The sequence below is a fragment of the Priestia sp. FSL H7-0729 genome, assembly GCF_038005685.1.
In the GTDB taxonomy this organism is placed as follows: Bacteria; Bacillota; Bacilli; order Paenibacillales; family Paenibacillaceae; genus Paenibacillus.
In genome coordinates, this window is sequence record NZ_JBBOTQ010000018.1 from 1 (window position 1) to 87,374 (window position 87,374).

The 87,374-nt window shown below is 48.2% G+C and carries 80 protein-coding genes; 68 read left to right on the forward strand and 12 right to left on the reverse strand.

Going from position 1 to position 87,374, the window contains the following annotated elements:
- From MHH93_RS25440 to MHH93_RS25450, 3 genes are all read left to right on the forward strand, one after another.
- On the forward strand, positions 1-506 hold a 506-nt coding region (locus tag MHH93_RS25440; protein ID WP_500056284.1), incomplete at its 5' end, for an HNH endonuclease.
- A gap of 267 nt (positions 507-773) precedes the next feature.
- Entirely contained in the window at positions 774-1,442 is a 669-nt protein-coding gene (locus MHH93_RS25445) for a TVP38/TMEM64 family protein (RefSeq protein ID WP_500056285.1), read from the forward strand.
- A gap of 69 nt (positions 1,443-1,511) precedes the next feature.
- Entirely contained in the window at positions 1,512-2,591 is a 1,080-nt protein-coding gene (locus MHH93_RS25450; RefSeq protein ID WP_500056286.1) for a DUF1835 domain-containing protein, read from the forward strand.
- A 279-nt stretch (positions 2,592-2,870) separates the two neighbouring features.
- Here the strand turns inward: MHH93_RS25450 and MHH93_RS25455 are convergent, their stop codons facing one another.
- On the reverse strand, positions 2,871-3,389 hold the full coding sequence (locus MHH93_RS25455; protein WP_500056287.1) for a cupin domain-containing protein: 519 nt from the start codon (positions 3,387-3,389) through the stop codon (positions 2,871-2,873).
- Between the two features lie 152 nt (positions 3,390-3,541).
- Here MHH93_RS25455 and MHH93_RS25460 point away from each other — a divergent pair, with 152 nt between their 5' ends.
- Positions 3,542-4,543, forward strand: a complete 1,002-nt coding sequence (locus MHH93_RS25460; RefSeq protein ID WP_500056288.1) for an NAD-dependent epimerase/dehydratase family protein — start codon at positions 3,542-3,544, stop codon at positions 4,541-4,543.
- A gap of 162 nt (positions 4,544-4,705) precedes the next feature.
- Here MHH93_RS25460 and MHH93_RS25465 read toward each other — a convergent pair whose 3' ends face one another.
- Positions 4,706-4,882 carry a CsbD family protein gene (locus MHH93_RS25465; protein WP_074092719.1) on the reverse strand — a complete coding sequence of 59 codons (177 nt, stop codon included), beginning with the start codon at positions 4,880-4,882 and terminating at the stop codon, positions 4,706-4,708.
- A 686-nt stretch (positions 4,883-5,568) separates the two neighbouring features.
- On the opposite strand from MHH93_RS25465, the gene MHH93_RS25470 reads away from it, so the two are divergent.
- The 10 genes from MHH93_RS25470 to MHH93_RS25515 all read left to right on the forward strand — a co-directional run bounded on the left by MHH93_RS25470 (position 5,569) and on the right by MHH93_RS25515 (position 16,719).
- Complete coding sequence (locus tag MHH93_RS25470) at positions 5,569-6,015, forward strand: DUF1641 domain-containing protein (RefSeq protein ID WP_105406625.1); 447 nt, start codon at positions 5,569-5,571, stop codon at positions 6,013-6,015.
- A gap of 24 nt (positions 6,016-6,039) precedes the next feature.
- Complete coding sequence (locus MHH93_RS25475) at positions 6,040-7,221, forward strand: NAD(P)/FAD-dependent oxidoreductase (protein ID WP_500056289.1); 1,182 nt, start codon at positions 6,040-6,042, stop codon at positions 7,219-7,221.
- Positions 7,222-7,561: 340 nt separating this feature from the next.
- Positions 7,562-8,206: an SDR family oxidoreductase gene (locus MHH93_RS25480; protein ID WP_500056290.1), complete on the forward strand. Its 645-nt coding sequence runs from the start codon at positions 7,562-7,564 to the stop codon at positions 8,204-8,206.
- A 55-nt stretch (positions 8,207-8,261) separates the two neighbouring features.
- Positions 8,262-9,017: a response regulator transcription factor gene (locus MHH93_RS25485; RefSeq protein ID WP_500056291.1), complete on the forward strand. Its 756-nt coding sequence runs from the start codon at positions 8,262-8,264 to the stop codon at positions 9,015-9,017.
- A complete protein-coding gene (locus tag MHH93_RS25490; protein ID WP_500056292.1) occupies positions 9,014-10,390 on the forward strand; it encodes a sensor histidine kinase in 1,377 nt (458 codons plus the stop codon). The genes MHH93_RS25485 and MHH93_RS25490 overlap by 4 nt, the downstream gene beginning before the upstream one ends.
- 77 nt (positions 10,391-10,467) lie before the next feature.
- Positions 10,468-11,268, forward strand: coding sequence for a PepSY domain-containing protein (locus MHH93_RS25495; RefSeq protein WP_500056293.1), 801 nt, complete (start codon positions 10,468-10,470; stop codon positions 11,266-11,268).
- 240 nt (positions 11,269-11,508) lie between these two features.
- Entirely contained in the window at positions 11,509-12,138 is a 630-nt protein-coding gene (locus tag MHH93_RS25500) for a PepSY domain-containing protein (protein WP_500056294.1), read from the forward strand.
- A gap of 364 nt (positions 12,139-12,502) precedes the next feature.
- The gene (locus MHH93_RS25505) at positions 12,503-14,011 is read left to right on the forward strand and encodes an RICIN domain-containing protein (RefSeq protein WP_500056295.1); all 1,509 of its coding nucleotides are present in this window, start codon (positions 12,503-12,505) and stop codon (positions 14,009-14,011) included.
- A gap of 247 nt (positions 14,012-14,258) precedes the next feature.
- Positions 14,259-15,050, forward strand: a complete 792-nt coding sequence (locus tag MHH93_RS25510) for an ABC transporter ATP-binding protein (RefSeq protein ID WP_500056296.1) — start codon at positions 14,259-14,261, stop codon at positions 15,048-15,050.
- A gap of 1 nt (position 15,051) precedes the next feature.
- Positions 15,052-16,719, forward strand: a complete 1,668-nt coding sequence (locus MHH93_RS25515; protein ID WP_500056297.1) for a hypothetical protein — start codon at positions 15,052-15,054, stop codon at positions 16,717-16,719.
- Between the two features lie 490 nt (positions 16,720-17,209).
- Here MHH93_RS25515 and MHH93_RS25520 read toward each other — a convergent pair whose 3' ends face one another.
- Positions 17,210-18,424 carry a Leu/Phe/Val dehydrogenase gene (locus MHH93_RS25520; RefSeq protein WP_500056299.1) on the reverse strand — a complete coding sequence of 405 codons (1,215 nt, stop codon included), beginning with the start codon at positions 18,422-18,424 and terminating at the stop codon, positions 17,210-17,212.
- 344 nt (positions 18,425-18,768) lie between these two features.
- On the opposite strand from MHH93_RS25520, the gene MHH93_RS25525 reads away from it, so the two are divergent.
- The 3 genes from MHH93_RS25525 to MHH93_RS25535 all read left to right on the forward strand — a co-directional run bounded on the left by MHH93_RS25525 (position 18,769) and on the right by MHH93_RS25535 (position 22,049).
- Positions 18,769-19,284, forward strand: a complete 516-nt coding sequence (locus tag MHH93_RS25525; protein ID WP_062836740.1) for a DUF2179 domain-containing protein — start codon at positions 18,769-18,771, stop codon at positions 19,282-19,284.
- 289 nt (positions 19,285-19,573) lie between these two features.
- On the forward strand, positions 19,574-21,001 hold the full coding sequence (locus MHH93_RS25530; protein ID WP_500056301.1) for a pectate lyase family protein: 1,428 nt from the start codon (positions 19,574-19,576) through the stop codon (positions 20,999-21,001).
- Between the two features lie 559 nt (positions 21,002-21,560).
- Entirely contained in the window at positions 21,561-22,049 is a 489-nt protein-coding gene (locus MHH93_RS25535) for a hypothetical protein (RefSeq protein WP_500056303.1), read from the forward strand.
- A 76-nt stretch (positions 22,050-22,125) separates the two neighbouring features.
- On the opposite strand, the gene MHH93_RS25540 is transcribed toward MHH93_RS25535, so the two are convergent.
- The 3 genes from MHH93_RS25540 to MHH93_RS25550 all read right to left on the reverse strand — a co-directional run bounded on the left by MHH93_RS25540 (position 22,126) and on the right by MHH93_RS25550 (position 25,714).
- A complete protein-coding gene (locus MHH93_RS25540) occupies positions 22,126-23,202 on the reverse strand; it encodes a substrate-binding domain-containing protein (protein ID WP_500056304.1) in 1,077 nt (358 codons plus the stop codon).
- A 140-nt stretch (positions 23,203-23,342) separates the two neighbouring features.
- Positions 23,343-24,527, reverse strand: a complete 1,185-nt coding sequence (locus MHH93_RS25545) for a glycoside hydrolase family 130 protein (RefSeq protein ID WP_500056307.1) — start codon at positions 24,525-24,527, stop codon at positions 23,343-23,345.
- Entirely contained in the window at positions 24,524-25,714 is a 1,191-nt protein-coding gene (locus tag MHH93_RS25550) for an AGE family epimerase/isomerase (RefSeq protein WP_500056308.1), read from the reverse strand. Before MHH93_RS25550 ends, MHH93_RS25545 begins: the two co-directional genes overlap by 4 nt.
- Positions 25,715-26,124: 410 nt before the next feature.
- On the opposite strand from MHH93_RS25550, the gene MHH93_RS25555 reads away from it, so the two are divergent.
- The 11 genes from MHH93_RS25555 (at position 26,125) to nikE (ending at position 38,297) form a co-directional block, all read left to right on the forward strand.
- Positions 26,125-27,438: an ABC transporter substrate-binding protein gene (locus MHH93_RS25555; RefSeq protein ID WP_440391099.1), complete on the forward strand. Its 1,314-nt coding sequence runs from the start codon at positions 26,125-26,127 to the stop codon at positions 27,436-27,438.
- A 189-nt stretch (positions 27,439-27,627) separates the two neighbouring features.
- Positions 27,628-28,515 carry a carbohydrate ABC transporter permease gene (locus MHH93_RS25560; protein WP_062836746.1) on the forward strand — a complete coding sequence of 296 codons (888 nt, stop codon included), beginning with the start codon at positions 27,628-27,630 and terminating at the stop codon, positions 28,513-28,515.
- A 2-nt stretch (positions 28,516-28,517) separates the two neighbouring features.
- Entirely contained in the window at positions 28,518-29,351 is an 834-nt protein-coding gene (locus MHH93_RS25565) for a carbohydrate ABC transporter permease (protein ID WP_500056310.1), read from the forward strand.
- 21 nt (positions 29,352-29,372) lie between these two features.
- Positions 29,373-30,410 carry a glycoside hydrolase family 130 protein gene (locus MHH93_RS25570; protein ID WP_500056312.1) on the forward strand — a complete coding sequence of 346 codons (1,038 nt, stop codon included), beginning with the start codon at positions 29,373-29,375 and terminating at the stop codon, positions 30,408-30,410.
- A 232-nt stretch (positions 30,411-30,642) separates the two neighbouring features.
- On the forward strand, positions 30,643-31,584 hold the full coding sequence (locus tag MHH93_RS25575) for a glycoside hydrolase family 113 (protein ID WP_500056313.1): 942 nt from the start codon (positions 30,643-30,645) through the stop codon (positions 31,582-31,584).
- A 140-nt stretch (positions 31,585-31,724) separates the two neighbouring features.
- Positions 31,725-32,687, forward strand: a complete 963-nt coding sequence (locus MHH93_RS25580) for an acetylxylan esterase (RefSeq protein WP_500056314.1) — start codon at positions 31,725-31,727, stop codon at positions 32,685-32,687.
- Positions 32,688-32,999: 312 nt separating this feature from the next.
- Complete coding sequence (gene nikA, locus MHH93_RS25585; protein WP_500056315.1) at positions 33,000-34,634, forward strand: nickel ABC transporter substrate-binding protein; 1,635 nt, start codon at positions 33,000-33,002, stop codon at positions 34,632-34,634.
- Positions 34,635-34,709: 75 nt separating this feature from the next.
- Positions 34,710-35,654, forward strand: a complete 945-nt coding sequence (gene nikB, locus MHH93_RS25590) for a nickel ABC transporter permease subunit NikB (RefSeq protein WP_500056316.1) — start codon at positions 34,710-34,712, stop codon at positions 35,652-35,654.
- Positions 35,651-36,481: a nickel ABC transporter permease subunit NikC gene (gene nikC, locus MHH93_RS25595; protein WP_500056317.1), complete on the forward strand. Its 831-nt coding sequence runs from the start codon at positions 35,651-35,653 to the stop codon at positions 36,479-36,481. Before nikB ends, nikC begins: the two co-directional genes overlap by 4 nt.
- Before the next feature lie 39 nt (positions 36,482-36,520).
- The gene (locus tag MHH93_RS25600) at positions 36,521-37,327 is read left to right on the forward strand and encodes an ABC transporter ATP-binding protein (protein ID WP_500056318.1); all 807 of its coding nucleotides are present in this window, start codon (positions 36,521-36,523) and stop codon (positions 37,325-37,327) included.
- A gap of 169 nt (positions 37,328-37,496) precedes the next feature.
- Positions 37,497-38,297: a nickel import ATP-binding protein NikE gene (gene nikE, locus MHH93_RS25605; protein WP_500056320.1), complete on the forward strand. Its 801-nt coding sequence runs from the start codon at positions 37,497-37,499 to the stop codon at positions 38,295-38,297.
- Between the two features lie 532 nt (positions 38,298-38,829).
- On the opposite strand, the gene MHH93_RS25610 is transcribed toward nikE, so the two are convergent.
- Together MHH93_RS25610 and MHH93_RS25615 are read right to left on the reverse strand one after the other, a co-directional pair.
- Complete coding sequence (locus MHH93_RS25610) at positions 38,830-39,411, reverse strand: NAD(P)H-dependent oxidoreductase (protein WP_500056368.1); 582 nt, start codon at positions 39,409-39,411, stop codon at positions 38,830-38,832.
- 307 nt (positions 39,412-39,718) lie between these two features.
- Positions 39,719-40,309 carry a TetR/AcrR family transcriptional regulator gene (locus MHH93_RS25615; RefSeq protein WP_500056322.1) on the reverse strand — a complete coding sequence of 197 codons (591 nt, stop codon included), beginning with the start codon at positions 40,307-40,309 and terminating at the stop codon, positions 39,719-39,721.
- A 172-nt stretch (positions 40,310-40,481) separates the two neighbouring features.
- Here MHH93_RS25615 and MHH93_RS25620 point away from each other — a divergent pair, with 172 nt between their 5' ends.
- From MHH93_RS25620 to MHH93_RS25675, 12 genes are all read left to right on the forward strand, one after another.
- The gene (locus MHH93_RS25620; protein ID WP_500056323.1) at positions 40,482-41,453 is read left to right on the forward strand and encodes a phosphotransferase family protein; all 972 of its coding nucleotides are present in this window, start codon (positions 40,482-40,484) and stop codon (positions 41,451-41,453) included.
- An 18-nt stretch (positions 41,454-41,471) separates the two neighbouring features.
- Positions 41,472-42,470, forward strand: coding sequence for a glycosyltransferase (locus tag MHH93_RS25625; protein WP_500056325.1), 999 nt, complete (start codon positions 41,472-41,474; stop codon positions 42,468-42,470).
- A 108-nt stretch (positions 42,471-42,578) separates the two neighbouring features.
- Complete coding sequence (locus tag MHH93_RS25630; protein WP_440391115.1) at positions 42,579-42,863, forward strand: YesK family protein; 285 nt, start codon at positions 42,579-42,581, stop codon at positions 42,861-42,863.
- 114 nt (positions 42,864-42,977) lie between these two features.
- On the forward strand, positions 42,978-43,139 hold the full coding sequence (locus tag MHH93_RS25635) for a hypothetical protein (protein WP_181150888.1): 162 nt from the start codon (positions 42,978-42,980) through the stop codon (positions 43,137-43,139).
- Between the two features lie 98 nt (positions 43,140-43,237).
- Positions 43,238-45,232, forward strand: a complete 1,995-nt coding sequence (gene abc-f / locus MHH93_RS25640) for a ribosomal protection-like ABC-F family protein (RefSeq protein WP_500056327.1) — start codon at positions 43,238-43,240, stop codon at positions 45,230-45,232.
- A gap of 320 nt (positions 45,233-45,552) precedes the next feature.
- The gene (locus tag MHH93_RS25645) at positions 45,553-45,975 is read left to right on the forward strand and encodes a hypothetical protein (protein WP_500056329.1); all 423 of its coding nucleotides are present in this window, start codon (positions 45,553-45,555) and stop codon (positions 45,973-45,975) included.
- A complete protein-coding gene (locus tag MHH93_RS25650) occupies positions 45,975-46,259 on the forward strand; it encodes a hypothetical protein (RefSeq protein ID WP_036671603.1) in 285 nt (94 codons plus the stop codon). The genes MHH93_RS25645 and MHH93_RS25650 overlap by 1 nt, the downstream gene beginning before the upstream one ends.
- Positions 46,260-46,263: 4 nt before the next feature.
- The gene (locus tag MHH93_RS25655; RefSeq protein ID WP_500056330.1) at positions 46,264-47,667 is read left to right on the forward strand and encodes a glutathionylspermidine synthase family protein; all 1,404 of its coding nucleotides are present in this window, start codon (positions 46,264-46,266) and stop codon (positions 47,665-47,667) included.
- Complete coding sequence (locus MHH93_RS25660) at positions 47,649-48,053, forward strand: DUF350 domain-containing protein (RefSeq protein WP_500056331.1); 405 nt, start codon at positions 47,649-47,651, stop codon at positions 48,051-48,053. The genes MHH93_RS25655 and MHH93_RS25660 overlap by 19 nt, the downstream gene beginning before the upstream one ends.
- Before the next feature lie 57 nt (positions 48,054-48,110).
- Entirely contained in the window at positions 48,111-49,058 is a 948-nt protein-coding gene (locus MHH93_RS25665; protein WP_500056333.1) for a nucleoside hydrolase, read from the forward strand.
- A 172-nt stretch (positions 49,059-49,230) separates the two neighbouring features.
- On the forward strand, positions 49,231-49,560 hold the full coding sequence (locus MHH93_RS25670) for a PadR family transcriptional regulator (RefSeq protein WP_105600351.1): 330 nt from the start codon (positions 49,231-49,233) through the stop codon (positions 49,558-49,560).
- Positions 49,561-49,566: 6 nt separating this feature from the next.
- Positions 49,567-50,544 (forward strand): permease prefix domain 1-containing protein, encoded by a 978-nt coding sequence (locus MHH93_RS25675; RefSeq protein ID WP_500056334.1) that lies wholly within the window; start codon positions 49,567-49,569, stop codon positions 50,542-50,544.
- A 77-nt stretch (positions 50,545-50,621) separates the two neighbouring features.
- Here the strand turns inward: MHH93_RS25675 and MHH93_RS25680 are convergent, their stop codons facing one another.
- On the reverse strand, positions 50,622-51,101 hold the full coding sequence (locus MHH93_RS25680) for a heme-degrading domain-containing protein (RefSeq protein WP_500056335.1): 480 nt from the start codon (positions 51,099-51,101) through the stop codon (positions 50,622-50,624).
- 226 nt (positions 51,102-51,327) lie between these two features.
- On the opposite strand from MHH93_RS25680, the gene lspA reads away from it, so the two are divergent.
- On the forward strand, positions 51,328-51,810 hold the full coding sequence (gene lspA, locus MHH93_RS25685; RefSeq protein WP_500056337.1) for a signal peptidase II: 483 nt from the start codon (positions 51,328-51,330) through the stop codon (positions 51,808-51,810).
- A 281-nt stretch (positions 51,811-52,091) separates the two neighbouring features.
- Here lspA and MHH93_RS25690 read toward each other — a convergent pair whose 3' ends face one another.
- Positions 52,092-52,760 carry a hypothetical protein gene (locus MHH93_RS25690; protein ID WP_500056338.1) on the reverse strand — a complete coding sequence of 223 codons (669 nt, stop codon included), beginning with the start codon at positions 52,758-52,760 and terminating at the stop codon, positions 52,092-52,094.
- 1,068 nt (positions 52,761-53,828) lie between these two features.
- Between MHH93_RS25690 and MHH93_RS25695 the strand changes: the two genes are divergently transcribed.
- The 22 genes from MHH93_RS25695 to MHH93_RS25800 all read left to right on the forward strand — a co-directional run bounded on the left by MHH93_RS25695 (position 53,829) and on the right by MHH93_RS25800 (position 78,176).
- Complete coding sequence (locus MHH93_RS25695; RefSeq protein WP_500056369.1) at positions 53,829-55,019, forward strand: ABC transporter substrate-binding protein; 1,191 nt, start codon at positions 53,829-53,831, stop codon at positions 55,017-55,019.
- Between the two features lie 24 nt (positions 55,020-55,043).
- Positions 55,044-55,910, forward strand: a complete 867-nt coding sequence (locus tag MHH93_RS25700) for a carbohydrate ABC transporter permease (RefSeq protein WP_036606633.1) — start codon at positions 55,044-55,046, stop codon at positions 55,908-55,910.
- Entirely contained in the window at positions 55,910-56,737 is an 828-nt protein-coding gene (locus tag MHH93_RS25705; RefSeq protein ID WP_036606635.1) for a carbohydrate ABC transporter permease, read from the forward strand. Before MHH93_RS25700 ends, MHH93_RS25705 begins: the two co-directional genes overlap by 1 nt.
- 571 nt (positions 56,738-57,308) lie before the next feature.
- A complete protein-coding gene (locus MHH93_RS25710) occupies positions 57,309-59,066 on the forward strand; it encodes a cache domain-containing sensor histidine kinase (RefSeq protein WP_500056340.1) in 1,758 nt (585 codons plus the stop codon).
- Positions 59,063-59,845, forward strand: coding sequence for a response regulator transcription factor (locus MHH93_RS25715; RefSeq protein ID WP_500056341.1), 783 nt, complete (start codon positions 59,063-59,065; stop codon positions 59,843-59,845). Before MHH93_RS25710 ends, MHH93_RS25715 begins: the two co-directional genes overlap by 4 nt.
- Before the next feature lie 127 nt (positions 59,846-59,972).
- Positions 59,973-61,292 carry an extracellular solute-binding protein gene (locus MHH93_RS25720; RefSeq protein ID WP_500056343.1) on the forward strand — a complete coding sequence of 440 codons (1,320 nt, stop codon included), beginning with the start codon at positions 59,973-59,975 and terminating at the stop codon, positions 61,290-61,292.
- A gap of 38 nt (positions 61,293-61,330) precedes the next feature.
- Positions 61,331-62,212: a carbohydrate ABC transporter permease gene (locus MHH93_RS25725; RefSeq protein WP_500056345.1), complete on the forward strand. Its 882-nt coding sequence runs from the start codon at positions 61,331-61,333 to the stop codon at positions 62,210-62,212.
- Positions 62,213-62,266: 54 nt separating this feature from the next.
- The gene (locus MHH93_RS25730; RefSeq protein ID WP_500056370.1) at positions 62,267-63,130 is read left to right on the forward strand and encodes a carbohydrate ABC transporter permease; all 864 of its coding nucleotides are present in this window, start codon (positions 62,267-62,269) and stop codon (positions 63,128-63,130) included.
- A 236-nt stretch (positions 63,131-63,366) separates the two neighbouring features.
- Positions 63,367-64,776 (forward strand): MATE family efflux transporter, encoded by a 1,410-nt coding sequence (locus MHH93_RS25735; RefSeq protein WP_500056346.1) that lies wholly within the window; start codon positions 63,367-63,369, stop codon positions 64,774-64,776.
- A 224-nt stretch (positions 64,777-65,000) separates the two neighbouring features.
- Positions 65,001-65,897 (forward strand): helix-turn-helix transcriptional regulator, encoded by an 897-nt coding sequence (locus tag MHH93_RS25740; protein ID WP_500056347.1) that lies wholly within the window; start codon positions 65,001-65,003, stop codon positions 65,895-65,897.
- A gap of 129 nt (positions 65,898-66,026) precedes the next feature.
- Positions 66,027-66,203, forward strand: a complete 177-nt coding sequence (locus MHH93_RS25745) for a hypothetical protein (RefSeq protein ID WP_500056348.1) — start codon at positions 66,027-66,029, stop codon at positions 66,201-66,203.
- A 258-nt stretch (positions 66,204-66,461) separates the two neighbouring features.
- The gene (locus tag MHH93_RS25750; RefSeq protein ID WP_076216802.1) at positions 66,462-67,172 is read left to right on the forward strand and encodes a response regulator transcription factor; all 711 of its coding nucleotides are present in this window, start codon (positions 66,462-66,464) and stop codon (positions 67,170-67,172) included.
- Complete coding sequence (locus tag MHH93_RS25755) at positions 67,169-68,683, forward strand: sensor histidine kinase (RefSeq protein WP_500056349.1); 1,515 nt, start codon at positions 67,169-67,171, stop codon at positions 68,681-68,683. Before MHH93_RS25750 ends, MHH93_RS25755 begins: the two co-directional genes overlap by 4 nt.
- Positions 68,684-68,744: 61 nt before the next feature.
- Complete coding sequence (locus MHH93_RS25760; protein WP_500056351.1) at positions 68,745-69,851, forward strand: hypothetical protein; 1,107 nt, start codon at positions 68,745-68,747, stop codon at positions 69,849-69,851.
- A gap of 239 nt (positions 69,852-70,090) precedes the next feature.
- Entirely contained in the window at positions 70,091-70,978 is an 888-nt protein-coding gene (trhO, locus tag MHH93_RS25765; protein ID WP_105600318.1) for an oxygen-dependent tRNA uridine(34) hydroxylase TrhO, read from the forward strand.
- Between the two features lie 21 nt (positions 70,979-70,999).
- Positions 71,000-71,644 (forward strand): helix-turn-helix transcriptional regulator, encoded by a 645-nt coding sequence (locus MHH93_RS25770; protein ID WP_500056352.1) that lies wholly within the window; start codon positions 71,000-71,002, stop codon positions 71,642-71,644.
- Positions 71,645-71,836: 192 nt separating this feature from the next.
- Complete coding sequence (locus tag MHH93_RS25775) at positions 71,837-72,208, forward strand: Rpn/YhgA-type helix-turn-helix domain-containing protein (RefSeq protein WP_500056354.1); 372 nt, start codon at positions 71,837-71,839, stop codon at positions 72,206-72,208.
- Positions 72,209-72,537: 329 nt separating this feature from the next.
- On the forward strand, positions 72,538-73,587 hold the full coding sequence (locus MHH93_RS25780) for an ABC transporter substrate-binding protein (RefSeq protein WP_500056355.1): 1,050 nt from the start codon (positions 72,538-72,540) through the stop codon (positions 73,585-73,587).
- Between the two features lie 184 nt (positions 73,588-73,771).
- Positions 73,772-74,632, forward strand: a complete 861-nt coding sequence (locus tag MHH93_RS25785) for an ABC transporter permease (RefSeq protein WP_500056371.1) — start codon at positions 73,772-73,774, stop codon at positions 74,630-74,632.
- Positions 74,633-74,634: 2 nt separating this feature from the next.
- Complete coding sequence (locus tag MHH93_RS25790) at positions 74,635-75,429, forward strand: ABC transporter ATP-binding protein (RefSeq protein ID WP_500056356.1); 795 nt, start codon at positions 74,635-74,637, stop codon at positions 75,427-75,429.
- A gap of 152 nt (positions 75,430-75,581) precedes the next feature.
- Entirely contained in the window at positions 75,582-76,760 is a 1,179-nt protein-coding gene (locus MHH93_RS25795; RefSeq protein ID WP_500056358.1) for a winged helix-turn-helix domain-containing protein, read from the forward strand.
- Between the two features lie 69 nt (positions 76,761-76,829).
- Positions 76,830-78,176, forward strand: coding sequence for an MFS transporter (locus tag MHH93_RS25800; RefSeq protein WP_500056360.1), 1,347 nt, complete (start codon positions 76,830-76,832; stop codon positions 78,174-78,176).
- 122 nt (positions 78,177-78,298) lie between these two features.
- On the opposite strand, the gene MHH93_RS25805 is transcribed toward MHH93_RS25800, so the two are convergent.
- Entirely contained in the window at positions 78,299-78,880 is a 582-nt protein-coding gene (locus MHH93_RS25805) for a hypothetical protein (protein ID WP_500056361.1), read from the reverse strand.
- A gap of 30 nt (positions 78,881-78,910) precedes the next feature.
- A complete protein-coding gene (locus tag MHH93_RS25810; protein ID WP_500056362.1) occupies positions 78,911-79,453 on the reverse strand; it encodes a hypothetical protein in 543 nt (180 codons plus the stop codon).
- 190 nt (positions 79,454-79,643) lie between these two features.
- Here MHH93_RS25810 and MHH93_RS25815 point away from each other — a divergent pair, with 190 nt between their 5' ends.
- The 5 genes from MHH93_RS25815 to MHH93_RS25835 form a co-directional block, all read left to right on the forward strand.
- Positions 79,644-80,141 carry a DUF6385 domain-containing protein gene (locus MHH93_RS25815; protein ID WP_500056363.1) on the forward strand — a complete coding sequence of 166 codons (498 nt, stop codon included), beginning with the start codon at positions 79,644-79,646 and terminating at the stop codon, positions 80,139-80,141.
- A 45-nt stretch (positions 80,142-80,186) separates the two neighbouring features.
- A complete protein-coding gene (locus MHH93_RS25820; RefSeq protein ID WP_500056364.1) occupies positions 80,187-81,797 on the forward strand; it encodes a DUF6385 domain-containing protein in 1,611 nt (536 codons plus the stop codon).
- A gap of 78 nt (positions 81,798-81,875) precedes the next feature.
- Positions 81,876-84,158 (forward strand): glycosyltransferase, encoded by a 2,283-nt coding sequence (locus tag MHH93_RS25825; protein WP_500056365.1) that lies wholly within the window; start codon positions 81,876-81,878, stop codon positions 84,156-84,158.
- Positions 84,115-86,100, forward strand: coding sequence for a glycosyltransferase (locus tag MHH93_RS25830; protein WP_500056366.1), 1,986 nt, complete (start codon positions 84,115-84,117; stop codon positions 86,098-86,100). The genes MHH93_RS25825 and MHH93_RS25830 overlap by 44 nt, the downstream gene beginning before the upstream one ends.
- 81 nt (positions 86,101-86,181) lie before the next feature.
- Positions 86,182-87,374, forward strand: a 1,193-nt coding sequence (locus MHH93_RS25835; protein ID WP_500056367.1) for a tetratricopeptide repeat-containing glycosyltransferase family 2 protein, incomplete at its 3' end; no start/stop codon positions are given.

The following is an 87,374-nucleotide window of genomic DNA, read 5'->3' on the forward strand; positions in this document are numbered from 1 at the left end:
CTGGCATGGACGGCCGTCCCCGCCGTCAGACGCCGGCGACCCCGGTAGCCATCGATCCGGAAGATCCGGCTTCGCTCCGGACCAACCGGCAAGGCATGGTGCGGATGCGTGGCAAGACGGACAAGGGGCGCCGTTGGCATCAGGAAGTGGATATGGAGCTTGCGGTTACGTTGGTCAAGGAAAAAGCTGCTGTGGTGGTCAATCGGTACACGATTCGCCGATTGTTCAGCAACAAGGATTTCAAGCGGTATATTCTGACCCGGGATCACTACACCTGTTACTTCTGTGGATCGTATGGAGATACGATTGACCATCTGCTCCCGCGTGCCAAAGGTGGACATACCACCCCGCTTAACTGTGTCTGTGCCTGTAATCTGTGCAACCAGTCCAAAGCGGCGATGGATGCCGAAGAGTTCATGAACTCAGGTATTCCTGAGTGGAATGCTGCTCATCAGGCAGAACTGATTGAACTGGCCATGCAGGAAGCGCAGCTGGAAGAAGGATAAATTCCCCCAAAGAAGGATCGGGGTTTCGATATGAAGAGCACACCAAGACCACAAGAGGTCGAGGTGTGCTTTTTGGATTTCTTTTAGATTTTGATGGGAAGTCAGTTCACTGTGCAATAATTTCTTCAAATTGACAACGGTGTTCATCGATGATGTACGTTATACTGGGAGGGAGTTGCGTAAGAAGCTTCATCATTCAGTTGAATGATGAAATGTATAGTGAACATCAAACTAAGAATTTAGATTGTATAGATTGGATGGATGCAGATGACCCCGGCAGCATTGGACATTATGTCCTATATTACGGAAGAAAATATTCGTTTCTGGCTGGAGAAGTTTCGCTCCCTGGGCCCGTTACCGGGAATTTTGCTTACGTTTATGAAATCATTTGTGCCACCACTTCCAACATTGTTGATTGTGGGTGTGAACGGTGTGGTATACGGTCTGTGGGCAGGGTTTTTATATTCATGGATCGGCATGGTCCTCGGTTGCACCGTTACATTTCTGATCGTACGGGAGATCGGGAAATCCGCTTTTGTAGAGCGATGGGCACGCAAACCTCGTGTGCAACGCAGCATGGTATGGATTCGAAGGAATGCATTCAGTTATGTTTTTCTGCTGAGTATCTTCCCGGTAGGTCCGTTTGTCATTATTAATGTGGCAGCAGGTATCGCACGAATGCGGTTATTATCCTTCCTGCTTGCGGTGGGCTGTGGTAAAGCGATCATGATCTTCTCTGTGACGTATATCGGTTCCAATGTGGAACAATTTCTGGAGCATCCTGTACGTTGGATAGGCGTGCTGCTCTTCATAGCGGTATCCCTGTGGGCAAGCCGCAAACTGGAGCGGCATTTTACCCGGTCATCGTCAGATGGCGAAGAGCTGAATGATCTGAATGATCTGAATCAATCATCTGGAAAATCAATCTCCTCATAAACAAAGGAATAACAGTGTTCAGATATATTTTCTGTCAATATTGACGATAGCTTGAAGGAGGGGATCAGCATGATTGATGATATCTTTGCTTTCAGTCGATTGTTGAATCGTATGAATGAGAATGAACTTCGTTCAGCACTGCGTGTGCTTTATATGAAATCAGCTCACGTGGTCAAGCGGCAGGAGGAGCAAGGCGAAAAGGTGGATTTTGCGGATGCGGTACAGTCTCTGTTTCGGAATATGGAACCCCCTTTTGATCTGGAATTGCTGGAACAACAAGCTCTGGCAGAGATTGACAAACCAAATGAAATTCATATTACGTTCGGAGAATCACCTCTGAGTAGTCTGAAAATGGGAATGAGCACATTACCTAATCAGGCAAAGCGGAGCTTTTTCTCTATGGATGATGATTATGCTGTGGGTCCGTTAGGTGATCTGACCCATCGTGCAGATTTGCAGCGCAGGCATCTCTGGCTGACCGAAAGAATGTGTCTCAGTGACCGCGAGGCTTATGCCATGCATGAACTTGAATCATTAATTGAGCTTAACTCCACAATGCAGTCTCTTGATTCCAAGACGTCAATTATCATCTGGTATGCGAATAATGCACGTGAGAAGACGGGACTACTCTATGCGATGCATCTATTGCGCAGCAGTAAGAGTCCTATATATCTGATCGAAACGAGTGGCTTATATCAGCAATTATTCAATAGACCTGATGTTCAATATGATGTGCTCCACACAGGCGAGATTCTTCCGGAAAAGCTTCTGGCGATGTGGCAAGTCTGCTCTGAGCAAGAGCCGCTGTCCAAGCAAGAACGCCTGCAGCTGGAACAGGATTGGCTGGAACTTTCGGTACAGCCTGGGCTATTACGTATCATGCAGAATGGCGTGATTGAGAGTCTGCCCGAAGATGCGTTGGACGAGTACATTATGCAGAAGGTAAGGGAACTGACACCGAACTGGGAGCCAGGCAAGTATATCCGAGCAGCTCGTATTGTGGGTGAAGTGATTGGTACGAGCAGCCAGCATATAAGTGATGTCTTCGTGGAGTACCGTCTAAGACAACTGGTGCTGCAACGCCAACTTGAGATGGATGGAAAGCCACTTGCAATGAGGTATTACAGTGTTCGGCTTGCCGAACGCTAAAATGGACTGAGGATGGAACGTACAGATAGAAAACAAGATACGTGATCGAAAAGTTTGAAATAAGACGGAAGATCTGAGCGTTTCCTTCCGCAATCAGGAAGGTATCACGAAGTGTCTCCGATACCAGATTTTCATAATTCCTACTTAAATAGACTGTTCCACCCGGTGGATAACTCCTACATGTCCGGGGAACAGTCTATTTGTTACTCGTTAAAAACTGAACCAACTTCAACTGTGCATTGTTTAATAGTATTCTTTTCTTCATTTTCATCATATCGGTTATGACTTCTTCCCACTCCAAATTTCCATTAGAGGACCATCCTGCCCGTAGACCGGATCGGTATCCGGAATCGGAACCTCTTGGATTTCCTGAAGAGCTTTGGCACGATCGCCTTCTTCACCTGTGCGTGTGTTGTAACTCATACCGCCCGGATAGGCACCTGCAATACGAAAGTCCGGGCTGGATTCCAGCCGTTTATGCCCTGTTCCAGCGGGAAGCACGACAACGTCGCCTGTCTGAAGGTAAACTTTCTGTCCATTTTCTCCGCCTAGAATCAGTTTCACGAATCCGCTCACCACAGCAAGAGCCTCATGAGCATTACTATGATAATGATGATAATTGAACACACCGTTCAACCAGCTATTTCCCCATCCATGACGGTTCAGCAATGATTCTGCGTGAAGGGCCTCTTCAGCCCATACGTTCTTATACAAAAGCACAGGCAGGGTCGGATGATTGGGAATTACACCGTTATCCTGAAAAAATAACGTCTCTATGTCCTTTTTTCGTTCATTCATCTCATATCACCTCATTATAAATTACCCGATAAGTTCAAGGACGAACAAAAAACAATTGTAAAATGATACAAAATGTATCATTTTAAGGTTATACTCAGTACATAAACTCTCTTCAATGCACTCGTTGTATAAATCGCAAGGGGGAATCGTGTGTGAACATTGTTATTACAGGAGCTTCTGGATTTGTGGGATTTAATCTGTCACAGTATTTGGCGCAAAAGGGGCATCTAATCACTCTTCTGGATCGGGATGATTATTGTCAGAGGCTTGTTCACGCCTCTCCTCTGCATGAGATGCCGTTCATCTGTTGTGACCTTGCCTCAGACCCAATTCATCTGCCTTCTGGAACAGATTACATTATTCATCTGGCAGCCATGCCTCACGTGGATTATTCGTATCATCAACCAGGGGAAGTCTTCCGCAATAATACTCTCAGCACTCAGGCTATTCTCCAATATGCTACCGAACATCACATCCCTGTCTTGTTGGCATCATCTGTTGAAGTGTATGGCGGCGATTGGGGCAGGGTCTATCATGAATCAGATCCGTATGCGCCCGTCTCTCCTTATTCTGCATCCAAAGTCGCCTGTGAAATGCTTGCTCACTCCTACGCTCAATGTTACGAGCTGTCAGTCAAACTCTTTCGTTTGACTAACCTCTATGGTCCGTGGCAACTGCCAGACCGTATCATTCCTCGAAACTTCGGTCGGATGCTGGACGGACTGCCTCTGGATATTCAGGGATCGGCAGTGCGTGATTTCTTGTATGTAGATGATGCGCTTCGGGCCATTGAGCAGATCATGCTGAAAGGCAAAGACGGACAGGTTTACAACATATCGACAGGGCTTGGAACAACGATGCAGGAGATCGGGGAGTTATTGCAACCAATGGATCGGTCCTTAGCGGCTATAGAGATTCGGGAGCAAGAACCCACTCAGTCCAGAGGGTCCAGTCTAGTCGTACATTCAGGTAGAATAAGGGCGGAATTGGGATGGTTACCTCAGATGACATTGGAAAAAGGATTGGAACGAACTTTCCGCTGGTACCAGGAACATCCCGAATGGGTAAGGCAGTTCAGCCGTGAATATCATAGAACAAGGGAAACACGCAGTTTTATTATCGATATGGCAAGATACGCAGTTCCAGCTGTGTAAAATACACAAAAAAAGCCAGGGAAGGGTGTATTGAGTAACACCTTCCTTGGCTTTTTTGCGCCTCCGTCTCATCTTTTGGTTTTTTCCGGATAGGACGCAGGCTCTTTCAAAACGATCTATTGCACGAAATGATCGTGCTGATGGACCTCACATTAAAAGGATCTAGTGATGATCTTTTTTAATGTCGGCAATTTTATCCTGTACAGCACCTTTGGCTTTGTCTTTTTTACCCTCAGCCTGAAGGGATCTGTTATTGGTTGCATTACCGATCTGATCCTTCACTTCGCCTTTGGCCTTGTTTACGCCTGCTTTGATTTTATCGCCAGTTGAATTACTCATATCGAACATCTCCTTCGTTGTCTGGTGTATTCCTTATTAACCGGGATACTCGTAATCTAAACGCAAGCAGTTTAATCCAATTTTTGCAATCGCGGTGCAAGAGGTTCATACTTGAAATAGAAAAGATGTCTCAATGATGGAATAAGGCGGAGCCCAACGCTGCATAATAACGACAGTGACCAATTTCGTTGCGCAAGATTCTTGGATTTGGAAAACAATTCCTTTGATTTTTGATGAATAAACCCTTTCTCGTGTACATATCGTACATCTGGTCATATGTGATCTTGTCTTCATACCACATATGGTAGGTATACGGATTTTGGACAGAGGAATTGGCGGACTTATCCTGCTTGCACGGGTTGACAAAAAAATCGATTTTGTTACAATGTTCACAATATCTTCACAAGTGTAAAAAATTTCTTTTTCATGTTCATGTGTAAGAGGTGTAATATAAGGGTATAGAGTTCGGTTTCGGCCTGCTTGTCGTTTTGTGCGTCAACACATGTTGTCCGCAATAGATCCAAGATACAATGCATGATGTGAGAGTGGCCCTGAGCTACGCTTATCCTATTGTGTGAAATTTGGTACATTTAGTTGTATTCAATGTATTTTGTGGTTCGGCTCTGCTTGACAGGCATCATGAAAGTCGCGGACTTCTATCCCAAAGTAAAGGAGGACTTTCTCTTATGTCACAATCGCCTACTCAACAAGAGGTGCCGGTTACAGAAGGTGCCGACGTTTCCCAACGCCAGTCCTTGGATGTACTGGATCAACTGATGAAGCCTGAGGTACAGGAGTCTTTAACCGTTCTGGTGGAGAACCTGCCTAAACTGGCTGAAATGGTTACTGCTATGACGAAAGCTTATGACTTTGCACAAAGTGTAGCAACAGACAAAGTTCTGATCAGCGACACAATGAGCGCAATGGGCGAGTTCGCTAAGCCTGTTGTAGACAAAGCTAAAGGTGTAGCTTCTGCTGCCATCGAAGCCAATGACCGTGCGCAAACAGAGCAAACTTCAGTTGGCTTGTTCGCTATGCTGAAAATGCTCAAAGATCCAAACGTACAACAGTCGCTTCGTTTTGCTCAATCTTTCTTGAGCATCCTGAACGAGCGTCAACAACCGAAACGTTAAGACTTAGAAGAACGGAGGATGGATATGTCGAAGCAAATTTTGATCTTGGGTGGAGGATACGGCGGTCTGTTGACTGCATTGACTGCACGTCAATACTTGTCTCCGGAAGAAGCGACAATTACTGTCGTGAACCGTTACCCTACACACCAAATTATCACGGAACTGCACCGTCTTGCAGCAGGAAGCATTGCTGAACAAGCAGTTGCTCTTCCGCTCGAAAAATTGCTGCGTGGCAAAAACGTGAACCTGAAAATCGATACGGTGGATACAATCAAGCCGGACGAGAAGAAAGTTCTGATGACCAGCGGCTCCACATACTCTTACGATGCACTCGTTGTTGCCCTGGGTAGCGAAACAGCTTACTTCGGAATTCCGGGACTGCAAGAGTACAGCTTCACGCTGAAATCGGTTAGTGATGCAAACCGCATTCGTGCACACGTTGATGCACGTCTGGATGCATACAAAAAATCCGGCAACAAAGCAGACGCAACGTTTGTTATTGGTGGCGGCGGCTTGACAGGTATTGAACTTGTCGGCGAATTCGTTGATCTTCTTCCAGCTGTATGTCAAGAGAAAGGTATCGATTTCAACGATATCTCCCTGTACACGGTTGAAGCAGGTCCTTCCATCCTGGCTGGTTTCCCGCCAGAGCTGGTTGATCGTGCGAAATCCAGTCTGGAGAAACGTGGCGTTAACTTCATCGTTGGCGTAGCGATTACCGAGATGAAAGAAAACGAAGTTATGCTGAAAGACGGCAGCTCCATCCCTACGAATACCCTCGTATGGACTGGTGGCGTTCAAGGTAACGCAGTTGTTGCTAACAGCGGAATTGAAGTGGATCGCGGCCGTGCGAAAGTTACGGAAGTTCTGCAATCCACATCCCACAAAGATGTGTTTGTTGCTGGTGACAGCGCAGTGGTCTTCCCTAGCGAAGGTGCTCGCCCTTATCCTCCAACAGCACAATTGGCTTGGCAAATGGGTGAAACCATTGGTCACAACCTGGGCGTAATGTTCAAAGGTGGCGCAATGGAATCCTTCACACCAGTATTCTCCGGTACGCTGGGAAGTCTGGGTCGTAAAGATGCTGTCGGCATGATCGGTGGCAACCAGACTCGTCTGAAAGGTCTGCCTGCAACCATGATGAAAGAAGCAAGTAACATCCGTTACCTGGCTCACATTCACGGTTTGTTCGCACTGGCTTACTAATCTTCATGCCATTCAAGGGCGCCCTTCTGGGCGTCCTTTTTTCTGTTGTAATGGACAACAAAGATCATTAATATTCAGATGTGAAGAGGATGCGGCGGAAGTGATTGATCTGAGGATGCGTATAAATCATATAGGGTATAAGGTATATTATTAGACAACGGAATGTTACATTTCCCATAGATGTTCAACTGATGTACCGGATATGTATTTAACGGACATGGACCAGGAGCCGGCGCTTAGAAGCGCCGGCTTTCGTTTAAATGATAGGATGAGCATCTCTAAATATAATAAAACGGGGAGCGGCACAAGCGATCCGTTTAACCGAGAGGAGAAATGACGTATGAACGTTTTAGTTATAGGAGCGAATGGACAGATCGGTAAGTTTGTGGTGGAGCAGCTGGTACAGGAAGGCCAGCATAAGGTAACGGCCATGATCCGCAAACCGGAGCAGGCAGACGTACTGAAGGAACTCGGTGCCGCTGTGGTGATTGGTGATCTGGAGGGTAGTGTGGAGGACTTGGCTGAGGCCATGAAGGATCATAATGCCATTGTGTTTACAGCAGGTTCTGGCGGATCTACGGGTCAGGACAAAACACTGCTTATTGATCTCGACGGAGCGGTGAAAACGATGGAAGCCGCAGAGCAGCAAGGCATCTCCAGATATATTCTGGTCAGTGCGTATGGCGCAGATCAACGGGAGAAATGGTCAGAGTCCATTAAGCCATATTACGTTGCCAAGCATTATGCGGATCGTGCATTGTTTGCAAGTGATCTGAATTACACGATTATCCGCCCGGGTGGTCTGAAGAATGAGCCGGGCACAGGCAAGATTGCAGTTGGAACCGATCTGAAACCAGGTAGCATCCCGCGTGAAGATGTGGCCCGCGTCATCGTGGCTTCTTTGCAGGAAGAGAAGACGTACCGAATGGCCTTTGATCTGATTGCCGGGGATCAGCCTGTTGAAGATGCCTTGGGCAAACTGTAGATGTTATTGTAAGATAACGGGAGAATGAAATGATGGGGATGAGGGGGAGCGCTGCATGAACGAAGCCGTGCTGGTCATAGAGGATGAGCCCAAAATAGCACGTCTGCTTGAACTGGAATTACAGTATGAGGGATATCAGGTAGGCAAGGCGGGGAGTGGAACAGAAGGACTGGAGAAGTATGGGGAAGGTCAGTGGGATCTGATTCTGCTTGATGTGATGCTGCCTGGTCTGAGTGGAATTGAAGTGTTGCGCCGAGTTCGGGCCAAAGATGCTACAGTTCCGATTATTATGCTCACCGCCAAAGATTCCGTGGAAGATAAAGTATCCGGCCTGGATCTCGGAGCCAATGACTATATCACCAAGCCGTTCCAGATTGAAGAGCTGCTTGCCAGAGTTCGGGCCGCATTGCGGCTTAGTGCAGTGGCATCGGTTGTTTCTTCCGCTTCTTCGTCTACACCTGCTGATACAGGCAATGACTTGTCTGGGCATAAGGATGAAGCTGATGCAGGCTGGTTGACGGCTGCCGGGCTGAAACTGAATGAAGGAACGCGAGAGGTATTCCGAGATGGTGTGTCTATCGAACTCACACCACGTGAGTTCGATCTGCTGGTGTATCTGCTGCAGAATCAACGTCAGGTGCTCAGTCGTGACCAGATTGTGCAGGCCGTGTGGGGATACGATTATTATGGAGATACCAATGTGGTGGATGTGTACATCCGTTATGTGCGCAAAAAGGTGGATAACGGATTCGCACCACCCTTAATACATACCGTACGGGGCGTTGGATACGTCCTGAAGGAACAGTTATGAGCCTGCGCAGTAAAATCTACGGATATTCGTCTGTATTATTTGCTGTGCTGTTAATCGCGGTGAACCTGTCGGTCTACATCGTGTTTGAACGGATGTCGATTGATAACGAGGTTAATCGGGTGGAAGCGGAAGCGGAGTCTATTGTCAAAGGAGTGCGTCAGTCTGCCGGCTCCATTCCGCCGGACGACTTGCTGCGGGCCTACGCGCCTGTGAACGGCATGCTTCGGATCGTCAATGAGGACGGCACCAGTTCCCCAGTGACAACAACAGCAGCTTCCGAGCAGTTGAGCAAGCTGCCCTATAAGTACGAAAGTGAGAAGAAATCGGAGTATACCCAAGTTGAGCAGATTGGTTATGTGTGGGTATCAGTCCCGGTAATCTGGCCTGATGGTGAGGTGGTGAACGTTCAGGTCACCGAGAGCATTGCAGAGACGGAGAATCGTCTGTCCGTACTTCGTACCGTGCTTGTGGCAGTAACGATTATTGCCCTCATTCCAGCCATCATCTCTAGCCGGATTCTGGCGAACCGAATGACCAGACCGATTCAGCAGATGACACGCACGATGAGTGACATTCAGTCCAGCGGCCAATTCAAGCGTCTTCCGCTGGAGGAAGGGTCGAAGGATGAACTGAAAACGATGGGACAGACGTTCAACCGGATGATGGACCTGCTCGAATCCAACTTTGAACGACAGGAACGTTTCGTATCCGATGCATCTCATGAACTCAAAACACCGCTGACCATTATTGAAAGTTATGCCAGTTTGCTACAGCGGCGAGGGAAAGAACGTCCCGAGGTATTTGATGAAGCGGTGGAAGCGATTCTGTCCGAATCGGTTCGCATGCGGGAGATGACCGAGCAGCTGCTACTGCTTGCGAAGCAGCCAGAGCAATGGAATGTGCAGTTGGAGCGTGTGGATATCACGAGAGTTGCAACAGACTCCACACGTGCGTTTCGCGAAGCCTATCACCGTGAAGTCCGGTGTGAAGATCGAGGTCCAATCTGGGCAATCAGCGATGAGAGCAAGCTGAAGCAGCTGTTGTTTATTTTGCTGGATAACGCACGTAAGTATAGTGAAGATGCCATTGAAGTGAAGCTGGAAGCCAAGGGACAAGAGTGCCGTATTCAGATTGTAGATTCCGGGATTGGCATGCGGGAGGATGAGCTGGAGAAGGTATTTGACCGATTCTACCGGGTTGATCCAGCCAGAACACGCAGCTTGGGTGCAAGTGGTTCAGGTCTGGGATTGTCGCTTGCCAAAGAACTTGCAGGTGCAGTAGGAGCGCGGGTTGAACTGACCAGTACCGAGGGTGAAGGCACCGAGGCTTCAATTATTTTGCCATTATCGGTTCAGAACGGACCGCTCTCATGAAATTCTCATTCTTCTCTTATATACTGATATACAGCAGATGAACTTGGGCTATGGGGGAGTTATAAGGGGGAAATGGGATGACAGAGCATGAGCAGCGACCACCGGAAATGAAACGTCATGAGCAGGGTAATAGTGGTTGGGTCAAATCGAGAAGATCACTTTGGTGGGGTTCGGGACTTCTCATTGTGCTGATTGTGGCAGCCGTTGCTTGGTGGAAGCCTTGGCAATCAACTGGTGCGGTACTTACGGCAGATGCGGCAGCCCAATCCGTACTGGATCAATATCCGGGCGAGATTGTGAATTCCACGTTGAAGGACGGGACGTATATCATGCAGCTCCGTTCGGAAACCGGCCTATATGACGTACAGGTGGATGCCGTTACGGCTACCGTGAATTCCATCAAACGGCTGGAGTCCAACCCGCAAGCGGAAGAGAAGACGTTATGGAGCCGCGAGCAGATCAAAACGGCGTTGTTAAAACAACAAACGGATGACCAACTGGTCTCACTAGAACTTGTGGAGCAACAAGGCAGTCCGGTATACACTGCGGTTGTGAAGGCGAAGGATAACAGCCGTGAAGAACTCACGATTGATCCATATACGGGAGAGACGATATCTTCCAAAACAATAACAGCCCCGACAACTGAACCAACAAAGGATGATCCCAAACCTCAGTTTCTGAGCGAGAAACAAGCCAAGCAGAAGGCACTTGCAGAGGTTCCGGGGGAAGTGGACGACATCGAACTGCGTGGAACCAACAGCGGGAATCCGTATTATCTGGTCGAGATTGATCTGGAGGATGGCCGGGAGGCTATTGTGCAAGTGAACGCGATCTCGGGAGCCATTCGTTCCGTAACTTGGGATGAGGACGATGATTAACCTTTTGTAAGGGCAAAGGGCCGATAGAAGATAGCATTAACTCATTGGACAGATGATTCCTAATGTGGAGTCATCTTTTTCATTTGTTTTTGAATACATACATCATGAACACCAGTTGAATGAGCATTCTCCTCATTTTCTCATCAAATTCTAATCTAACTCTCGCTGATCTCTCATTCCTGCAGGTTATTCTATAGATGTAGACGAGAACGAGAACAACAAACGAGGAGATGAATGATGATGATGAACAAACATAAACTATGGATTGGTAGCTTGTCAGCAGCGGTATTACTTGGTGGATCGGCCGTAGCGGCTAGCGGAAATTTAAACGGGCAATCGGTGCAAACGACACCAGCGTCAACAACACAATCCGTATCACAGAACCAGAACAGCACAGGCAAAATGCTGAATGCATCCCAAGCAAAAGCGCTGGCGTTAAAGGCAGCCGATGGTAAGGTGGATGACGTGGATCTGGAGCGCAGAAACGGCCAAACGTTCTATGAAATCGAGATTGATAGAAAAGGCAAAAATGATGTTGTCGTTCGTCTGGATGCGTACACAGGCAAAATCTTGGCAGTCGTGGATGATGAAGACTACGATGATGACGATGATTATGAAGGTACTGTAACAGGCAATACATCTAACAACTCTGCTGCCAAGCAGGTCAAATTGACGGCATCCCAAGCTTCAAACATTGCGTTGAAACAAGTTACGGGTGGTAAAGTAACCAAAGTCGAACTGGATCATGATGACGGTCGCTATGTGTATGAGATCGAGCTGAGAACCGCTCAAGGTGAAGCAGATGTAGATATCGATGCCAACACAGGTAAAGTGTTATCGTTCGACCAGGATTTTGACGACCAAGATTAAGCAATAATGGCGGGTATACGCCGATAAAACATCATATAAAAACCTGCCTATGAACAGCCGCACACAGCTAGGGATCGTTACATCATGGAGGAGCAGGGCAGGTATAGCAGAGGACGCTTCGGGGGAAGCGTCTTTTTGCTGTTGATCGAGAGAGCGGAGTATAAAATTGTACATCTTCCGCCGGATTGTTCACTATTCGAGCAGGAACGTGGCGGATACAATCGGAATCAAGGAGGTGAAGCTAGGCCAATCAATCTTGCCAGGAATTCTAATGTTAAAATGCATCATCGATCGGAGGCAGATGAGACATATCGATTTTATTTATGTAAACGCTTCACAAAAAAACATGGAGGTGCATTACGATATGGCTATGAACGATGGATGGTTGAAAAAAAATATACCTTCACGTCGCTTTACCCGCCGCATGAGTTATTTGCTTGTATTGGTATTGGCGCTGCAATCATTAGGCATGTTGTTCGCGCCCGGACCAAATGCTTCAGCTGCTCCGCTCAGTGTAACGAACGGGATACAGTTCAAAGACACGAATGGTAATGTCGTTCATGCTCATGGGGGTGGGATGATCAAGGCAAATGGGTATTATTATTGGTTTGGGGAGAACCGCAATCCGAATGGAACGTTCAAGGCTGTGTCCGTGTATCGTTCATCGGATCTGAAGAACTGGGAGTACCGCAATGATGTGCTCACCAGCAGCTCGGCAGCCGAGTTAAATATCTCCAACATTGAACGCCCGAAGGTCATCTACAACAGTGCTACCGGCAAATACGTACTCTGGATGCACAAGGAGAATGGTCTGGATTATGGCGAAGCCAGAGTGGCCGTAGCTACTTCGAATACGGTTGATGGCACTTACACGTATGTGGGCAGCTATCGTCCACTTGGGTATGATTCGAGAGATATGACGGTGTACAACGATAATGGAACGGCTTATCTGATCTCCGCGACCCGAGTGAATGCCGATCTGAATATATATAAGCTGACCCCCGATTTCCTGGGTGTGGAATCCCTAGTCACAACGCTGTGGCCCGGACAATATCGTGAAGCACCTGCTGTATTCAAAAAAGACGGCGTCTACTTCCTGATCACCTCGGGTGCGACCGGCTGGAATCCGAATCAGGCCAAATATGCCACAGCCACCAGCATTACAGGCACATGGAGCGGCCTCAGCAACTTTGGAGACAGCACAACATATGGTTCTCAATCCACCTATGTTTTTCCAGTAGAAGGTTCACAGACCACATCCTATCTCTACATGGGTGATCGCTGGGCTGGTGCATGGAGCGGACCGGTGCAGGATTCCAAGTATGTCTGGCTGCCACTCTCGTTCCCAAGCGCAACCAGTCTGGCGATGAACTGGGCCAGCAGTATTACGATTGATACAGCAACTGGTACCGTAACTGGAGCAAGTACATCAGAGGTATGGGACCCGAATGCTTCATATCAGCTGATTAGCCGCAAGAGTAACAAATTGCTGAATGTTATTGGGGGTTCCTCCGCCAACGGTGCGGATTTGGAGCAGCGAGCAGATGGGGGAACAACGAGTCAGCAGTGGCAGATTACCGATGCGGGTGGCGGCTATGTCAAAATTATCAACCGTTCCAGCGGTAAGCTGATCGGTGTAGAGAACGGTGTCACGACCGATGGGGCGGTCATTGAACAGTGGAATGACGGGGGTTGGGCCAGCCAGCAATGGCAGCTCGTCCATGTAGGTGGTGGTTATTATAAACTGAAGAACCGCAGTACAGGCAAGGTCTTGGACATCTCGGGTCAATCTTTGGCTGATGGGGCTGCGGCCATCCAGTGGACGGATAATGGGGGTACGAATCAGCATTTTCAGATTGTTAAAGTGCAGTAAGACTTTAAGACTTTGTAGATATTACCTAATAAGGTTCCGAATAAAGTGAAGTAGAAGCCCTTGTCTCTTGCCTTTAAGGTGGGACAGGGGCTTTGTGATGTGTTCACACTTGTTACGTGATGCTCTTACTCGAAAGGGAAAAGAGATGATGGCTCACTTCGTGATTGATTTCCGATCGTTAGCATACCAAACTGTGGTAAACTAGTAGAATTGTAGAAAAAGATAGAGACAGGAGCTGGATAACGAAGTGAGTGAACAACAAGTGCTGTCCATTGAAAGCTTGCGTATGAGATACAACGGACGTTATGTGCTGAATGGCATCGATCTGGAAGTGAATCGCGGTGAGATGATTGGATATATTGGTCCAAACGGGGCTGGCAAAAGTACGACGGTTAAGATTTTACTCGGGCTGGTTGAAGGTTATGTAGGTACGGTACGAATCTTCGGTAAAGATATTGCGGATGGGGATGTAGAATACAAGCGCAGAATCGGTTATGTTCCTGAGGTGGCGGAATTGTATGAACAATTAACGCCTGCGGAGTATCTGACTTTTACGGGAGAGTTATACGGGATGTCCTATGAGGATGCAGATTATAAAGCGAAGCTGCTAATGGATTGTTTTGGACTTGAAAAATCATATCATGCCCGTATTGCCTCCTTCTCCAAAGGCATGCGTCAGAAAGTGTTGCTGATCTCTGCGCTGCTTCATGACCCGGATCTGCTGTTCCTGGATGAACCACTCAGCGGTTTGGATGCCAATAGTGTGATGGTGGTCAAAGAGATTTTGTCACAGTTGTCAGCCAAAGGCACAACCATCTTCTACTCCTCCCACATCATGGATGTGGTGGAGAAGATCAGCAGTCGAATTGTACTCATCGCTGAAGGACGCGTAGTGGCAGATGGAACGTTTAAGCAACTCCAACAGCAATCCACGGAAGGTTCATTGACATTGGAGGAAGTATTCAATCAATTGACGGGCTTTAATGAGCATAAAGCCATTGCTGAGCGCTTTGTATCCATTGTGCAGGAGGTGTACTGATATGGAGGAAACCTCCGACTTTCGCACACTCAAGATCCTGGATCGCTTTCGTCCACTTATCGCCAAAACAGGGGCAGATTATGATGTGCTGCGCCTGATCTTACGAGTGAAGTTCCAGATGGACCAACGCAGAGTTCCTACTATTTTGTCCAACAATTCAGGAAAAAAAGAGCGCAAGGAAGGTAATCAGTTTCATCGATCCCTGTGGTTGTATGGATTAATGGGACTGATGATGGTTCCCTTTATTGTGTGGGATACAGGGCATTTCATGCTTCAGATGGGTCTGGTGTTCGGTATCTTAATGTTTATGATCATGACGTCCATGATCTCGGATTTCTCCTCCGTACTGCTGGATATCCGGGACCGCAATATTATCATGACGAAGCCCGTTAATGGACGAACAGTGGGGATGGCCCGGGCCATCCATGCGGGCGTATATCTGTTATTGCTGACGGGTTCTTTAACTGGCATACCGTTAATTGCTGCATTGGTGACACATGGGTTCTTATTCTTTCTGATCTTCCTTGTGGAACTGATTCTGATTAATATGTTGATTCTGGTGACAACGTCCCTGATCTATCTGTTTATGATGAAGTTTCTGGATGGTGAGAAGCTGAAGGATATGATCAATATGGTGCAAATTCTGCTTTCGGTGGGGATTGCAATTGGTTATCAGCTGGTCATCCGCTCGTTCAACATTATTGATTTTGGTATGGTATTCACGCCTGCTTGGTGGCAGTTGCTGTTACCTCCGTTATGGTATGCGGCCGCCTATGAATGGTTGTTTGCAGGAGGCGGGGATCTATGGATGTATACCTTCACAGCGCTGGCAGTCTTGGTTCCAGTGGTAAGTCTGATCGTATATGTGAAGCTTATGCCTTCCTTTGAGTTGTATTTGGAGAAAATGGCACATTCGGGACAGTCCTCTGGGCGCAGACGCGGAAGATGGGATCGCTGGATCTCCAAGCTGGTTAGTCGTTCCAGAGAGGAACAAGCTTGCTTCCGTCTGTCAGCCAGCATGATGCGCAACGAACGGGAGTTCAAGCTGAAGGTGTATCCATCACTTGGTTTATCCTTTGTTTTACCTTATGTATTTTGGTTTACTCAATTGCAATCTTCCAGCTGGGCGGAATTTAGGCAAAGTTCGTTCGTATACACCTTTTATATCGTGCTAATGCTGGTTGTTACGGTTGTGGTTATGCTGAAATTTTCAGGGCAATACAAGGCGTTCTGGACCTTTCGCGCTGCACCGATGGGGAATGATAGCGCGTTATACAAAGGTGCGCTGAAGGCGTTCTTGTGTAACATGTTCCTGCCTATATTTCTGGCGAACGCCATTCTGTTCACTTTGACATTTGGATTACGGATACTGCCGGATATTGCGATCATCTTGTTGACGGCGACCGCACTTGTCCCGCTGGCAGGCAAGTTGTTGCTGCGCAAGCCACCTTTCTCTCAATCGTTCAGTATGGCGCAACAAAGTGATGGCTGGTATGTATTCGTCGCCCTCCCTGTGCTCGCCATGTTATGGGGAGTCCATGTCTTTTTCCGATCAATATCGGGGGGCATCTGGATCTATGGAGTACTATTGATCGTGGCGAATGTCTTGCTGTGGACGCTGCTATTTCGAGAGAAGAAGACATCAGCTAAGAGGTCGGTTGCAGTTTAAGAATAGAGTGGAACAGAGAAAGAGAGTAAGAGGGCTAAACAATAAGAGAGGGTAAAAGAGCTAACCTGGACACGGTGTCGGGGTTAGCTCTTTTTGATAGGTGATACTACCCCAAAGAAATCTTCGGCCGCAGCGCTAACGAACCTGAGACAACCTATTCGAGGCAAAAATATGAAATATAAATTCTAACGAACCTCAGGAACGCTATCCTTCGGAAAAGTAGCTATTTAGCTTGAAAAAGGACCAAACTTGGCACAATAACGTGTCTGAGATTCGTTAGATTTTAGATCCATGCAAAAAGGGGCAAATAGCGTGTATCAGGTTCGTTAGAATGGGGCAAGCGGTGGAGGCTATTTTCCGGTACGTCGAAGTGTCGAAATCTAGTGAAGTCCACAACGAATGAGTTACATACATGCCATATCTCTGAATTAATAGGGTGGCGGAGAATGTGTGGGCGGTGTGAATGGACTTGGTAGCAGAGTGGGGCGTCCTATCTCTTACGGCCTGCTCGAAGGATGGATTCCGCCAGCCGATCGGCTGCATCGGCTGTGGAGATTGCAGATTGCGCAGCTTCTGCGTATACCTTGCTTAGCGTGCCTGCAATCCCCGCCACCTTTTGGCGGATCAGGTCAGGCTCGGCGCCTTCCAGCTCGTAGGCGGTGGAGATGATTCCGCCTGCGTTGAGCACGTAATCAGGCGCGTACAGGATGCCGCGCGCCTGCATGCGGCCTGCAACCAGCTGTCGTTCACTCAGCTGGTTGTTGGCCGCCCCGGCAACAATGGAGCAGCGCAGCTCCTCCACCGTTGCCGGGGTCAGTACGCCCCCCAGGGCACAGGGGGCGAAGACCGTGCAGTCAGCGGCGTGGATATGGGCCGGATCGGCCGAAATGGCGCCGCTGAACTGCACAAGGGCACGTTGTACACGCTCCGGTACAACGTCTGCCACAATGAGCCGTGCCCCGGCTGCATGCAGGTAACGGCACAGGGCATGCCCGACCTTGCCCAGTCCCTGGACGGCAACGGGAATGCCCTGCAAAGATGCAATGCCTTGCTGGCGCAGCGAGGTCACAATGCCGATGTGGACACCATAGGCGGTCATCTCGGCTGTGAAGTCATCCTGCGCCCCAAGCGAACCGGTGGTGTCCGTCACATGTGCGGTCTCCATTCCGATCTGGTCCATGTCTGTCGCCGTGGTACCCAGATCAAGACCGGTCACGTACCGCCCGTTCAGCCGCTCCAGACAACGTCCCAGTGCGCGAAAGCGCTGCGCCCGCTTGGATACGTCTGTATCCGGGCTCCCATCTATAAGATGTGTTACATCATCGTCGACAACTTCCCGTTCCCCGCTAGTGGCCTTTCGTTGCTCTACCTTTAGATCTCCAGCGACCGGATCACCACTAACGGTCCCGTAACTACCCTTATCCAGTGCTGCATTCCTTGCAAAAGGTACATCCCATATGACCACTTTCCCGCCGCCGTAGGGCAGTCCGGAGATTGCATTTTTGTACGTCATGCCTTTGGCAAGCTTCACAGCGTCCCGAACAGCTTCTTCCTCGGACGCATACGTCCAGTAGCGGCATCCGCCCAGTGCAGGTCCAAGGACCGTGTTATGAATGGCAATGACCGCCCTCAATCCACTATCTGCATCATGGCAAAAAATGAGTTCCTCCATGCCTTCCCGCTCCATCTCCTGCCATAATTGCATGACGATACCCCCTTTTGTTGTGACCCATCCATCTTGGTTCTGACCCGTTATTCTGGCGATCGTGCTCGGCGTTATGATGATACAGCATATTCACAGTCACCCGTTTTCGAACCTGGGACCTCCGCCGGGTTGATAATCGGTACAAACGGTTCTATAATGGCAGTTCCGGCATGCCAGAGAGCAGAAAATGCCTACGGATTTACATCCAACCGTTTAGAATGAGGGTATAACGTCCAATGATGGAGATAGAGCGAATGTACAGGAAGCATAAATGATACAAAATCGTCGAGTAGATGCAGCAAAGGGCCAATTCTGTTGCGAAGGCCAGGAAAGAGGGATTGTAATTGTTTAAAATATTGGTATTTATCTTTTTGATCCAGATTGTATATGTATCGGCTTATACATTACGGATGATTCTGACACTCAAAGGACAGAAATATATCGCCGCACTGATCAGCATGGGTGAGATTGTGATCTATGTGCTCGGTCTGAATCTGGTGCTTAAATATCTGACCCAGCCTTCGGCCTTAATCGTCTATGCGGTGGGTTACGGACTGGGTGTGTTGCTCGGCGCCTGGATTGAAGAGAAGATTGCACTCGGTTACGTTACCGTTAAAGTCATCTGTAACCAGATGGGTGGAAATGTTGCGAATGCCCTGCGGGACAAAGGATATGGTGTTACTGCGTGGGTGGGTAGTGGACGTGACGGAGATCGGCTTGTGATGGAGATTCTGGCGAAACGAAAAAACCAGAAACTGCTCTATCAGACGATTCTCGATCTGGACCCCAAAGCATTTGTCATTACCGTGGAGCCGAAACAGTTCCATGGCGGCTTCTGGACACGTTCCATCAAAAAGTAAAATCGAGCAGGTCTGCAGCAGATGCAGTCCTGCTTTTTTGGTTTCATTTTATCTGACACCTCCTTGCTGTCTCAAGGAATCACGTAAATCTTACTATTAAAGTTAACTATGTACGATTGAAGGTTGCTTCCGGTACAATCTTTAGCCACATCAGCATTTCCGCCAGAATGTGAGATAGGGATTATTGTTGTAATCGCTTACAACATCTACATTGAGGACATGTCCTTCGTGACAGGGTGTGGCAGCGTTGGACGAATGTAATCATTATATTTCGGGAGGAATGGAATCGATGAAAATCAAATTTCGAAGCTTATGCAGCACAGCCTTGGCTATAACGTTGGGGCTAACATTATTGTCCGGACCGGCAAGTGTGCAGGCAGCGGGCAACGCAGACTACAATCTAACAGGCTTCTCCCAAGGTAACACAGGCGGCGGTATCGTCAGCGAATCAAACACAGCCACGTATAAGAAAGTGTATAATGCGACCGATCTGGCACTGGCTCTCAAAAAGAACTCGGGTGTCAAAGTCGTTGAGATCATGAACGATCTGAATCTGGGATGGAACGAGATTCCGAGTGCAGCGCAGACTTCTCCTTTTGCCAAGCATAATGATGCGTTGACGCATCCCGTACTGAAACAGACAGGTGTCAGCAAGCTCACGATTGACGGTTTCAATGGACTCACGATTTTCTCCGCCAATGGCTCCAAAATTAAACATGCTGCGATCAGCGTGAAACGAAGCTCCAACGTGATCATCCGAAACCTGGAATTCGATGAGTTATGGGAATGGGATGAATCGACTAAGGGTGACTACGACAAGAATGATTGGGATTACATTACCCTGGAGGAGAACAGCAACGTATGGATTGATCACTGCACATTCAATAAAGCCTATGACGGACTCATCGATTCGAAAAAAGGAACCAGCGGCGTGACCATCTCTTGGTCCCTCTTCAAAGGGGATGACGGCAGCGCAAGCAGCTGGGTTACCCAGCAGATTAACGAGTTGGAAGCGAATAAGGCTTCCTATCCGATGTACAACTACCTGCGCAGCAGTGCTGTAGGTCTCAGCAAAGCCGATATTATTGCCATCTCTGGACCGCAAAAGAAAGGACATCTGGTTGGTTCCACCAGCCTGGAGTCGGCTAATGACAATCTGTCTATGACGCTGCACCATAATTTGTACAAGGATATTCAGGACCGGATGCCACGCTTGCGTGGAGGCAACGCACATGCGTATAACATCGTGATGGATGCAACAGGGGCACGTGCCGCTAAAGCCAAAATTACAACGGCCATGGCAACAGCGATTGCGTCCAAAGGTTATAAGTTCGATATCATTGGCAATGGGGCAATCTCTACGGAAAGTGGGGCAGTATTGGTTGAGAAGTCAGTCATTAAGGACGTGCTGTATCCTGTTCGTAACAATCAGACCGATCCGGCAGATCCAACGTATACCGGCAAAATCAGAGTAACCGATACCATGTATTCATTGGATGGAAGCTCCTTCCGTGGCAGCAGTGATACGTCTGGTAGTCCGCTGACGCCAATCCCTGCCGTGGTAAAATCATTCTCCTGGAACGGCTTCTCGTCACTTCCATACAGCTATACCACGGATGATCCCTCCACGTTGAATGCACGCCTCACAGCATCCAATGGGGCGGGTTCGGGTAAACTGACTTGGACCAAGGAAAATTGGTTGAAAACAAGTTATTAAGCGATGATGTGAGTTTGGTCGGAGAACCAAGCAAGGGGACATCAGAGTAACCGGTTGCTTTTTCATTCTCTAAACTAAAAAAAGAGTGCTCCTGCAGCTACGATAGCCGGGAGTGCTCTTTTTTATATAAATTAGGACCATAAACAGTTTGGCGGTCGTCTGAAGCATGATTCCTTGTAAGGATGAATCATCTACAGTAGGGTTTGTGCTTCCAGATGAACGTTGTAAGTCAATATGTATTTTCATACTCCTGTGAGTAATTAATGACTAAATTTATGCCAAATTAACTATTTATACAAATCCGTCTTGTAATTTTACTTACCGGTAAATATAATTTATTAGAATTGACCAATAAGGATGGTGAAGCAGCTTGGATGTATGGATATACTTCGCACTTACTCTTGTTTATTTAATACTGGTTATTCGGATGGTTGTCGTTTTAACCCAGAGGAAGCAATGGCTCACATATTCCAGTTTTCAGCTATTTGTAGCGTTCAGCTTGGCATATGATAATGGAATTATTGCTGCAGGTAATATGATAGGGGAAGGGAGACTGCTAATGGTTCTCAGTAGCCTTCGATTTTGGCTACACTCCTTTGCTACCCCTACTCTTATTCTTGTTGGCTACCATATCTTGCGCAGCTCAGGTACCAAGTTTGCACATAGAAGGATATCGGAAGTGGCAGCTTGGCTGATTACGCTGGGTCTGGTTATCTACCAGATCGTAGGCTTTACTCTATCCGAAGTTAATAATCTCAAGGTTATAGAAGAGTATGGGGTACTGAGATATATGGCAGAAGGCCATGGAGGTCCGCCGATGATGGTTATCATTGTTGGGATTGTACTTTTGTTTGTTAGTTTGATTGTTCTTTTCAAACATAAATGGGTATGGCTGTTTGTGGGGACTGCACTGCTGTTTCTAGGGCAGTTAATCTCCTTGCCAGTGGAAACCGGGACTTTAACCAATGTGTATGAGCTGATTCTCATCCTCTCGATCTGGAGAACGACTACATTTTTGAGGGATTCAACAGATCGTCACCGTCTTTAAACACCGATGCATCAGAAAAAGACTGGCCAGTAAGGTAGAGGCCAGTCATCTGTGTTCGTTTATCTCATTCTTTAATTCAGATATCGGTGGTATCGGATGAGGCAGACGCAGCACTCACCGAGTCACGGTAGATGATATTACCTTTCACATGAACACGGCCGAAACTGCGGTTCGGGTTGTCGACCTTTTTGAGCATCGACTGGACCGCCGTGCGCGCCATCTGCTCCACATCCACTTCGACGGTTGTCAGCTTGGGATCGGAGAGCATGGCATAGATATCATTATCAAAACCAACAACAGAGCATTGGCCAGGTACCTGAATATTCATCGAATTCAGTTTTTGAACGAGCAGATGAGCGACCTGATCACAGTTGCATACAAAAGCCGTTGGCAGTTGCTCGGGCAGATCAATCTCAATAAACGTACCGCGTTCATCCCGATCATTCAGAATTAAATTTGGATTCATCGGCAACCGATGTTCCAGCAAGGATTTGTAATACCCGAGGAATCGGTCCTGGATGCTGCTCGTGGAATATAGGTTCCCCACATAGGCAATGTTACGGTGGCCCTGCTGAACCAGATAGTTCGTCAGCTCATAAGCAGCATAGAAGTTATCGGTAACGACGGAATCAATGTCCGAATGTTCATCATAGAAGTCGAGAAACATTTTGGGAACTTCCATTGATCGCACCAGTTCAATATACTCTTTGCTGATCTGTCCGAGCACGATGAAACCATCGACCTTGTTGTCGCTGTACAGCTTGGGCAATGTTAATTCTTCCTCATCCTCCACATTCAGAATGTGCAGAATACCGTAGTAACCCTGTTCCTCCAGATGTTTGGTGATGCGCTGGAACACGCGTACATAGAACGACTGTGTAGGCCCGGTAAAACGCTCCGGGATAATTACGCCAATATTATGGGTTAAGCCTTCCTTCATGGAACGGGCAGCGGCATTATACCGATAGCCCATTTCAATAGCAAGCACTTTAATTTTTTCTTTTAATTCGCCACTCACGCCATCTTTATCATTCAACGCTTTCGAGACGGTCACACTGCTGACCCCGAGCCTGTCGGCGATATCCCGCATGGTGATATTGTTCTTCAGTATGGTCGCCTCCTTCAAGCCGGTATAGGCACAATGTGCTGTCACTATGATGAGTGCTTTCCTCCAACATAATAACAATCCATATCAGTATACATCGTTACCCACTTGGAATAAAGCCATTCTGGCTGTTGCTTCGCTAATTTTCAGCACATTGCAGGTTTCCCAGAGAGGACGCTCTACCGATGTTACGTTAATTGTTTCTGTAAAAGCTTCTCATTCTGCTCAATCAACTGACCCCGCTGGCTGGCACAGGCCAGGGAACGATATGGATCGGCCGGTGTATTGAACGTATAATCGACCAGTTTCTCCAGGGTGGTAGTTACCACATGACAGCGGGTATCACTGGATGCGTAATAGATAAAGACTTCTTCCTTCTCATTCACCACGGCACCGTTGCAGAAAATAACATTGGATACATCGCCTACACGCTCGTCGTCATAAGGAGAAATGAAGTGACCGCCTGGCTTGGCAATTACCCGTGTCGGATCATTCAGATCCGTTGCAAAGGTGTATAACACATAACGCAAGCCAGCTGCAGTGTTCCGAACCCCGTGAGCAATGTGAATCCAGCCACGATCCGTCTTGAGCGGAGCAGGGCCTTGGCCGTTTTTGACTTCGTAGACCGTATGATATTGCCGTTCATCAATAACCGTCTCTTCATGAATGACCGGGTTCAGGATATCCTCACATAGACCAAAGGCGATACCGCCGCCGCTGCCAGTCGAGATGAATCCGTCCTGTGGACGGGTGTAGAAGGCATATTTTCCATCCACGAATTCCGGGTGCAATACGACATTGCGTTGTTGAGGGGAATTGGTTGTGATGTTGGGCAACCGTTCCCAGCTTGTAAGATCGCGTGTACGGACCAGTCCAGCTTGTGCAACTGCACTGGATGTATCAAATGCAGGAGCCTCTGGGTCTTTGCGTTCCGAGCAATAGATGCCATAGATCCAGCCGTCTTCATGTTGAACGAGGCGCATGTCATACTGATTGGTTTCCTCCGCATCGATATCATCCCAGACCAATGGTTTACCGGTGAAACGGAATCCGTCAATCCCATTGTCACTCTCCGCAAGCGCAAAGATCGATTTACGGTCCAATCCTTCCGTACGAATAACCATGATGTATTTGCCATTGAAATAGATGGCTCCCGGATTCAATGTCGCGTTAATGCCCAGGCGTTCCATAAAATGCGGGTTCGTCGTCTCATCCAGATCGAATCTCCAATGCAGCGGTACGTGATGGCGAGTGATTACTGGATATTGGTACCGATCGTATATGCCGTTGTAGAAGGAAGAATTGATCTCATTAGGACGAGTAAGCAGCTGCTCCTGTTTCTCCAGTAACTCCTTGTATTTCGGGTGTATCATTCTGATCCCATCCTCTCGATTAGTTCAATACAGAATCTGCTATTGTGATACGGGCACTTCCACGGTCCGGCAATTTCGCTCTGATCCGGTGTACCGTTCCCGTCCACCGACCAGTACCATTCTCCGCCAGCGCGCTGATCAATGATATTCTCCTTCGTATAGGTCCACAGGCGTTCCACTCTCTCCAGAAATAGTGGATCACCTGTGCGCTGATACGCGTTATAGAAACCGACCATCGCCTCCGCCTGCACCCACCAGATTCGCTTCTCATCGATATGTTCACCTTCTTGTTCATTGAGCAGGGAACCATCGGCATTCACGGCCACATTGGAGATGTTATAGGCAATATCCGTTACCATCGCCGCATACTCCGGATGTTGTTCCATCCCCAGAACTTTCAGTGCTTCGTCGATCAGCCAGCTGGCTTCAATGTCATGTCCGAACGAGCGCAGGTCAATGATGGACTCCCACTGTTTGTTGAAAAATACCCCAAGAAACGTGGTGTCTTGGTCATACACCTGTTCATATAGAATGCCGAGCAGGCGTTCCAGTGCCGCCTTCACCTGTTGATCCGGCCACACGCGATAGAGCGTGGTGTAGGCCTCTAATACATGGATATGCGTATTCATGGTGTAATCCGCAATTACCCCGTTTTCGCTCAGCATTTCATTGGGTTGTTCCTTCCATGTGCGATCAAATTGTTCCTTGTATGCAGGCAGTTCGGCATCCAGACCTTTATCCTCAATGAGAGCAAAAAGCGTTTTCGCAAGTTCCAATGCAGAAGCATCCCCGGTTGCACGATAGTACTCACTGAGTGAATACACGCCGAAGGATTGCGTATACACATGTTTGCTCGTGTCCAGCGCTTCCCCTGTGTAATCTACCATCCAGTACATACCGCCATATTCGTAATCCATCACATGATCTGTGAGAAAACGATAGGCATGTTCAGCGTGATCGCGCCATCTTTCGTTTCCGGTAACCCGATACGCCGCTGCAAAAGACCAGAGTTGCCGTGCCGTGGCGATCCCGCCTTTGGGTGCCTGCGGATTCACCTGAAGATCATTGCCCACCCAGCCGTAGAATCCACCGTGGGTTGTATCTTTAAGGTTGGACCAGAAAGGTAAAATCTGCTTCTCCCAATGCGCCTTGATCTCAGATTGGAGTTGGGATGTTGTTGTATTCATAAGTGAGCGCTCCTTCAACGTGTTACATAAATCTTAAATTATAAACGGACTAAAGAATATTTACATTGGCCACTCCGATGACAGAATAACCTTCCGATCGCTGTTATCCCCAGATTTTTTAATTCCTTGTCATAAGGAGAAAATCCGGGGATAAAGGCGAACGCTCCGCTTCTTCAGGTTCTTTCTGTCCTCTCCGTTTCGTGTAAATGTTTAATCATTTTATATATTTAAGTTAACGGTAACTTTATAAAATAATATTAGTGCTCTGAAAAACAGATGTCAACGAAATGTGTCGCAATTTTTCTTGTTAGGTTATAAATAAATGAATTGACAGGTAAGCGTTACCATAATAGAATTCATTTTGTAACCTTAACGATAACTTAACAAACCTAAGAGAGGGGTCGAAACAATTGAGAAAAAACAAAGGTTGGATGATGTTGCTGACGATGCTGCTCATCACTTCGCTACTTGCTGCATGTTCATCCGGAGGTGGATCTTCGCAGGCGGGGGAGGAGATCAGTACGGATCCGGCAGATATCAAAGGTGAAATCACTGTTCTGACGCAACGGACAGATATTGTGGATACCGTGTTCAAAGACTACGCGGCGGAGTTCAATAAGGAATACCCGGATGTGAAAGTAAACTTCCAGGCGCTGGCTGATTATGAAGGGCAAGTAAAGATCCGTATGAGCACCAAAGATTATGGTGATGTACTGATGATCCCGACCAGTGTTCCGATCGCGGATATCCCGGACTTTTTCGAGCCGCTCGGCACGTACGATGAACTGAAAGACAAATATACCGCGATTGAAGAACGCATGGTGGATGGTCAGGTGTATGGGATCCCTACGGTCATCACGTTCTCGGGGATTATCTATAACAAACAGGTCTTCAAAGACGCAGGCATTCTGGAAGTTCCAAAAACACCGGAGCAATTCCAGGCTGCGCTTCAGTTAATCAAAGACAATACTGATGCTGTTCCGCTCTATACCAACTACGCATCCGGCTGGGCATTAACGCAATGGGAATCGGATCTGCCAACAGTTGCCGGCAGCGTAGATTACGTGAATGTGGACCAACCGAACACAGATGAGAACTTTGTGCCTGGTCAGCCGCATTATGAACTGTACAAAGTGCTCTATGACGCAGCCAAGAACGGTCTGATTGAGAAAGACCCAACAACCACCGACTGGGAAAGCTCCAAAGCGGATCTGGCCAAAGGCAAAATTGCTACAATGGCACTTGGTTCTTGGGCGATTACACAGATCCAGGGGATGACGGATACACCAGACGATATTGGATTCCTTCCATTCCCAACCAATGCAAGCGAGGTTGTGGTACCACTTTCTGCTGACTACAACATCGGCATGAACGTGAACAGTGAGAACAAACCTGCTGCCAAAGCCTGGATTGACTGGTTCCTGGCGAAATCGAACTACGCAGTTGAACAGGGCGGCGGTATGGATGCAGACAAAAACGCAGAATTGCCACCGATTTTGGATCAATACAAAGACGTTAAATTCTCTACACTTACACCTGCCAAAGAAGGCCAGGAAGGTCTGGTTGACAAGATCGACAACGAAGGTGAAATTGGCCTCTGGCAGCCTGACTTCAAAAAACGCATTATCGAGGCAGGGATCGGTAACCGCAAGGAATCGTATGACGATATCATGAAAGATCTGAACGATAAGTGGGTAAAAGCACGAGCAGAACTCACGAAATAATGGGATTAACGTAAGTGGTCAGGTGGTGAACAGACTACGGGAGCATGGATGGAAATCCATGTTGTATGGGGGCAAATGGTGTCTGAAGTTATGGTGCCGGATGCCTCCCCCGGCAGTTGTTCAGCCAAATTTCCTGGACGGGAGTCTTTCGATATATAGGCGGGTTAACCGCTTGGAGGTGTGGAGAGCATGAAGTACTTAAAGGTTTCGAATTGGGGTTACTCAGCGCAACGCATATTTATCATCTGTGCCTTCTCAATTATTCCGCTGGCGTTGCTGTTCACGTTTGCATACTTACCGGTCATCAACATGTTCAAATACAGTTTCACCGATTGGAATGGATACAGCAAAAGGTTCGATTATGTTGGGTTTGAGAACTATACGCGCATCTTCAGTGATCCGGAATACTTCAAAGTATTCATTGTCAGCTTGTACTACTTTGTGGCTACGTTCGTACAGATGGGCTTGGCGCTTTACTTTGCCACGATTCTGAGTTTCAAAGTCCGAGGTAAAAACTTCTTTAAAGGCATATTGTTCTTCCCTTATTTGCTGAATGGGGTAGCCATCGGTTTTATCTTCCTCTTTTTCTTCAAACCGGACGGTACACTCGATATGCTCATGCATGCTGTAGGGCTGGGACAATACACGCAGCTTTGGCTCGGTAATCCGAATATTATCAATGTGTCCCTTGCAGGCGCATCGGTATGGAGATACATGGGCTTCAACTTTATCATTTTCCTGGGAGCGATCTCCTCCATTCCGAAGGATGTGTATGAAGCATCGGATATTGACGGGGCCAACCGCTGGCAGCAATTCCGCCATATTATTCTGCCGAGTATAACGCGTATCCTGCAGCTTAACCTGATCTTGGCCATTAGCGGCGCAATTAGTGCGTTCGATATTCCATATATCATGACCGATGGTTCCAACGGCAGTATGACATTTGTCATCCAAACGGTTCATTTGGCATTTAAATATGGCAAGCTGGGACTGGCATCCGCCATGGCTGTAGTGCTGCTTATGATCGTTATTCTCGTTACGCTCGTGCAGCGCGTCACCATGAAAGGGGAGGAATAAACGTGACAAAATTCAAATACACCCTTGCGAGCGTGGTTAAATATGCTTCCCTTATTCTTGCAGCGTTTATCGCACTGTTACCGATCGTGGTCATCCTGTTTGCATCCCTTAAAACCAATGCGGAATACGCCACCAGCAGCCCGCTTGCTCCACCAGCCAATTGGCTGAACTTTGCCAACTATGCAAAGGCCTTTGTGGATGGTAACATGCTGGTCGGTTTCAAAAATACAATTATTATCCTGATTATCTCCATCATTGGTGCAACCTTAACAGGTTCCATGATTGCGTATGTGCTGGATCGGTTCAAATTCAAAGGCAAGAAGATCATGGTCGCCGCATTCCTGCTCGCTACCCTGATCCCCAGTGTTACAACGCAGGTTGCCACATTCCAGATCATCAACGCGCTCGACCTGTTCAACACGCGCTGGGCAGCCATCGTGATGTACCTGGGTACAGATATCATCGCGGTGTATATCTTCCTGCAATTCCTGGGCTCCATCTCAAGTGCACTGGATGAATCCGCCATGCTGGACGGTGCTTCGTACTTCACGATTTACTGGCGAATCATTCTGCCACTGCTAAAACCGGCCATTGTAACGGTCATTATCGTGAAGGGCGTTAACATCTATAACGATTTCTATACACCGTTCCTGTATATGCCAAAGGACAGTCTGCAGGTCATATCCACTGCCTTGTTCAAATTCAAGGGACCGTTTGGATCACAGTGGGAGGTCATCAGCGCCGGCATCATGATCGCCATTATTCCAACGATGATCATCTTCCTGCTGCTACAGAAGTACATCTACAATGGCTTCGCGCAAGGCTCCGTTAAATAAAATTCGAAGGGAGAAATGAAAATGTCAGTTGCTGAAATGAAAAACGTACACATTGTGGGGGATGCTTTGCCGAATATGCCGTGGGAAGCCAAACCCGAGGGAACAGAAGGGCCGGTGTGGAGACATTCGGCGAATCCGGTGGTTCCGCGTAACCCGGTTAAGGGCGTTGCCCGTATTTTCAACAGCGCCGTTGTTCCGTATGAAGGGAAATTCATCGGGGTATTCCGTGCTGAAACGGTTAATGGACGTCCGCACCTGCACATGGGAGCAAGTGAGGATGGTCTGGAGTGGACGATTGAAGAGGAACGCATTGCCTTTGTTGATGAAAATGGCGATCCGTTTATGCCGAACTATGCGTACGATCCGCGTCTGGTCAAAGTGGAGGATACATATTACATCATCTGGTGTACTGATTTTTACGGCGCTGCATTGGGACTGGCCAAAACGGATGATTTCAAAACATTTGTCCGTCTCGAAAATCCAATGCTGCCGTTCAACCGTAATGGTGTGTTGTTCCCGCGCAAAATCAACGATAACTATGTCATGCTGTCCAGACCAAGCGATAGTGGACATACCCCGTTTGGGGACATCTTCCTGAGTGAAAGCCCGGATCTCGTGTACTGGGGCAAACATCGCCATGTCATGAGCAAAGGCGGTCAAGGCTGGTGGCAATCAGTCAAAATTGGCGGCGGGCCTGCTCCGATTGAGACGTCCGAAGGCTGGCTGATGTTCTACCACGGCGTAACTGGAACTTGTAACGGATTTGTCTACAGCATGGGGGCGGTCATTCTGGATCTGGATGAGCCCTCCAAAGTGAAATATCGTTCCTCCAACTTCGTCCTGACACCCGAAAAATGGTATGAAGAGCAAGGCTTCGTGGATAATGTCATCTTCCCGTGTGCAACACTGCATGATGCCGAGACCGGGCGTATCGCTATCTATTACGGCGCCGCCGATACGTATGTGGGCGTGGCTTACACGACCATCGAAGAGATCGTGAACTATGTGATCGAGACGGATGAAGTTATTGCCGGAGACCACGAGGAAGGCAAGTTGTAATTGAAGTGAGACAATTTTTTAAAGCTGAAATTTACACAATAACGGAGAGTGCAGAACCAATCTGAAGAAGCGAAGTGGTCGCATTTATCCCCGGATTTCTCCCTTATATAAAAGGGATTTGATAGAAATCTGGGGATAACGGCGATCGGAAGATGGTACTGCAAGCGTAGTGGAAGTGTATATATTCGACTGTTTTTAAATGAAGTGAATGGAACAACGGGGAGTAATGCTCATGGAGTACATCAAGGGATTTACATTTGGCTGGATGAGTGGCAGGGGAGATTTCCGCAAGCCGGAGGCGAAGGAGTCTTTGCGCCTGCTGGCTGAACGTACAGGCAGTTCGCATGTTATTTTTGCACTGGCGGCACATCAGGATCATCCGCAGGCGGTAGAGGTGAAATATCGGGGTGACCATCTGGTAGATGATGATGAACTGGTTGATATGATGCGATATGCCCGTGAACTCGGGTTGCGTGTCATTCTGAAACCAACCGTCAACTGCACGGATGGCACATGGCGTGCACACATTAACTTTTTTGATATCGATGTGCCGTGTGAGCCGAAGTGGAAGGATTGGTTCCGCAGCTATACGGCATTTCAGAAACATTATGCAGCGATTGCAGAGCAGGAAAAGTGTGAGATGTTTATCGTAGGCTGTGAGATGGTGCAGTCCGAGCGTCGGGATCAGGAGTGGCGCGAGGTGATCGCTGGTGTGCGTGAAGTGTACACTGGACTGGTGTCATACAACACGGACAAATATCAGGAAGATCATGTGAAATGGTGGGATGCTGTGGATGTAATCTCATCCAGCGGTTATTACCCCATTGGAGATTGGGAGGCACAGCTCGATCGTATTGAGCAGGCAGTTGCTCCCTATGGCAAACCCTTTTTCTTTGCGGAAGCCGGTTGCCCCAGCCGCAGCGGATCAGCCCAGGTGCCGAATGATTGGGGACTGGAAGGCGAAGTGAGCGCGGAGGAACAGGAACGTTTCTATGAAGCCATGTTCCGGCATGTTGGCCAGCGTGACTGGGTGCGCGGATTCGGCCTATGGGACTGGAGCGCACAGTTGTACGCAGAGAAGGATGCGTTGATCGATGACGGATACGGGGTGTATGGTAAGCCCGCGGAGAAGGTCATTCGTCGGTTCTATGAGGGCATCACGGTAGAAGTCTAACCAGAAACAAGAAGACGTATGTGAAGATGAATCTTTAGTGATATCCTCATATGCGTCTCTTCTTGTATCAATTTAAATACGAGCTGAACATGACTCACGAAGAGGCGTGTTTCGTGCACATGCAGACAGGAGTGAATCCCATGGGCGACATGCCATTGGAGCAGTTGAAAAAATACAGCGGAAGCAGTCCGAAACCGGACGATTTCGATGCTTATTGGAGCCGGTCCCTCGCGGAGCTTGATGCGCAATCGCTTGAATATGAATTGATTCCAGCAGCTTTCACATCGCCGCTTGCAGAATGCTTCCATCTTTATTTCACGGGTGTGGGAGGCGCACGTATACATGGTAAGCTGGTTCGGCCTATAGCAGCATCTATTGATGACAAGGGCCAAGCAATGGCCATGTTTCATGGATATTCCGGTGATAGCGGCGACTGGTTCGACAAGATTGCATATGCAGCTCATGGCATCACCGTGCTGGCTTTGGATTGCCGAGGACAAGGTGGGCTCTCCGAGGATAACCTTCATGTCCAAGGAACAACCATTCGAGGACATATCATTCGGGGCATCGATGACCCTGAACCCAATAAGTTATATTTCCGTAACGTTTTCCTCGATACGGTGCAGACCGTGCGCATTCTGATGTCAATGCCACACGTTGATGCGGAGCGGGTGGGTGTATACGGCTGTTCACAGGGTGGAGCGTTAGCCACGGCGTGTGCTTCACTTGAACCACGCGTTAAGCTGGCAGTGTCGGTATATCCTTTTTTATCAGATTACAGACAAGCCTGGGAACTGGGTGCCTCAACCTCTGCCTATGAGGAACTGGTGTATTACTTCCGGTTATTTGATCCGAATCATGAGCGGGAGGACGCTATTTTCAACAAGCTGGCATACATCGATATCTCCAATCTGGCTGAACGGATTCAGGCCAAGGTTTTGTTTGTTACCGGACTTGCAGACACCATCTGCCCGCCATCCACCCAGTTTGCAACATACAACCGGATTCGTTCGGAAAAAGAGTTGGTGGTCTATCACGAGTACGGACACGAGTACATTCCGGGTTTGTCTGATCGAACGTTACAGGCATTTTTGGAGCTTTAGATGTAGATCATCATTCAGGAGTTCTCCATCTATACTATGCGGTGGATTCAACCCAACCTGTTTCGGGCACGTTATCTTCGATGATATTCGTGCTGTGAGCAAGGAATAACTCGTAAAGGCAAGCTTATACATATATATGTGGGCATATTCAGGTCAAGTGGCTCTTCCTCCCACAGGAAGGGCTTTTTTGGCATATTTAATAGGGATACATACAATGTCGAATTTTGTTGACAAAAGAAGGACTCCTGCCTATTCTTAATGGATGAATATGATAATCATTATCATAAAATAGAGAAAAGGGGTTCAACATCCATGTCTGTACAACATCGCAAATCTTCGGCCCTCACATTGGCAACGATGCTCTTGTTGTTATTTGTTATTGTGGGTTGCAGCAATACAGGAAGTGGAGATGAGTCCTCATCTGCTGCCTCGGATCAAACATCAACGAAGTCGATTACGATGTCGTGGCCGCGTGATATCGGTACAATGAATCCGCATACGTACAATCCTTCGCAATTATTTGCCCAATCCATGCTCTATGAGCCGCTAATCAGTTACCAGAAGGACGGAAAACTGGAACCTGCGCTGGCAGAATCATGGACCATCTCCGATGATGGCAAAGTATATACATTCAAGCTTCGCCAAGGTGTGAAATTCTCAGATGGTACTCCGTTTAATGCTGAGATTGTGAAAAAGAACTTTGATGCTGTAATGAAAAATAAAGATACACATAGCTGGCTGGGCATTGTAGGCGTGCTCGACAAGACGGAGGTTGTGGACGACCAGACTTTCCGACTGACACTTACAGAGCCGTATTATCCTGTTCTTCAGGATTTGTCGGTGGTTCGTCCTTTCCGCTTCCTGGGTGAAGCTGGATTCCCGGATAACGGAGATACTTCCCAAGGCATCAAAGAGCCGGTGGGTACTGGCCCGTGGATGCTGGCTGATTACAAGCAGGACGAATATGCTGTGTTCAAACGCAACCCGAACTATTGGGGAACAGCACCGAAGGTCGATCAGATTACAGTCAAAATCATTCCTGATGGTGAAACCCGTGTCCTTGCTTTTGAAAAAGGCGATCTTGACCTGATCTACGGTGAAGGTGTGATCAGTCTGGATGCGTTCCAACAACTGCGTGACAATGATGAATATGTGACCCAATTGTCTGATCCGGTAGGCACTCGCAGCTTGCTGCTGAACTCTTCCAATCCGAAGCTGTCCGATGTCAGAGTACGGATGGCGCTTCAGCAAGGGTTTAATAAACAGGCGATGGTGGAAGGTGTTACTTCCGGTTTGGAAGAACCAGCTGATACCGTGTTGTCCAAAAACTATCCGTACACGAATGTAGACTTGGAACCGATCACGTATGACGTGGAGAAATCCAAAGCTTTACTGGATGAAGCGGGCTGGAAGTTATCGGCTGGTGGTACGGTTCGTGAGAAAGAGGGTCAGCAGCTTGATTTTGAGATGATTTTTGATAAAACGGACCCGATTCAGAAAGCGATGGCTGAGACCATTCAGGCGGAATGGAGCGAGCTTGGGGTTAAAGTAAACCTCACTGGGCTGGAACTGACGGTTCAGATCAAACGTTTGAAAGCCAATGATTTCGACCTGTATTTCTGGTACAACTATGGCGCGCCGTATGATCCGCATTCCTTCATTAACGTTGTGGCGAGCCCTGGATTCGGGATTTCCGAGACCCTGAGTGCATTGCCGATGAAAAAGGAACTGGACGATCAGGTGCATGCAGCACTGTCTTCCACAGACGAGACGAAACGCCAGGAGCTGTATGGCTCCATCCTGAAAACACTTCAGGAGCAATCGGCGATTGTACCGATCTCTTATATCAAGAAAACGGCTGTATATCAGAAGAAAATCTCCAATTTTATTTTCCCGGCGAACCGTGACGAAAATCCGTTTGTTGGTATTGAATTGGGCAATCAATAAGTCATAATTACTTTGATTTCGGAAGTGGTAAGGCCTTGGCAAGGTCATGTAGCTTTATAAAAGGAGGAACGTTTGGTGATCAGTTATATCGGTAAACGAATGATCGCGATCATTCCTATCGTTTTTATCGCTACACTTGTGACCTTTGCGCTTATTCATATTTCACCAGTTGATCCGGCAGAGGCTTATCTGACAGCAGCTCATATCTATCCAACACCGGAGCTGCTTGCGCAAAAGCGACATGAATTCGGTCTGGATCAGCCCTTGTTAACCCAATATGCGCATACGATTCAGAAGATTGCCAAGCTCGACTTCGGCACCTCGTACCTCACCAACAAACCCGTATGGGATGAAGTGAAATTAAGGCTTCCGGCTACAGCTGAACTAGCCTTCTGGAGTTTGTTGTTATCGGCTTTGGTAAGTATTCCTTTGGGAATACTGGCGGCGGTGTATAAGAATAGCTGGATTGACATGGTCAGCCGGGCGATTTCCTATTTTGGCGCGTCGATCCCGCAATTCTGGCTCGGTTACCTGCTGATCTTCTTTTTCTCGGTGAAGCTGGACTGGCTGCCTGTGGAGGGGCGTGGATCGTGGGAGAATCTGGTTCTGCCTACGATTACACTCTCCTTGATTCTTATTGCGGTCTACACCCGATTGTTGCGTTCCAGTGTGCTGGAGCAATTGCAGGAGACGTATGTACAGTACGCGAGAACACGCGGGATTCGCGAGCGAGTCATTATGCTCAAGCACGTCCTGAAGATCGCCATATCGCCCCTCATTACCGGGATGGGGATGAGTATGGGCAAGCTGCTCACAGGCACCATTATTGTGGAGCAAGTGTTTTCCTGGCCGGGGTTCGGAAGATATTTTGTCGATGCGATATTTAACCGGGATATTCCCGTGATTCAATGTTATGTCTTCCTCGCGGCATGCCTGTTCATCGTATGCAATCTGCTCGTTGATCTGGTGCAGCTCTATATGGACCCACGGATTTCGGCGAAAGGACGGGCAGAACATTGATAAACAAATGGCGTGCGGTATTTAAAGGACAGAGAGCCATCCAGATCTGCTCGGTGATTATATTGCTTTTCTTCGTAATTGCGATACTTGCTCCGTGGATTGCTCCTCATGACCCGGTGAAGGTGAATCTGTTGCAGAAGCTGTCGAGTCCATCGCTGGAGCATTGGCTGGGAACGGATCATCTGGGACGCGACAATCTCACCAGACTGATATATGGAGCGCGGGTGTCGCTCGGTTTTGCTACCCTGATCTTTCTGTCTTCATTGCTCATTGGCGTCATTGTGGGTTCGATCTCCGGTTATCTTGGTGGCTGGGTGGACAGTCTGCTAATGCGCTTGTGTGAAGGCATTATGGCGTTTCCGAATCTGGTGTTGGTGCTCGGTATTGTGGGGATTTTTGGTCCAGGTCTGATGCAGGTGCTCCTAGCACTCATGATGGTACAGTGGGTGCATTATGCACGCATCTGCCGGAATATGGTCGTGAGTCTGAAGGAACGGAATTTCATCGCGGCGGCGCGGATTAGCGGCTCTTCTTCGTGGACGATTATTCGCAAACATATCATCCCCAACGTGCAGCGTCCCATTGTTGTCATGGGTACGTTGGAGATGGGCTGGGCGATTATGGATATATCCGCACTGTCCTTCCTGGGGCTTGGCATCCAACCACCCAATGCAGAGTGGGGCGCCATGATTCATGAAGGAACGGGTTATATTCGCAGTCATCCGGAGTTAATGATCTACCCGGGTGCATTGATTCTACTGGTGGTCATTACGTTCAACATCTTGGGCGAAGCATTATCCGAGCGTTATGGCATTGCAAAAAGGTAGTGGTTCAGAACTGAAGGTATATGGGGGGTGAACGTAACGGTGGATGATGCAGCGAAGGTACTCGAAGTTCGTGGTCTGCAAGTGAATCTTAGAACAGCGGAGGGTTCTGTCCCGTTACTTGCGCCCATTGATTTCAAATTAAAAAAAGGTCGTGTCTTCGGTCTGGTCGGCGAGAGCGGCAGCGGCAAGACGGTTACATGTAACGCACTGCTCCACCTGCTTGATCCGCGCAGGATGGAGGTATCGGGCAGCATCCGTCTGAATGGACAGGAGCTGGGCTCGTTTTCAGGTGAGGAGATGCGGCGCATCCGTGGCAAGGACATCGGATTTATTATGCAGAATCCGATGAATGCTTTTACACCCGTATATACGATTGGATCTCAATTCATTGAAACTTTGCGTACGCATACGGGAATGTCCAAAGCAACGGCCCGGGAGCGGGCCATTGCTGCCTTGGCAGATATGAACTTACCCGAACCAGCTAAACTGATGAAGCGATATCCCTTCCAACTGAGTGGTGGGATGTTGCAGCGGGTGATGATCGCCATATCGATGTGCCTGCGACCGGCTTTGGTTATTGCTGATGAACCAACGACGGCACTGGATGTTGTGAATCAGTTGAAGGTGCTTCAGGAATTGGATCGGCTACGTACCGAATACGGAACATCCATCTTGCTCATCTCTCACGATCTGGGTGTGATCTCGCAAATGGCGGATGAGGTCGCAGTCATGCAGAAGGGTCGAATTGTAGAGCAGGCAGATGTGTATCAGCTGTTCGATCAGCCGCAGCATGAATATACCCGGATGTTGTTAAATGCCAGACCTAGTATGTCTTTGGGACGATAGTGATTACAGGTGAGTTGAATCGTTCAGCGAGTGTATGTGTGGAGCGAGCGGGTATGAACTGTATTTTGAGTGGGTAGCGTAGGAGTGGAATGGACATGGTGATGATGTGTAATTTCGTCTTCTTCGGAGATGATTGCTTCTGTCAAGTACAAGAGAGGAGGATGACCTGATGCTTCAGGTACGTGAAGTAAGCCATAGCTATGGCAAACGCAATTGGCTGGATCGTTCGGGAGCGCGTCCTCCGGTGCTGGCAGACATCTCACTTACGATTGAAAAGGGTGTTTGTCTGGGACTGTTGGGTACGAGTGGAGCAGGTAAAAGCACCTTGGGCAAAATCATTCTTGGTCTGGAGAAGCCCAGCCAGGGTCAGGTTTTATTTCAAGGTCAGGATATCTATCGATCCAGTAAACCCGTGCTTAAGGAATTACGACGAGATCTGCAAGTCGTGTTCCAGGACTGTTATTCGGCTGTGAATCCGCTTATGACTGCCGCGCAGATCATCGGTGAGCCGCTGGATAATTACGAGCGATTGTCGGCAAAAGAACAACTGCGTGTGGTTGGACAACTGCTTGAGCAGGTCGGACTTACACCAGAGGATGGGAGCAAGCTTCCGCACCAGTTCAGCGGTGGCCAATTACAGCGGGTCAACATCGCACGAGCCATCGCGCTCAAGCCAAAGTTAATCGTACTGGACGAATCGATCAGTAGCCTGGATATGGTGCACCAGACGCAAATCCTATCCTTACTGGCAGAGCTCAGAGCATCTTATGGGTTATCGTACCTCTTTATCACGCATGACATCCGGGCCGCTATGACGATCTGTGACCGCATTGCGGTAATGGATCAGGGTACGATTGTCTATAGCGGTGATGCCGGGGATTCGGTCATGCAGTCTGAGCATCCGGCTGTGCGGCAGCTGGTATCGTCCATTTTACCTGAGCATCCATCGGGTCGTATTTCGTTTAGGTAATACGTTGTTTGTATTTGTAGATGGCTGTTCATTGGTTGCTTACATGGTTGTTTCCATTTCATTACTGATACGAAGTCTCTAACGAACCGAGTGAGTGTTAAATGGCGATTTAGCGTGGAATGCAAAATGTAACGAACCTCAGTGAAGTTATTCCGGTGCAAACCTTCCAAAACCTGCGAAAGCACATACAGATTGGGAGTATAACGCTTTTACGATTCGTCAAACTGCAGACTTGTCGGAAATGGCACTAATAACGTGTTTACGGTTCGTTAGACCATAATTAAAATGAATGCTAAAAGGGGTTGTCCCCTACGCCTTGAACAAGACGTAGGGGACAACCCCTTTTTTTTGTGCCTGGGAATAGGCATATTCCCTGCTTTCTGATATAAGTTAAACTAAAATTACACTTACGCCATTCGGATTAAAGGACTACCTTTGAATTACGCTTAACCTTAGATTTTTGATTTAACTTATAAGGTGAACATCTGGAGCGAAGCATATACTTCGGATGAGGAATTCTTGCAGAAATTGTTTACCCCATCTTCCGCCCAAGCAGCTCAATCTTATCCAGCCAATTCTTTCTCTGTTCATCTGACTTCTTACCAACTTGGTCCACCGTTGTTATACGCACAGGTTTGATGCCAGTGATTGCAAAGGTGGAGATTTTCATCATTTTATGTGCGGGCTCACCCTGGAACCATTTGAAGTACCAGCTTGGGCCATCCATCGTAGTGATCATGCGAGCGGTGCGACCTTTGAGCAGTTGATCCGGGAAAGGTTTTCCTTTTTGATACTTGAAGGCGTAACCTGGCATGAAGATTCGGTCAACGAATCCTTTCAGCAGGGCAGGCGGTCCTCCCCACCAAATCGGGAATACCCATACGAGATGCTCTGCCCATTTAATCGCCTCTTGTGCTTCTAGCAAGTCCGGTTCAAGCGGCAGTTTATTACGATAGCCTCCCTCTAAATTCATGTTGAATTCCAATTCGTTCAATGTGATCATGCGAACCTCGGCACCTGCCTGCACAGCGCCTTTACGATAAGCTTCGGCGATTGCGCCATTGTAACTGGGTGAGACGGGATTGCCTTGGATGATTAATATTTTATTCATGATGACGACACGTCCTGACTTTTTTAGTTAATGAACACTAACCTCATGTGCAAAAAGAAAAGGTCACGTATGACCCGGTAATCCATCTGTATATCCTGATGGTATGTTGACGATTCTCTTTTAGAAGTTGTTCAACAAGTCCGCTTTTAATTACAAATCATACCTAGCGGCATCATCAGCATCGAATATGGGATTCAGCCGAAATAAGCGGAAACTTAAGAAGATTGTTTCTTTCGGAAACAATGTAGCTGCTCACGTTGTTTTCCCTACGCTCCGCTAATCCATTTCTAGCTTCATCCCATCTCCACCGTTACTCCTGAGGTAGGTGTCCCAACATCGATGCAAGTCGGTGAACCGTCTCCCCAGTGTAGGGTACCAACAACTCTGGCAATTCACCTTGCATACTGGAGACGGCCATACGTGTAATGGCACCGATCACCAGAACGGCCGTGAGCCGTGAATCCTGCTGAGGCAGTTCGCCCCGCATCATTCCCTGATCGATCAGATCCATTAACGCATCCAATGGCTGACGGTAGTCCTCACTGCTGCCGGCTTCAATGAATATTTCATGATTCTGTGAGATCAACAGCAGTCCGTAGGGATCTTCATCGTGCAGGTGAAGAACCTCGGTAATCAGTTGTTTGAAGCGTTCCAACACGGGACCTTCCTGTCGAACATATCCGTCAATCAGTGAAGTATAGTCCGCGCAGTATTGGGTGAAGGCTTCCAGGGCAACGGCATCTTTGTTTTTAAAATGTTTGTAGATCGCCGCATCGGTTACTCCGGCGGCGTCACCGATCTCTTTGACGGATATGCCGTCAACGCCTTTGGTTGCAAACAAGCGCATCGCCGCTTGTAAAATATCTTTCTTTTTACTATCCACATGAGGTTTGTTCTTCATAATCGTATAGTAAGTGATTACTAACTAAAATGCAACAAGCAATTTTGAAACTCTAATTGGAGACACGGAATAAGCGCTTACGATCAAAGCTTGCAGGCTTGAGAGAGGCAACGTATGATGAATAGAAATCAACATCGGAGCAGCAGGAAGAACGAAACGGATGGTGGATTGCGTGAAAGATGAAATGGATGCATATAGCTGGGTGACACCTGAAGGAATGCTGAATGATCACCATATAACAAGCCGCGAACAGTTGTATCAAGGAATGAACGGACGATATGTGGAGCGATTCACTGTTCCTACCGGTGAAAGTTACATTTTTAAACCGCTGACGAATCCCGCACAGCACGGACGAGAACGATGGATGTACGAGCGTGTGATGTCTGGTCTACCCCCCATCTATCCGCAGCTTGTTGCAACGTCGGACCCTACCATTGCACCGGCACAGAGCTGGATGATCTATGAGGATCTGGGGCAACTGGTGCATGATTCGCAAGAAGTGACAATGCTGAACACAGCGGTGCATATGGCAATGTGGCATGCGTTGCCTGTTACGGAATGGAGCGAGTTGCCTCGCGTGGGCCAGAAACCGTCTATTCGCACCATGTTGGATGAGTTGCAGATGCACAGACAATCTGTGGATGACCTGTTGTCTACGCTGGATATGCGGTTGTCTTCATCCGATTGGGACAAGATCTCAAGGTTGGTCCTCGCGGCAGAAGAAGAGCTTCCTACTGTTCTGTGTCACGGAGACCTGCATCCCGGAAATATGGCGGAGGTGGACGGCAGACTGGTCATATTGGACTGGGAGCATGCCCATCTGAATACGCCGTTGTGGGATGTATACCATCTGCTGGATCTCTCGCATCCGCTGTTTCCCAGAACGGTTACGCCTGCTTTGCGAGAGCGGGTCATAGACATTTATTTGGACAAACTAGAGAGCCTGGGCGTGCAGATTGAAAGATCTTCTTTTGCAGGATGGTACGACGCTTATGCTATTGTATTCTCACTTTGGATGCTGCGTTTGATTGATGGTGACCTGAGGAGTGAGGAATGTGTGTGGCCGAGAGAACAGCTGCGGAACCAATGGCATGAGGCGGCAGCGACGCTGAAGCAGTGCATGAAGCATATGGGTGAGGAATAGAAATGAGGGGTGAGAAGCTTGCGAAAAGTCGGACTTGTTATGCGTAAAATTCAATTCACGGAAGCACAGGGGCCACGCGTATTTGCGGATCGGCTGAAGCAGATTGGTCTGGAGCTGGGCGTGGATATTGTGTTCATCTCGCCGGAGCGTCATGTCAGCGGATACGACTGGTTGCCAGGTTATGAGCATGAGAAAGGTGACCTGGTGAACTACGATATCGTGCTGGACCAGATTCATAGCCAAAATATAGAGCATGTCATCTACACGGTATCCGGTTTTACGTTTTTGAAGATGTTCTTACCGAAAAGCGTATTGTTCCCGCACAGTTTCCCTGATCCCGCGCTGACGGGATATGAGATGATGAAGCCATTTTATACGATGGTGGATAAAGCCATTGTGCAGACGGAGTTTTTGAAAACAGAGCTGGGTCGCAATTTCGGTGTACATGACGTGAACGTCATTCCGATTGGCTTTAGCGAAGAGCTGGCGAACCGGCACTATGATCCGAGTCAGGTTGTGCATAATCGGGTGCTCTGGATCGGTAGGGATGAGGCGAACCGTCGCCCGGATCTGGTGCTGGAATATGCGCGGCAGAACCCGGACAAGGAAGTATATATGGTGTTTGGCGGTGTACGCTATAAGGAAACCATGAAGAAGTACGACATTCCTGCCAACGTGAAGCTGAAGTTTGCACTCACGCAGGATGAGATATTTACGTTGATGAACTCCGCCAAGGTGTATTGGAGCTGTTCCGCCTTTGATACGTTTGCGATGCCGCTGACGGAAGCGATGGCGATGGGCAAAATGGTCGTGAAACCGGAGCATGCTTGCTACGGTCATATTCGATCCACACATGCCTTTGCAGGCAACGAGGACAATTGGTTCGAACTGGTGAACATGGCTGCGGCCGCACCGCGCAGTGTGTCGGAAGACAACCGCGAGTATGCGTTTGGTGCCTTTTCGCGTACGAAAATGAAGGAAGGGTACCTGCAGTTTTTCTCCGATTGGTTAAAGTAAAGGATAATCGTGCGGGGTATGAAGTTGGACGCATCACTAATGATGAGGTTGAAATAAGGCAGAGCCATTGGATGGAGGTTCACTTTCCAGCACTTAGGAGGAGACTTTATGGAAGTACTGATCTTGTGGACATTGGGAATGTGGGCGGTGCAGCTGCTGATTGAATGGCTGATCTATCGGTTACAAGGACGCCGAATGACGTGGGTACAATATATATTGCCATGTGTGGCCTTGCTCGGCGGTGCCGTTGTAATCATGATCAGTATCGATATGGGCGGGTGGAACGGCATCGGTTACGCCCTGCTCGGCGCATCACTGGGTACCTCGGGAATGTTAACACTTATTACGGTGGCGATCAGGGATGTGATGCTTCGACGACGGGGCAGGAACTAGATCGAGCAGTAAAGCTATTGTCGAGTAAGGATGAATTGGGCCAAAGGGATGGTTGCAGGAATGCATTCGTCTGTGATATATTGACATTAATTATGACAAGGGAGGTGAAGACAGGTGAATCACGAGATGCTTAACAACCGTATTAGCCAGCTGCCGATTGCTATGGCTGGCATTGTTCATACTTTTCTGACCAACGGGAGAAGTCTGTCCAATTTTGAATATACGGAAGTTAATATGTGCGAGAAGATGCCTGCCTTGACCTCATTCGGACGATAAGCGATATTGCTTGAATTCTGAAGGGCCGCGGAGCTAACCTCCTGCGGCTCTTTTTGTGTTGCGGTCAGGATCTTCCAACCTATAGGAGGAACCTTATTATGATTATTATTAGCGCGCAACAACTGACTCAATACCACGGAGCACATCTGGTGCTGGACGGCATTACGTTTGAAATTATGGAAGGTGACAAGGTCGCCCTGATCGGCCGCAACGGGAGCGGCAAGACCACACTTATGCGCCTGCTGGCAAGGTTGAACAACCCGGATGAAGGCCAATTGATGATTAAAAAAGATACACGAGTGGGATATGTGGCACAGGTTCCGGAAGGATTGGATGACCATACCGTACTGGATGTATTGAGCCTTGGATTCAAGGAGCTCATGGTATGTGCCAAGCAAATGAAGGAAATGGAGCAGCAGATGTCCGATCCGGCATGTGCAGCAGACTCAGATCAATTGGAGCGTCTGCTCAAACGCTACGCGGCGCTGCAAGATCAGTTCGAGCGTGAGGGTGGATACGAAATGGATGCCCGCATCGATCAGGTGGCGGACGGTCTGGATATCGCCAAGGCCCATTATAATTGGCGCTTTGGTTCGCTGTCCGGTGGGGAGCAGACTCGGGTAGTGCTGGCTTCACAGCTAATCGTCAGACCCGACCTGTTATTGCTGGATGAGCCAACGAACCATCTTGATCTGGAGCGGGTCGAGTGGTTGGAAGGATTTTTACGAGAATACCCCGGCACCATTGTCCTGATCTCGCATGATCGCTATTTTTTGGATCGGGTGGTGAATCGAACGCTGGAGCTGGAGGATGGAGAAGCGGAAACGGCTGCTGGCGGTTATACGGAATATATGAAAGTGAAGGAACAACGGCTGTTGCAGCAATTCGAAGAGTTCAAGGAGCAGCAGAAGGTGATCAAAAAAATGAAAGAAACGATCCGCCAGCTGGAAGAGTGGGGCCGAGTTGGTGGCAATGAAAAGTTCTTCCGGCGGGCCGCTTCCATGCGCAAGGCGCTGGAACGGATGGAACAGGTGAAGCGTCCTGTGCTGGAGCGGCGTAATGCCGATTTCGATGTTCGTCCTACGGATCGAACAGGTAAACGGGTCGTGGTCCTGGAACAAGTGGAGAAGAGTTATGGCGAGCGAGCGATTCTACGCGGGATCTCGGGTCTGCTGGAATATGGTGACAAGATTGCTCTTATTGGTCGGAACGGTTCCGGCAAGACGACCCTGTTCAAGTTGTTGCTTGGAGACGAGCAACCCAATGCGGGCAAGCTGGAGTGGGGTGCACGCGTGGATGTAGGGTATCTGGCTCAACAGGAGGAACCTGCGAATCCGAAGCTGAATGTACTCGAATACTTCCGACTCGAAGCAGGTGTGGAGGAAGGGGAAGCACGTGGAATTCTGGCTCGATACCTGTTCTATGGGGCGGATGTATTCCGCGCAGTGGGACAGTTATCTGGCGGGGAATGGACGCGCTTGCGTTTGGCTCTACTGGTGCAACGCAAACCCAATGTACTGCTGCTCGATGAGCCAACCAACCATCTGGATATCGCATCCAGAGAAGCACTGGAAGAGTCGTTGGTTGATTTTGAAGGAACCGTTCTTGCCATCTCGCATGATCGCTACTTCGTCAATCGCCTGGCGTCCCGTGTCTGGGAACTGGAGGACGGACAGATGACCGCTTATCTCGGAGACTATGAAGCGTATCGCGAGAAGAAGCTTGATATGCAAGCTCGTTCGGCGGCGGCAGGTCAGGGCACAGCAGGGGGAGTCGTTCCATCCGGCGGAAACGCCAAGTCAGAGATGAAGTCAGGTATGATGACAGCGTCGAGCGGGACTGTCCGATCAGGGAAGAAGCCAGAAGCTACCTCGGCAGAAGCTTCATCGAATCATAGAGGTGGCAATGGCAACCAACCGTCTGCGGAGAAGCTGGAACAGACTTTGGCTCGTCTGGAGGTACAGATTCAGGCACTGGATCAACAATTGGAAACGGTGCAGAACAATCCGCTTGAACTGGAACAAATCTGGCATGATCGCGAGCAATTGTCCGCTAAATATAATGATGTATTGGCCCAGTGGGCTGAGTTATAAGTCGGAATGGCATGAGCATAAGATGGAACCAACGAGGCCGGAGAATCTTCTCCGGCCTTTTTGATACGGGGTTAAGACATACCAAACGCGGAATCTGCTTGTTTTTCCAAGCTTTGTTGATCCAAGAACTTGGCGACAACCGGTTCTTATTTTTTTTACATGTCATGGTGAATAGTGTAACTTTTTTCCTCCACATGCGTTAAATACGTTTGTATGAATGGAAACGGCTCACCTAAGAGCTTGCAGAAAGGGAGGTAATCGGTATCTATTATTCATTGACGTATCGGAGTTGGTCGGATGATCGACAGGCGGAGACAGGGGTGCTGGAACAAACTTCAGTCACCCGAGATGAACTGTTCATGCGCAAACTGGTGGATGCCACCTTGGTGAAAAACAAACTCTGGGCGCATCTGTCCAATGAATGCCAGGATGGGCGGGAACATGCAGTATACGTGACGGCCTATGACCAACAGATGCCGGACGAGTACGGTGCAGCCATTGCGGATGCTGCGCTAGCGATGTGCAAAATGTCTTCCATGTACAGTGCAGAGTATATGTTGTGGAATGGAAGCTCATTTCAGGAGTTGGAACTCACAACGTCATCCACTTATACGATGGAGCTTGCCGAGCAATTGCTGGACCATTACATGGTACGCGATGGCAAGACGTATGAGTTCCTCTATTCCGTGCTGGATGCGGATCGCAAGAAAGTGTTGTTTTATATGAAAGAGGTGGATCTGTGATGAGTGACCAAGAGCGGGGGCAAGCATCCAAACCCGGGTCAAAAGCGAAGCTGGTTGCGTTCTCCCTAATGCTGGCGGTTCCTGCCGTGTTATCCGGTTGTGGCAGCAACAATGATGAGTGTGATCCGGAGTATGATACCGGATGTGAATATGATTCCAGCAGTGGGCATTATTACTACGGTGGGTCGTCATATCGAAGCAACAAGGACAGTAATAGCTCCTATAGCAAATCCAAGTCCAAATCAAGCGGCTTCGGTAGCTTCTTCCGCAGTTCGGGAGGATAAACGGATGAGGCAAGTGGTTCAACTACCGTTTAGTCACGAAGAGGTATTTCAGGGTACAACAGAACGACAGATTCCATACCATCGGATGTACGGGAAGCAATATTGTGTGCCTGCATTAACGGTCTATTCTCCTTCGGAGGTACAAGAGCTGCGTACCGCAGCCGAGGCGGTAGACAGGATCTATTGCAAAGTGATGCGATTTATCCAACAGTACATGCCGGATTCCTTTTTGGAGCATCAGTTGGGTATCCATCCAGGGCTGATTCCGGCTGCACGTATAGAGATAGTATCTGGAGGCATTACCCGTCAGGACTGGATTATTGGAGAAGCGGGTCCAAAGTGTATTGAAAATAATGCGGACACCCCTACGGGTATACCGGAGGCTGCTGCTCTGGAAAATATCCTGGTCGGTCTTGCCGAGGATGCTACGCTAGTAGCGCCATCTGCCGAGATGGATGAACGTATTCGAGAATGTTTCAGGATATGGCTGGAGTTCTATGCAGCGCAGGGGTTACAAGGCCCCGTGACGTTCACTTCTTTTGGGGAACATGTCGAAGATCGAACGAATACGAAATATCTAATGAAACGCTGTCAGGAAGCGGGATACGATGTTCTCTATGCCCCACTGGAGGAGCTGGAGATTGTCCCCGGGGAAGCGCTGTACCATCAGGGTCGGAAGATTAATCTGCTATACCGCCTCTATCCATTGGAATATCTGATCGATGATCGGGATGAGACAACCGGTGTGGACATTGGCGCTGCACTACTTGATCTGGTACAAGAGGGACAATTGGGCCTGATGAATCCGGTGCAGCATGTGCTCATGCAGAGCAAAGGCTTCATGGCTGCAATCTGGTCGCTCTACGAGCGGAACGAGCAAACCTCGGAATATTGCGGGTTTACCCTCTTTGATGAAGCAGAAATGGATGTGATTTCCCGATATCTGCTGCCAACTTATTTTTCGGCTGAACCCTTCCAGTTGAACGCGATGCCATATGTAGCCAAAAGCTATTGGGGGCGCGAGGGTAGAGGAACTCTTTTGCTGGATGGAGGAACGGACAATGCTTTTGGACAGCAGAATATAGAACATTCTCTTAACGAGGAGTTCCATTCCAAACTCGCGACTGGGGCAACAGATGAGGATGAAGCGGAAATTGCAGCTTATTACGAAAATCAGCCCAAAATCTATCAGCAGCTGGTTCCGATGGAGCAGGTTGTGATCAAGACGGAAGATGGATCGTACAGCGGTTATCTGCTTACAGGGGTGTTTGTTATCGGTGGGCGTTTGGCCGGGTTGTTACCACGGGTCGGAGAGAAAGTAACCGGAGATATGGCGTATTATTGCGCGGCTACAGTGCGTGAACGGATGAATGATGAGGAGGAGAAGAAATGGAAAACTTGGGATTAAACCTCGTGAATGTGGCTGTGGGTGTAGGCATTCTGCTGGTGGTATTGGTATGTGGATATTTCGCTTTTAGCAAATTGACCCGGTATAACGATAGTGAGGAAATCGCCAAAGGTAACGAAGCGGCAGGCATGTATATGGGTAGCAAATTACTGGGACTGTGTATTATTGTGGGGATGGTGTCTTTCTCCACGCACTCGTGGCTGGATATGCTGCTGTGGTCAGCGCTTGGAATCATTATTCTGTGTCTGGTCTATATTATATTTGACTTCCTGACTCCGAAGATGCGGGTGTGTGACGAAATTGCACGGGGCAATATGGCGGTAGCGCAACTGCTGCGTTCGATTATCATCGGCGTTTCCATCGTCATCGGTACGTTTTTAATGTAAAATAAGACATAGTGTTTTATGGAGTTTACTATTAAACGGAAGAAGGAGCGCGGCATCATGAGAAGAGTCATCATCGATACAGATACAGCAGGAGACGATACAATTGCGATCCTGACCGCATTGCATCACTTTCAGGTGGAAGGCATTACGATTACGGGCGGTAACGTACAATTCGACCAGGAGGTTGAAAATGCCCTGTACACGGTACAGGTTGCTGGACATGGCGGCAAGGTGCCTGTGTATAAAGGCTGCGAACGTCCGTTAATGGCCTACGGTAAGGCTCAGCATCGTACAGTGGAAGACGTACATGGCGATGATGGCATGGGCGGCGCGCATTTCCCGAAGGCGGATCAGCGTCCCGAGAGCGGGCATGCGGTTGATTTTATCATTGAGAAGGTGCATGCACATCCGGGTGAAATTGAACTTCTGGCGATTGCGCCTTTGACTAATATTGCGATGGCGATCCAGAAGGACCCTACGATTATTCCTGAGATTGCTCACCTGTACATCATGGGCGGAACGAATAATGCACTGGGTAATATCACACCAGCGGCAGAGTACAACTTCTACGTGGACCCGGAAGCAGCGAAAATTGTACTGCATGCGGGCATTCCGATCACGATGGTTGGCTGGGAGATGTGCACGCAATATTCAGTGATGGATGATGACGATCATGCAGAGATTGCGGCTTTGGGGACCTCGGGTGCCGATTTCTTCACCGCGATCAATAAAGTGGTGATGCAGTTCAACAAGTCGGTACATAAACTCAATGGCACCACTCATCCCGATACGTTGTTAATGGCTGTAGCGGCAGATGAATCCATCATGACCAAGTCGGGTCACTATTATGTGGATGTGGAAGCGGCAGGAGAACTGACACGCGGATACAGTGTGGTTGATATTAACGGACGTTTTGGCAAAGAGCCGAATGTACGTGTCTGTGAAGCCATTGATCGGCCGAAGTTCAAATCCATGTTGCTCGATGTCCTCTCAGCTATTCATTAATTGAGCGACTTAGCATTTCAATGAACAGCACAGCATTCCTGATGAATCCGTACCTGTAACAGGTACGGTTTTTATTTTGCCCATTTTTGGAATAACTACTTCACCTGTCGTAGTAAGTTGTGCTATACTTCAACTACTACGACAGATGAAGTAATGAGGAGGAGTATCTTTTGTGATCAGCAGTGACGTTATACGTGGCTACAATGATACGCTGATCCTCTACATGCTGCTCGAAGGGGAGTCGTACGGCTACGAGATTTCCAAGAACATCAGACAGCTGACAGAGGAAAAGTACGTCATGAAGGAAACGACATTATACTCGGCCTTCACCCGATTGGAGAAGAACGGTTATATTCAATCGTTTTACCTGGATGAGAATAGTTTGGGGAAGCGTCGTACCTATTACCGGATTACGCCGCCCGGCCTCGACTATTACAGAGAAAAGTGTGAGGAATGGAAGGTTACGCAGGAGGTTGTTAATCTATTTATCAGGGAGTTGTGACGGAACATGGAGACAATTATGGTTTATCTGGAGAACATGTTTGTTGGTCTGCCGAAGACACCTGAGGTGGAACATCTGAAGCAGGAGCTCCTTTCGGGGATGGAAGATAAGTACCTGGAATTAAAGCGAGAAGGCAAGTCGGAGAATGAAGCCATCGGCATTGTGATCTCGGAATTTGGTAACATCGAGGAGTTAACAGCCGAACTCGGTATTCAGCCAGTCAGCCCGGAAGAGACAGTACCTGTGTTAACGGAAGAGGAGATTTATGCATATACCACTGCGAAAAGAAGTGCTGGATTTTGGATCGGGCTGGGTGTTTTATTGTGCGCTTCAGGTGTGGCATTTCTAATTTTTATGGATGCCTTATTTGAGAATTATGCCATTTCAGCTGCAAACCGTTCGGTGGAAACGGGCGCTATACTGGGCCTGATCGGTATGTTTGTATTGATTGCCATTGCGGTAAGCATGTTCATATACAGTGGCATGAAGCTGGAACGCTTCAATTATCTGGAGAAGGGCTTCCAACTTCCTTATACACTTAAAATGAGTATTCAGCATAGTCGGGAGAACTTCGCTCTGACTTATCGTATAGCTATCATTACCGGTGTCTGCCTGTGCATTCTGTCTCCTGTGTTTATTTTCGCAGCCTCCTCTATCAATGATAACTACGCCTCTTATGGTGTATCTGCCTTTATGGTCATGGCTGGGGTAGGAGTATTCCTGTTTGTATATTACGGTAATATTCAGGGGGCTTACACGAACTTGCTGGAGAAGCACCAGTTGACGGTAGAGAAGAAGCAGGAAGTCAAGGTTGTGAGAGCTGTGGAAGCGATTGTATGGCCGCTGGCGACAGCCATTTTCTTGTTCACAGGCTTTGTATATCAACGGTGGGATATCAATTGGGCCATATTTCCGATTACCGGTATTCTCTCCGGCAGCTTTAGCAATGTGTACCATATTATGAAAAGCAAAAATCCGTCCTGAGCATGCTGCTTTGGATAGTAAAGGTAAAGCCCACTTGATCTATATTGATCAGGTGGGCTTTTTTTGCTCCATTTATTCTAATCCTGCTGCAACAAAAATGAGCGAATGCCTGTGGTAACCAGGTCATGGTCTTCTTCATCAGGCAGACCTGATACCGTAATGGTGCCGACCTGTCCCACATTTTTCAGAATAAGTGGGAAAGCCCCTCCAGCCAAGACATAGTCAGATGCAGGCAGGTTGAATTCCTGCTCAAGCGTTTGGCCCTCGTTTCTCAGGCGCAGAGCCGTATGCCATGAACTGGAGGAGAAATGATTCACTACGTTGTTCTTGCGTCGAATCCAGTCTTCATTGTCGGGATGTGTGCCTTCCATAGCGTGCAAAAAGAGACGATGTCCCTTCAGGGTAATGTCGATGGTCACGGCTTGGGAACGACGCTTCGCTTCTTCAACCAGATGCAGGCCTAGGTTAAGCGCTGTTGCAGAATTAAATGTGCCAAATACCAAGTTCATTTCTTCCTGCTGCATTTCCTTTAATCTTTCGATCATGGTCAGGTTCAAATTACAGGCAGCCCCTTTACATATATGATTGATGTCTACATTCGACATGATGCGGTATAGTACCTTCCCAATGCGAACTGGACGATGTTAGATGATGTCATAGGCATGGTTGAAGACGGCTCATTTGGAGACCATACATCGGCTGTGTTAAAGTGAAAGGAACCTAATATATAAAAATCTTAAAGTTAAAATAAGTTGTGGCTAAGTAGGCAGGAGGAAAAGCACGATGCTGTTTTATTTTGTAGCACTGCTGGTGACTTTGGTAGATCAGGGAACCAAGATTGTAGTGAGAATGTATATGGAAGTTGGCGATGTCATGAGACTGGGTGACTCGGGCATGCAATTACAGCATTACGAGAACAGTGGCATGGCGGGCAGCATGTTTCAGGGGAATGCGCGTCTGTTCGGTGTGATTGCTGTTCTGTTCATAGCAGGCATGTTGTATTACCGGAGTAAAGGTGAGATTCGTGGATTCTGGATGCAAGCAGGCGCAGGTTTTATGGTCGGCGGGGCTTTAGGAAATGCGATCGATCGCTTTATCTATGCGCGGGTAACGGATTTTCTCGTCTTTCCGTCCGGACGCGGCATTTTGAATCTCGCTGATGTCGCAATTAACATCGGTGTAGTCATGATCATCATCGGCATGTTGATTCGTGCGTTTAAGAGTTATCGAGCCAAGCGTTTACGCAATACATTGCCGAAAGCGTAACATTCTCGAAGAAAATAACCGCACTTAGATGTTGTGATTACACATGGAATCATAATGTGATGTATCGATTAGTACAATGTGTGCAGTGACTTCAATCTGGAATCAGTTGGGTTATCTCAAAAGCTCTAAAAACTATCGGTGAAGAATAATCACATAGATTAGTGCAAAAAGGTCAAAGCAGAGGTTCATCCCGCTTTGGCCTTTTAGCGTTTTTCAGGCATTGTGGCTTTTTTTGTTTTACGATTTTGAGAAAGTCCTGCTCTCATTAATTGTTCACTGGTTTAATAATCTAATCTTGATAATTCTAAATCAAGCTCAGTTAGTTTTGTAAATGAAGCAGTTAGATCCTTTTGTAATTTTAATCGAGTCAATATTGCCTCGTCTGACAACGGGTTAATATTCTTATTAATGAATTTTTCATAAATCTTTGTGTTTATTTGAACGATTTGAAGTGCAATTTTTAAACGTTTTTCTAAATTATCAGTCACAACTACTTCTTTAGAATTAGAGTTATTTTGCAAAAGTAATTTTTTGAATAAAGTGATACTCGAATTAAAGTAGACGAAACCAGGGACATAATTAAGGGTAATAGGTTCTTCCAGCGAGCTCGCTTTTTTTCCTTCTGGGGAGTTATAGGTTTGTACATAGTTTGCATAGTTAATTTGATAATCATTTAATTCTTCATAGCTCGTGTATAAAAATAATATTTCTTCTGTACTAATTTTATGATTAACAATAGAGCTTTCTAGTTGTGACAAGATAGATTGTGAAGTAGAGAGAATGTTATTTTCGTAATCGGATAGTACTACATTATATTGTTGGTATGAAAATCGTTCTAATTTTCTGTTATTTGAATTATACCAATAAAAATTTGCAAATAGAGAGGTTACGAGGCCGAGTACTAACAAGATTAAAAGAATTTTTTGATTCACTAGAGATGTTTTTCCCATATATAAGTATCCCCTTGAATAACTTTAATGTTTAGATATTATTACTCCAATTATGCTGCTTATACTGTCGAATATACCTTTAAAATACAAGGATAAATCAGCTGTCATCGCTAAAACTTAATTACCAAGTAAAAGTTAATCAGGATGATCTTAAGTACATGCGGACAAGTCCATCAGGCTTTACGAATCTTGTTGTGATTATAAATGAATACGAGCGTAACAAGCATGACGCAAGAAGGCTGGACAACGACCAAGCTCCAAAAGGTCACTTGCTAGTTCTTTGACAAGCTCTGTGGAAACGTACAATCCTTTATACCAAGTAAAGTCAAAGTCACTTGGTTCCTTGGCAAAGCAGATTGTGGAAGGGAAATGCAGTTTCCTAGGTTCAAAGGTAGATACGCTAGACTGGCAAATTCCTATTAACTACAGGGTTAACTCTAACTAGTGTGAAGGAAAGGTTCAATAGTCTAAAAATATCAGTGAGGAATAATCACATTAATAGTTGTAAGTGTATAAGTAGCCGAAGCAGAAGTTCACTCTGCTTCGGTCTTTTTGCGTTAGCCCTGTTGTGATTTGTATGAGTCCACACTAATATCTTTATCATACAAAATCGCCATATTTAATATTCTGAATGATAATTTCCATTAATAACATTGATTCATTTTTATCGAAACCGTTTTAGGAATATTAAAGGCTTGTATAGCCAACGCTCATAGTATGAGTGGATGGAAGGATTAACCAATTGGTTATTTCACCACCTGAATGGGTAAATCCTTACGTATATAAAGTGAAACTAAGATATACACGAACACGGAGAGTGCAGAACCAATCTGAAGAAGCGAAGCTAAAAGCTTTCTGAAAGAAAGCTGCTTCGAAAGCATACGCTAAAACCGGATTTTCCCTTTGAGGAAGGAAATCAAAAAAATCTGGGGATAACAACGATCGGAAGATGGTACTGCAATCGGAGTGACAGCGTGTAAATCACATTAGTTCAATTTATAAAGCTGAGGGAGGTACAACATGAGAACAACGCTTACCAAGGCTCTCGGGACAATGTTGCTATGTGGAATGATGGCTGTACTTCTGGCTTCCTGTACCAGTGGGGATAGCGCGAATGGCAAAGTGCAGATTGAATTTTTCCAGAACAAGCCTGAAGCCAAAACAACCTTTGATGAATTAATTAAAACGTTCAATGCGGAGCATGACGATATCCAGGTGACGCAGGTGAATCCGCCAGATGCGGAGACCGTATTGAAGACCCGTGTTGTCAAAAACGATATTCCGGACATTATGGCCATGGGGGCAACTGACACCTATTCCATTCTGGCCCAGAGTGATATTTTCACCGATCTGACGGACAGTTCACTGCTCAAGACGATTGATCCGAACTACATACAAATGCTGAATGATCTCACAGGCATGGACGAAGTGACTGGTATTCCTTACGCGACTAATGCAAACGGCATCATGTACAACAAAACGTTGTTTAAGGAAATGGGATTGGACGTGCCCAAGACGTGGGATGAACTTATCGCGACTGCCCAAAAGATCAAGGATGCAGGTGAGGTTCCATTTTACTTCACATATAAGGATGACTGGCAGACGAGCCTTCCCTTCAATGCACTTGGCTCCAATCTGGTCGGTATCAATTTCTATCAGGAACGGCGCGATAACAAGGTAACGTTCAAAGAGAAATACCGAGAGGTTGCCGAGAAGCAGTTGGAGCTCATGAAGTATGGTCACGGCGATAACTTTGGTAAAGCATATTCGGACGGTAACCGTGCTTTTGCTAACGGTGAAGCCTTTATGTACATCCAGGGAACCTGGGCCATCTCGGAGATTCGCAAAGCGAACCCAAATGTAGACATCGGTTTCTTCCCATTCCCTACGGGCAACGATGCAAGCGAGATTAAGCTCGTGAACGGGATCGACTCCCTGTTTACCATTGCGGCTGACACGCCTAATCGCGAGCAGGCAGAGACGTTTATTGCGTTTCTGTTGAAGCCTGAGAATATCGGAAGATACATTGACGAACAGACGCTGTTCTCTGCGGTAGAAGACGTGAAGCAGGATGATCCTGCCGTGCAGGAATTGATGCCTTATATCGAGCAGGGCAAGGTGGTAGACTTTGCCGATCACTATATTCCGGCTGCGGTGCAGCTGAATTCCATCGTACAGTCCTTTTTGCAGAATCAAAACATCGACAACTATCTAGATACACTCGACAAAGAATGGGACAAGGTTGCCAATCGGCGCTAAGCCTGGTCTGAAGGAGGATGGAGTATGAACAAACGTATCGCACCCTATTACTGGATGACGGTTCCGGCGGTAGTATTGTTCTTTGTATTTATGACACTGCCGGCCCTCCAGGGCATCTATTATTCATTTACGAATTATAACGGATTCGGGAAAGAGTATGATTTTGTTGGCTTCAAAAACTATTTCAACTTGTTCCAAGACGACAATGTGGGTAACGCCTACTGGTTTACGTTCAAATTTGCGATCGTTGTGACGATCCTGACCAATATTCTGAGCCTGCTCATTGCACTCGGGCTGAATGCCAAGATCAAGTTCCGTAACTTTTTCCGCGGCATCTACTTCCTGCCCAATATTCTGAGTGTACTGATTGTAGGTTACATATTTAACTACCTGTTCTCCAATGTATTCCCGATCTGGGGACAAAATCTGGGCATCAACGCGCTATCCACGAACATACTCGGCAGCGAGAGTCTGGCTTGGATCGGTATCGTCATTGTTGCCGTATGGCAATCTGTGGCTCTGAATACGATCCTGTATTTGGCTGGTCTGCAAACGATACCAACGACGCTATACGAGGCATCCAACCTCGACGGTGCAGGCAAATGGCGTGAATTCTGGAGCATTACATTCCCGCTTATTGCCCCATTCTTCACCATTAATATGGTGCTGGCGATGAAAAACTCGCTGATGGTCTTCGACCAAATCGTAGCCTTGACCAACGGTGGTCCCGGACGGGCGACGCAGTCCATCTCCCATCTGATCTACACCGGCGGATTCGAAGGCGGCGAATATGCATATCAATCCGCGAACTCGGTTATTTACTTCATCGTTATTGCGGTGATTTCAATTCTGCAAATCCGGTTCCTGCAAAGAAGGGAGATGGATCTGTAATGAGAAGCCGTACACGAATCAATTGGCTCGTTATGCTGCTCGTTGTGCTAGGTACTCTGTTTATCCTGTTCCCCTTGTATATGACCGTTACGATTGCTTTGAAAAATCCGGAACAGATGGCCCAATCAGTCTTTGCCATTCCGACAACGCTTCACTGGGAGAATTTCGCAAGAGCGATCGACATGACGAACTTCTTCCAATCGTTCCGTAACAGTGCGATCGTTACCGCCTCAACCGTGCTTTTGACGTTACTCAGTAACTCCATGGTGGCCTATGCGATTGCGCGGAATATGGAGAAACGTAAATTCTTCAAAGGACTCTATTATTACTTCGTCAGTGCGATGTTCATTCCGTTTCCGATCATCATGCTGCCGATTGTTAAGCTGACCGCATCGCTGGAGATGACGAACCTCGTAGGTCTGATCCTGCTGCACACGGTCTATGGTCTGGCATTCAACGTATTTGTGTACGTGGGATATATCCGGTCCATTCCGGTAGCGCTGGAGGAAGCGGCCTTTGTAGATGGGGCGACAACCTGGGGCACGTTCTGGAAAATCATTTTCCCGCTCATGGCACCGATCAGTGCCACGGTTGGTATTCTGACTTGCCTGTCGACGTACAACGACTTCCTGCTGCCACTCATTATTATCAGTGATCCGGGACAGTACACGTTGCCGCTGGTACAGTATGTATTCCAAGGGCAGTTCAATACCGAGTTTAACCTTGCGTTTGCATCCTACCTGCTCGCGTTGCTGCCGATGATTATCATCTACCTGTTTGCACAGAAGTGGATCATCAACGGGGTTACGCAAGGGTCTGTTAAATAACTGAAGATGTGCTACAGAAAAGAATATGTGTGAAGGATATGAACAAAGAGAGGTGGACTGTAAGAGTCCCCTCTCTTTTTTTGGATTGTTGCTATTATTTATCGTATGGGAACTCTTCGGTTGGATTGATTAACCTGTAAAACTATGCTATTTTTTAGTCGTTAGTTTAATCGGTAAACAAAGACTAGAAAAGAAGAAGATTAAGGTTCAATTTTGCAAGCGCTTTAACTATATAAATTGAACTAAACATTTGCACGAGAACGGAGAGGGCAGAAATAACCTGAAAAAGCGGAGCTAAAAGCTTTCTGAAAGAAAGCTACATCGGAAGCATATGCTTCGTCTTTATCACCGGATTTTCCCCTTTAACAAGGGAATCAAAAAATCTGGGGATAACAGCGATTGGAAGGTTATTCTGTCATCGTAGTGGCTAGTGTAAATATGCTTTCGTTCATTTTATATAGAAGAACTGAATACGTAGATAAATCCGGCATCGTTTGTACCCAGTCTTCAAGAGCACGGGCGTAAAGTGGTGGGTTCTTTTACATGCAGAAAAGAGAGGAGTATGGGGAAGTTGCATAGGAAAAAAGGACATTTTAACTCACTCCGCAATCAGATCTTCATTGGTTTTGTTATGGTGATGCTCGTTGTTCTGCTACTCGCAGGCATATCGGCTTATGATCGGGTAGCTGCCCTGCTGAAAAGCAATGCGGAGAAACATATTCATCAAACCGCCGTCCAAGCCAGTGGCAGATTGGATGCACTCATTGCACAAGTGAATTCGCTGACCGCCCAGGTCGCGGATGATTCCTATGTGCAGCGTCTACTCAGCGATGAGAAGCAAGGCAATCCGGCCACCTTTAATCAGCGTCAAGCTCTCTTGCAGATTGCAGGCAGTTATCAGTCTTTTATCAATGGTGCGCAAAGTATGGAGATATACACAACCGGTTACCATCGCATCTTCCCTATGGATGACCGATCCCTCGATCTTAGAGTGGAACGCAGCTGGATAACCAAGGCGGATGAAGGAAAGGGCAGACTGGTATGGGCAGGTGATGATCCTGAAGACCCGGGAGTGCTTCTGGCTATTCGACGCATTAATCTGCTGGATCATTCCTTTGAGCATGGAGGCTATATTGTGGTGCGGATGCAACGCAGTTTCTTTCAACTCAATGATTCGAATGGGGCAGATGGTTCGCAGGACTCCATCATGCTCTTGGATGGGGCAGGCGAAGTGGTGACTTCCGATCTGGAGATTAATCTCGATCCAAAAGCCATATTGGACAGCGGATCAGTCGTCCAGAACGGGGAGGAATCCTATATCGTCGTCCGTCAAAAATCGGAGTTAACGGGATGGACACTTGCTGTCCTGACCCCGCTGGGGGAGACAACGGAAGGTGTATCCATTCTAAGAACGGCACTGCTCGTCTCGGGAATGATTGGAGTTGTTCTGTTCCTTATCATGTCCTTCTTCCTGTCCACGATGATTACACGTCCGCTCATACGCCTGATGCGGGCCATGCGTAGTGCACAACCGGGAGCCATGAGACCTAATCTAATGGTCAGCTCTACGATGGAGATCAACGAACTCAACAACGTGTATAACCAGATGGTCTACAGACAGAACGAATTGACCCGTGTGGTTCATGAGAAGGAAGTCATGCAGTCTCGGGCGGAGTTGAAGGCGTTGCAGTCTCAGATTAACCCCCATTTTCTATTCAACACACTGGAGGCGTTTTATTGGTCCCTTGAGGAAAGGGGAGATGAGGAGATGGCACGTATGGTTGTGGCGATGTCCCGATTATTCCGCTATACGATCTCCAGTTCACAGCAGGATGAATGGGTTACGATTGCCGACGAACTGGAACACGCAGAGCGTTATCTTCGCATTATGCAGATGCGGTTGGGAAATCGAATGCAATGGGAGATTCAGCTGAGCGATGCGGTTCGTAAGGTCCACATTCCGAAACTGCTTATACAGCCCTTGGTGGAAAATGCGATTCTCCATGGTATTGAAAGTAAACTGGGACCCGGAAAGATAAGCATCCAAGTGGATGCTTCATTCGATGAGAATCTGGTGCGTATTGAGGTCCGGGATGATGGTCCCGGTATGGATGAATTACGGTTTCAATCTGTCATTGATGCTTTACATGGTGGCCCCGCTGTATCCAACAAGGGGTCAGGCGTAGGTCTGATCAACGTACATCGACGGCTGAAGCTCTATTTTGGCAGCCAACTTGGCGAACGGTGCAAGCTCTCCTTAACAAGTAAGGTTGGGGAAGGGACCGTCATTGGCTTTGAGATTCCCATGGGAACGGAGGGTGCAATATGATTCATGACAAAACGATTCTTATTGTTGATGATGAGCCACGTACAAGAGAGGGTATTCGCAAGACACTGGAGGGGTGGTCGGCAGGACGAAATCACATTCGAACTGCGGAAAGTGGTGCTCAGGCCGTGGAGTGGCTCAGGAAACAGCCAGCAGATCTGTTGATAACGGACGTTCGCATGCCGGAAATATCCGGGTTGTCCCTGATCGAAGCCATTCAGCATTTTGCGAACAAGCCTGTTGTTCTGATTATGTCAGGACATGCCGATTTTCAGTACGCCCAACAGGCCATTAAGCTGGGTGTCGTGGAGTATATGTTGAAACCGATTGATAAGGAACAACTGTTGCAGACCGTCGAGAAAGCCTTGAAGTTCAGCGAACAACAGCGACGCATTCAAACGATGCAGGAAATGGTGGACCCCAAATTGCTGGATGTTAAGGAGCGCGGGGAGCAGAGGCTCAATAGCCAGATCAGTGAAGCTTTGACCTATGTGGATACGCATCTGGGTGAACATGTGACCATGCGTGAAATCGCTGATTTACTTCATCTAAACTCCAGTTATTTCAGTGTGTTGTTCAAGGAACAGATCGGCATCAATTTTAGTGAATACCTTACCCGCAAACGCATTCAGCGCGCCAAGGAGTTGCTTGTACAGACGACCCTGCCGATCTCGGAAATTGCGGAACAGGTGGGGTATCAGACGGATAAGTATTTTATCACGGTATTTAAAAGTCTGGAGGGGCTTAGTCCAAGCAAATATCGGCATTCCCTATCTGAATAAAATAACAAATAACCTCAAAAAAGTGGAGTTTTTCCAAATTACTCTGGTCTTATGGGGGCGATAGACCCATGCTACAATTTGGTTAAAGCGGTTACATTAACCGAAAAAAACCAAGGGGGTTGGGATAATGAGCAAAAAGACGATGGCCATGCTTCTGTCATGGACGCTGGTTCTCGCCGTAATTTTATCCGGATGTAACAGTTCAGGTTCGGATCAAGAGGGTGAAGCGGGCAGCAACGGCGCAGATGGGAAAGTAACTCTCAAATTCATGCACCTCTGGCCAGCGGGCAGTTCCGCACAGCAAAACAAACTGGTCAACGATATCATCAAGCAGTATCAGACGGATCATCCGAATGTGACCATCAAGCAGGAAGTGCTGGAGAATGAACAATACAAGAACAAATTGAAAATTCTGTCCGCATCCAATGAACTTCCCGATGTGGGTGTAACTTGGGCTGCCGGATTTCTGGAGCCTTATGTGAAGGGCAATCTGTTTGCACCGCTCGATGATCTGCTCAGCGACTCGCTGGGCGAGAAATTTATCGCTGGAACAACCGAAGCCTATGCGATAGACGGCAAAACATATGCGCTGCCCATTGAGTTGAATATCTCCCCCATTTATTATAATAAAGCCATTTTTGCGAAATATAACTTGCAGCCGCCAGCAACGTACGATGAATTCCTGAGTGTGCTGAAGACACTGACAGAGAACGGTGAGGTTCCGATCGCACTGGGCAATAAAGACCGTTGGACCGGCTCACTCTGGTATATGTACCTGGCGAATCGGTTAGGTGGAGATGCACTGGAAAAGGCAATCAATGGCTCCGGCAAGTTCGACGATCCTGCTCTGACCCAAGCTGCTGCCGAGGTGCAGAAGCTGGTGGATATGAATGCCTTCAACAAAGGCTTCAACGGGTTGTCCAACGATGAGGGCAAATCTGAATTCATGAACGAAAAAGCTGCGATGTATCTGATGGGTACATGGGAACTGCCAAACTTCACGACTAACCCGGACATCCCGCAGGAATTCAAGGACAAGATTGGATTTTTCAAATTCCCAACGATGGAAGATGGCAAGAGCGATATTAACAGCTGGGTAGGTGGTCCAGGCGTAGGGTTGTTCGTGGCCCAGAACTCCAAAGTGAAGGAAGAAGCGCAGAAGTTTGTGCAATACTTTGTGGAAAAATGGGGTGAAAGTTCGGTGACTGAAGCAGGCGTCATCCCGGCAACCAAAGTGGATACGGCGGCAGTACAGCTGCCACAGCTTTACATTGACCTGCTCAACGAATTGAATCAGGCCAGCAGCCTTACACTCTTTGCAGATGTACAGATGAAACCGGCAGCCGCTCAGGCACATCTGGACATGATTCAGGCGTTGTTTGGCAAAGCGGTGACACCGGAGGACTTCGTGAAGAATCATCAGGCTGCGATTGATAAAGGCAATTGACGTACACGTGCTTGAACGCTTGAAGGGAGGATAATGTGATGGACAAAGTCATGTCCAACCGTCTCGTTGCTGCGTTGTACGTGCTACCTGCACTGCTTCTGCTGCTGGTCTTGGTTTACATTCCGATCGTGCTCACCGGGTATTATGGGTTGATGCAATGGGACGGGATCGGTGCAATGACCTTTATTGGATTGGATAATTACGCCAGACTGCTTCAGGACGGAACATTCTGGCAGAGTGCGAATCATACTTTTTTGCTTGCTCTGTTCTCTGCGCTGAGTCTGATCGGTTATCTGATGATTGCTTTGGTTCTGTCAGGCAAGATCAAGGGCGCCAATCTGTTCCGCAAAATATATTTAATCCCGATGCTGCTGTCTTCGGTCGCGATCGCCCAGTTATGGCTGAAGATCTATCATCCCAGCAATGGTGTGCTGAACACCTTCTTGGAAGCGATCGGCTTCATCAATCCGCCAGCCTGGCTGGCGGAGCCATCCCTGGTGCTGTATGCATTGTTCGTACCGATTCTGTGGCAGTATGCAGGCTTCTATATTTTGATCTATTATGCAGCCCTCAAAAACATTCCGGAATCCCTGGTGGAAGCAGCCCGGATTGACGGGGCTAGCCCTTGGCAGATCGCTTTTCGAATCAAGCTGCCGCTTATTACAGAAGTCATCAAGGTGACTGTGGTACTGGCAGTGGTGGGCTCACTCAAGTATTTTGACCTCATCTACGTGATGACCGATGGCGGACCGAATGGCTCCAGCGAAGTGATGGCCTCCTATATGTATCGTCAGGCATTCCGTAGCTTCGACTTTGGTTACGGCAGTGCTGTAGGGTTCTTCCTGCTCTTGATCTGTCTGCTGGTTACTTGGCTGCTTCGCAAAGCGACGGCATCCAAAGATACGATCCAGTATTCCTAATTTAAGTGAAATAAAAGGAGGTCCATCCCGGTGAAGACGGATACCGCCGTTAGATTGCCTACTTACCCGGGGACAGGCCGAGGCTCAGCCTGGTTAAAGAGATTCGGATATGTTCTGCTGTATTTCCTCTTGTCCCTGGTCGCTTTACTGCAAATTTTGCCCTTGGTATGGCTGCTGTTATTCTCGCTTAAAAATAATCAGGAAGTATTCGACATGGCGCCTTTTTCCCTTCCTGCTACTCCGCGTTGGGAAAACTATGTCAAGGTATGGACAGAGGGCAACATCAGCTTATACTTCTTCAATAGTGTGTGGATTACGGTGGTCTCGGTTGTGTTCACCGTGCTGTTTGCCAGTCTGGTGACGTTTGCCATTACACGTATGCGCTGGAAGGGTCGTTCGCTCGTATTGGGGCTATTCATGGTGGGGCTAATGATCCCTGTGCACTCCACGTTGATCCCGCTGTTCAGCTTGTTCCTGAAGCTTCATCTAACCGATCATCCTTTGTCAGTCATCCTGTCTTACATTGCCTTTAATATGCCAATCACCATTATGATTCTACTCGGATTCTACTACGCGCTTCCTCGGGAAGTGGAAGAAGCGGCCGTGATGGATGGCTGTTCCGTGCATCGGATTTTCTTTCGGATTATCTTGCCGATGACAGCTTCGGTTATCTCCACAACGGCAATCATCAACATGATCTATAACTGGAATGAGTTCATCTTTGTGAATACATTCATCAGTAGCGATTCGTACAAGACCCTGACTGTGGGGGTACAGAACTTTATCGGTCAATATACAACGGATTGGGGAGCCATTGGTGCCACGCTGATGATTAGCATTATGCCGATCCTGATTGCTTTTCTCATCCTGAGTAATCGAATTGTAGAGGGAATTGCTGCGGGTTCAGTTAAAGGTTAAAAGGTAGAATGTCGAAGGTCCTTTCATCACTTGCTTAAAAGCGAGTGGGGAGGGGCCTTTTTTGTTTTCTAGAACCTTGGATAGTCGTACGGAAAAAGGACTAGATGAAAACGCTGAAAATACCTATTTATGGAATTACAAAAAACTTTCAACTATTTTCGCAAAACTACTGCATTTTCAAACTACCTGTGCTAACATACCCTAAGAATTAAAGCCCACATGGGAAAGGTGAGAAAATGACAGCAATATCCTCAACCAAAGAGTCCCTTCGTTCTGATGCCAAGGATCTGAATCTGATTCGACTAACATGGCCTATTTTCCTGGAACTCTTCTTATTTATGTTGATGGGGAGCGTGGATACGCTCATGCTCAGCTCGGTGTCCGATAATGCGGTCTCCGGCGTTGGAGCAGCCAATCAGATTATTTCTATCGCTATCCTTGTACTGGAAGTCATTGGACATGGTGCCGCGATTGTAGTTGCACAATATCTTGGATCGAAAAAGTTAAGTGAAGCAGCACAGGTTACGGGTAATGCGATCACACTGAATCTTATTGTAGGTCTGGTCCTGAGCGGAATCTTCCTTCTGTTCGGAGGACAATTGCTAACACTTCTGAATATTCAAGGCGAAATTTATGATTTTGCCCGTTCGTATATAAATATCGTCGGTGGCGGAATCTTCCTCCAGGCACTCATTAATGCGCTGGCTGCGACGATCCGTACACATGGTTACACCAAAGAAACGATGTATGTTGCTGTGTTCATGAATGTGATTCACGTTGTTGGTAACTATGCATTGATCTTCGGTCACTTCGGCCTGCCGAAGCTTGGCGTGGAAGGGGCAGCCATCTCTACGGTGGGAAGCCGTTTTATCTGTCTGCTGATCTTCTTCTGGTTGTTGTATCGTGTGAGCGAGGTACGGGTGGATTTCGAATACTACATTAAGTTGTCCAAGAAATTCATTGGCAAAATTCTGCGGATTGGCATTCCGTCTGCGATGGAATCGATGGTATATCATTCCTGCCAGCTCGTGTTCACGCTGTATGTGACCTATCTGGGCGCAGAAGCCATGGCAACCAAGCAGTATGCGGGCAATATCTCCAGCTATATCTACTTGTTCAGCATGGCGATTGGTATGGGGACATCGATCATTGTAGGCCGGCTTGTGGGTGCGCGGCGCAAAGACGATGCGTACAAACGTGTTTTTGACAGTGTAAAATGGGCCCTTCTGGCTACGGTTATCATTGATGTAATCATCATTTTTTTCCGTGTGCCGCTGATGAGCATATTTACGGATAATCCAGAAATTATCAAGCTGGGGGCTCAAGTGATCCTGCTCAGTCTGTTGCTCGAAACCGGGCGTACCTGCAACATTGTTATCATTGGTTCCCTGCGTGCGGCAGGGGATGCAAAATTCCCGGTATACATGGGTCTGATCTCCATGGTCTGCATGAGTCTGCCACTCGGATATTTGCTCATATTCAAGCTTCATCTGGGGCTTGCGGGGGTATGGCTTGCCATTGCGGCGGATGAGTGGACCCGTGCGGTCATTATGTACTTCCGCTGGAAGAGCAGAGCTTGGGAGAAACATGAACTGGTGGAGCATGATGACGAAGAGGTTGGTGCACAGCCGGTACCGGCTGTCTGATTGTGGAGTTTTCGTATAGAGTCGGTCAAGGGCAATGTTGTCCTGGATCGGCTCTTTTTTTGTTTTGGTGAGGTGTATATAACCTTGTAACCAACGTTTAGTTACACCAACTCCGATGACAGAAGAGGCTCCGATTAAGGTTATCCCGATATGTAGCAGAAATGATCAAAACGCCTTATGCTGAAGCACGTATAGTAAGGATATGGAAGGGGGATTTACCTCAGTTGAGCCGTTACCGTGAAATGATTCAGCAAAGTTTGTTCTACATTGAAACCCATTTGCATGAAGAGATCGGGCTGGAAGAAGTGGCATCCGAGGCGTTGTTGTCACCCTATCATTATCATCGGGTTTTCCGCAATGAGGTGGGTATGACCGTGGTGGATTATATCCGAAACCGCCGGATGAGTCTGGCGTCAACGAGCCTCCGATCGACGGATGCGGGCATTTTGGACATCGCGCTGGCATGTGGCTTTGAGAGTCAAGAAGCTTTCACCCGTGCATTCCGCAAATGTTATGGCATGCCACCAGGACGTTTTCGCAAATTGTTCGATCTGAAATTATTCGAAGGAAGAACCAGAGGAGGAGAAGTACAGATGAATCAGACGTCAACGATTACAGGCTGGATGTTAACCGGAAGTCATCCGCAAAATTATGAGATGGGCATTGACCCTGCCGAAGTGCATCAGGGGAAAGCTTCAGGCTATTTGAAGGCAGTTACACCAATGGAGCCTAATGAGTTCGCAACGATGATGCAGCAGTTCAGAGCGGACAAGTATGTGGGTAAGCGAATGAAGTTATCGGGATTCGTGAAGACCGAGCGTGTGGAGGCATTCTGCGGATTATGGATGCGTGTGGATAATAATGTCCATGATGTACTTCAATTTGATAACATGCATGATCGGCCAATTACAGGTACACAGCCATGGAACCAGTACAGTATTGTGCTTGATGTGCCGGAGGGCAGCGCGGTCATTTCGTTCGGAGTGATTTTGAACGGTAAAGGAAAAGTGTGGGTCGACAGTTTCCGCTTCGAAGAGGTTGATCTGAACACGCCGCTGACACATATGGAGACAGAGTATGAGATGTCGGACGAGCCGCTGAATCTGTCATTTGAGGAGTAAAGTTGTAAATGCTTTTTTATGAAGATAAACAAGTTTATAAAAGGACTCCTAGTTTCTTGGTAGAATGTAACCTTACTGGTTCTGTACTAGCTGTTGTAGTCGTTCCGCCATTGAGGGGAGATGCAATCTATGAAAACAAAACTGTTAGAGATATTACTTGCTGTCGTTTTGGGCTTTTTTACTGGTGTTTTATTAAGTGGAGGTGGAGTGGATATAAGTGAAAGTGGTATTTATATTTTACTTGGCTGTATTTTATGGGTTCTTATATTGAACTACCTGCATTCGTCCAAGAATAATAGTGAATGATTTAACCTTTTTTACATCGCGTAAGCAGAAGTGTATATTGTTATTTCAAATTCAATAAATCTATAGACCAAGGGCTGATCCAATCGCGGGTTGGCTCTTTTTGTTGCCTTTGGGGTATAAAGAAAGTAAAGCCAAGACTAAGCTGAGAGGATGCAAGCTTCTCATACAAATTGCAATTCATCCATAGCCAATTAACATAGACCTTGCTAACATAGACCCATAAACTAACCCATGACATAGATAAAGAGGATGAATCCCATGAATAAAAAAGTGCTCGTGGTAGATGACGAATCAAGTATCGTCAGTGCCATTGCTTACGCGCTGCGGCGCGAAGGATATGAAGTAGATACTGCGAGTGACGGCGAAGAGGCCTTGGTGAAGGTCGCATCGTTTCACCCACAGGTCATGATTCTGGACGTGATGATGCCCAGGCTCGATGGATATGGCGTATGCCGTAGACTGGAGGACCGGGAGGATATCGGCATTATTTTGCTGACCGTCAAAAATGATATCGTGGACAAAATCGTTGGCCTGGAAATGGGCGCGGATGATTACATGACCAAACCATTCGAGATTCGAGAATTGCTGGCAAGGGTGAAAGCGCTCATGCGCCGTGTCGAGAAAAGCAGTCCACCACCGGATGATTCAAAGAATCAGGCCATCGTGAATGGAACCCTGCGTATTCATGTTGCTCACCGCACGGTGACCGTGAATGAGGAGAAGCTGGATCTGACACCGAAAGAGTTCGACCTGCTGACCATTCTCATGTCTAATCCTGAGCGGGTGTACACACGAGACGATCTGCTGGATCGTGTATGGGGCATGGAATATGCGGGTGGGACACGTACCGTGGATATTCATATCCAGCGTTTGCGTAAAAAAATCGGGGATACGGATCAGCAAAAATTGCAGACCGTATATGGGATTGGCTATAAAGCATCTGCGCCTGAACCAGGCGGGGCCATATGAGAGTCAGCATCAAGCTGAAGTTCAGTGTTTTTCTGGCAGCCTTGCTTATCCTGACCGTGGTGGTGCTTAGTTCACTGGTCCTGCGCGGTATTGAACGCAATCAGCAGTCACAGATTGAAGGTATTCTATCACAGCAGACACGGCTGGTGAACCTGAATGTACGACAGTCCTACTACACCGAGTCGGTTCATCTGGATCAGGACGTTTTTTTACAGCGAAATGGCCGCAGGCTGGCACAGGAACTGGCCAACTCTACCGGATTGCCAATAGCACTCTATGACATGACAGGCCAGCAGGTGGGAGCATCCTTCGCCTCCGGCGAGAGTGAACTCGTACAGGAAACGCTGGACTATGCGCTGCAAAATAAAATAGCTTATCATGAGCAGGGCGAGACGCTGCTCTATGCCGCACCGCTGGATGGTCCGGATGGACAGATGGGCGCCGTATGGATACAATATCCTGTCCAGAGCTACCATGAGTTCTATACTCGCATCCTTCAATTGTTCATATGGGCAGGAATCACCGTGGTTGCGCTGAGCTTCATATTAGGTTATCTGTTCTACAATCGGTTTGCCGTTGCGATTACCCGGCTGAAGAGGTCCGCAGATTCCATTCGGGAAGGGAACTACATTACGGAGTCTCCTGTAAGGCGCAAGGATGAATTGGGAGAGTTGGGGCAGGGCATTTATTATATGAGTACATCCATTCAGCAAAATATCACAGCCATGCATGCGGAGCAGCAGAAGCTGCAACTGGCGATAGAGAAGCTTCAGGCGCTGGAACAGCAGCAGAAACAATATATCGGTAACATCAGCCATGAGTTCAAGACACCGCTGACATCGATCAAAGCTTATGTGGAGCTGCTCGACATGTATAAGGATGATCCGCAACTGCTTGATGATGCGACGAGTAACATTGGCAAAGAAACGGAGCGGCTGTATGAGATGGTGGAGAAAGTACTGCATTTATCTGCCCTGGAAAAGTACGACTTCGAGAATCAGGCCGAAGATGTAGAGGTCAGTGCTCTGCTGGAGGATGCCTGTGGCCGGATGCGTGGGAAAGTGGAGAAGTTCGCGCTGAACATGGAACTGGAACTTGAACCGGCGGTGATCCGCAGTGATCGGGAGAGTCTTATGCATATTTTCATCAACATGCTGGATAATGCCATCAAATATAACGTTCCGGATGGTGTAATCCGGGTGAATAGCGAACTACGAATGCAGGAGCGTGAAGCGGTCATTCGCATTTATAACTCGGGTACGTCGATTCCGGCAGAGGCGCGGGAGAAGATTTTTGAACCCTTTTACACCGTGAACAAAGACAGAGCCAGAAAAACCGGCGGAACCGGGCTCGGGCTATCTCTCGTGAAGCAGTTTGTTGAAAAACAGGGCGGTACAATCACCTTACTTCCAAGCAGTACGGGCGATTCGCAGAATGGGGAAGGCGTGACGTTCCAACTCATTTTCCCTTTGGCTGATGCAAGTTTACAAGTTCGAAACAAGTCTGAATAACTTTGGAAGTATGCCGTGTGTATGCTTGGTCTTATAGCAAGAGAAACCAGGGGGGACCATCATGAATTGGAAACAAGCAGCATTGGGCACGTTCGGAGCTATTGCCCTGTTAACGACAGCGGCATGCGGGGGAACAACGGAGCCGGGGGGCAATACACAAGGCGGTAAAACAGGCACCGATATTACGGTGAAAGATAATACCAACACATCCGTCTACCAGAGCTTTAAGCTGGAGAAAATCGATAAATTGCCGAGTATGCGCGGAATTGCATGGCTAAGTGACGACTGGATTGTATCCGACAAGGAGAACAAGTCCTTGAAACCCGTCACCGTTGAAGGCCAGGAAAGATATCCGCATAACTTGTATATGTATGATCTGACCAAAGGCACAGAAACGCCGCTCAAGGAAAGTGAAGCCAATCTTGGTGCACCGCTGGTTTCACCGGATGGTCAGTACCTATTCTATCGGGAGCCGGAGGAAAGTACGGGTAAAGGTTACATTCTGAACCTGCATAATGGGGAGACAACCCCCGCAGGTAAGGAGGATGGCTTCATTCAAGAGGGCGCGTGGCTGGATAATGACCATGTTGTTTTTCCCAATATGAAGGGTGATCTCATCTCGGCAAGTGTGGATGGTACAACGAAGGTGCTGGTGGAGACAGGCAATTTCAATGTTCGAAGCATCAAGGTTTCGAATGGCACCATCTATTATATTACGGGCGAAGACGGCCAGTTGAATGCATACGACGTGAAGACGGGTGATGTGAAACAGGTGCTGAAAAGTGTGGAATGGGTCATCCCTTCTAATGACGGAGCAAGGCTTGCGATTGTGAAAAGAACGGCGGATACCAAACGGGCGCTGGTGCTTACCGATCTGGAAGGTAATGAGAAGGCCACACTCGCCAGAGGCACGCAGATCTTCGGCACCAGCTGGTCGGGTGATGATTCCAAGATTGCATATACGATCAATTCCGAGAATGACAATGAGAAAGGGCTGTTCGTCTCTAACACGGAGTCGGCTGAGCAGTTCCAGATCTCGGCGGATATGGACAACGCCTCTGATCCACTCGCCTGGAGCCCGGAAGGCAACAAGATCCTGTTATCGCAGGCGGTATTGGAGAACGAATCGTATCACTTTGTAACCTCAGTCATTACGATCTCGGAATAGGATGATTGTTGTGGACAGATATGTTCCATATCTTTCATCCCTTTCTATACATTTATATTGACTAAGCTATTCCGCTTCCGATAAACTAGAATGCAGGAATAAAAGTCGAATGTCAGGCAGCAGTTCGAGACGATGTTTCGGGCGGCTGTTTATTTTCTTTTTAACAGTAAGGGTGCAACGTAGTCGTCTTGCCGGATGATCCGGCTCATAACAACATGGAATAGGAACAGGTGATATACATGTGTAACAGCGCGTATCGCGTGCTTTTATATTATAAGTTCGTGAAGATTGAAGACCCCGAGACGTTTACACAAGAGCATTTGCAATACTGCAAGGACCTCGGTGTGAAAGGACGTATCCTGATCGCATCCGAAGGCATTAACGGTACGGTATCCGGAACGCCTGAACAGACGGAACAGTACATGAAAGATATGCTGGCTAATCCGCTCTTCAGTGATATGGTGTTCAAGATTGATGATGTGGAAGAGCATGCGTTCAAAAAAATCTTTGTTCGTCACAAAGCAGAGCTGGTTACGTTCCGTGTAGATGAAGATCTGGATCCAAATGTGATTAGCGGCAAACGCCTTTCACCGAAAGAGTTCCATGAGCATCTGCAACGTGATGACGTCATCGTTATCGATGGCCGCAATGACTACGAATACGAAATTGGTCATTTCCGCGGGGCCATTCGTCCAGATGTAGAGTCGTTCCGTGAGTTTCCGGAGTGGATTCGAGAGAACCTGGGTGACATGAAAGACAAAACGATTATTACTTACTGCACTGGCGGCATTCGCTGCGAGAAGCTGACTGGCTTCATGATTAATGAAGGATTCCAGGACGTGGCTCAATTGGACGGCGGTATTGTCACGTATGGTAAAGATCCGGAAGTTCAAGGCCATCTGTTTGATGGTAAATGTTACGTGTTTGACGAGCGAATCTCTGTACCGATTAACCGAACAGAAGAGGATATTGTCATTGCCAGCTGTTATCACTGTGGAACGACACATGACCGATATATTAATTGTCCAACCTGCAACCTGCAGCACGTAAGCTGTGAGGATTGTGAAGAGACGCATAACCGCTTTTGTTCGGATGCCTGCCGGGAGGCAGCACCGGTACACGCATAAGCAGGAGAGCAGGTGCTGATCGTGAAGCGCGAAGAGGAACGAACGACGCGTGAACGGATTTTGTTCATGCTGAAGCAGCAAGGTACATTAACCGCGAGGGAAATGACAGCTGATCTGGGTCTGACCGGCATGGCCATTCGCCGTCATCTGACGGCACTGGAGCAGGACGGATGGATCGAGGTTCGGGAGGCCCGGGCTACGGCCGGACGTCCATCCTCGGTGTACCAATTGACGGTACGCGGGGACAGCTTTTTCCCAAAATCCTATTCGTCCCTTACACTGGAACTGCTTGAAGAATTGTCTGACACAGCCGGGAGTGGTGTGGTAGATGCGTTGTTCGAGAGTCGCCGGGACAAGCTGCTTCGCAGCGGATTACCACAGATGGAGGGCCAGGATCTGGCCGGACGGGTGGAGGAACTCGCGCGAATCCAGAATGCCAATGGATATATGGCGGATGCGTCCAGAGAAGAAGATGGAACTTACGTCATTACGGAAATGAACTGCCCGATTGTGCAAGTTGCGAGTGTATACAAGCAGGCTTGCCGCTGTGAACTGGAACTGTTTCGCTCGTTGCTTCAAGCCGATGTGGAGCGGACCGAATGTTACGCCGATGGCGGCAAAAGGTGCAAGTACGAGATTCGCGAAGCATCGGGGAACTTAGTATAAAAACAAGAGAGATTGTTTCGACGATTCGTCGAGATGGTCTCTTTTTTTGATAATTAATTACGTATATACGCTATTGTGGTATAGGGATGCGCGTTATAATAGAGCTAACATCTAGTGCATGTTCGCATCCTTTATATGTGCTGATATTTCAGCAGATATATCCTGTTCAATTGGCGCGTAGGAGTGAAAGGAATGACTAAATCAAGCTGGGAGGCGTTAATGATGCACGAACCGGAACCGGCTTTGAAAAAAGCCATGAGTGTATTAGAGCTTCTGAGCCAGGATGAGCAAGCACGTCAACGATATATCGACCGACAAAAATTTCTATGGGACGAAGCTTCCATGATTGAGGGCGCACGAGAAGAGGGTCTCAAGAAAGGCATGGAGGAAGGAATACAAAAAGGAATCGAAGAAGGAATTAAAGAGGGAATTAAAGAAGGTGAAGCTGAGAGCAAGCGGAAAATTGCATTGAATATGCTCACCTTGGGTCTTGATCAAGAGACCATTGTCAAAGCGACGGGACTAACCTCTGCTGAAGTGAAAGCAATCCAGCAAGAAAAATAAGCTATATATACTAGGCAACTCGCATCACTTGCGGGTTGCTTTTTTGCTGTTATGTAATGTTTTCTATCACAATCAGCTGATGAAAGTAAATTGGAAGCGGTTCAACCATTGACGGATATCAGGTCGCACCTTAATATTAGGGAAACACAAAAACACAACACGGGTCATGGACTTCAGTCGCATGAGAAAAGTCTATATTTGTCTGCTTTTGTCGATCAAAGCAACAATGCGTTGAAGCGTTCGTTTTGTCCCGTCCTATCGTGTCAATGGAATAGCGAGAAGGTAAGATTAACTACCACATTTTATAAGATGGAGAGGGGTTCTCACACATGAAAAAGAAATTTTGGATGTCACTGATGATGGTTGCTTCAATGATCGTTGCAGCAGGTTGCGGAAATAACAGCGGTACAGGCTCGGAATCCGAAGGATCAGGGACTACAACAGGTGGAGACAGCGAGGAAAAATCATACCAGATTGCCATCTCCCAGATTGTTGAACATCCATCCCTGGACGCTACACGTGAAGGATTCATTGCAGCCCTGAAGGATGCGGGCATCGAAGAGAACAAGAACCTCAAAATCGATTACAATAACGCGCAAGGAGATTCGACGAACAACCTGTCCATTGCACAGAAAATCTCGGGTGACTCCAAAAATGATCTCGTACTCGGAATCGCAACACCATCTGCGCTGGCTCTGGCTCAGCAAGTGAAGGACAAACCATTGTTGTTCGCAGCAGTAACAGATCCGCTGGGTGCCAAACTGGTAACCGATATGGACAAGCCGGGCGGCAATGTTACAGGTGCATCCGACACGAACCCGGAGGCCATCGTACAATTGGCTGACTTTATCGCCAAAAATCTGCCGGATGTAAAAACGGTAGGCTTGGTCATTAACGAAGGTGAACCGAATGCGGTGGTGATGGCAGATAACGCAGAAAAAGCGCTCGCAACACATAATATCAAGCTGGTGAAAGCACCAGTAACGAATACTTCTGAAGTAAAACAGGCAACGGACTCTCTGGTTGGCAAAGTAGATGCCTTCTACATTACGCTTGATAACTCTGTCGTAAGTGCGGTTGATACGATTATCCAAACGGCGAACAGCAATAAAATTCCGTTCTTCTCCAGTGATCGGGATACCGTTGAAAAAGGAGCTTTCGCAACCGTTGGCTTCAAATATTATGACCATGGATATCAGGTGGGTGAGATGGCTGCGGACATTCTGAAAAATGGTACAAAACCGGGTGATATGAAAGTCACCGTTCCAGACAAACTGGATCTGATCTTGAACCTGAAAGCAGCTGAGGCACAAGGCATCACGGTTACAGATGAGATGAAAGCGGAAGTAAAAGACCAGGAGAACAACATTATTCAATAGAATCAATTCATAAGTTATGAGATTGATTCTATAATCTGATCGGATCATCATCCGGTAGTATGGATGCGAGGCGAACGTGCAACGGGTTCGCCTCATTCTTTTCGATAGACAGGGAGGAAGTAGCGTGAGTATAAGCTGGAATTCAATTGAAGGAGCAATCGAACTGGGGCTTTTATATGCACTGATGGCACTTGGTGTATACATTACGTTTCGCATACTCGATTTTCCTGACCTTACCGTAGACGGAAGTTTTACAACAGGGGGCGCAATCGCGGCGGTGATGATCTCCAATGACTTCTCTCCTTGGCTCGCCTGTCTGGCGGCAATGGCTGGCGGTATGGTAGCCGGGGCTTGTACGGGCCTGCTTCATACCAAAGGCAAGATAAATGGATTGTTATCCGGGATTTTGATGATGATCGCGCTCTACTCCATTAATATGCGTATTCTTGGCGCACCGAATAAATCCATTATGGGTATGGATAATCCATTCTCAGGTGAGCATGTCCTGGTACTGATTATTATCGTGGTACTTGTGTTCAAAATCATGCTGGATCTGTTCATGAAAACAGATGTTGGACTCGCGCTTCGCGCCACAGGGGATAACAAACGCATGATTCGCAGTTTTGGTGCGAATACGGATGTGACTACGATTGTAGGTGTCAGCTTATCCAATGGGCTGGTTGCACTGTCTGGTGCATTCATTGCCCAGCAATCCGGTTTTGCGGACATCACGATGGGCATTGGGATGATCGTCATCGGACTGGCTTCGGTGATTATCGGTGAAGCCATTCTTGGTGCAAGAACGGTATTCTGGGCCACACTTGCAGCAGTCGTTGGTTCAATTATTTACCGGATTGTGGTTGCACTTGCCCTACAGGTCGAATGGTTTGATACATCTGATCTGAAGTTGATCACCGCGGTGATCGTCATTATCGCCCTTGTATTCCCAACGATGCAGCGCTCCATGAAGCAGCGAAGTCTGGCTCGCAAACGAACAGAAGAGTTGATGCGATCCGGGGGTCAACAGGCGAAGGGAGGTATGTGAGCATGCTGGAGATTACGCAAGTAACCAAGCTGTTCAACCCAGGCACAACGGACGAGAAGACCGCGCTGGTTGGTGTGAATCTGACGATGAATCCGGGAGATTTTGTGACGGTGATTGGCAGTAACGGAGCGGGTAAATCCACGCTGATGAACATCATTTCGGGTGTGATGAAGCCGGATATGGGTGATGTGCTGATCAATGACCGCTCCATTAAAAACCTGCCGGAGCATAAGCGTAGCAGCTGGATTGGCCGGGTGTTTCAGGACCCGATGGCAGGAACAGCACCACATATGTCCATTGAAGAAAATATGGCTATGGCGTACAAACGTGGCAAAGGACGCGGACTGGGCTTCGGCGTTACCCGTGCCAGACGCGAGATTTTCAACACGCAACTGGAGAAGCTGGGAATCGGACTGGAGAAGCGTCCCAATGCCAAAGTGGGTCTCTTGTCTGGCGGAGAGCGGCAGGCACTCAGCCTGTTGATGGCTACCTTTACCCAGCCGCAGATTTTGCTATTGGATGAGCATACGGCAGCCCTTGACCCTTCACGTGCCGAACTGATTACGGAACTGACGGAAACCCTTGTGCGTGAGATGAGACTTACGACCCTGATGGTGACGCACAATATGGAGCAGGCCATTCGTTTGGGAAACCGTCTAATTATGATGGACAAAGGCCGAATTATTCTGGATGTCAGCGAAGAGCGTAAACGTACGTTGACTGTACCTGAGTTGCTTGGTGAATTCGAACGGATTAGCGGCAAAAAAATAGCGGATGACCGAGTCGTACTCGGTTAAGGCCAGGAACTGACATCAACCCTTTGCTCGAAGAACAGATACACCATAAAGACCTTTTGCGTTCTCGCAAAGGGTTTTTGTGGTATGTTGAACACGATGAACAATCTATTTCACTGTGAATTAGCAAATTAACATAGCAGGAGGAACCTAGGATGTCTTTACAATTGGATGAAGGGACATATACGGTCACGCGGCGAACGGAGTCCATTCGCCTGCTCGCCAAGGAATTCGCACTGCTGCATTTTCTATATGAAAACAAGGAAAAAGCCTTCACTCGTAGCCAACTGCTGGATCGAGTATGGCCCTTGGAATATCCAGTTGAACGCACCGTGGATGATCATATCTATCGTCTGCGCAAGAAGCTGAAACGCTGGAATGAGATCAGTCTGGATACGGTACGGGGCTACGGATATCGGCTTGCTGTGCATGAGAACAAGTCCGCTCTACCCGCCAGCCCCTCTGCTCAGGACCCGGAAATGCAGGAAGTTATCAACGGATTACTTCGTAAATATCACTTGTTTGGACAGGGAAATGCCATACAGACCCTTGTCCAACAGCAGGAAGCGCTAGGCATTCAGATTGTCCCGTATTATCAGTTATATATTCATTTTATACAGGGAGATCTGGAGTGGCTGAGTACAACCAACGAAATTGCTTTTGAAGAACGCTTATACTGGTTATTAATTTTTGTTCATTCGCTAATAGAACCATCAGAAAGCTTACCCTTATATGAGCAAGCATTGAATTCATCGGCATTATCTGCGGAATTGCTTCGAGAACTCCGCATATTGAACATAATTGAACTCTATGCAGAGGTAGGTCAATACGAGCGTGCCCGGATGCAACTGGAGGAGACGTATCGTCTGATAGAGACAGACGAGCTCAAGAATTTCAGACTGCCGGTAGCCCTTGCAGCGTTATACGTGGAACTGTGGGGTGGTAGCGGTGAAGCTGTTGAGGCTCAAATGGCAGTGCTGCGAGCAGGGTTGAAGGATGCCCCCTATTTGCGGGAGATCGGACGTTTTCAGGTGATGGAAGGTTTATGGTTGCTTCGGCAAGGGCGAGTGCGTGAAGCGGAACTTAGGATGGATGACGGACTGGACGTGTTGAAAATGTCGCTGAATGTGCCGCTATATCTGAATGCTGCATATCAGATTCTCCTGTTCATGGATCAACATCGAATTGAAGGCAGACTGCGCAGTAAATATCGTCAAGTGTATACAGAGATCGGTAAAAATTATGGTGTTCCCACCTATAAACAACGAATTGTAGATGATATACGTAAATTTTTATCCCCTATCTCCCCATCCTCTGATCTTCCTCTGATATAACTCTCTTATGATTACAGTCAAGGAACACACAGACCACACACGGCTGTAATCAAGGGAGGAAGTACACGTATGACCGTCATTTCAAATGAACCCACATCCAATGAATCCACAGAACCCTCCGCTTCATCTGCGGAATCCTCCAGAAGTTTATGGACCAATCTCCGGTTTGTCCGCATGTTTATCGCATATTCGCTGGCTACGTTTGGAGACTGGTTTGATGCACTCGCCATCCAGGTGATGGTGGCCTACCGATGGGGCGCCGATCCGCTGATTATTGCCCTTATTCCTGTATGTATGGCCGTACCGGGCATACTGCTGGGCTCCGTTGCTGGTGCACTGGCAGATCGACTGCACAAAGTGAAAATCATGCTCCTGTGTGATGTAATCACGGTGGGATTAACCATTGCAATTTTATTTGCACCAAGCCCGATATGGCTGCTGCCAATTCTTGCCCTGCGAGCCATGATGGGAGTGTTCCATGTTCCCGCCCAGCAGGCGTTAACCCGCCAGGTGGTGGCAGAGGAGCATCTATTTCAGGCATCGTCCCTAAATGGTTTTGTGAACCAGTGTTCGAAAGTGGCGGGACCACTGCTGGGTGCAGTCATTTTGACCTTCTTTTCACCACAGATCTGTATTGTCATTAATGCCTGTACCCGCCTGTTGTCTGGTGTGGTATTATGGCCCTTGCGTCATTTGGGGGAGAAGTTGGAGTCCGTTGTATCAGACGGAAATGCTGTTGGTGAAAAAGATGAATCGGAATCCTTGTTCTCCCAGTGGAAGCAGGGTTGGCGTTTTATACGGAGCAGTCGCACCGTACTGAGTACGATTTGGTTCGGCTGTTTTGGACTCATGGCTATCCTGATGATCGATTATCAATTTACGACTCTGTTTCGGGAAATCAAGCCGGGGAATGAATCGCTGTTAGGTTGGTTGGGTTCATCGGGAGGTGCCGGAGCCATAGTCATCATTTTGCTGTTAAATCGCTTGCCGAGAATCGGGTATGGGTGGGGACTCGGTGGAGGATATCTGTTCATCGGGGCTGGAATTGCTGCATTAGGGTGGATTGGCCCGCAAACACCTGAAATTTGGGTCTTAATGTGGGGGTTATGCATTGGGGTAGGCAATGGGCTCTTCATGGTAACACTGAATTATTTGTTGCAAAAGGAGACCCCTGCTGCCTATGTGGGACGCGTATTCGGCATTCAAAATTCACTATCCAGCGTTGTACTTGTCATAGCTCCACTTGCAGGTGGAGCCCTCATTCGAGTTGCAGGGCCGAGCCCCACTTTTCAATATATTGGTCTTGCTACGCTGGTGATTGGTCTTGCTGGCATACTGCTACAGCGCATCTTATGGGAGGGGAAACAGCCTCTCCTATCGGAAGCAAAAGAGACCGTTCCGCAGGAAACGGTCTGACAGTCTCGTCCGGTTAACGTTTGTTAACTTCAATGCATCTGGAATAAAAATGAACAGCCGCTTCCGTATTCATCCGAAGGCGGTTGTTTGCACGTTGTATATGTTATGCATCGATGAACGAATCATACTTCCCACCAAGCAAAATAAGCAGTGGAGGCCATCAGCCCACCAACCGAAAGTGATCCGCTGACAGAGAGATTAATGGCTTGACCCGGAGGAACCACGTAACGGCCAAATTCATTGGATAGAAACGGCCCTGCTTGAAGGGGCATAGCCATCAATGGGGTCGCTCCTGAAGGTGCAGCAGCAGAGAATCGTACCGTGGCTACGCTGGTATTGCTGCTGGAAAGATTACTGTTGACTGATGTGAGTGTACTGGGAGAGCTTAGTGTTCCATTTGCGGTCAGACTCATGGAACCGCTGAAGGATGACAACAGATTCAGTGCAACTGTGATTCCACCGGAGAGCCGTGATACGTACAGGGTTTTCCCACTCCCTGCCGGATTGGCCAATTGTACGGTGGCGATTACCGTTCCTCCCAGCAACCCCAGTGTTGTGGAGTTGGTGGAACCTGCATTGTACAGGTTGCCCGTGTTTCCGGCATCGTTCTCCGGTGGGGCAACAATGCCAGGAGAGGTATAGGTATTTGTATTCGACGTGTAGACGGGCTGGCTTAACGGGTTGAATACATTATTGTTTGGCACTGTATACACCACCTTTTACTATGATCAAACTCAGAACTCCCACCAGAACAGATTAATGGCTGCTGTCTGATTCCCCGTTCCTACGCTAATGGAGAATGTTTGTCCTGGTGGGACAATTATCGAACCGTTCAGATCTAATGAATACATCCCTGCGGTGAGCGGAATACTTGCGATGCTCGTGAAAGTCCCTCCCAGAGTACCTGTATTCTGCCTTGTGGTAACTACACTGGTGTTCGTGTTTCCAAGTAGCGTGTTGACGGGCACAGGTGTGCTCCCCGCAGTTACCGTTCCTCCTGAATAGATAACAAGGGTGGCCGCGGCTGTTGTGCCTCCAGTGAGGCTGGAGATCCGTAGGGTTCTTCCACTGCCTACTGCATTCACGACTTGTAGTAGAAGGTTCTGGTTGGAAGGAATCGAGGAATTGTTGGTCGTTAGGGCAAAGAAACTTCCAGCAGCAGCAGCACCGCTGTCTGGAGAAGCTTCAATTCCAGGTGCCGAGAAGGTGTTGGTTAATTGAGTAAACAGGGGACCATTGGATTGGTTGAATACATTATAGTTGGTTATCTCATCCACCTCCCATAGACCAGTTCATTTTGAGAAATAATCCGGTTGAATCGCATTTCATTGTACTTGCAGTGTATGTCAAAAGAAGAAATATGGATTGGGGACTGAGCCGCATATCTGGAAATAAAGGCGGTTGCCGTGCCCGTATTTCCTATCCGGGCATACGATGCGTAAGCACATTTTTTAAGGGGAAATCGAGATGAGTCGAACAGCGAAGCGAAGCAAGAAGAGATCGAAGCAACCAACTAAATATGTCAGTCGCCGCCGCTCCCGTCATTCCTGCCGCGCTAAATTGCTGAAACCCCCTTGTTCCCGGATTACTCGTCCCCGGTTCAAGCAGGGTGCTTCCTCACGTACGAAACTCCCTGGTGCTATTCATTGTTTTACAGAGCATACGTATGTCGGGGCGGAAACCAGTAGCAGCATGAATTCACTCCCTGCACAAGACACCTCATCACTCAGCATGTACACCTATGGCGTAGTGAATCGGGGGAAACATCCGGCTCTTGTACAGATCCAGATCAGCCCCAATGCCTCGGACTATGCTGTGGATAGCCAGGAGGTGATCGCGGGAGGACAGACCAAAGCACTGGTACCATTGCGATTTTTGCATTATACCCGGCTTGCAATTCAGTCCGTCGAACCGGATCAACCGACCCGGCTCGATGTTTACTTTCAGGCGCAGCGTATGCCGTAAGGGAGTATGATCACGAAGATTTGACCAGGGAGGAGGACGAGGCATATGCCTAACTTTACGACGTTTAATACGAATCCGGATAATCTGAGAACGTTGATTTTCGGTCAAGATAGTACAGGCACAGCTCAGCCCGTCAGAACCGATCCGAGCGGGAATGTGGTTGGCATTATTTTGGACGGAACCATCAGTAACATCTCAGGTTTGACTACCGTTACCATTAACGCCGGAACCATTACCAACATTCTGAACGGAACCATCTCGAGTGTACTTGGAGCGACAATCACAGCAGGTACAATTAACAGTGTGCTCGGAGCTACAGTTACTGCGGGTACCTTAACGAACTTACTGAACGGTACCATCACAAGTGTATTGGGAGCGACCATCACGGCGGGAACCATCACCAGTGTGCTCGGAGCTACGGTGACAGCGGGAACACTCACGAACTTGCTGAATGGTACGATCACGAGTGTGCTTGGAGCTACGGTGACAGCAGGGACACTGACAAACCTGCTAAATGGTACGATTACAAGTGTACTCGGGGCGACGATCACAGCCGGAACCATTACCAGTGTGCTCGGAGCCACGGTGACAGCAGGGACACTGACGAACCTGTTGAATGGTACGATCACTAGCGTACTTGGGGCGACGATCACAGCCGGAACGATCACCAGTGTGCTCGGAGCCACAGTGACCGCAGGGACACTGACGAACCTGTTGAATGGTACGATCACAAGCGTACTTGGGGCGACGATCACAGCCGGAACCATTACCAGTGTGCTTGGAGCTACGGTGACCGCAGGGACACTGACGAACTTGTTGAATGGTACGATCACAAGTGTACTCGGGGCGACGATCACAGCCGGAACCATTACCAGTGTGCTCGGAGCCACGGTGACAGCGGGAACACTGACAAACTTGCTAAATGGTACGATTACAAGTGTATTGGGAGCAACAATCACGGCCGGAACGATTACCAGCGTACTTGGGGCGACGATTACAGCCGGAACGATCACGAGTGTGCTCGGAGCCACGGTAACAGCAGGAACATTAACGAACTTGCTGAATGGTACAATTACAAGTGTGCTGGGAGCAACGATCACCGCAGGCACGCTGACCAACTTGTTGAACGGAACGATTACCAGCGTGCTTGGTGCAACCGTAACTGCAGGTACGTTGACGAACTTGCTGAATGGTACGATTACGAGTGTGCTTGGGGCAACGATCACCGCAGGAACACTAACTAACTTATTAAACGGAACCATCACCAGCGTGCTTGGTGCTACGATTACCGCAGGGACGCTCAGCAGTGTGACGTCCATTTCACAGAAGAGTTTTCAGGAGTCCCAACTCATAAGTACCCCTACCGCAAACACCTTCACGGCGCTCCCTGCGGTGACAACCAGTGTATTTGGTACGTATTCTTTCTTTGTATACAACAGGGGACCTGGTGTAAATCGGGTAGATGCTCGCGTTGAGATCAGCGCAAACGGTTCGAACTGGTACACGGATGTAACGACGGTAACTGGCATTTTGTCCGGATCAGTGGATGTACTTGTACCACAGCGTTTCCTCAAATATACACGTCTATCCTACCGCTCCAGCCTAGTTGGTGCACCAAGTACGATTGATGTGTTCTTCAATGGACAAGGCACATAACCCATTTATTTGTCATATAGGTACATGGAGTTCCTTTGGTGGACTTCATGTACCTTTTTGCATTGGAGGTGGTTGCCTTTGAAGAACCGTTTACTTGGAATCCATATGATTGTGCAAAATGAAGAACATCACCTGCCCCGCTGTCTCAACAGCTTGAAGCATGATGGCGTTGAATGTTTTATTACCGACACGGGATCAACTGACCGCACACCCGAGATCGCCAAAACGTACGGAGCAACGGTCTTGCACGCCTGCTGGCAAGATGACTTTGCTTATGCACGAAATATCAGTCTGCCTCTGGCGAGTACGGAATGGATCCTGTGTTTGGATGCCGATGAGTACGTTACGCATGGATTGGAAGATCTGCTGAATTATTTGTCTAAAGTCCATAAAAGCATCTCAAGATTACGGATTACCATAGAGAATCGATACGGTGAAGGGGTGGAAGAAAGGGTAATCTCCCAGCCAGTGAGACTATTCCGTGCTCATCAGGGATATCGATATACGGGACGCGTCCATGAGCAGTTGGTTCGTAATATCCCATGTAGGTTTGCCCAAGATGAGGCTGCTGATATGAATAAGAGCGAGAGTAATACAGATGAACAAAGCCAATTGATCGAGACTGAACCGCTTGCCCCGCTAGGTCTCATTCATGATGGATATCTGGCTTCCTGGATTGCGAAGGGACATAAACCAAGACGAAACTTAAGACTAATCGAGCGGGAACTTGCAGATGAGCCTGCACAGCCTTTTCACCTGTACAATCTGGGAGTGACGTACTGCCAGCTTGGTCAGATTGAACAGGCAATTGATGCGTTCCGTGAATCATTACATCGGACAGAGCTGCTCGCGCCATATCGTCCTACACTGGTTAGAGATTATGCTAAGACCCTTGTAGGAACGGAACGTTATGACGAGGCACATGCAATTTTGTCCATGGAAAGACAACGTTATCCAGCCTATGCCGATCTGCACCTGTTGTATGGGGAGACGTTGGAGCAGCAAGGTTTAGAGGAGCGTGCATATCAATCCTATGCCCGAGCAACGGACTGCCGGAAGGGAACGGATTGTGTTGGACAGAGTGATGGCGGTAGCTCGGTAGACACGTCATATGTAATGGAAGCAGGTTCTGATAGTTACAGAGCTTATATCGCGATGGCCAGACTTGCACAGAAACGGGGATTCCTTCATGAGTCTGCACATCTGTATGGGCTGGCTCTGGACAGCATGTTCACATATATTCCGGCATGGGCAGGGTTGGCAGATGTGCTGCAACAATCCGGTGAAACCGATGAGAACATAGCAGAAACATTGCTTGCCAGATGCAGAAGAAACGAGAAGTCGGGTCACGGTGATTCGATTCGTGGTGAAATGCCCCATTCATATGCGGTGAAGAATGAGGATCATCTGGTGCAAGTGGTTTATGTTCTGGCAGGCTGCGGAGCATATGAGCAGGCATTGAAAATGCTGGATACAGATGCGCGGGCTGCTCGTATCCATGTAGCGGATCAGATCCATTGGATGTTGTGTGCGAATAAGGTACCTGAAGCACTTCAATTGGCAGAAGAACACTGGGGCGTTGGTGATGTGCACGAAGTCAATCTGCCGGTGGAGCACAGAATGGATTGGGCATTGGCTTGTTGGGCCAATGGATTACGATTATCCGAGGCGTTCCTCGCAACTACGCTTCCACAGGAAAAGAACGTATGGAAGGTCATGGATCGACTGTTGGATCAGTTGACCAAAGAGCCACGAAGCATGGAGCCTGCTTCACTAGAACAGAAACTTATGCAATGGGGTCCACAAGCAGAGATGGTAGCAGAGAAGGTTGTGGAGCAAGCCGTAAAGACAGGACAGCTTACACTTGCTGAGCGGCTGCATGAGTTGCGTGCACTAATGATGCGTGACCCTTGGGGAAAGGCTGTGACTTTACGACGGGAGTTTGCAGGGTTGCTGTATCGTCAGGGGTATACCATGGTAGCTGCGAACATCCTGATTCAGTGCATGACCGAGAGCGAACTGGATGCCGAAGGGCTATTTTGGCTGGGTGAAACGCTATATGCCAAAGGCCACAATGATCAAGCGCTGTCTTTGTTTGAGCAAGCTCTGGAGCGAGAGCCTGATATGCGACAGGCCCGAGCTGGAGCAGCTGTATGTTACATGCGGTTGGCAATGGAAGCGATACGGAAGGAACTGGTTCGTTCTCCGTCTTCAGGGTCACTTCTGGCACAACAAACTGCACTGGAACAAAGGCTGCGTACGACCGAAGGCATCCCGTGGCGTACGCTTTTCCAAGCGAAGGAAAGGAGGAATCAGCTTGCGAGCAGAACGGATTTCCCTATGCATGATCGTGAAGGATGAGGAAGAGTTGCTGCCTCATTGTCTTGCCAGTGTCCAAGGAGCGGTGGACGAAATAATTGTAGTGGACACCGGCTCGTCGGATCTCAGCGCGCAGATTGCACAGCAGTATGGCGCGATGGTGGTGCCATTTGAGTGGTGCGATGACTTTGCCGCAGCACGGAATGCTGGCCTGGAGCAGGCTTCCGGCGACTGGATTCTCTTTCTTGATGCGGACGAGGCGCTTGATAGGGCTGCGCGGGAGCAGATCAGGAGCTGGACGGCGGTCAGCGGATGTGACGGATTGTTTTTAAACATTCATAACTATACAGGTACGGGTCAGCAGGGGGCTACCGTGAATCCGGTTTTACGTCTCTTCCGCAATGCTCCGGGTCATCGGTTCGAAGGTCGGATTCATGAGCAGATTGCGGCGGCGATCTGTCGTGAGAATCCAGAGGCTGCTTTTCATGTGACGGACATGGTTATCCATCATTATGGGTATCAGACAGCGATTGTGGAGCGCAAAGATAAGGTGAACCGAAATGTTCGCCTGCTGGAACAGGCCGTGGAGGAAGAACCGGATCAGCCGTTCCATCACTATAATCTGGGTGTGGAGTATCTGCGTGTGGGGGAAGCGGAGCGGGCATTGAAGACGTTTGGTGTGGCTCGGATGGGGATTGATCCTGCGGTGACCAGTTACGCGCATCTGCTGTTCAAATATGAAGTTCGTTGTCTTCAGCATCTGAATCGCTGGCAGGAGGCATTGGATCGCATTGATGCTGCGCTTGAACTCTTTCCAGAGTACACGGATCTAATGCACCATCGCGGGGTATGTGCAGATGCCTTGGGCGATGCAGATCGGGCAGAGTATTCGCTCCGTGAAGCCGTTCGCATGGGACCGCCTCCGGCCATCTATCATACGGAGGAAGGCATGGGTACCTATCAGACGTGGTATACGTTAGGACGATTACTGGAAGGAAGGGCCGATCTGGAGGGTGCGGTGGATGCTTACGTGGAAGCGGTGCGCGCCAAATCCAGTCTGCTGCCGCCACTCTATCGGATATTCCGAATGATGCGAGTCTCCGGGCAGGAACATCAGATTCCGGAGCTTGTGAGGGAGCGCTTTGCCCTAAGTTCGGAAGAGGCCACGCATAAAGTATTGGGCATTCTGGAGCAATCCCGTTGTTATGATGCGGCTCTGCAATTGTTGCCGGGTATATCCTCCTCACAACCCACCGGAGAGATGAGGGAGCGCTTATCCGTGGCAGAAGCGATGCTCCACATTCAGCAAGGGAGATGGAACAATGCACGTCAGAAACTGCAACCTGTGCAGCGGAGAAAAGGGAAGCTCGCGATCTTGTCTGCCCGATGGCTTGAACGTTTGGAGTGGATTGAGGGGAAGGAAGTCAACGGAGATGATCCACTGACGTTGTGGTTGAAGCGTAGTTCACAGCTTGGTGCCGTCACGCATGAGCGGCTTGTGGGACAGACCGGACAAATGGTGGATCTGAGAGCGACAACGAAGAAGGTCATGGACCCCAGCATGGACGGAACGGTTGCAGGAGCAGAGTATGACGGTTGGCAGGCTCTTGGACTGATGATGGAAGGATGTGTACAGTCGGGGAGATGGAAAGAGCTGCATAGCCTGATTCAGCTGTGTCGACAGCAATTGTCCGGAGAAGGGTTATCGCCAGAAGAGAGCGCTCGCGTAGGAGAGAAGGAGAAAGAGGAAGGGAAGAGAAGCGAGAGGGATATGGATAGGGAAAAAGGAGAAGATATGGGGCCATTCCCTGGATCTTTGGATACGCCGGTGGGAACCAGCTGGCTGGTGAAAGGATTGGTTAGTGCGGCAGATCATCATCTGGAGGTGTTTGCTCAGCATACGGATGGACAACGGCACCGTTGTTGGCCTGTCGTTCAGCATATTCGGCTGGAGTTGCCGGGAGCTGACGGGTTTGAGAGCTGAGAGGAACCACGTAGATGAGGGAGTTAAAGCAAATACAGCTGGGTTCTGAATGGGGGCGGACTCCGTTAGTGAGGGATGGTGGTGATTGTGGAGTCGGGGATTAGCTTGTGCATGATCGTGAAGAATGAAGCCGGGTCACTCCAGCGGTGCTTGAATGCAGTCAGGGATGTTGTGGATGAGATCATCGTTGTGGACACAGGCTCGGTAGACAACACAACTGAAATTGCACGCCTTCATGGTGCTGTTGTAATCCGTACGGAATGGAACGGAGATTTCAGTGAAGCCCGTAATCTGTCACTGGCAGCTGCTACGAAACCTTGGATTCTGGTGCTTGATGCAGATGAAGTGTGGGTACAGACCCCGCAGATGAAGGCAGAACTCGTGCAGTTGTTAGCGGCAAGCAGAGACGACGTATGGGGGTACTGGATACAGGTCACAAGTCTGCTGGGTGTGTCCGGTGAAGAGCGTGTGACGGATGCGGTATGTCGATTGTTTCGAAATGATCCCCGAATTGCCTTTCAGGGCAGAATTCATGAAGAGATTGCATCTTCCATCATGGCAATTACTCCGCAAGGTGTGCTTCATTCTGGGCTTAAGGTCATTCATTATGGATATCTGGAGCAGGTGATTAACGCCAAAAATAAAGGTACACGGAACATGCAGCTGATACGATCCGCGTTGAATCAGGAGGGTGATCAACCGGAGCTGTTATATGCTCTGGCTGCCGAATGGTTTCAGCATGCAAATTATAATGAAGCACTTCGGTTGTTACAGCCATTATTGGCGCAGCTTATGCCGGATTGTGGATATCACTCGGATCTGGTGCTGAAAACGGCTTACGCCTGGCGAGAGAGTGGCAGTCCGGAACGGGCGCTTGCTGTGGTGGAAGCTTGGGCACCCGTGTATGGGGATTTTCCGGATTTGTTGGAGCTTGGTGCTGTACTTGAACTGGATCAAGGGAGAGAGGATATGGCCTTGGGCTGGTTAAAACAGGCTAAATCGGCCGCTTCCACAGCCAGCAGGTATACATCCGTCTCTGGTGCTGGGACCTATCGCAGCCTGACACTGGAAGGCATGGCCCATGAGCGGGCTGGCCGCTGGGCAGAGGCAGAAGCCGCGTACACGGCGGCGCTAAGCATGCAACCTGGCAGCTTGCCTGCATGGCACCGGCTGTTGTTGCTGGCCGCAGCCACAGGGCGGCCGCATGCCATCGCAAGCGTAGCCGCCCGGGTAAGCTTGCCGCCTACGGCATGGCAAGCGCTGATCGCCGCCGC

What these genes read in the sequence shown, in the direction of transcription:
- MHH93_RS25445 (WP_500056285.1), top strand. Translation starts at nt 774, where the DNA reads ATGACCCCGGCAGCATTGGACATTATGTCCTATATTACGGAAGAAAAT.
- MHH93_RS25450 (WP_500056286.1), top strand. Translation starts at nt 1,512, where the DNA reads ATGATTGATGATATCTTTGCTTTCAGTCGATTGTTGAATCGTATGAAT.
- MHH93_RS25455 (WP_500056287.1), bottom strand. Translation starts at nt 3,389, where the DNA reads ATGAATGAACGAAAAAAGGACATAGAGACGTTATTTTTTCAGGATAAC.
- MHH93_RS25465 (WP_074092719.1), bottom strand. Translation starts at nt 4,882, where the DNA reads ATGAGTAATTCAACTGGCGATAAAATCAAAGCAGGCGTAAACAAGGCC.
- MHH93_RS25470 (WP_105406625.1), top strand. Translation starts at nt 5,569, where the DNA reads ATGTCACAATCGCCTACTCAACAAGAGGTGCCGGTTACAGAAGGTGCC.
- MHH93_RS25475 (WP_500056289.1), top strand. Translation starts at nt 6,040, where the DNA reads ATGTCGAAGCAAATTTTGATCTTGGGTGGAGGATACGGCGGTCTGTTG.
- MHH93_RS25480 (WP_500056290.1), top strand. Translation starts at nt 7,562, where the DNA reads ATGAACGTTTTAGTTATAGGAGCGAATGGACAGATCGGTAAGTTTGTG.
- MHH93_RS25485 (WP_500056291.1), top strand. Translation starts at nt 8,262, where the DNA reads ATGAACGAAGCCGTGCTGGTCATAGAGGATGAGCCCAAAATAGCACGT.
- MHH93_RS25490 (WP_500056292.1), top strand. Translation starts at nt 9,014, where the DNA reads ATGAGCCTGCGCAGTAAAATCTACGGATATTCGTCTGTATTATTTGCT.
- MHH93_RS25495 (WP_500056293.1), top strand. Translation starts at nt 10,468, where the DNA reads ATGACAGAGCATGAGCAGCGACCACCGGAAATGAAACGTCATGAGCAG.
- MHH93_RS25500 (WP_500056294.1), top strand. Translation starts at nt 11,509, where the DNA reads ATGATGAACAAACATAAACTATGGATTGGTAGCTTGTCAGCAGCGGTA.
- MHH93_RS25505 (WP_500056295.1), top strand. Translation starts at nt 12,503, where the DNA reads ATGGCTATGAACGATGGATGGTTGAAAAAAAATATACCTTCACGTCGC.
- MHH93_RS25515 (WP_500056297.1), top strand. Translation starts at nt 15,052, where the DNA reads ATGGAGGAAACCTCCGACTTTCGCACACTCAAGATCCTGGATCGCTTT.
- MHH93_RS25520 (WP_500056299.1), bottom strand. Translation starts at nt 18,424, where the DNA reads ATGCAATTATGGCAGGAGATGGAGCGGGAAGGCATGGAGGAACTCATT.
- MHH93_RS25530 (WP_500056301.1), top strand. Translation starts at nt 19,574, where the DNA reads ATGAAAATCAAATTTCGAAGCTTATGCAGCACAGCCTTGGCTATAACG.
- MHH93_RS25535 (WP_500056303.1), top strand. Translation starts at nt 21,561, where the DNA reads ATGGTTCTCAGTAGCCTTCGATTTTGGCTACACTCCTTTGCTACCCCT.
- MHH93_RS25545 (WP_500056307.1), bottom strand. Translation starts at nt 24,527, where the DNA reads ATGATACACCCGAAATACAAGGAGTTACTGGAGAAACAGGAGCAGCTG.
- MHH93_RS25550 (WP_500056308.1), bottom strand. Translation starts at nt 25,714, where the DNA reads ATGAATACAACAACATCCCAACTCCAATCTGAGATCAAGGCGCATTGG.
- MHH93_RS25560 (WP_062836746.1), top strand. Translation starts at nt 27,628, where the DNA reads ATGAAGTACTTAAAGGTTTCGAATTGGGGTTACTCAGCGCAACGCATA.
- MHH93_RS25570 (WP_500056312.1), top strand. Translation starts at nt 29,373, where the DNA reads ATGTCAGTTGCTGAAATGAAAAACGTACACATTGTGGGGGATGCTTTG.
- MHH93_RS25575 (WP_500056313.1), top strand. Translation starts at nt 30,643, where the DNA reads ATGGAGTACATCAAGGGATTTACATTTGGCTGGATGAGTGGCAGGGGA.
- MHH93_RS25580 (WP_500056314.1), top strand. Translation starts at nt 31,725, where the DNA reads ATGGGCGACATGCCATTGGAGCAGTTGAAAAAATACAGCGGAAGCAGT.
- nikA (WP_500056315.1), top strand. Translation starts at nt 33,000, where the DNA reads ATGTCTGTACAACATCGCAAATCTTCGGCCCTCACATTGGCAACGATG.
- nikE (WP_500056320.1), top strand. Translation starts at nt 37,497, where the DNA reads ATGCTTCAGGTACGTGAAGTAAGCCATAGCTATGGCAAACGCAATTGG.
- MHH93_RS25615 (WP_500056322.1), bottom strand. Translation starts at nt 40,309, where the DNA reads ATGAAGAACAAACCTCATGTGGATAGTAAAAAGAAAGATATTTTACAA.
- MHH93_RS25630 (WP_440391115.1), top strand. Translation starts at nt 42,579, where the DNA reads ATGGAAGTACTGATCTTGTGGACATTGGGAATGTGGGCGGTGCAGCTG.
- abc-f (WP_500056327.1), top strand. Translation starts at nt 43,238, where the DNA reads ATGATTATTATTAGCGCGCAACAACTGACTCAATACCACGGAGCACAT.
- MHH93_RS25650 (WP_036671603.1), top strand. Translation starts at nt 45,975, where the DNA reads ATGAGTGACCAAGAGCGGGGGCAAGCATCCAAACCCGGGTCAAAAGCG.
- MHH93_RS25655 (WP_500056330.1), top strand. Translation starts at nt 46,264, where the DNA reads ATGAGGCAAGTGGTTCAACTACCGTTTAGTCACGAAGAGGTATTTCAG.
- MHH93_RS25660 (WP_500056331.1), top strand. Translation starts at nt 47,649, where the DNA reads ATGGAAAACTTGGGATTAAACCTCGTGAATGTGGCTGTGGGTGTAGGC.
- MHH93_RS25665 (WP_500056333.1), top strand. Translation starts at nt 48,111, where the DNA reads ATGAGAAGAGTCATCATCGATACAGATACAGCAGGAGACGATACAATT.
- MHH93_RS25675 (WP_500056334.1), top strand. Translation starts at nt 49,567, where the DNA reads ATGGAGACAATTATGGTTTATCTGGAGAACATGTTTGTTGGTCTGCCG.
- lspA (WP_500056337.1), top strand. Translation starts at nt 51,328, where the DNA reads ATGCTGTTTTATTTTGTAGCACTGCTGGTGACTTTGGTAGATCAGGGA.
- MHH93_RS25690 (WP_500056338.1), bottom strand. Translation starts at nt 52,760, where the DNA reads ATGGGAAAAACATCTCTAGTGAATCAAAAAATTCTTTTAATCTTGTTA.
- MHH93_RS25695 (WP_500056369.1), top strand. Translation starts at nt 53,829, where the DNA reads ATGATGGCTGTACTTCTGGCTTCCTGTACCAGTGGGGATAGCGCGAAT.
- MHH93_RS25700 (WP_036606633.1), top strand. Translation starts at nt 55,044, where the DNA reads ATGAACAAACGTATCGCACCCTATTACTGGATGACGGTTCCGGCGGTA.
- MHH93_RS25705 (WP_036606635.1), top strand. Translation starts at nt 55,910, where the DNA reads ATGAGAAGCCGTACACGAATCAATTGGCTCGTTATGCTGCTCGTTGTG.
- MHH93_RS25715 (WP_500056341.1), top strand. Translation starts at nt 59,063, where the DNA reads ATGATTCATGACAAAACGATTCTTATTGTTGATGATGAGCCACGTACA.
- MHH93_RS25720 (WP_500056343.1), top strand. Translation starts at nt 59,973, where the DNA reads ATGAGCAAAAAGACGATGGCCATGCTTCTGTCATGGACGCTGGTTCTC.
- MHH93_RS25725 (WP_500056345.1), top strand. Translation starts at nt 61,331, where the DNA reads ATGGACAAAGTCATGTCCAACCGTCTCGTTGCTGCGTTGTACGTGCTA.
- MHH93_RS25735 (WP_500056346.1), top strand. Translation starts at nt 63,367, where the DNA reads ATGACAGCAATATCCTCAACCAAAGAGTCCCTTCGTTCTGATGCCAAG.
- MHH93_RS25745 (WP_500056348.1), top strand. Translation starts at nt 66,027, where the DNA reads ATGAAAACAAAACTGTTAGAGATATTACTTGCTGTCGTTTTGGGCTTT.
- MHH93_RS25750 (WP_076216802.1), top strand. Translation starts at nt 66,462, where the DNA reads ATGAATAAAAAAGTGCTCGTGGTAGATGACGAATCAAGTATCGTCAGT.
- MHH93_RS25755 (WP_500056349.1), top strand. Translation starts at nt 67,169, where the DNA reads ATGAGAGTCAGCATCAAGCTGAAGTTCAGTGTTTTTCTGGCAGCCTTG.
- MHH93_RS25760 (WP_500056351.1), top strand. Translation starts at nt 68,745, where the DNA reads ATGAATTGGAAACAAGCAGCATTGGGCACGTTCGGAGCTATTGCCCTG.
- trhO (WP_105600318.1), top strand. Translation starts at nt 70,091, where the DNA reads ATGTGTAACAGCGCGTATCGCGTGCTTTTATATTATAAGTTCGTGAAG.
- MHH93_RS25775 (WP_500056354.1), top strand. Translation starts at nt 71,837, where the DNA reads ATGACTAAATCAAGCTGGGAGGCGTTAATGATGCACGAACCGGAACCG.
- MHH93_RS25780 (WP_500056355.1), top strand. Translation starts at nt 72,538, where the DNA reads ATGAAAAAGAAATTTTGGATGTCACTGATGATGGTTGCTTCAATGATC.
- MHH93_RS25785 (WP_500056371.1), top strand. Translation starts at nt 73,772, where the DNA reads ATGGCACTTGGTGTATACATTACGTTTCGCATACTCGATTTTCCTGAC.
- MHH93_RS25790 (WP_500056356.1), top strand. Translation starts at nt 74,635, where the DNA reads ATGCTGGAGATTACGCAAGTAACCAAGCTGTTCAACCCAGGCACAACG.
- MHH93_RS25795 (WP_500056358.1), top strand. Translation starts at nt 75,582, where the DNA reads ATGTCTTTACAATTGGATGAAGGGACATATACGGTCACGCGGCGAACG.
- MHH93_RS25800 (WP_500056360.1), top strand. Translation starts at nt 76,830, where the DNA reads ATGACCGTCATTTCAAATGAACCCACATCCAATGAATCCACAGAACCC.
- MHH93_RS25815 (WP_500056363.1), top strand. Translation starts at nt 79,644, where the DNA reads ATGAGTCGAACAGCGAAGCGAAGCAAGAAGAGATCGAAGCAACCAACT.
- MHH93_RS25820 (WP_500056364.1), top strand. Translation starts at nt 80,187, where the DNA reads ATGCCTAACTTTACGACGTTTAATACGAATCCGGATAATCTGAGAACG.